Annotated in this window: 102 protein-coding genes and 3 pseudogenes (2 of these 105 only partly in view); 62 read left to right on the plus strand and 43 right to left on the minus strand. The window is 65.1% G+C overall.

Features of this window, described 5'->3' with window-relative positions:
* On the plus strand, positions 1-27 hold the 3' portion of the coding sequence (gene hpxZ, locus ACE10X_RS04575) for an oxalurate catabolism protein HpxZ (RefSeq protein ID WP_016845830.1). Its footprint begins 366 nt before the window's first position; 27 of the gene's 393 nt are visible here — the last part of the coding sequence; its start codon lies beyond the left edge, outside the window; its stop codon occupies positions 25-27.
* 13 nt (positions 28-40) lie between these two features.
* Complete coding sequence (locus ACE10X_RS04580; protein ID WP_038384905.1) at positions 41-760, plus strand: GntR family transcriptional regulator; 720 nt, start codon at positions 41-43, stop codon at positions 758-760.
* Between the two features lie 53 nt (positions 761-813).
* On the opposite strand, the gene atzF is transcribed toward ACE10X_RS04580, so the two are convergent.
* Complete coding sequence (atzF, locus tag ACE10X_RS04585; protein WP_375764567.1) at positions 814-2,643, minus strand: allophanate hydrolase; 1,830 nt, start codon at positions 2,641-2,643, stop codon at positions 814-816.
* A 194-nt stretch (positions 2,644-2,837) separates the two neighbouring features.
* A complete protein-coding gene (locus tag ACE10X_RS04590) occupies positions 2,838-3,317 on the minus strand; it encodes a MarR family winged helix-turn-helix transcriptional regulator (protein WP_051003005.1) in 480 nt (159 codons plus the stop codon).
* A gap of 221 nt (positions 3,318-3,538) precedes the next feature.
* On the opposite strand from ACE10X_RS04590, the gene ACE10X_RS04595 reads away from it, so the two are divergent.
* Positions 3,539-5,401, plus strand: coding sequence for a feruloyl-CoA synthase (locus ACE10X_RS04595; protein WP_375764052.1), 1,863 nt, complete (start codon positions 3,539-3,541; stop codon positions 5,399-5,401).
* Between the two features lie 437 nt (positions 5,402-5,838).
* Here the strand turns inward: ACE10X_RS04595 and ACE10X_RS04600 are convergent, their stop codons facing one another.
* Positions 5,839-6,363, minus strand: a complete 525-nt coding sequence (locus ACE10X_RS04600) for a MarR family winged helix-turn-helix transcriptional regulator (protein WP_028340491.1) — start codon at positions 6,361-6,363, stop codon at positions 5,839-5,841.
* Positions 6,364-6,445: 82 nt separating this feature from the next.
* Here ACE10X_RS04600 and ACE10X_RS04605 point away from each other — a divergent pair, with 82 nt between their 5' ends.
* Positions 6,446-7,648 carry a cytochrome P450 gene (locus ACE10X_RS04605; RefSeq protein WP_038384903.1) on the plus strand — a complete coding sequence of 401 codons (1,203 nt, stop codon included), beginning with the start codon at positions 6,446-6,448 and terminating at the stop codon, positions 7,646-7,648.
* Positions 7,649-7,701: 53 nt separating this feature from the next.
* Entirely contained in the window at positions 7,702-8,928 is a 1,227-nt protein-coding gene (locus ACE10X_RS04610; protein ID WP_038384902.1) for an ABC transporter substrate-binding protein, read from the plus strand.
* 317 nt (positions 8,929-9,245) lie between these two features.
* Here ACE10X_RS04610 and ACE10X_RS04615 read toward each other — a convergent pair.
* Positions 9,246-10,361 (minus strand): annotated as a pseudogene (locus ACE10X_RS04615) (integrase core domain-containing protein); the annotation flags it as partial.
* A gap of 148 nt (positions 10,362-10,509) precedes the next feature.
* Positions 10,510-11,163, minus strand: a complete 654-nt coding sequence (locus ACE10X_RS04620; protein ID WP_375764053.1) for an isochorismatase family protein — start codon at positions 11,161-11,163, stop codon at positions 10,510-10,512.
* Positions 11,164-11,312: 149 nt separating this feature from the next.
* Between ACE10X_RS04620 and ACE10X_RS04625 the strand changes: the two genes are divergently transcribed.
* Positions 11,313-12,263, plus strand: coding sequence for a helix-turn-helix domain-containing protein (locus tag ACE10X_RS04625; protein WP_038384894.1), 951 nt, complete (start codon positions 11,313-11,315; stop codon positions 12,261-12,263).
* Between the two features lie 218 nt (positions 12,264-12,481).
* On the opposite strand, the gene ACE10X_RS04630 is transcribed toward ACE10X_RS04625, so the two are convergent.
* Both ACE10X_RS04630 and ACE10X_RS04635 read right to left on the minus strand, forming a co-directional pair.
* Positions 12,482-13,756, minus strand: a complete 1,275-nt coding sequence (locus ACE10X_RS04630) for an NAD(P)/FAD-dependent oxidoreductase (RefSeq protein ID WP_038384893.1) — start codon at positions 13,754-13,756, stop codon at positions 12,482-12,484.
* Between the two features lie 115 nt (positions 13,757-13,871).
* The gene (locus ACE10X_RS04635; protein ID WP_038384901.1) at positions 13,872-15,278 is read right to left on the minus strand and encodes an MFS transporter; all 1,407 of its coding nucleotides are present in this window, start codon (positions 15,276-15,278) and stop codon (positions 13,872-13,874) included.
* Positions 15,279-15,459: 181 nt separating this feature from the next.
* On the opposite strand from ACE10X_RS04635, the gene ACE10X_RS04640 reads away from it, so the two are divergent.
* Together ACE10X_RS04640 and ACE10X_RS04645 are read left to right on the plus strand one after the other, a co-directional pair.
* Positions 15,460-15,768, plus strand: a complete 309-nt coding sequence (locus tag ACE10X_RS04640; protein ID WP_028333780.1) for a hypothetical protein — start codon at positions 15,460-15,462, stop codon at positions 15,766-15,768.
* A gap of 50 nt (positions 15,769-15,818) precedes the next feature.
* On the plus strand, positions 15,819-16,715 hold the full coding sequence (locus tag ACE10X_RS04645; protein WP_038384892.1) for an RNA polymerase sigma factor: 897 nt from the start codon (positions 15,819-15,821) through the stop codon (positions 16,713-16,715).
* A gap of 211 nt (positions 16,716-16,926) precedes the next feature.
* On the opposite strand, the gene ACE10X_RS04650 is transcribed toward ACE10X_RS04645, so the two are convergent.
* Positions 16,927-17,646, minus strand: a complete 720-nt coding sequence (locus tag ACE10X_RS04650) for a hypothetical protein (RefSeq protein ID WP_157787977.1) — start codon at positions 17,644-17,646, stop codon at positions 16,927-16,929.
* 222 nt (positions 17,647-17,868) lie between these two features.
* On the opposite strand from ACE10X_RS04650, the gene ACE10X_RS04655 reads away from it, so the two are divergent.
* The 5 genes from ACE10X_RS04655 (at position 17,869) to ACE10X_RS04675 (ending at position 22,674) form a co-directional block, all read left to right on the plus strand.
* Positions 17,869-19,041, plus strand: a complete 1,173-nt coding sequence (locus ACE10X_RS04655; protein ID WP_028333777.1) for an ABC transporter substrate-binding protein — start codon at positions 17,869-17,871, stop codon at positions 19,039-19,041.
* A gap of 263 nt (positions 19,042-19,304) precedes the next feature.
* A complete protein-coding gene (locus tag ACE10X_RS04660) occupies positions 19,305-20,222 on the plus strand; it encodes a branched-chain amino acid ABC transporter permease (protein ID WP_038384891.1) in 918 nt (305 codons plus the stop codon).
* A complete protein-coding gene (locus tag ACE10X_RS04665) occupies positions 20,219-21,178 on the plus strand; it encodes a branched-chain amino acid ABC transporter permease (RefSeq protein WP_375764054.1) in 960 nt (319 codons plus the stop codon). Before ACE10X_RS04660 ends, ACE10X_RS04665 begins: the two co-directional genes overlap by 4 nt.
* Positions 21,171-21,938 carry an ABC transporter ATP-binding protein gene (locus ACE10X_RS04670; RefSeq protein ID WP_038384898.1) on the plus strand — a complete coding sequence of 256 codons (768 nt, stop codon included), beginning with the start codon at positions 21,171-21,173 and terminating at the stop codon, positions 21,936-21,938. The genes ACE10X_RS04665 and ACE10X_RS04670 overlap by 8 nt, the downstream gene beginning before the upstream one ends.
* A gap of 7 nt (positions 21,939-21,945) precedes the next feature.
* Positions 21,946-22,674 (plus strand): ABC transporter ATP-binding protein, encoded by a 729-nt coding sequence (locus tag ACE10X_RS04675; RefSeq protein ID WP_375764055.1) that lies wholly within the window; start codon positions 21,946-21,948, stop codon positions 22,672-22,674.
* Between the two features lie 149 nt (positions 22,675-22,823).
* Here ACE10X_RS04675 and ACE10X_RS04680 read toward each other — a convergent pair whose 3' ends face one another.
* Positions 22,824-23,312 (minus strand): TetR/AcrR family transcriptional regulator, encoded by a 489-nt coding sequence (locus ACE10X_RS04680; RefSeq protein WP_244435801.1) that lies wholly within the window; start codon positions 23,310-23,312, stop codon positions 22,824-22,826.
* 209 nt (positions 23,313-23,521) lie between these two features.
* On the opposite strand from ACE10X_RS04680, the pseudogene ACE10X_RS04685 reads away from it, so the two are divergent.
* Positions 23,522-23,848: pseudogene (locus ACE10X_RS04685) on the plus strand (mandelate racemase); the annotation flags it as partial.
* Here the strand turns inward: ACE10X_RS04685 and ACE10X_RS04690 are convergent.
* Entirely contained in the window at positions 23,742-24,194 is a 453-nt protein-coding gene (locus ACE10X_RS04690; protein ID WP_369529673.1) for an enolase C-terminal domain-like protein, read from the minus strand. The pseudogene ACE10X_RS04685 and the gene ACE10X_RS04690 sit on opposite strands and share 107 nt — an antisense overlap.
* A gap of 86 nt (positions 24,195-24,280) precedes the next feature.
* Between ACE10X_RS04690 and ACE10X_RS04695 the strand changes: the two are divergent.
* A pseudogene (locus ACE10X_RS04695) lies at positions 24,281-24,619 on the plus strand (enolase C-terminal domain-like protein); the annotation flags it as partial.
* 131 nt (positions 24,620-24,750) lie between these two features.
* On the opposite strand, the gene ACE10X_RS04700 reads toward ACE10X_RS04695, so the two are convergent.
* Positions 24,751-26,187, minus strand: coding sequence for a glutamine synthetase family protein (locus ACE10X_RS04700; RefSeq protein ID WP_038384887.1), 1,437 nt, complete (start codon positions 26,185-26,187; stop codon positions 24,751-24,753).
* 42 nt (positions 26,188-26,229) lie between these two features.
* Complete coding sequence (locus tag ACE10X_RS04705; RefSeq protein ID WP_375764056.1) at positions 26,230-27,588, minus strand: Rieske 2Fe-2S domain-containing protein; 1,359 nt, start codon at positions 27,586-27,588, stop codon at positions 26,230-26,232.
* Positions 27,589-27,712: 124 nt separating this feature from the next.
* On the opposite strand from ACE10X_RS04705, the gene ACE10X_RS04710 reads away from it, so the two are divergent.
* Positions 27,713-28,498 (plus strand): IclR family transcriptional regulator C-terminal domain-containing protein, encoded by a 786-nt coding sequence (locus tag ACE10X_RS04710; protein ID WP_038384885.1) that lies wholly within the window; start codon positions 27,713-27,715, stop codon positions 28,496-28,498.
* 153 nt (positions 28,499-28,651) lie between these two features.
* On the opposite strand, the gene ACE10X_RS04715 is transcribed toward ACE10X_RS04710, so the two are convergent.
* On the minus strand, positions 28,652-29,560 hold the full coding sequence (locus ACE10X_RS04715; protein WP_016841102.1) for a helix-turn-helix transcriptional regulator: 909 nt from the start codon (positions 29,558-29,560) through the stop codon (positions 28,652-28,654).
* A 164-nt stretch (positions 29,561-29,724) separates the two neighbouring features.
* Between ACE10X_RS04715 and ACE10X_RS04720 the strand changes: the two genes are divergently transcribed.
* The 4 genes from ACE10X_RS04720 to boxB all read left to right on the plus strand — a co-directional run bounded on the left by ACE10X_RS04720 (position 29,725) and on the right by boxB (position 35,715).
* The gene (locus ACE10X_RS04720; RefSeq protein WP_038384884.1) at positions 29,725-31,257 is read left to right on the plus strand and encodes a benzoate-CoA ligase family protein; all 1,533 of its coding nucleotides are present in this window, start codon (positions 29,725-29,727) and stop codon (positions 31,255-31,257) included.
* Between the two features lie 149 nt (positions 31,258-31,406).
* Positions 31,407-32,216 carry an alpha/beta fold hydrolase gene (locus ACE10X_RS04725; protein WP_375764057.1) on the plus strand — a complete coding sequence of 270 codons (810 nt, stop codon included), beginning with the start codon at positions 31,407-31,409 and terminating at the stop codon, positions 32,214-32,216.
* Positions 32,217-32,392: 176 nt separating this feature from the next.
* Positions 32,393-34,081 carry a 2,3-epoxybenzoyl-CoA dihydrolase gene (gene boxC / locus ACE10X_RS04730; RefSeq protein WP_038384882.1) on the plus strand — a complete coding sequence of 563 codons (1,689 nt, stop codon included), beginning with the start codon at positions 32,393-32,395 and terminating at the stop codon, positions 34,079-34,081.
* 182 nt (positions 34,082-34,263) lie between these two features.
* Positions 34,264-35,715: a benzoyl-CoA 2,3-epoxidase subunit BoxB gene (gene boxB / locus ACE10X_RS04735; RefSeq protein WP_038384897.1), complete on the plus strand. Its 1,452-nt coding sequence runs from the start codon at positions 34,264-34,266 to the stop codon at positions 35,713-35,715.
* A gap of 198 nt (positions 35,716-35,913) precedes the next feature.
* Here the strand turns inward: boxB and ACE10X_RS04740 are convergent, their stop codons facing one another.
* From ACE10X_RS04740 to ACE10X_RS04755, 4 genes are all read right to left on the minus strand, one after another.
* Complete coding sequence (locus tag ACE10X_RS04740) at positions 35,914-36,210, minus strand: type II toxin-antitoxin system mRNA interferase toxin, RelE/StbE family (protein ID WP_038384881.1); 297 nt, start codon at positions 36,208-36,210, stop codon at positions 35,914-35,916.
* A complete protein-coding gene (locus tag ACE10X_RS04745) occupies positions 36,207-36,515 on the minus strand; it encodes a type II toxin-antitoxin system RelB/DinJ family antitoxin (RefSeq protein WP_038384880.1) in 309 nt (102 codons plus the stop codon). The genes ACE10X_RS04740 and ACE10X_RS04745 overlap by 4 nt, the downstream gene beginning before the upstream one ends.
* Positions 36,516-36,659: 144 nt before the next feature.
* Complete coding sequence (locus ACE10X_RS04750; RefSeq protein WP_038384896.1) at positions 36,660-37,460, minus strand: SDR family NAD(P)-dependent oxidoreductase; 801 nt, start codon at positions 37,458-37,460, stop codon at positions 36,660-36,662.
* A 169-nt stretch (positions 37,461-37,629) separates the two neighbouring features.
* The gene (locus ACE10X_RS04755; protein WP_038384879.1) at positions 37,630-38,688 is read right to left on the minus strand and encodes a polysaccharide deacetylase family protein; all 1,059 of its coding nucleotides are present in this window, start codon (positions 38,686-38,688) and stop codon (positions 37,630-37,632) included.
* A gap of 166 nt (positions 38,689-38,854) precedes the next feature.
* Here ACE10X_RS04755 and ACE10X_RS04760 point away from each other — a divergent pair, with 166 nt between their 5' ends.
* The 13 genes from ACE10X_RS04760 (at position 38,855) to phoB (ending at position 50,895) form a co-directional block, all read left to right on the plus strand.
* On the plus strand, positions 38,855-40,249 hold the full coding sequence (locus ACE10X_RS04760) for an OmpA family protein (RefSeq protein WP_304557460.1): 1,395 nt from the start codon (positions 38,855-38,857) through the stop codon (positions 40,247-40,249).
* A gap of 2 nt (positions 40,250-40,251) precedes the next feature.
* Positions 40,252-40,548: a hypothetical protein gene (locus ACE10X_RS04765; protein ID WP_028340517.1), complete on the plus strand. Its 297-nt coding sequence runs from the start codon at positions 40,252-40,254 to the stop codon at positions 40,546-40,548.
* A 108-nt stretch (positions 40,549-40,656) separates the two neighbouring features.
* A complete protein-coding gene (locus ACE10X_RS04770; protein WP_038384877.1) occupies positions 40,657-41,247 on the plus strand; it encodes a TetR/AcrR family transcriptional regulator in 591 nt (196 codons plus the stop codon).
* Positions 41,244-42,152: a haloalkane dehalogenase gene (locus ACE10X_RS04775; protein ID WP_038384876.1), complete on the plus strand. Its 909-nt coding sequence runs from the start codon at positions 41,244-41,246 to the stop codon at positions 42,150-42,152. Before ACE10X_RS04770 ends, ACE10X_RS04775 begins: the two co-directional genes overlap by 4 nt.
* Before the next feature lie 18 nt (positions 42,153-42,170).
* Positions 42,171-42,398, plus strand: coding sequence for an Rdx family protein (locus ACE10X_RS04780; protein WP_375764058.1), 228 nt, complete (start codon positions 42,171-42,173; stop codon positions 42,396-42,398).
* A 335-nt stretch (positions 42,399-42,733) separates the two neighbouring features.
* Complete coding sequence (locus tag ACE10X_RS04785) at positions 42,734-43,789, plus strand: lysylphosphatidylglycerol synthase domain-containing protein (protein WP_026192163.1); 1,056 nt, start codon at positions 42,734-42,736, stop codon at positions 43,787-43,789.
* A gap of 84 nt (positions 43,790-43,873) precedes the next feature.
* Positions 43,874-45,187: an ATP-binding protein gene (locus ACE10X_RS04790; RefSeq protein ID WP_038384878.1), complete on the plus strand. Its 1,314-nt coding sequence runs from the start codon at positions 43,874-43,876 to the stop codon at positions 45,185-45,187.
* A gap of 135 nt (positions 45,188-45,322) precedes the next feature.
* Positions 45,323-46,333: a phosphate ABC transporter substrate-binding protein PstS gene (gene pstS, locus ACE10X_RS04795; protein WP_038384874.1), complete on the plus strand. Its 1,011-nt coding sequence runs from the start codon at positions 45,323-45,325 to the stop codon at positions 46,331-46,333.
* Between the two features lie 229 nt (positions 46,334-46,562).
* Entirely contained in the window at positions 46,563-47,552 is a 990-nt protein-coding gene (gene pstC, locus ACE10X_RS04800; protein WP_038384873.1) for a phosphate ABC transporter permease subunit PstC, read from the plus strand.
* A 4-nt stretch (positions 47,553-47,556) separates the two neighbouring features.
* Positions 47,557-48,402, plus strand: a complete 846-nt coding sequence (gene pstA / locus ACE10X_RS04805) for a phosphate ABC transporter permease PstA (protein ID WP_038384872.1) — start codon at positions 47,557-47,559, stop codon at positions 48,400-48,402.
* Entirely contained in the window at positions 48,399-49,217 is an 819-nt protein-coding gene (gene pstB / locus ACE10X_RS04810) for a phosphate ABC transporter ATP-binding protein PstB (RefSeq protein ID WP_016844065.1), read from the plus strand. The genes pstA and pstB overlap by 4 nt, the downstream gene beginning before the upstream one ends.
* A gap of 105 nt (positions 49,218-49,322) precedes the next feature.
* Complete coding sequence (phoU, locus tag ACE10X_RS04815; protein ID WP_038384871.1) at positions 49,323-50,039, plus strand: phosphate signaling complex protein PhoU; 717 nt, start codon at positions 49,323-49,325, stop codon at positions 50,037-50,039.
* Positions 50,040-50,184: 145 nt separating this feature from the next.
* Positions 50,185-50,895 (plus strand): phosphate regulon transcriptional regulator PhoB, encoded by a 711-nt coding sequence (phoB, locus tag ACE10X_RS04820; RefSeq protein ID WP_016844067.1) that lies wholly within the window; start codon positions 50,185-50,187, stop codon positions 50,893-50,895.
* A 238-nt stretch (positions 50,896-51,133) separates the two neighbouring features.
* Here phoB and ACE10X_RS04825 read toward each other — a convergent pair whose 3' ends face one another.
* Positions 51,134-51,646 (minus strand): GcrA family cell cycle regulator, encoded by a 513-nt coding sequence (locus ACE10X_RS04825; protein WP_018269585.1) that lies wholly within the window; start codon positions 51,644-51,646, stop codon positions 51,134-51,136.
* Positions 51,647-52,134: 488 nt separating this feature from the next.
* On the opposite strand from ACE10X_RS04825, the gene ACE10X_RS04830 reads away from it, so the two are divergent.
* The 3 genes from ACE10X_RS04830 to ACE10X_RS04840 all read left to right on the plus strand — a co-directional run bounded on the left by ACE10X_RS04830 (position 52,135) and on the right by ACE10X_RS04840 (position 55,478).
* Positions 52,135-53,343 (plus strand): aspartate aminotransferase family protein, encoded by a 1,209-nt coding sequence (locus tag ACE10X_RS04830; protein ID WP_038387610.1) that lies wholly within the window; start codon positions 52,135-52,137, stop codon positions 53,341-53,343.
* Positions 53,343-54,269 carry an ornithine carbamoyltransferase gene (argF, locus tag ACE10X_RS04835; RefSeq protein WP_038387609.1) on the plus strand — a complete coding sequence of 309 codons (927 nt, stop codon included), beginning with the start codon at positions 53,343-53,345 and terminating at the stop codon, positions 54,267-54,269. The genes ACE10X_RS04830 and argF overlap by 1 nt, the downstream gene beginning before the upstream one ends.
* Positions 54,270-54,476: 207 nt before the next feature.
* Positions 54,477-55,478 carry an Hsp33 family molecular chaperone gene (locus ACE10X_RS04840; protein WP_038387608.1) on the plus strand — a complete coding sequence of 334 codons (1,002 nt, stop codon included), beginning with the start codon at positions 54,477-54,479 and terminating at the stop codon, positions 55,476-55,478.
* Between the two features lie 37 nt (positions 55,479-55,515).
* On the opposite strand, the gene ACE10X_RS04845 is transcribed toward ACE10X_RS04840, so the two are convergent.
* From ACE10X_RS04845 to ACE10X_RS04855, 3 genes are read right to left on the minus strand one after another with little or no spacing between them, the layout of a single operon-like run.
* Positions 55,516-55,746 carry a hypothetical protein gene (locus ACE10X_RS04845; protein ID WP_038387607.1) on the minus strand — a complete coding sequence of 77 codons (231 nt, stop codon included), beginning with the start codon at positions 55,744-55,746 and terminating at the stop codon, positions 55,516-55,518.
* Positions 55,747-55,767: 21 nt separating this feature from the next.
* On the minus strand, positions 55,768-56,139 hold the full coding sequence (locus ACE10X_RS04850; RefSeq protein ID WP_375764059.1) for a signal transduction histidine kinase: 372 nt from the start codon (positions 56,137-56,139) through the stop codon (positions 55,768-55,770).
* Between the two features lie 27 nt (positions 56,140-56,166).
* Entirely contained in the window at positions 56,167-56,661 is a 495-nt protein-coding gene (locus tag ACE10X_RS04855; protein WP_375764060.1) for a hypothetical protein, read from the minus strand.
* Between the two features lie 969 nt (positions 56,662-57,630).
* On the opposite strand from ACE10X_RS04855, the gene ACE10X_RS04860 reads away from it, so the two are divergent.
* The gene (locus tag ACE10X_RS04860) at positions 57,631-57,891 is read left to right on the plus strand and encodes a DUF1488 domain-containing protein (RefSeq protein ID WP_080583540.1); all 261 of its coding nucleotides are present in this window, start codon (positions 57,631-57,633) and stop codon (positions 57,889-57,891) included.
* 327 nt (positions 57,892-58,218) lie between these two features.
* On the opposite strand, the gene ACE10X_RS04865 is transcribed toward ACE10X_RS04860, so the two are convergent.
* Together ACE10X_RS04865 and apaG are read right to left on the minus strand one after the other, a co-directional pair.
* Complete coding sequence (locus ACE10X_RS04865; protein WP_038387604.1) at positions 58,219-58,542, minus strand: hypothetical protein; 324 nt, start codon at positions 58,540-58,542, stop codon at positions 58,219-58,221.
* Between the two features lie 272 nt (positions 58,543-58,814).
* Positions 58,815-59,213 carry a Co2+/Mg2+ efflux protein ApaG gene (gene apaG, locus ACE10X_RS04870; RefSeq protein WP_038387612.1) on the minus strand — a complete coding sequence of 133 codons (399 nt, stop codon included), beginning with the start codon at positions 59,211-59,213 and terminating at the stop codon, positions 58,815-58,817.
* A gap of 273 nt (positions 59,214-59,486) precedes the next feature.
* Between apaG and ACE10X_RS04875 the strand changes: the two genes are divergently transcribed.
* From ACE10X_RS04875 to ACE10X_RS04895, 5 genes are all read left to right on the plus strand, one after another.
* On the plus strand, positions 59,487-60,746 hold the full coding sequence (locus ACE10X_RS04875) for an OpgC domain-containing protein (protein ID WP_038387603.1): 1,260 nt from the start codon (positions 59,487-59,489) through the stop codon (positions 60,744-60,746).
* A gap of 14 nt (positions 60,747-60,760) precedes the next feature.
* On the plus strand, positions 60,761-61,525 hold the full coding sequence (locus ACE10X_RS04880) for an SGNH/GDSL hydrolase family protein (RefSeq protein WP_051003241.1): 765 nt from the start codon (positions 60,761-60,763) through the stop codon (positions 61,523-61,525).
* Between the two features lie 14 nt (positions 61,526-61,539).
* A complete protein-coding gene (locus ACE10X_RS04885) occupies positions 61,540-62,538 on the plus strand; it encodes an SGNH/GDSL hydrolase family protein (protein WP_038387602.1) in 999 nt (332 codons plus the stop codon).
* A 258-nt stretch (positions 62,539-62,796) separates the two neighbouring features.
* Positions 62,797-64,299 (plus strand): glycerol kinase GlpK, encoded by a 1,503-nt coding sequence (glpK, locus tag ACE10X_RS04890; protein ID WP_038387601.1) that lies wholly within the window; start codon positions 62,797-62,799, stop codon positions 64,297-64,299.
* A 259-nt stretch (positions 64,300-64,558) separates the two neighbouring features.
* Positions 64,559-67,003, plus strand: a complete 2,445-nt coding sequence (locus ACE10X_RS04895; protein WP_038387600.1) for a penicillin acylase family protein — start codon at positions 64,559-64,561, stop codon at positions 67,001-67,003.
* A gap of 192 nt (positions 67,004-67,195) precedes the next feature.
* Here ACE10X_RS04895 and ACE10X_RS04900 read toward each other — a convergent pair whose 3' ends face one another.
* Complete coding sequence (locus ACE10X_RS04900; RefSeq protein ID WP_038387599.1) at positions 67,196-67,477, minus strand: hypothetical protein; 282 nt, start codon at positions 67,475-67,477, stop codon at positions 67,196-67,198.
* 152 nt (positions 67,478-67,629) lie between these two features.
* Here ACE10X_RS04900 and ACE10X_RS04905 point away from each other — a divergent pair, with 152 nt between their 5' ends.
* Together ACE10X_RS04905 and ACE10X_RS04910 are read left to right on the plus strand one after the other, a co-directional pair.
* A complete protein-coding gene (locus tag ACE10X_RS04905; RefSeq protein WP_038387598.1) occupies positions 67,630-68,223 on the plus strand; it encodes an N-acetyltransferase in 594 nt (197 codons plus the stop codon).
* Between the two features lie 263 nt (positions 68,224-68,486).
* Positions 68,487-69,113 (plus strand): glutathione S-transferase family protein, encoded by a 627-nt coding sequence (locus ACE10X_RS04910; RefSeq protein ID WP_038387597.1) that lies wholly within the window; start codon positions 68,487-68,489, stop codon positions 69,111-69,113.
* 253 nt (positions 69,114-69,366) lie between these two features.
* Here the strand turns inward: ACE10X_RS04910 and maiA are convergent, their stop codons facing one another.
* The 3 genes from maiA to metF form a co-directional block, all read right to left on the minus strand.
* The gene (gene maiA, locus ACE10X_RS04915; protein WP_038387596.1) at positions 69,367-70,026 is read right to left on the minus strand and encodes a maleylacetoacetate isomerase; all 660 of its coding nucleotides are present in this window, start codon (positions 70,024-70,026) and stop codon (positions 69,367-69,369) included.
* Between the two features lie 169 nt (positions 70,027-70,195).
* The gene (gene metH / locus ACE10X_RS04920; RefSeq protein WP_304557462.1) at positions 70,196-74,050 is read right to left on the minus strand and encodes a methionine synthase; all 3,855 of its coding nucleotides are present in this window, start codon (positions 74,048-74,050) and stop codon (positions 70,196-70,198) included.
* Between the two features lie 3 nt (positions 74,051-74,053).
* Complete coding sequence (gene metF, locus ACE10X_RS04925; protein ID WP_038387593.1) at positions 74,054-74,968, minus strand: methylenetetrahydrofolate reductase [NAD(P)H]; 915 nt, start codon at positions 74,966-74,968, stop codon at positions 74,054-74,056.
* Between the two features lie 389 nt (positions 74,969-75,357).
* Here metF and ACE10X_RS04930 point away from each other — a divergent pair, with 389 nt between their 5' ends.
* A complete protein-coding gene (locus ACE10X_RS04930) occupies positions 75,358-76,380 on the plus strand; it encodes an LLM class flavin-dependent oxidoreductase (protein ID WP_038387592.1) in 1,023 nt (340 codons plus the stop codon).
* Between the two features lie 148 nt (positions 76,381-76,528).
* On the opposite strand, the gene ACE10X_RS04935 is transcribed toward ACE10X_RS04930, so the two are convergent.
* Both ACE10X_RS04935 and ACE10X_RS04940 read right to left on the minus strand, forming a co-directional pair.
* Entirely contained in the window at positions 76,529-77,389 is an 861-nt protein-coding gene (locus ACE10X_RS04935) for a prephenate dehydratase (RefSeq protein WP_038387591.1), read from the minus strand.
* Positions 77,390-77,410: 21 nt separating this feature from the next.
* The gene (locus tag ACE10X_RS04940; protein WP_038387590.1) at positions 77,411-78,151 is read right to left on the minus strand and encodes a 3-deoxy-manno-octulosonate cytidylyltransferase; all 741 of its coding nucleotides are present in this window, start codon (positions 78,149-78,151) and stop codon (positions 77,411-77,413) included.
* Positions 78,152-78,351: 200 nt separating this feature from the next.
* On the opposite strand from ACE10X_RS04940, the gene ACE10X_RS04945 reads away from it, so the two are divergent.
* From ACE10X_RS04945 to ACE10X_RS04970, 6 genes are all read left to right on the plus strand, one after another.
* On the plus strand, positions 78,352-78,900 hold the full coding sequence (locus tag ACE10X_RS04945) for a cytochrome c family protein (protein ID WP_028342300.1): 549 nt from the start codon (positions 78,352-78,354) through the stop codon (positions 78,898-78,900).
* A 263-nt stretch (positions 78,901-79,163) separates the two neighbouring features.
* Entirely contained in the window at positions 79,164-81,020 is a 1,857-nt protein-coding gene (locus ACE10X_RS04950) for an extracellular solute-binding protein (protein ID WP_038387589.1), read from the plus strand.
* Between the two features lie 17 nt (positions 81,021-81,037).
* Positions 81,038-82,909 carry an extracellular solute-binding protein gene (locus tag ACE10X_RS04955; RefSeq protein WP_038387588.1) on the plus strand — a complete coding sequence of 624 codons (1,872 nt, stop codon included), beginning with the start codon at positions 81,038-81,040 and terminating at the stop codon, positions 82,907-82,909.
* 3 nt (positions 82,910-82,912) lie between these two features.
* On the plus strand, positions 82,913-84,022 hold the full coding sequence (locus ACE10X_RS04960) for a microcin C ABC transporter permease YejB (RefSeq protein ID WP_016842625.1): 1,110 nt from the start codon (positions 82,913-82,915) through the stop codon (positions 84,020-84,022).
* A complete protein-coding gene (locus ACE10X_RS04965; RefSeq protein ID WP_038387587.1) occupies positions 84,022-85,206 on the plus strand; it encodes an ABC transporter permease in 1,185 nt (394 codons plus the stop codon). Before ACE10X_RS04960 ends, ACE10X_RS04965 begins: the two co-directional genes overlap by 1 nt.
* 3 nt (positions 85,207-85,209) lie before the next feature.
* Positions 85,210-86,835 carry an ABC transporter ATP-binding protein gene (locus ACE10X_RS04970; RefSeq protein WP_038387586.1) on the plus strand — a complete coding sequence of 542 codons (1,626 nt, stop codon included), beginning with the start codon at positions 85,210-85,212 and terminating at the stop codon, positions 86,833-86,835.
* A 249-nt stretch (positions 86,836-87,084) separates the two neighbouring features.
* Here ACE10X_RS04970 and ACE10X_RS04975 read toward each other — a convergent pair whose 3' ends face one another.
* Together ACE10X_RS04975 and ACE10X_RS04980 are read right to left on the minus strand one after the other, a co-directional pair.
* Positions 87,085-87,927 carry a C40 family peptidase gene (locus ACE10X_RS04975; RefSeq protein WP_375764061.1) on the minus strand — a complete coding sequence of 281 codons (843 nt, stop codon included), beginning with the start codon at positions 87,925-87,927 and terminating at the stop codon, positions 87,085-87,087.
* Positions 87,920-89,299, minus strand: coding sequence for a M17 family metallopeptidase (locus ACE10X_RS04980; RefSeq protein ID WP_038387584.1), 1,380 nt, complete (start codon positions 89,297-89,299; stop codon positions 87,920-87,922). The genes ACE10X_RS04975 and ACE10X_RS04980 overlap by 8 nt, the downstream gene beginning before the upstream one ends.
* Before the next feature lie 209 nt (positions 89,300-89,508).
* Between ACE10X_RS04980 and ACE10X_RS04985 the strand changes: the two genes are divergently transcribed.
* Positions 89,509-90,306: a tetratricopeptide repeat protein gene (locus tag ACE10X_RS04985; RefSeq protein ID WP_038387580.1), complete on the plus strand. Its 798-nt coding sequence runs from the start codon at positions 89,509-89,511 to the stop codon at positions 90,304-90,306.
* 333 nt (positions 90,307-90,639) lie between these two features.
* Here the strand turns inward: ACE10X_RS04985 and ACE10X_RS04990 are convergent, their stop codons facing one another.
* The 9 genes from ACE10X_RS04990 to ACE10X_RS05030 form a co-directional block, all read right to left on the minus strand.
* Entirely contained in the window at positions 90,640-91,614 is a 975-nt protein-coding gene (locus ACE10X_RS04990) for a type II secretion system F family protein (RefSeq protein WP_038387579.1), read from the minus strand.
* Between the two features lie 9 nt (positions 91,615-91,623).
* Positions 91,624-92,601 carry a type II secretion system F family protein gene (locus ACE10X_RS04995; protein WP_038387578.1) on the minus strand — a complete coding sequence of 326 codons (978 nt, stop codon included), beginning with the start codon at positions 92,599-92,601 and terminating at the stop codon, positions 91,624-91,626.
* 11 nt (positions 92,602-92,612) lie between these two features.
* Positions 92,613-94,076 carry a CpaF family protein gene (locus ACE10X_RS05000; protein ID WP_038387577.1) on the minus strand — a complete coding sequence of 488 codons (1,464 nt, stop codon included), beginning with the start codon at positions 94,074-94,076 and terminating at the stop codon, positions 92,613-92,615.
* A gap of 24 nt (positions 94,077-94,100) precedes the next feature.
* Positions 94,101-95,369, minus strand: a complete 1,269-nt coding sequence (locus tag ACE10X_RS05005; RefSeq protein ID WP_028342288.1) for an AAA family ATPase — start codon at positions 95,367-95,369, stop codon at positions 94,101-94,103.
* A complete protein-coding gene (locus tag ACE10X_RS05010) occupies positions 95,366-96,118 on the minus strand; it encodes a CpaD family pilus assembly protein (protein ID WP_051003239.1) in 753 nt (250 codons plus the stop codon). Before ACE10X_RS05010 ends, ACE10X_RS05005 begins: the two co-directional genes overlap by 4 nt.
* An 8-nt stretch (positions 96,119-96,126) precedes the next feature.
* Positions 96,127-97,605, minus strand: a complete 1,479-nt coding sequence (locus tag ACE10X_RS05015; RefSeq protein ID WP_085970777.1) for a type II and III secretion system protein family protein — start codon at positions 97,603-97,605, stop codon at positions 96,127-96,129.
* A gap of 2 nt (positions 97,606-97,607) precedes the next feature.
* Positions 97,608-98,402 (minus strand): Flp pilus assembly protein CpaB, encoded by a 795-nt coding sequence (gene cpaB, locus ACE10X_RS05020; RefSeq protein WP_038387576.1) that lies wholly within the window; start codon positions 98,400-98,402, stop codon positions 97,608-97,610.
* Between the two features lie 127 nt (positions 98,403-98,529).
* Entirely contained in the window at positions 98,530-99,054 is a 525-nt protein-coding gene (locus ACE10X_RS05025) for a prepilin peptidase (protein ID WP_038387575.1), read from the minus strand.
* A gap of 172 nt (positions 99,055-99,226) precedes the next feature.
* Complete coding sequence (locus ACE10X_RS05030) at positions 99,227-99,391, minus strand: Flp family type IVb pilin (RefSeq protein WP_016842642.1); 165 nt, start codon at positions 99,389-99,391, stop codon at positions 99,227-99,229.
* A 279-nt stretch (positions 99,392-99,670) separates the two neighbouring features.
* On the opposite strand from ACE10X_RS05030, the gene ACE10X_RS05035 reads away from it, so the two are divergent.
* The 5 genes from ACE10X_RS05035 to ACE10X_RS05055 all read left to right on the plus strand — a co-directional run bounded on the left by ACE10X_RS05035 (position 99,671) and on the right by ACE10X_RS05055 (position 104,043).
* A complete protein-coding gene (locus ACE10X_RS05035) occupies positions 99,671-100,501 on the plus strand; it encodes a sterol desaturase family protein (RefSeq protein ID WP_038387574.1) in 831 nt (276 codons plus the stop codon).
* Between the two features lie 14 nt (positions 100,502-100,515).
* Entirely contained in the window at positions 100,516-101,961 is a 1,446-nt protein-coding gene (locus tag ACE10X_RS05040; RefSeq protein WP_038387573.1) for a hypothetical protein, read from the plus strand.
* A gap of 196 nt (positions 101,962-102,157) precedes the next feature.
* Positions 102,158-102,664 carry a pilus assembly protein N-terminal domain-containing protein gene (locus tag ACE10X_RS05045; protein ID WP_038387572.1) on the plus strand — a complete coding sequence of 169 codons (507 nt, stop codon included), beginning with the start codon at positions 102,158-102,160 and terminating at the stop codon, positions 102,662-102,664.
* A 171-nt stretch (positions 102,665-102,835) separates the two neighbouring features.
* Positions 102,836-103,405 (plus strand): TadE/TadG family type IV pilus assembly protein, encoded by a 570-nt coding sequence (locus tag ACE10X_RS05050; RefSeq protein ID WP_016842646.1) that lies wholly within the window; start codon positions 102,836-102,838, stop codon positions 103,403-103,405.
* 8 nt (positions 103,406-103,413) lie between these two features.
* Positions 103,414-104,043 carry a TadE/TadG family type IV pilus assembly protein gene (locus ACE10X_RS05055; protein WP_038387582.1) on the plus strand — a complete coding sequence of 210 codons (630 nt, stop codon included), beginning with the start codon at positions 103,414-103,416 and terminating at the stop codon, positions 104,041-104,043.
* Positions 104,044-104,163: 120 nt separating this feature from the next.
* Here the strand turns inward: ACE10X_RS05055 and ACE10X_RS05060 are convergent, their stop codons facing one another.
* From ACE10X_RS05060 to ACE10X_RS05070, 3 genes are all read right to left on the minus strand, one after another.
* The gene (locus tag ACE10X_RS05060; protein ID WP_016842648.1) at positions 104,164-104,376 is read right to left on the minus strand and encodes a cold-shock protein; all 213 of its coding nucleotides are present in this window, start codon (positions 104,374-104,376) and stop codon (positions 104,164-104,166) included.
* Positions 104,377-104,655: 279 nt separating this feature from the next.
* Positions 104,656-104,949 carry a translation initiation factor IF-1 gene (gene infA, locus ACE10X_RS05065; RefSeq protein WP_016842649.1) on the minus strand — a complete coding sequence of 98 codons (294 nt, stop codon included), beginning with the start codon at positions 104,947-104,949 and terminating at the stop codon, positions 104,656-104,658.
* 24 nt (positions 104,950-104,973) lie between these two features.
* Positions 104,974-106,404 carry a DEAD/DEAH box helicase gene (locus ACE10X_RS05070; RefSeq protein ID WP_038387581.1) on the minus strand — a complete coding sequence of 477 codons (1,431 nt, stop codon included), beginning with the start codon at positions 106,402-106,404 and terminating at the stop codon, positions 104,974-104,976.
* Positions 106,405-106,966: 562 nt separating this feature from the next.
* Here ACE10X_RS05070 and urtA point away from each other — a divergent pair.
* The 5 genes from urtA to urtE all read left to right on the plus strand — a co-directional run.
* Positions 106,967-108,262, plus strand: coding sequence for an urea ABC transporter substrate-binding protein (gene urtA, locus ACE10X_RS05075; protein ID WP_375764062.1), 1,296 nt, complete (start codon positions 106,967-106,969; stop codon positions 108,260-108,262).
* 144 nt (positions 108,263-108,406) lie between these two features.
* The gene (gene urtB, locus ACE10X_RS05080; protein WP_085970778.1) at positions 108,407-110,005 is read left to right on the plus strand and encodes an urea ABC transporter permease subunit UrtB; all 1,599 of its coding nucleotides are present in this window, start codon (positions 108,407-108,409) and stop codon (positions 110,003-110,005) included.
* Positions 110,002-111,171, plus strand: coding sequence for an urea ABC transporter permease subunit UrtC (gene urtC, locus ACE10X_RS05085; RefSeq protein WP_038387569.1), 1,170 nt, complete (start codon positions 110,002-110,004; stop codon positions 111,169-111,171). Before urtB ends, urtC begins: the two co-directional genes overlap by 4 nt.
* Positions 111,172-111,175: 4 nt before the next feature.
* On the plus strand, positions 111,176-111,937 hold the full coding sequence (gene urtD, locus ACE10X_RS05090; protein ID WP_038387568.1) for an urea ABC transporter ATP-binding protein UrtD: 762 nt from the start codon (positions 111,176-111,178) through the stop codon (positions 111,935-111,937).
* 4 nt (positions 111,938-111,941) lie between these two features.
* On the plus strand, positions 111,942-112,198 hold the beginning of the coding sequence (gene urtE, locus ACE10X_RS05095) for an urea ABC transporter ATP-binding subunit UrtE (RefSeq protein ID WP_024581870.1). Its footprint extends 439 nt past the window's final position; the window shows 257 of its 696 coding nt (coding positions 1-257); its start codon is at positions 111,942-111,944; its stop codon lies off the right edge, out of view.

The raw sequence follows: 112,198 nt of genomic DNA on the forward strand, positions 1-112,198 counted from the left end.
GTCATCGATGAACCCAAAGGTGCTTGAAGGGCGATCGAGGATGAGCCTGGACGATCTGCCGCAGGGCGCAGAATCCGAGATGACGGTGCGCCGCATCGATCGGCCGTCGTCGCTGGTCGACAAGGTCACCCGCGCCGAAGAGCTGCGGCTGCAACTCGCCGACGAGATCGTGCGCGGCACGCTGCCGCCGGGGGCCGGGCTCGACGAGACCGACCTTGCGCGGCGATTCAACGTCTCGCGCACCCCGGTGCGCGAAGCGCTGCGGCAGCTTGCCGCCAGCGGCCTGATCGATGCCCGCGCGCATCGCGGCGCCGTGGTGGCGCGGCCCTCGCTTGAACGGCTCACCGGCATGTTCGAGGCGATGGCCGAGCTGGAGGCGATCTGCGCCGGCCTTGCCGCCGAGCGGATGACGCCGGCGGAGCGCCACGCGCTGGAAGCGATCCACGAGGAATTGCGGGTGCTGAGCTATACCGGCAATCCCGAGCGCTTCCACGAGGTCAATGAGCGCTTCCACAACGCAATCTATGCCGGCTCGCAGAACGCCTATATTGCCGAGATCACGCTGGCGACGCGGGTGCGCGTGCAGCCGTTCCGCCGCGCCCAGTTCCGCAATCTCGGGCGTCTGGCAAAATCCCACGCCGAGCACGACCGCGTCGTCGTCGCCATCATGCGCGGCGACAAGACAGGCGCCGCCGCGGCGATGCGCGCCCATATCGAGCAGGTGCGCGGGGAATACGAGACCTATGCGGTGTCGGTGTAGCTTCTTCTTACCTCGCCCCGCTTGCAGGGCGAGGGAGCGCACCGCCTGAGCGGCTAGGCCTTCGCCCTTTCCGCCATGAACGCCCGCCAGCCGCCATAGGTGGAAATATCCGTCGCGCCATGGATCGCGGCAGGCTCGACGATGAAGCCCTTGGCCTGCCGTCCGTCGGCGAGCCTGATCGTGCCGATCGACAGCGGCGGCGGGATCGCGGCGACGAATTTTCCGAATGCGGCCGGTGACATCGCCCACAGCTCGAGCTTGATCGATGCGCCCGCACCGGCCTCGATGCGCAGCAGGCCGGGCTTGGGCGGCGTGGTGTCGAGTGCATACAGCCTGTAGTCCGGCGCGGTGACCGTCTCTTCCAGCAGGCGCGCATCGAGCATCGTCAGCTCGTGGTTCAGCGCCATGCCGGAGAGATGCGCGCCGACCACCGCGATGGTGATCTCACCGGAGCCGGCCTGCATCGGCGCGGCGGCGAGCGGCGGCTGCGGAAGTGAATTGGCGCCGAGGGGAAGTTCGGTGTCGGCATGGAAGACGCGGCCGATGCCGGCAAGCGCAGCGTCGCGGCCGGCGGGGGCGAGCAGCGTGATGCCGAACGGCGCGCCGTCGGGCCGCATCGCGGCCGGCAGCGCCAGGCCGCACATGTCGAGCAGGTTGACGAAATTGGTGTAGGTGCCGAGCCGCGAGTTGAGCTCGATCGGATTGGCGAGCACATCAGCGGTGGAATAGACGGTCGGGGCGGTCGGCAGCATGATCGCATCAAGGTGTGCGAGGCTGCGCTCGGCAACGCGGCGCAGCGCCTCGAGGCGGTACAGCGCAGAAAAAGTATCGGCGGCGGTGGGGCGCGATCCGCCGACGGTGATCTCGCGCGTCACCGGATGGACCGCCTCGGGTGACGACGCCAACAGGTCGCGGATCACGAGATAGCGCTCCGCGACCCACGGGCCCTCATAGAGCAGCCGTGCGGTCTCGTAGAACGGCGCGAGGTCGAACTCGACGAGAGCGGCGCCGAGCGCCTGCCAGCGCTTGCACGCCTCGCCATAGGCCTTCTCGGCCTCATGATCGCCGAAGAATTTCAGCTGGCCGGTTTGGGGAATGCCGAGCTTCAGCTTCGCCGGAAAGCTCGCCAGCGGGGCCAGCGGCCGGTCGCGCGAGTACGGATCGGCGTCATCCGGCCCGGCCATCACGGCAAGCGCGGCCAGCGCGTCGTCGGCGGTGAGCGAGAAGATCGAGACGCAGTCGAGCGTCCGGCACGCCGGCACGACGCCGGTGGTCGAGATCAGGCCGAGGCTCGGCTTGAGCCCGACGATGTTGTTGAGCATCGCCGGGACGCGGCCGCTGCCCGCGGTATCGGTGCCGAGCGCAAGCGGCACCAGTCCTGCGGACACCGCGACGGCGGAGCCCGAGCTCGATCCGCCCGGCACCAGATCGCCGCGCACCGGATTCCTGGGAATGCCGTAGGGCGAGCGCACGCCGACCAGACCGGTGGCGAACTGGTCGAGATTGGTCTTGCCGATGATGATGGCGCCGGCCGCACGCAGTTTTGCCACTGCGGTGGAGTCCTGTGCGGGCACATACGAGAACGCCGGGCAGGCGGCGGTGGTCGGCAGTCCCGCGACGTCGATATTGTCCTTGACCGCGACCGGCACGCCGTAGAGCGGCAACGTCGGATCGGCGGGCCGCCCGGCCTCGGCAAGCGCACCCTTCTCGTCGCGCAGGCTGATGAAGATGGCGGGATCATTGTGCTCGCGGATGCGCTGGTAGCTGCGCGCCACGGTTTGGGCCGGCGTCATGGTCCCGGCGCGGTGCGCGGCGACGATCGCGGCGACAGTTTCAGTCACGTGCTTGGCCTCATCTCGTGAGCGGGAGGCGTCGGATGCCATCCGCAAGGGAATTACAGCCTGAGCGAAGCAAGCAATATGCCATTGTGTACAATTCGCCCGCGCCCGTCGCGAGATGGATTATTACACAATATCAGTTGCTTGAAATGCCTGTCGGAACGAACGCGGGCTCGCATGAGAGAGCGCCTGCCCAATTTGGAGGCAGGTCTGATCAAGCCGAAATCTCGGTCGAAAGGTCAGGTGAAGCAGGCGAGGATCCGCAGCAGCTGTTCGCGGTTTTCCTTGCCGATCTTCTCGGCGACATGCCGCTCATGCTCGGCGGCGAGCCGCTTGAACTGCGCCAGCGCGGTCTTGCCGCGCGCGGTCAAATGCAGCGCGTGGGAGCGGCGGTCGGTCGCGGAGGGGACGCGGCTGACGAAGGCGCGTTCTTCCAGGCTGTCGAGCAAATGCACCAGCCGCGCGCGTTCGATCCCGAGCCGCTTTGCCACCGCCATCTGGCTGAGACCCGGATTGGCCCCGATGACGGTCATTACCGAATACTGGGTTGGGCGGATATCGACCGTCGCCAGCGTCTTGATGAAGTCCTGAAAGATCCAGAGCTGGAAGCGCCGCACCGCATAGCCGGCGTGACCGACCAGCGCGTCGAGGCCGATGTCGTTGCCGGCGTCGCCGTTGGGCGTGCCGCTATTTGCTCCATGCGACCGGGGGCGGCGCATTGCGGCTGCCGTTCCTGCCGCCTTGCGCGATGTCTTTTGCTGGCCTGCCATGACCGCAAGGCTAGCGCGCCCAAGGCGGGAGGGAAAGATTGTTGTTGACGACAACAATTGATGTCCGCAACATTATCACCAAAGAGCCCGGCCGGGACCGCGGCGCCGCACCATGTTGCGGCGCGATCCCGATGAGACAAGGGTGACAAGACTTGGGCGAGGAGGAAACCATGACGATGGCCGCCGCCAGCGGAGACAATCCGAGCAGCCTGTTCGCGACGCCCGCGATCGTTGCGGATCGCCGCAACGACGGCAGCATCCTGGTCCGCTCCACTACGCCGCTGAAGCAAGGCGCCCGCTGCGTCGGGGACTGGCTGGAGCATTGGGCGCGGCAGGCGCCGGATCGCATCTTTCTCGGCGAGCGCGCCAATGCCGACGCGCCCTGGAACACCGTCAGCTATCGCGACGCGCTCGCCACGGTGCGGCGGGCCGCATCGTGGGTCCTCGCGCAGGGGCTGAGCCCGGAACGGCCGCTCGTCATCCTCTCCGACAACGGCATCGATCACGCGTTGTTTGCGCTCGCCGCGCAGCATGTCGGCGTGCCCTCGGCCGCGATCTCGCCGGCCTACTCCTTGATGTCGAAAGATTTCGACAAGTTGAAGAGCATGATCGAGGTGCTCGACCCCGGCGCGATCTATGTCACGAGCACAAGGCCGTTCGCGGCGGCGCTTGGCGCAATCAAGCCGCTGCATCGCGCAACCATCGTCAGCGGCAATCCCGACGATGCCGACGCTTTGCCGTTCCGCACCGTCGCTGCCACGCCGGAAGCGCCCGGGGTCGCCAAGGCGTTCGCGGCGGTGACGGCGGACACGATCGCAAAATTCCTGTTCACCTCAGGTTCGACGGGGACGCCGAAGGCCGTGATCAACACCCAGCGCATGCTGACCTCGAGCCAGCAGGCCAAGGCGCAGACCTGGACGTTCCTGGAGCAGTCGCGCGATGATCTGGTCATCCTGGACTGGCTGCCCTGGAGTCACACCTTCGGCGCCAACCACAATTTCAACCTGGTGCTGCGCAACGGCGGCACGCTCTATATCGACGGCGGCAAGCCGGCGCCCGGCCTGTTCGCGACCTCGCTCGCCAACTTGCGCAGCGTGGTGCCGACGGTCTATTTCAACGTGCCGCGCGGCTTCGACATGCTGATCGCGGCGCTGCGCACCGACGACGAACTGCGCAGAAAATTCTTCGAGGGCACCAAATTCGCCTTCTATGCCGGCGCCGCGCTGCCGCAGAATCTGTGGGACGCGCTGGAGGAATTGTCGCTGCAGACCGTCGGCCGCCGGCTGCCGATGGTGTCGGCGTGGGGTTCGACCGAGACCTCGCCGCTCGCGACCGATTGCCACTTCCTGGCAAAACGCTCCGGCAATATCGGCGTGCCGATCCCCGGGACCGAGCTCAAGCTCGTGCCGTCGGGCGACAAGCTCGAGGTCCGCGTGCGCGGGCCCAACGTCACGCCGGGCTACTGGAAGGCGCCCGAGCTGACCGCTGAGGCCTTCGATGCCGAGGGTTTTTACAAGATCGGCGACGCCGTCACCTTCGCAGATCCCGTAAGGCCCGATCTCGGCCTGTTCTTCGACGGCCGCGTGGCGGAGGACTTCAAGCTCAATTCCGGCACCTGGGTCAGCGTCGGCACCTTGCGCGTCGCCGGCATCGCGGCGCTGGCGCCGCTCGCGCAGGACATCGTCGTCACCGGCCATGGCCGCGATGAGGTGCGCTTCCTGGTGTTTCCGAACCTCGCCGCCTGCCGTTCGCTGGCAGGCCTGCCCGAGAGCGCCGATGCGAGCGAGGTGATCGGCCATCCGGCGGTCCGTTCCGCGATCGGGCAGGGGCTGGCACGGCTCAAGGCGCAAGGCGGCCATTCCTCCGGCCATGCCACCCGGGCGCTGCTGCTGGCCGAGCCCGCCTCGGTCGATGGCGGGGAGATCACCGACAAGGGTTACATCAACCAGCGCGCCGTGCTGACGCGCCGCGCCGCAGCGGTGGCGGTATTGGAGGACGACGGGTCGGGTGAGGCGATCCGCTGCGCGGGCTGAGATTGGGGGTAGAAAAGGCGGACGTAAGGAAGGCACCAGCGGAAGGGTTCCCTCCCCCCTTGCGGGGGAGGCTAGGGAGAGGGGTACCGCACGGCGTGCTCTCAATATTCGTACTTTGACGACGAAAGCCCCGACGTTGCGAAGCGACGTTCCCCTCGATCATCTCACCCGGGGGGGAGGGAGCTTGGGCGGCGTGCTCACCTGACTTGATGGCCGCGCCACATCGCTTTGCTTGCGACCGACGACGCAGTGCATCACGGATTTTTAGTTGCCAGAGCAACTAAGCTGTGCGAATTTCCACCCCAATCGGGACAGGGACGGTCAACGGCCACGCGTTTGGGAGGAGAATGTTGCGCAGCACGGCGCGAGCGGCACGCATGGAGGATCGGGCGAAGACCGTGGCGGCGGCGGGCGCCGCCCGTGGCCTGGTTTCGCCGTCAGGTCGTGCTTTGCCCGGTGACGGCGCCGAGATTCTCGTGCAGCCGGCGCAGCAGCTCGATCAGCACCTCGCGCTCGTCCTTTTTCAGGCACGCCAGCAGCCGCCGCTCGCGCTCCAGCGCCGCGACGATCACCTTGTCGTGGATGGCGCGGCCGCGCGCGGTCAGCGTGATCGAATGGGTGCGGCCGTCGTCCGGCGCGGTGCGGATAGTCAGCAGGCCGCGCTTCTGCAATGCCGCGAGGTTGCGGCTGACCGGCCCCTTGTCGAAGCCGATCACCTGGCAGATCCGGGAAGCGGGAATGCCCGGCTCGATCGCCAGTTGCGAGATGATCCGCCACTCGGTGACGTTGACGCCGAAATTCTTCTGGTAAAACGCGGTGGCGCTGTTCGACAGCTTGTTGCCGATGAAGGTGATGAACGCCGGCACATAGCGATCAAGGTCCAGCAGCGGGCCGTCGCTGGCGTCTGCGGGATCGGCCGGTCTCGGCCGGCGGGGCTTTCGGGGGAGGGGCTGGCTGCTCATCTCTCAAATCATCGCTGCGAAACCGTTCGGGAGCAATAGATATGCGGCCCGTGTTGACAAGATCAAACCTCGGGAGGTCCCGATGACTGCAACAGAAGCTGCGTCCGTCCCGCATCTCGACGTCGATCCGTTCGCGCTCGAGTTCTTCGCCGATCCATTCCCGACCCATGAGCGGCTGCGCGAGGCCGGGCCGGTGGTCTATCTCGACAAGTGGAATGTCTATGGCGTGGCGCGCTACGCCGAGGTCCATGCGGTGCTGAACGATCCCGCGACCTTCTGCTCCAGCCGCGGCGTCGGCCTCAGCGACTTTTCCAAGGAGAAGCCGTGGCGGCCGCCGAGCCTGATCCTGGAGGCCGACCCGCCCGCCCATACCCGGACCCGCGCCGTGCTGAGCACGGTGTTGTCGGCGACCGTGATGAAGCAGCTTCGTGGGCAATTTGCCGCCGCCGCGGAGGCCTGTCTCGACGCGCTGCTGGAGAAGCGCAGGTTCGACGCGATCGCGGACCTTGCGGAAGCCTATCCGTTGTCGATCTTCCCGGATGCGCTCGGCCTGAGGCCGGAGGGCCGCGAGCATCTGTTGCCCTATGCCAGTCTGGTGTTCAACGCCTTCGGCCCGCCGAACGAGCTCCGCAAGGAGGCGATCGAGCGCTCGGCGCCGCATCAGGCCTATGTTGCCGAGCAATGCCAGCGCGACAATCTCACCCCTGATGGCATCGGTGCCTGCATTCACGCCCATGTCGATAGCGGCGCCATTACCGCGACCGAAGCGCCGCTGCTGGTGCGCTCGCTGCTGTCGGCCGGTCTCGACACGACCGTCAACGGCATCGGCGCCGCGGTCTACTGCCTCGCCCGCTTCCCCGAACAGTTCCAGAAACTGCGCAACGATCCGACGCTGGCGCGCAACGCTTTCGAGGAAGCCGTGCGGTTCGAAAGTCCGGTCCAGACTTTCTTCCGTACCACGACGCGCGACGTCGAGCTCAGTGGGGCCAGCATCGGCGAAGGCGAGAAGGTGCTGATGTTCCTCGCCGCGGCCAATCGTGATCCGCGCCGCTGGGAAGCGCCCGACAGCTACGACATCACCCGTCGTACGTCGGGTCACGTCGGCTACGGTTCGGGCATCCATATGTGCGTCGGCCAGCTCGTCGCCCGTCTCGAAGGCGAGGTGATGATGGCGGCGCTGGCGCGTCGTGTCGCCAGGATCGACATCACCGGCGAGCCGAAGCGCCTTTTCAACAACACGCTGCGCGGGCTCAGCAGCCTGCCGGTCGAGATCACGCCGGCCTGACGAGACGCTCAAGACCAGCAAAAGGTCGATTGAGGAAACATGGGAGGGAGACGATGAGGGGCTTCGGGGTTGGGCGATTTAGGATTGGGCTTGCGCTGGCATTGGCCTGCGTTGCGGGCAGCGTACGCGCGGAGATTTCCGGCGACGTGGTGCGCCTCGGCGTGCTCAACGACATTTCCGGCATCTTCCAGGACACCAACGGCATGGGTTCGGTGGAAGCCGCGCGCATGGCCGCGGAGGATTTCGGCGGCGGCGGCAAGGGCATCAAGGTCGAGATCGTCTATGCCGATCACCAGAACAAGGCCGATGTGGGATCTGCGATCGCGCGCAAATGGCTCGATGTCGAAGGCGTCGATGCCATCGTCGACGTGCCGAACTCGGCGGTCGGGCTCGCCATCAACACCATCCTGCGCGATAGCCGGATGACGTTCCTGGCGTCGTCGACCGCGAGCTCCGATCTCACCGGCAAGGCCTGCTCGCCGAACACCATTCAATGGGTCAATGACGCCTGGGCGACCGGCAACACCACCGCGGCCGCGATGATGCAGCGCGGTGGCAAGGATTGGTATTTTGTGACCGTGGATTATGCGCTCGGCAAAGGCATTGAAGCCGAGGCGACGAACTACATCGAGAAGCACGGCGGCAAGGTTTTGGGCTCGAGCAAGCATCCGCTCGGCACGTCGGACTTCGCGTCCTTCCTGCTCCAGGCGCAGAGCTCGAAAGCAAAAGTGATCGGGCTCGCCAATGCCGGCGGCGACACCATCAATGCGGTGAAGCAGGCGGCCGAGTTCGGCATCCAGCAGGGCGGCCAGACCATGGTGGCGTTCCTGCTGTTCGTGAACGACATCCACGGCATGGGCCTGAAGGTCGCGCAGGGCCTGCAGCTGCTCGAAGCCTTCTACTGGGACATGAACGACGACACCCGCGCGTTCGCAAAACGCTTTGCCGCGCGTCCCGGCATGAACGGCAAGATGCCGAGCGGCAACCAGGCCGGCGTCTATGCCTCGACGCTCGCCTACCTCAACGCGGTTGCCGCCACCGGCAGCGACGACGCCAAGGCGGTGGTGCCGCAGATGAAGACCTTCAAGGGCAAGGACAAGCTGTTCGGTGACACCACGATCCGCCAGGACGGCCGCGTCATCCATCCGATGTATCTGTTCGAGGTGAAGAAGCCGGAGGAGTCGAAGTACCCCTACGACTATTACAAGCTGATCGCGACCATCCCGGCCGACCAGGCGTTCCGCCCGCTGGCCGACGGCGGATGTTCGCTGGTGAAGTGAGCCGCGCGCCGCGAACACCGCTGCGCCCCCTCTCCCCTTGTGGGAGAGGGTTGGGGTGAGGGGTATCTCTCCATGCGGCGTGCTGCGCGGAGAGACCGCGACCCCTCACCCGGATCGCATTTCGCTTCGCTTCATGCGTGAGCAACCGGCAACATAGGTAACAGTTCAGACCGACAACATAGGTAACACAATTCTCGTTTCGTTCAGGTCTGTTGTTGTTGAGGCTGTGGACCCTGAGGGCAACGGGCAGCGTTGTCCTCAAGTCCACAGCCGCTTGCTTTGCGTCTCGGCCTGCGAAGTTGGTCACCGCGGCGAGCGATCGTGCCGAGCACGATCGGGCCATAGCTGACGGTCCAGCCGTCGTGGTCCTCGGCCAAGCCGACGGGCTCACCGATCAGCGCTTCGCTGATGTAAATCGTGTTGCCCAGCCACTTGATCTCTCCGTTCTGCCGGACCGAACGGACCTCCTGATCGTCAGCGTATTCCGGCTCGCGCAAGACACCGTGGAAGCGGCGCGAGGAGGCTTGGTAACGGTCGGCTGGCGTGGCGTTGTCGAGCGACTGGTGCGGGCGCTCTTCGTTGTAGAGATACTGGAAGCTGTGCAAGCGCTTAAGCTGCTCGCGCATGGTGGGAGCCGGCGGGCTGGCGACGTCTTGCAGCAGGGTCAGATGCATGCGCTCATGGCGGCCGTTCTGCTGAGGTTTGCCCGGTGCAATGCGCTCCGGCGTCACGCCGGCTTTGATCAGCTTCACCGACAGCCGCGACAATCCTCCAGCGCCGCGCGAGGCAAACGGCGAGCCGTTATCCGAGCGCATGTAATGCGGCAACCCAAATTCGCGGAACGCCGCGTCCAGCACGGGCCAGACATGATCCGTGTCGGTGCGCGCCAAAACCTGGCAGCGCAGCAGGTAGCGGCTATAGGCATCGGTGATCGTCAGCGGCTCGCAGCGCATGCCGTCCCCGGTCAGGAACCAGCCCTTGAAGTCGATGCACCAAGTATCGTTGGCTGCATCGCAACCGGCAAAGGGCGCGCTCGAGGGCGGGCTGCGTCGGCGCAGCTTGCGCTTCACCGTCAGGCCTTCACGATCGAACAGCTCGCCGATCGTGCTTGCCGCGGGCCATGCCGTCCGAGGTGACTTCCGTTCGAGAAAGGCCAGCACCTTGATCGGCCCCCAGGTCGGATGCGCCCGACGCACTTCAAGGCAGCGCTCGGCAATCTTTTCCGCAACGCTTTGCGGACGATGCAAAGGAGCTCGTGGACGATCGAACAGTCCGGCCGCGCCTTCTTCCTCGAACCGCGCAAGCCATTTGTAGCCCACCCGACGGCTCACTCCGAATCGCCGACACACCGCCGCAAATGACTCCTCGTGCTTTTGCGCCGCCACCACAAACCGCATCCGCTCATCCACAGCACAGGTCTCCATCCACCCCATCGGCAAGCTCCTCCTCGCCGATCAGTTGACCTGTTACCCATGTCGCCGGTCTATTCTGTTACCTATCTAGCCGGTTAGGACCTGCGTTCCGGCCTCTCCCACAAGGGGAGAGGCGGACCGAATGTGCGGCGCGCTGTTCGTGAACTCGCTACGCCGCCTTCGGGCTCGCGACCTTCACCCGCGCCAGCATCTCGGCCGCAGTCATCACATGCGCGGTTGAGAATGCGAGGATCGTCAGCGTGGCGCGATGCACCTCCTCGGCGGACAGCGTGCCCTGGCCGACGTCCGGATAATCGAACGTGCCCGTCGCGTCCGACAGGAAGACGACCTTGTAATTGTGGAACATGGCGTCGCGCGCGGTGGCGTGGCAGCAGTTCTCGGTCGTGGTCCCCGAGATGATCACCGTGGTGATGCCCCATTCGCGCAGGATGAGATCGAGATCGGTGGCGAAGAACGCGCTGTAGCGGTGCTTCTTGATGACGTGCTCGCCGGGGGCGGGCGCGAGGTCGTTGAAGATCTCGACGCCCTCGGTGCCGTCGACCAGGGACGACCGGTCGGCGATCGGCGAATAGAGATCGTCATAGAGCCCCATGTCGCTGCCGTCGCGGCGATGCACATGCGCGGTGTAGACGACGCGGATGCCCTTGTCGCGGCAGGCCTTCAGGGTCTGCGCCAGCCGCGGCACCATGGCGGCGGCCTGCGCCGAACGCAGCTTGGCGCCCTCGGCCACGAAATCGTTCTGCATGTCGACGACGATCATGACGGTGCGGGCGGGATCGATGATTTCGCATTGGTAGCCCATGTGGTGTCTCCTCTCCTGGTCGGAGACGTTTTCTACACCGGCCGCAGCGGCCGTTCTTGGCTGCGCCGGCCAGCCGCTGGTCTCTGCTTGCCAGAATGGGGGGCTGGACGCAGAATATCTTGCTGCCGGGTTGGCGGGAGCAAGGTCCGATGCAGACCCCAGATCACACAGTCGTCGCGCAAACGCTTGTTGCGCCGGGTGACAGTTTCGACCGCTGGCATCACGTCACCTGCCGCGAATTCTCGCTGACCGAATGCCGCCGCGTCGCCGACGAGGCGTTCCAGGCATCGATCTCGATCCGCCATCTCGGCCCGCTTGCCATCAACGACATCTGGTCTTCGACGCCGGCCGCCGACCGCATCCGGGTGATGCGCAGTGCGAGCGACGTCCGCAGGGATCCGCGCGACTATTTCATGCTGTGGCTCACGCTGCGCGGCGAGGTCAGCTTTGCACAAGGCGGCCGCGATGTGCGCATGCGCCGGGGCGATCTGATGCTCCATGACCAGGCGCAGCCGTTCACGCTCGAATTCGCCCCGAGCGCGCGCGCGATCATGGTGTCGATCCCGCGGCCGCTGCTGCTCGCACGCCTGCCGGATGCGCAGCGGCTGACGGCGCGGCGGGTCGGCAACGCGTCGAAAGTGGGAGCGCTGGCGGGATCGCTGATCCGCCGCCTGACGCGGCTCGACGATGCGGCCGGACCTGCGGCGATACGGCTAGGCGCGGCGGCACTCGATATTTTCGCGACCACGCTGCAGACCGAGCTGACGGACGAAGGGCCACAGCGCGGCGACGAACGGCTGGTGCGGGTCAAGGCCTACATGCTGGCCAATCTCGACGATCCCGGGCTCGATCTCGATGCGATCGCCACCGCACAGAACATGGCGCCGCGCACGCTCAATCGCCTGTTCGCGCGCGAAGGCTCGACGCCGATCCGCTGGCTGTGGCAGCAGCGCCTCGCCGGCGCCTATCAGGCGCTGGCCGAGCGGCGCTTCAGCCATGTCACCGATGTTGCGCTGAGCTTCGGCTTCAGCGACGTCTCGCATTTCAGCCGCGCCTTCAAGGCCGCGTTCGGCCGCTCGCCGCATCAGGTGATGGGGTGAGAATGCGTACAGCGCTGAGAGGCTAAGACAGATTGTTATCCGTCATCCTGAGGTGCGAGCCTAGCGGCGCAATTGCGGCGCTGGGCGAGCCTCGAAGGATGTACGGCCACTAGTGGGGCCGTACATCCTTCGAGACGCGCGTGCCGCGCTCCTCCAGCGACAAAGGCGGAGCCTTTGCGCGGGGATGACGGATAACAGGATAGCGCAGTGCCGAGTCCCTACTGCGCGACCTTGCTGCTGCCTTGCGTGATCAGCCGTGCGGCGCGCTGGTCGCGGGTGTGGATCCAGAGCCAGTTCATCGCCACCGCAATCCGATGGCGCACGCCGATCAGGAAGTAGATGTGGGCGAGGCCCCAAATCCACCATGCCAGCGAGCCGCGCAGCTTGAGCCAGCCGAAATCGATCACCGCCTTCTTCTTGCCGATCTGGGCGAGGCTGCCGGCATGCTTGTAGCGGAACGGCGGCAGCGTCTTGCCGTCGAGCCGGGCCTTGATCAGCGCGGCGACGTAGCGCCCCTCCTGCTTGGCGGCCGGCGCGATGCCGGGCACCGGATTGCCGTCGGGGTCCTTGATCGTGACGGTGTCGCCGACGGCGAAGACATCGGGATGGCCCGGCACGGTCAGATCCGGCTCGACCTGCAGCCGATGGGCGCGATCGGCCGGCGCGTTCAGCCATTCGGCGGCGCGCGAGGCGCGCACGCCGGCGGCCCAGACGATGGTGCGCGCCTCCAGCTTCTTGCCGCCGAACACCACGCCGTCGGCCGAGCATTCGGTGACCGGCTCGCCCAGCATTACCTCGACGCCGAGTTTTTCCAGCGACGCCTGCGCATAGGCCGAGAGATCGTCGGGAAATCCTGCCAGCACGCGCGAGCCGGCCTCGATCAGCACCACGCGCGCCTTGCGCGTATCGATGTGACGGAAGTCTTGCGGCAGCGTGTCCTTGGCTAGGTCGGCGATGGTGCCGGCCATCTCGACGCCGGTCGGCCCGGCGCCGATGATGACGAAGGTCAGCAGTGCCGCGCGCTTGTCCGGATCGGTCTCGCGCTCGGCGCGCTCGAAGGCGACCAGGATGCGCCGCCGCAGCGTGGTCGCGTCCTCCAGCGTCTTCAGGCCGGGCGCGAACGGCTCCCATTCGTCATGGCCGAAATAGGCGTGGCGCGCGCCGGTGGCGAGGACCAGCGTGTCGTAGGGAATACTGCCGCCGTCGTCGAGTTGCACCTGCTTCGCCGCGGCGTCGACGCCGCAGACATTGGCGAACAGCGTCGTGACCTCGGGCCGGTCGCGCAAGAGATAGCGGATCGGCCAGGCGATCTCGCTGGTCGCAAGCGAAGCGGTCGCGACCTGATAGAGCAGCGGCTGGAACAGATGGTGATTGCGGCGGTCGATCAGCGTGATCTCGACCGGCGCGCCCGCGAGGCCGAAGGCGGCTTCCAAGCCGCCGAAGCCGGCGCCGACGATCACCACGCGATGAGGTTTGGCCGGCGCTTGCGTCATCTGATGTCGCCCTCGGGTTCGAACGGCTTCGTCGTTTGATTATGTATTCATTCGCAGCCTCATTCCAACACGAAATGCCCGATCGCCCGATAGCAAAACCCAATCGCCGCAGGCATCACGCATCCTGCGGCGCGGCCGCGGCGACGGCCCGCCGCCGCATCGGCAGGAACAGTCCCGCGACCGCGCCGGCGAATGACAGCGTTGCGGCAAGGCTCATCGCCGCCGCGAATCCGTTGGCGAAATGTCCGGATGAATCGGCCGCGCCATTGGCGGTGAAGCTCGCCACCAGCGCCGCGATGCCGAACATGCCGCCGAGGAAGCGGCCCATGTTGAAGACGCCCGACGCCTTGCCGATGTCGCTGACGGCGACCGCGCCCAGCACCGCGTTCTGCGCGGCCGGCATCGCCATCGACACGCCGACACCGGCAAGCACCAGCGGCACGACGAGCGCGGAATAGGGCACTGTGGGGCTCACGATCTCGCTGATCCATCCGAGCCCGATCGCCTGCATCAGGAGGCCGGTGACGACCAGCGTGCGCTCGCCGAACCGGTTGACCGCGGCGCCGGCGATCGGCGCGGTGACGAACAGCGTCGCCGTCCACGGCAGCAGACGCAGCCCGGCGCCGAAGGCGTCGAAGCCGAGCGCGATCTGCAGGAACTGCGGCAGCAGGAACAGCACGCCATACATCGCGGCGTAGAACAGCACGCTTGCGGCCATGCCGGATGCAAACGGCCGTGCCGCGAACAGCCGCATCGGCACCATCGGACTTGTGGCGCGCAGCTCCCACAGCACGAACATCGCCGCCAACGCGACGCCGGCGATTAGCGCGCCCGAGACTTCCGCGCTGGCCCAGCCGACGCCGTTGCCGCGCAACAGGCCCCAGACCAGTGCCAGCGCCGCGAGCGCGACCAGCGCTAGGCCGGTGACGTCCAGCGGCGCAGCCGGCCCAAAACTTTCGCGCAGGCGGGCGATCACGAGGGCGATCGCGACGAGGCCGATCGGCAGGTTGATCCAGAAGATCCAGCGCCAGCCGAGATGTTCGGTGATGAAGCCGCCGATCGCGGGACCGATGATCAACGCGCATCCGGTGATGCCGCTGAAAATGCCGAGCGCGCGGGCGCGCTCCTCGCGGCCGAAGGCGCCGCTCAGGATCGCCATCGCCAGCGGCATCACCAGCGCCGCGCCTGCGCCCTGCAAGGCGCGGGCGGCGATCAGGGCCGCGGCGTTGCCGGCCAGCGCGCAGGCCGCGGATGCCACGACGAACAGGCCGATCCCGGCCGCGAACATCCTGCGCCGCCCGAACCGGTCGCCAAGCGCTGCGCCGGTCAGGAGCAGCACCGCGAAGGTCAGGTTGAAGGCGTTGACGGTCCATTGCAGTGTCTCCACCCGGCTGCCGAAATCGGCGCGGATGGTGGCGAAGGCCGTGGTCATGATCATGGCGTCGAGCGCCATCATGAAGGATGCCAGCGCGGTGAGGCCGAGCACCCAGCGCTGTTCGGCGCGCTGCTGAGGGGTCTGCATGGTCGTTCTCCCTTGCCGCGCCGCGAGGTTGCGGCGCGCTTCGCCGGCAAGGACGAACCGGAACGGGCAAAGGATGCGGCCGAAATTTATTTTTGCGGGACCGCATCCTTTGGCGGTTGGCGAACGTCCTTGGGTCTGACGCGGCCGGTTCAGGCCGCAGAACCAGGCCAAGGAGGCTGCGATGAGACGGACCCTGATCAGGTACAAGGCGAAGCCGGAGATGGCGGAGAAGAATGCCGCGCTAGTGTCGGCCGTGTTCGCCGAGCTGAAGGCGGCGAGGCCCGACGGCGTGCGCTATCTGACCCTGCGGCTGGAGGACGATACCTTCATCCACATGGTCGAGACCGCGGCCGAAGACGGCTCGAGCCCGATCCCGAAACTGGCCGCGTTCCAGGCCTTCCAGGACGGCATCCGCGATCGTTGCGCCGAGCCGCCGCTGGTTCGCAGTGCGGTGATTGTCGGGAATTATCGTATGCTGGATGAGCCGTGAACCGACAAGCGTTGAACCGGCGGGCAGTGCACCGATCTGGCGGAGCCATCATGACGTCACCACACCAAGCGCCGGCCGCGACCGACGTCGACGCGCTCTTGGCGGCGATGCGGCCAAGGCTGCATCGCTACTGCGCCCGCATGGTCGGATCCGTCATCGACGGCGAGGATGTGCTGCAGGACGCGCTGATCAAGGCGGTGGAAGCCTTCGGGGCCGCCGCGCCGATCCAGAATCCGCAAGCCTGGCTGTTCCGGATCGCGCATAACACCGCGCTCGATTTCCTCAGGCGGCGCAACCGCCAGGAAGCGCTCCACGCGCCGGAGGAGGTGGACATGATGGCCGGAGAGCTCGATGACGTAGGCCGCCGCGAGATCGCCGCGACCGGCCTGCGCACCTTCATGCGCCTGCCGGTGGCGCAGCGTTCCAGCGTGATCCTGATGGACGTGCTCGGCTGCTCCCTGCAGGAGATCTGCGGCATCATGGATTTCAGCCTGCCCGCGGTGAAAGCCGCGCTGCACCGTGGACGCACGCAGCTGCGCGAGTTTGCGAGCGAGCCGGATGATGCGCCGCGGCCCGGCCTGTCGCCGACCGATCGCATCAGGCTCAACGCCTATGTCAGCCGCTTCAACGCCCGCGACTTCGATGCCATCCGCGCCATGATCGCCGATGACATCAGGCTCGAACTCGTCAACCGGACACGGCTGAACGGCAAGGCCGAGGTGTCGCGCTACTTCGGCAATTATTCGAAAATCGACGACTGGCACCTGGTGACCGGACAGGTCGAGGGACGCCCCGCGATCCTGGTGTTCGACCCGAACGCACAGGGCGCGCCGCCGCGATCGTTCATGCTGCTCGACTGGTCCGCCGACAAGGTCGGGACGATCAGGGATTTCCGCCACGCGTCCTATGCGATCGACGGCGCCGAATGGGCGGTGGACAAGGGGTGATCGGCTTTCGCCGCCAGCCTGTGGCTTGGTGATCGCGCCACAAACTCCGCGTCGTCCCGGACAAGCGAAGCGCGATCCGGGACCTATAACCACGAATGGCAATTGGTGTGCGATGCTGGGGCCACAGCTCGCTTCGACGACACAGGACGGTGGTTATGGGTCCCTGCTCCCGTGCGCAATTGCGCACTAGGCAGGGACGACAGGAGGGCGGCTAGCGCGTCTTTCCGCCGAACTCACCGTTGGCGATCCGCGCAACACGGCTGCCGCCTGCGGCCGGTGTGCTGTTTCGTTGAAACAGGCCGTCGCCGCTGGTCTCACGCGGCAATGGCGGCGGTTCTTCGAAATAGCCGCCGCTCCGCCAGACCAGCAGGACGATGTTCATCGCGCCATTGACGGCCGCGCCGACCACCGTTTCGGTGTGCTGATAGGTCAGCGCATATTCGGGAAATCGTCCGGCGATGGCCCTGTCGAGCACGAGGAGGGCGATCCATGCCGCCATCACGCAGACCGGATCCCAGCCCATGTCGCGCACCCGCATCGACTGCAGCATGAAGCAGATGACGAGCATGCCGTAGAAGGCAATGACGAGCACGGGGTTGCTCGATGCCTGCGCCAGCAGCACGTCCATACTGCCGCTCGCCGGTGCGTTGCCGGTGACGCCGTAGACCAGCATCATAAAGCCGAGGCCCACCACGAAGGTGCAGAAGAAGAAGGCCAGTCGGCCCATCCGGGCATTGAAGCCGAAGATGTAATTCAGCATGTGACGCACCCCTTTGGCGGCATCGTCGGCCAGGGATGCTTTCCGGACCATGAAGCCCGCAGGCGCTTGCCGGCCCGTGGTTTCCGGGTGCTTTACCGGATCGTTAAAGCCTGCTGCAGTGCGGGCGTGGGTCGGTGCAGGCGGCCGGCGCTTGCGACAATCGTTGCCCACGCAACCGGCATTATATTTCTTGCCATGGTCGATTTAGACGAATTATGATGCAAGGTGCTGGGGTATGCGCCGAAGGTTCTAAGTCAGCGCCGTCGGTTCATGCTTGCTGCAGGCTTGCGATATCGCGCACAAAATACGTCACAGAACGACGCGCGCAAAGCGTGACCCCCGGGCCCTCGTAATCGAGCCTGGCGGGATCTTTGGTTGAGGAGGGGAGTGAATATGAAAAAGGCATTTTGGCTGGCAGGCGCCATGGCTCTGGCGCTGGCGCAGCCCGCGACGGCGGCTGACAGCGTCAAGATCGGCTTCGTCTCGACCTTCAGCGGTCCGACCGCCGTGATCGGCAACGACATGCGCAATTCCTTCGAGCTCGCGCTCGACCATCTCGGCCGCAAGATCGACGGCAAGCCGGTCGAGGTGATCTACGAGGACGACCAGCAGAAGCCCGATGTCGGCAAGCAGAAGACCGAGAAGCTGGTGCAGTCCGACAAGGTCGACTTCATCGTCGGCTACATCTGGTCGAACGTGCTGCTGGCGTCGCTGAAGACCGCGGTCGATTCGAAGACTTTCCTGATCTCGGCCAATGCCGGTCCGTCGCAGCTCGCCGGCGAACTGTGTTCGCCTTACGTGTTTTCGACCTCCTGGCAGAACGACCAGACCCCGCAGGCGGTCGGCACCTACATGAACCAGAAGGGCGTCAAGTCGGTGTTCCTGATCGGCCCGAACTACGCCGCGGGCAAGGACATGCTGGCCGGTGTCAAGAGCACGTTCAAGGGCCAGGTGGTCGGCGAGGAATATACGGTGTGGCCGAGCCAGCTCGACTTCTCCGCCGAGCTCACCAAGGCGAAGAACTCCAAGGCCGAGTCGATCTTCGTGTTCTATCCGGGTGCGGCCGGCGTGCAGTTCCTGAACCAGTACGCGCAGGCCGGCATCAAGCAGCAGATTCCGCTCTATACCGCCTTCACGATCGACGAATTGTCGCTGCCGCTGCAAAAGGACAATGCGCTCGGCGTTCCCGGCGCGCAGCAATGGGTCAACGACCTGCCCAACGAGGAGAACAAGAAGTTCGTCGCCGACTACCGCAAGAAGTATCCGGGCCTGCGGCCGACCTTCTACGGCGCGCAGTCCTACGACGCTGCCAACCTGATCAACAGCGCCGTGGTCGCGGTGAAGGGCGACCTGACGAAGAAAGACGCGATGAAGGCCGAGATGGAGAAGGTGAACTTCAAATCGGTGCGCGGACCGTTCAAGTACGGCAACAACCACATTCCGATCCAGAACTTCTACCTGCAGGACGTGGTCAAGGATGCCGAGGGCCAGCTGTCGCTGAAGACGGTCGCGACCATCGTCAAGGACGACCAGGATCGCTTCCACGACAAGTGTCCGATGAAGTGATTGTCGGGCGTCTTTTTGGCGCGCGGCTTGCTTTCGCTTTACCTCGCCCCGCTCTTGCGGGGAGAGGTCAATCGCGAAGCGATTGGGTGAGGGGCTCTTTCCGCGAATTCGGCTCGCAGAAAGAGCCCCTGACCCCAACCCTCTCAGGGCGAGCTTTGCTCGTCCCGGCCCCGCAAGAGCGGGGCGAGGGAGAACAACAAGCCGTATAAGCGGCGGCGCGTGCGCGCTGCCGCTGTTTCATTTAAAGGTGACGTAGCCTCACGATGTATCTCGTCGTCGAACAACTGCTGAACGGCCTGCAATTCGGCCTCCTGCTGTTCCTGCTGGCGGCCGGCCTGACGCTGGTGTTCGGCATCATGGACTTCGTCAATCTGGCGCACGGTTCGCTCTACATGATGGGCGCCTATTTCGCGGCGACCTTCGTGGCCTGGACCGGCAGCTTCGTGCCCGGCGCGCTGATGGCGCTGGGCGCCACGCTGTTGCTCGGCATCGTGCTGGAATATGTCGCGCTCAGGCATCTCTATGGCCGCGACCATCTCGACCAGGTGCTGGCGACGTTCGGCCTGATCCTGTTCTTCAACGACGCCGTCCGGCTGATCTGGGGCCCGGCCGGTCTCGCGCTGCCGCTGCCGGCCTGGCTCACCGTGCCGGTGCAGATCATTCCCGGCGTCTACTATCCGGCCTACCGCCTCATGATCATCGTGGTCGCGCTGGCGGTCGCAGCGATGCTCTATCTCGTCGTGATGCGCACCCGCATCGGCATGCTGATCCGCGCCGGCGCTTCCAACCGCGAGATGATCGGGGCGCTCGGCATCAACATCAAGCTGCTGTTCACGCTGGTGTTCGGCCTTGGCGCGGCGCTCGCCGGCCTCGCCGGGCTGATGCAGGCGCCGATCCTCACCGTGCAGATCGGCATGGGCGAGAACATCCTGATCCTGGCCTTCGTCATCATCGTGATCGGCGGCATCGGCTCGATCCGCGGCGCGTTCATGGCCGCGATCTTCGTCGGCATCATCGACACGATGGGCCGCGCCTTCCTGCCCGACCTGCTGCGCAAGGTGCTGAGCGGGGCGGCGGCGTCCACCGCGGCGCCGGCGCTGTCCTCGATGCTGATCTACCTCCTGATGGCCATCATCCTTGTGCTGCGGCCGGAGGGGCTGTTCCCGGCGGCCAAACGATGATGCGAAAGCTCAACGTCTCCAACGCGGTCGCGGCGCTGATGTGCGCCGCCCTGATCCTGCTGCCGCTCTATTCGGCGGTCACGGGCAACATCTTCATCCTCACGCTGTTCACCCGCATCGTGATCTTCGCGCTCGCCGCCGCGAGCCTCAATCTGATCATGGGCTATGGCGGCATGATGAGCTTCGGCCACGCCGCCTATCTCGGCATCGGCGGCTATGCCGTCGGCATCCTCGCCGCCGAGGGCATCGGCTCCGGCTTCATCCAGTGGCCGGTGGCGCTCGCCGTCTCGGCGCTGTTTGCGCTGCTGATCGGCGCGCTCTCACTGCGCACCCGCGGCGTCTATTTCATCATGATCACGCTGGCCTTTGCGCAGATGGCCTACTACATCGCCTCCGCGCTGTCGCGCTACGGCGGCGACGACGGACTCACCGTCTACAAGCGCAGCGATTTCGCCGGGCTGATCAACCTGGCGGATCGCAACCAGTTCTATTACCTCTGCCTGGCCTGCCTGTTCGGCGGCCTCTACCTGATCTGGCGCATCGTCAATTCGCGCTTCGGCCTCGTGGTGCAGGGCGTCCGCTCCAACGAGCAGCGCATGCAGGCGATCGGCTTCCATGCCAATCGCTACCGCCTGGTCTGTTTCGTGATATCAGGCACGATCTGTGGCCTGGCCGGCGCGCTGCTTGCTAACAACACCGATTTCGTCAGCCCCGCCGTGATGTACTGGACCCGCTCCGGCGATCTCATGGTGATGGTGATCCTCGGCGGCATGGGCTCGCTGTTCGGCCCCGTCATCGGCGCGATCGTCTATCTCCTGCTCGAGGAGCTGCTGTCGCAGTTCACCGAATATTCGGGGTTGATCCTGGGCCCGGTGCTGCTCCTGATCGTGCTGTTCGCGCGCGGCGGCATCATGGGCCTGCTTGGGAGGATGCGCCGTGGTCGATCCCTTGCCTGATCCCTTGCTCCGCGTCGACAATCTGGTCCGCCGCTTCGGCGGCATCACCGCGACCGACAACCTCTCGATGGAGGTGGTGCCAGGTGAGCTGCACGCGATCATCGGCCCCAACGGCGCCGGCAAGACCACGCTGATCAGCCAGCTCACCGGGCAGGTGATGCCGAACTCCGGCACCATCCGCTTCGCCGGCCGCGACGTCACGAACCTGCCGTCCTACAAGCGCAGCCGGCTCGGGCTGGCGCGCTCGTTCCAGATCACCTCGCTGCTCAAGGACTTTTCCGCGATCGACAATGTCGCGCTCGCCGCGCAGGCGCATGACGGCCACTCGTTCCGCTTCTGGGGCAATGCGCGCAAGGAGCGGCATCTGCGCGAGGCCGCGCGCGCGGCGCTCGAGCGCGTCGGCCTCGGCGCGCGCGCCGATATCGTGGTGTCGCAGTTGAGCCATGGCGAGCAGCGCGAACTCGAGCTCGCGGTCGCGCTCGCCACCAGGCCGCAGCTGTTGCTGCTGGACGAGCCGATGGCCGGGCTCGGCGTCACCGAATCGGCGCGGATGGTCGCGCTGCTGAAGGAGCTGCGCAAGGAAGTCACCATCGTGCTGGTCGAGCACGACATGGAGGCGGTGTTCGCGCTGGCCGACCGCATCACGGTCTTGGTCTATGGCCGCGTCATCGCCTGCGACGTGCCGGACGCGATCCGCAAGCATGACGAGGTCAAGCGCGCTTATCTCGGCGAACAGCATGCGGTGACGCGCCATGACTGAAGCTAGGATGGCTGATACCAGAACCGCTGATACCTTGCTCGAAGTCGACGCGATCGAGACCTGCTACGGGCTGAGCCAAGTGCTGTTCGGCCTGTCGCTCAAGATCAAGTCGGGCGAGATGGTCGCGCTGATGGGCCGCAACGGCATGGGCAAGACCACGACGATCCGTTCGATCATGGGCCTGACGCCCGCCCGATCAGGCGCCATCCGATTCGCCGGCGAGGCGGTGCGCGGCCTGCCGTCCTACAAGATCGCGAAGCTCGGCATCGGCCTGGTGCCGGAAGGCCGCCAGATCTTCCCGAACCTCACGGTGCGCGAAAATCTCGTCGCCGCGTCGGGCAATCGCTTCAGTGCCTCCGACCCCTGGACCATCGACAAGATCCATGCGCTGTTTCCGCGGCTCGCCGAACGCTCGAGCAACATGGGCGTCACGCTGTCGGGCGGCGAGCAGCAGATGCTCGCGATCGGCCGCGCACTGATGACCAATCCGAAGCTGCTGATCCTCGACGAGGCGACCGAAGGCCTTGCGCCTCTGATCCGTGACGAGATCTGGAGTTGCCTGTCGATGCTGAAGGGACGCGGGCAGTCGGTACTGGTGATCGACAAGAACGTCGGAAACCTCGCCCGCATCGCCGATCACCATTACATCATCGAGCGCGGCCGCACCGTGTGGAGCGGCACCAGCGAGCAGCTGCTTGCCGAACCGGATCTGCAGCACAAGTATCTCGGGATTTGAGCAGCAAGCATTGCCGTATCGCCGTCATCCAGAGGAGCCTGCGTAGCAGGCGTCTCGAAGGATCGATGGCCCGGCTGGTGGCCGTGGATCCTTCGAGACGCGCTACGCGCTCCTCAGGATGACGGATCAGAGAGGCGGGCTGCCGCGGCTTACCGTGAAGAGCCTCGCAGCAGTCGTTTCGCTGCGTCGGCCGCTGCTGCTGCATAGGCGCGATCGCCATGCACCAGCATCAGGGAGATCGCGCCCTCGGAGAGCAGCCAGATCTCGCGTGCGCGGCGGTCGGCCTCGCGGACGCCGGCCCGCTTCAGCAGCGCGCCGAGATGGGTTTCGAGCAAGGCCTTGTGCCGGCGCGCAATTGCGCGTGCGGGATGGCCGGGGAGATCGGCCAGCTCGATGACCAGCCCGGTGAATCCCGAGCCGGCCCATCGCGGCCTGTCCGCCCAGACCGCGAGGTCGCGGAACAGGCCGTCGATGATCGCCGCCGGTGAGCCGGACAGCTTGTCGCCAAACGTCGCGAACGCGGCCAGGGCCAGCTCGTTCTGGGCTTCGAGCACGAAGGCGAGCAGCTGATCCTTGCTTTGAAAATGATTGTAGAGCGTGCGCTTCGTAACCCTCGTCGCCGATGCGATTTCGTCCATGCTCACGCGGCTGTATCCGCGCTGGCGAAACAGGACGTATGCGGCAGCAAGGATGCGCCGCCGGGTCGGTTCTGCAGATCGCGCCATGCAGTCACCTCATAAATATACCGGGTAGTGAATTTACATCGGTTGAAAAACCAATTGGACTGGCTTTCCGGGAATGTTCGGCCCGCGCCAGTCAGCTTCCTCGCGCTGCGAAAGGCAATGCCATGCCCGATTCATTGACACTCAGAGAGATCAAAGCTCGTCCGGTGGTGCTCAAGCTGAAGCGGCCCGTGGTCGCGCGCATTGCCACGCTGTCGGAGTGGCCGCTCGTTCTCGTCGATCTGGTGACGGAGGAGGGCATTGTCGGGCGAAGCTATCTCGAACCTTACATCGTGAAATCGCTGCAATATCTGGTTCCGGCGTTGCTTGATCTCGGCGAATTGCTCAGAGGTCGGAGCGTGGCGCCTGTCGAGCTGTTCGCGGCGGCGCGCAAATCGCTTCACTTTGTCGGCTATGAGGGATTGTCATTGATCGCCGCGTCGGGCCTCGACATGGCCGCGTGGGACGCGTTGGCGAAAGCCGCAAACAAGCCGCTGTGCGTGCTGTTGGGGGCGACGGTCGGCGCCGTGAGATCCTACAACAGCAACGGTCTTTGGCTGAAGGAGCCGGCCGCCGTCGCAGCCGAGGCTTTGGAATTGCGGGACGAAGGAGGGTTCTCAGCCCTGAAATTGCGTCAAGATTGTCATAGACGACCGGCTCTTCGATCCAGTCGAGGCCATAATCATCGATCGCATGGCACCGCTCGATGGCTTCGGCGAGATTTAGCCCCTGGTTGTAGTCCACTATCAAATGCATGCGATCGCCGACTGCTTTTCGAACGGCGTCAAGAGTCGCCAGATCCTCGCGCGGTTCACTTCTGCCGAGGCGGGCACGCCCAACTGGCGGCGGAGCTGAAGACGCCGATCCAGATCGGCGAGAACTTCTACGGCCCGAGGGAGATGCATAAAGCGATCGCGCAAAAGGCTTGCGACCTGGTGATGCCGGATTTCATGCGCATCGGCGGGGTGACGGGCTGGATGCGCGCGGCTGCGATCGCCGGCGCCGCGGGCATCCCCATCTCAACGCATCTTTATCCGGAAGTCGCCGCTCACGTCATGCGCGCAACCGAGACCGCACACTGGTTGGAGTGGCAGGACTGGGCCGATCCGATTCTCGAACGGCCATATGAAATCAAGGATGGTTTCTTGCATATTCCCGACACGCCTGGTGTCGGTCTGGAATGGAACGAAGCGGCCGTTGCGGCTCACCTTGCAAGCGTCTAAAGCGCGATGAAATTGGGTTGAATCGTCATCGCGCTTTAGCTCTTTGTTTGAGCATGATCCTTTCGGAAAACCGCTTCACACTTTTCCGGATCATGCTCTAGAGCAGCGGGGCGCCTGCGCCGACGCTTCCGTCAAAACATCTCGAAATATTCGCGGTGCTCCCAGTCCGACACCTCGGCCTGAAAGCGTTCGATCTCCGCGTTCTTGATGAAGACGTAATAGTCGACGAACTCCGGCCCGAGCGCCTGGCGGAAGAACGGATCGTCGTTGAGCGCGAACACCGCCTCGCGCAGCGATTTCGGCAACAGCGCGGCCTTGGTCTCGTAGGGCGTGTCGGCCGACGGGCCGGGGTCGAGCTTGCGGTCGACGCCGTCGAGGCCGGAGAGGATCTGGCTCGCCATGTAGAGATAGGGATTGGCGGCGGGTTCGCCGATCCGGTTCTCCAGCCGCGTTGCCGGATCGTTCGTGCCGCCGAGCACGCGGATCATCACGCCGCGGTTGTCGCGGCCCCAGATCGCGCGGTCCGGCGCCAGCGAGTAGGAGCGGTAGCGCTTGTAGCCGTTGATGGTCGGCGTCGTGAACACGGTCGAGGGCCGCGCGTGCTCGATCAGGCCCGCCAGCCAGGCGCGGCCGAGCGCGCTCAGCGGCTCGCCGGCTTCCTTAGCCATGAAGACATTCTCGCCATTGGCGCGCGACACCAGCGACTGGTGCAGGTGCCAACCGCTCGCGAACACGTTCGGCAGTTTCGGCCGGCACATGAAGGTCGCGTGATAGCCGTGGCGGCGCGCGATCTGTTTCACCGCTGAACGAAACAGCACCATTGTGTCGGCGGGCGCGAGCCCGACCGTCGGCGCGAAGGTGAATTCGCACTGGCTCGGGCCGAATTCGACCTCGACCGAGCGCAACGGCAGGTCGAGCGCGATGATGTCGCGGCGGATGATTTCGAGCGCCGGCTCCATCAGGTCGTAGCGCTGCTCGGTGAGGTACTGATAGCCGTGCGACAGCAGGCTGACCGACGGCGGCCGACCGGGCTGGCCGGCATCCTCCGGCGCCATGTGGGCGTCGTCGAGCTTGAACAGATGGAATTCGACCTCGAGGCCGGCGACGAAATCGTAGCCACGGCCGGCGAGCTGATCGAGCACCTTGCGATAGAGGTTGCGGGTCGCGAACGGCACCGGCCGGCCGTCGCTGAAATAGAGGTCGCAGAGCAGCCAGCCGGTGTTCTGCGCCCAGGGCAGCGCGCGGAACGTGGTGGGATCGGCGACCATCAACACGTCGGCCGCGCCTTCCATCTCCTTCATGCCGAAGCCGCCGCCTGATGTGAACACCGGAAACACCGTCTTGTGCGAGGTGTCCTTGGCGAGCATCGTCGTGGTGATGGAGCAGCCGCCCTCCAGCGAGCGCACCGCTTCGCCGGCGATCAGCGTCTTGCCGCGCAGGATGCCGTGCTGGTCGGGGAATGACAGGCGGATGACTTCGAGGTTCTTCTCCTCGACGGTGCGGCGGAGGCGTTGTGCAGCCTCCTTCTGCTCATCCGACCACAGGCCATGACGCTCGACGAAGCTCACCGCGTCACTCCTTGTCTGACCGCTGCACGACAGAAGCCATCATCACTCCGCCGCCGTCAGATGATGCACCTTGCCGGCGATCTCGCGCGGCACCGGAGCGGCCCATGGCGCGCCGCGGCGGCGCTTGACGTCGACCTCCATCCAGTAGAGTTCCCAGCCCTGGGTTGGCCCGATGCCGTCCATCGTCGCCGGGCCCTGGATGCTGCGCGCGGAGGCCTCGTCGAGGAACAGCATCGGCTTCTCGCCGCCTGCAACCTTCTCGATCTCCTGTCGCAGCAGGCGGCGATACTGCACGATCGCCTTGTCGCTCTGGCCGAGATGCTCGTTGGTGCGGTCCTGGATCGGACCCATCGATTCCACCGCCCACTGGTCGTGCACGTTGATGTCGGTGCCCATGCCGGTATAGGTCTCGGTCGCCTGCTCGTGTGGATCGAAGCCGTAATCGTTGCTCTTGTTCTTGCGCGACTTGTAATCGGGCAGCGTATAGAGCTCGAGCCGCTGGTCGCGCATCTTCTGCTTGTCGACCGGCGCCGCATAGCTGGTGAAGATCGCATACCAGTAGCAATTCTCGTCATCGACCGGCACGTGCCACTGCGTGATCGTCATCTCGGTCGACATCGGAATCACGAAGCCGTGCGGGAATAGCTGGTTCGTGACGCGCACATGGGTGCGCTCGTCGTCGAGCTGGCGCAGCGCGATCAGGCGCAGACCGTATTCGGTGTGCTCGACATTGATGATGGGGCGATCATATTCGCGCAGGATCTTGGTCATCGGCATGTCGCTGCCGGCCGAGGCGCCGCGGAATTGCTTGCCGTAGGCGGCCGAGGTGTCCTCGTCCTGGAAGAAGCGATGCAGAAAGGAGGCGTGCGCCGGATCGATGCCGACCTCGAGCGCCTGCAGCCAGTTGCAGTTCATGTGGCCCTTGAATGCGAACGTATGGCTGCCGGGCGCGACGAAGCAGTCGAGCTCCGGAAACGCGGGCGGGGCGCCTTCGCCGAGCCAGGCCCACAGGATGCCGCTCTTCTCGACCACTGGATAGGAACGCTGTTTGATGCCCTTGCAGAGCTGCGAGCCGGTCGGCTCCGCCGGCGTCTCGATGCATTGGCCTGATGTGTCGAACAGCCAGCCGTGGAAGGCGCAGCGCAACCCACCATTCTCCAGCCGGCCGAAGGCGAGGTCGGCGCCGCGATGCGCGCAATGCCGATCGATCAGGCCGTAGCTTCCGTCCTCGCCGCGGAACAGCACCAGGTTTTCGCCGAGCAGCCGCACCGGCCGGACCGGGCGCGGCCCGTCTAGCTCGTCGACCAGTGCCGTCGGCTGCCAGTAGCTCCGCATCAGTCTGCCGCAGGGGTCCTTGCGCCCCGTGCGGGTGATCAGATCGTTCGCTTCCTGGCTCATCATGGCGGCGTCTCCCGGATTTGGATTTGTTCGCCTATTGAACGAATGTGCGAATTATGCCATGTCTGTTTCGGACAGCAAGCGCAATTTTTGAACCGTTCAAAGCCGTAACCCAACCTAAAACGCCATGCCCAAGCTGAAGCGGACCGACCAGGACGAGCGCGCCACCGATTTCGTCGAGGCGCTCGATCGCGGCCTGCGCCTGTTGCAGGTGTTCGGCACCGTGTCCGGCCCGGCAACGCTGAGTGATCTGGCGCGTGCCGCCGATCTGCCGCGCGCCACCGCGCGCCGCATCCTGTTCACGCTCGCGCATGGCGGCTTCGTTGCCACCGACGGCAAGCTGTTCACCTTGACGCCGCATGTGCTGACGCTCGCGGGCTCGTTCCTGCAATCCAACCAGGTGGTGACGGTGCTGCAGCCGGTGCTCGATCGCATCGCGACGGCAGCGCAGGAGATTGCCTCACTCGCACTGCTCGACGGCGACGACGTCGTGTTCGTGGCGCGCTCGAGCCCGACCCGGGTGTTCTCCGCCGGTCTCGACATCGGCTACCGGCTGCCGGCGTTCTGCACCTCGGTCGGCCGCGCCATGCTCGGCCGGCTCACCGATGCCGAGCTCGCGGCGCGGCTGAAGACGATGCGCCGCGATCCGGTGACGGCGCAGACCACAACCGATCCGAAGAAGCTGCTCGCCACCATCATCGCCGATCGCGCGCAGGGCTATTCCCTCGTCGACCGCGAGGCCGAGCCGCATTTCCGCTCCATCTCGGTGCCGGTGCACCGCTACGACGGCACCATCGTCGCCGCGATCAACATGGGTGCGCATGTCGATCGGGTGCCGATGCAGGAATTGATCGACCGTTTCCTGCCGCTGCTGCGCGACGGCGCCGATGATGTGAAGAGCCGGTTGCTGTAGGTCCATTGCGTTGGAAATCCCTCATGGTGAGGAGCGCGAAGCGCGTCTCGAACCATGAGGCCCGGCTAGTGGCCTCGTCCTTCGAGACGCTTGCTGCGCAAGCTCCTCAGGATGAGGGGATGAAGCGGTTGTGACGCGGTAGTGGTTGTCCGCTTACAACGCCACACTGCGCAGCCCGAACGAGCGCGCCTCGTTCTGGAGCACCGGCCGCACCGAATCGATCAGCCGCGCGGCGGCGGCGTCGACGGAGAGGCCGGCGGTGTCCACCACGGCGGATGCGCGCGCGTAGAGCGGCTCGCGGCTGACCAGGATGTTGCGCAATTCCGCCATCGCCGAGCGATCGTCGGCCATCGGGCGCAGATCGCCCTGGCGGCGGACACGGGCCATGTGCTCTTCCGGCTCGGCCTTCAGCCAGATCGTGTAGAACGACGACAGGATCAGGTCGAAGGTCAGTGCCTCGGAGACGATGCCGCCGCCGGTTGCCAGCACCATCAATTCCTTCCGCGCCAGCAGCTGCGTCAGCGCGGCCTGCTCCATGCGGCGAAAGCCTTCCTGGCCGTACAGCGCGATGATCTCGGCAACCGAGAGGCCGTTCTGCGCCTCGATCTCCTTGTTGAGCTCGACAAAGCTCCAGCCGATCTTCTTGGCCAGCATCCGCCCGAGCGTGGTCTTGCCGGCGCCGCGCAGGCCGATCAGCGCAATGCCGGAGAAGGAGGCGCGGCGTGGTGCCAGCGGGCTGCTGCCGGCCAGCATATCCTTGGCCTGCGCGATCTGGTTCGGCGACGCCTTGCGCAGGAGATCGCGGATCACGGCCCAGTCCGGCACGGGCTCGCTGGAGGGGATCAGGTCCTCAAGATGCGCCCCCATCGCGCCTGCGACACGGCGCAGCAGCACGATCGAGACATTGCCTTTGCCGCTTTCGAGCTGGGCGATGTAGCGTTCGGAAATGCCGGAAACCTTGGCGAGCACCTTGCGCGACATGCCGCGCAGGGCGCGCATCGTGCGCACGCGCTGGCCGAGCTGCTCAAGGAAGTCGGTTTCCGGGTCGTTGGCTGCGGTCATGATCCCTGTGCGACGCGCGGTCCTGACTGAATCAGACCGATGTTCTAGGAAACATAGTGCCGATAAGGATTGACAGCAAGCCAACGTGGTGGCTTTGTATGAATTATAATTCTTAAATTCGCAGGAGAGGGAAGCGTGGCACGTCCGGGTCCGAGGAGCGGAGCATGACTTACAATGCGGTCTCCTGGCTGCTCGACCGCAACGTCGATGAAGGCCGCGGCGCCAAGGTCGTGTTCGACGATACGGTGTCGCAAATCACCTATGGCCAGTTGCAGCAGCAGACCCGCCGCGTCGGCAACATGCTGCGCCGCCTCGGCGTCCGCCGCGAGGAGCGGGTCGCCATGATCATGCTGGATACGGTCGACTTTCCGATCGTGTTCCTCGGCGCGATCCGCGCCGGCGTGGTGCCGGTGCCGCTCAACACGCTGCTGACCGCGGAGCAGTACGCCTACATCCTCGGTGATTGCCGCGCGCGCGTGCTGTTCGTCTCGGAAGCGCTGTTGCCGGTGGTCAAGGACATCATCGCGCGCATGCCCGACCTCGAGCATGTCGTGGTCTCCGGCAAGGACGCGCACGGCCACAGCAAGCTGTCCGACGAGATCGCGCGCGAGAGCGACGCGTTCGCGACCGCGCCGACCCATGCCGACGAGCCGGCATTCTGGCTCTACTCGTCGGGCTCGACCGGCATGCCGAAGGGCGTGCGCCATCTGCATTCCAATCTCGCGGCGACCGCGGAGACCTACGCGAAACAGGTGCTCGGGATCCGCGAGGATGATGTCGGCCTCTCGGCGGCAAAGCTGTTCTTCGCCTACGGACTCGGCAATGCGCTGACCTTCCCGATGTCGGTCGGCGCCACCACGGTGTTGAACTCCGAGCGGCCGACGCCGGCGGTGATGTTCGCGCTGATGAACAAATATCACCCCAGCATCTTCTTCGGCGTGCCGACCCTGTTCGCGGCGATGCTGAACGACGAAGCGACCAAGGCGCAGAGTGGCGGCAATCGCCTGCGCGTCTGCACCTCAGCGGGCGAGGCACTGCCGGAATCGGTCGGCAATGCCTGGCGCGCGCGGTTCGGCGTCGACATCCTCGACGGCGTCGGCTCGACCGAGCTGTTGCACATCTTCCTGTCAAATGCGCCGGGCGACATCAAATACGGCTCGTCCGGCCGTCCGGTGCCGGGCTACAAGGTGCGGCTGGTCAACGAGCTTGGTGCCGACGTCGCGGACGGCGAGGTCGGCGAGCTGCTGGTCGATGCGCCCTCGGCCGGCGAGAGCTACTGGAATCAACGCGCCAAGAGCCGCGCCACCTTCGAGGGCGCCTGGACCCGCACCGGCGACAAATACACGCGCGATGCCGACGGCCGTTACACCTTCTGCGGCCGCGCCGACGACATGTTCAAGGTCTCCGGCATCTGGGTCTCGCCGTTCGAAGTCGAGAGCGCACTGATCACCCATCCCGCGGTGCTGGAAGCGGCGGTCGTGCCGGAGGCCGATCCGGAAGGCCTGCTCAAGCCGAAGGCCTATGTGGTGCTGCGGCCCGAGAGCTCGGCCGCCGGCCTGCACGAGGCGCTGAAGGAGCACGTCAAGCAGAAGATCGGCCCGTGGAAATATCCGCGCTGGATCGATGTGGTCGACAATCTGCCGAAGACGGCGACCGGGAAAATACAGCGATTCAAGTTGCGCGACGGTGCGCAATAGCATTTCCAGCCGTCGTCCCTGCGAAAGCAGGGACCCATACGCCGCGGCCTTTGTTTTGAGAGATGCTGTTCGACGGCTTTGGTGCAACGACTAAAGCCTGCGGTTATGGGTCCCTGCTTTCGCAGGGACGACGACGAGGAAGGTCCATCATGCAAAACCTAAACCCCACAGGCTTCCTCAGCATCGACGGCGCCGAGCTCGAATACCGCATGATCGGTCCCTCACCCGAGACCGCGCCGACCATCGTGATGCTGCACGAAGGCCTCGGCAGCGTCGGGCTGTGGGGCGACTTTCCCGAGAAGCTGCAGGCGGCGACCGGCGCCGGCGTGTTTGCCTATTCGCGCGCGGGCTACGGCGCGTCGTCGCCGGCGAAGCTGCCGCGTCCGGTCGACTACATGCATCGCGAGGCGCTCGACGTGCTGCCGCGGCTGCTCGACCGGATCGGCTTCCGCCGCGGCCTGTTGCTCGGTCATTCCGACGGCGCGTCGATCGCGGCGATCTATGCCGGCGCGCATCAGGATCATCGCCTGCACGGCCTCGCGCTGCTGGCGCCGCACTTCATCGTCGAGGACATTTCGGTGAAGTCGATCGCCGAGATCAAGACGGCGTATGAGACCACCAATCTGAAGGAGAAGCTGGCGCGCTGGCACAAGGACGTCGACAACGCCTTTTATGGCTGGAACGGCGCCTGGCTCGATCCGGCATTCCGCGACTGGGATATCTCCGAATATCTCGCCTATATCCGCGTGCCAGTGCTGATCGTGCAGGGCGCGGACGACCACTACGGCACGATGCGCCAGGTCGGGATCGCCCAGGACGAGTGCTACTGCCCGGTCGACGTCGTGGCGATCGCTGGCGCCGGCCACTCGCCGCATCGCGAGGCGCCCTCAGTCACGCTCGAAGCGGTCACCGAATTCGCCAGGGCGGCGCTCCGCGACGACCGGGCACTGGCCGCCTGACCTTTGGTGCCGGTGCCAGGCCATTGGCCGAGCAAATGAATTTCGTGAACATGAAACAAAATGCATGTTTTTGCGTTTTGAACTAGACCAGATCGAAAACATGCATTATTGTGCATGAAGACCTCGACGACGAACCTTCAAACGAACAACAGCAAGACAACAGATAAGGGTGGCCCATGGCTGGTGACGATCGCGTCCTTGCAGGCGGGGCGAAGTACATCGACTTCCAGACCGATCCGTCGCGCTACCGGCACTGGAAGCTCGACGTCGCCGGCGACGTCGCGACGCTGACCATGGACGTCGACGAGAATGCCGGCCTGTTCGAGGGCTATCAGCTCAAGCTGAATTCCTATGATCTCGGCGTCGACATCGAGCTTGCGGACGCCGTGCAGCGGCTGCGCTTCGAACATCCCGAGGTCAAGGTCGTGGTGATGCGCTCGGGCAAGAACCGGGTGTTCTGCGCCGGCGCCAATATCCGCATGCTGGCGGGCTCGACCCATGCCCACAAGGTCAACTTCTGCAAATTCACCAACGAGACGCGCAACGGCCTGGAAGACTCCAGCGAGAATTCCGGGCAGAGCTTCATCACCGTCGTCAACGGCACCGCGGCCGGCGGCGGCTATGAGCTGGCGCTCGCGACCAACCACATCATGATGGCAGATGACGGCGCTGCCGCCGTCGCACTGCCCGAAGTGCCGCTGCTCGCGGTGCTGCCGGGCACCGGCGGGCTCACGCGCGTCGTCGACAAGCGCAAGGTGCGCCGCGACCATGCCGATTTCTTCTGCACCATCGAGGAAGGCATCAAGGGCAAGCGCGCCGTCTCCTGGCGCCTGGTCGACGAGATTGCGCCGAACTCCAAGCTTGAGAGCAAGCTGGCCGAGCGCGTCAAGGAATTCGCCGCCAGGTCGAAGCGCAACGGCGCAGGCAAAGGCATTGCGCTGGCGCCGCTGACGCGCACCATCGACGACAGCGCCATCCGCTACGGCTTCGTCAGCGTCGACATCGATCGCGCCGCGCGCATCGCCACTATCTCGATCAAGGCGCCGGAGATCACGGCGCCCGCCGACATCGACGGCATGATCGCGCAGGGCGCTTCGTTCTGGCCGCTGCAGGTCGCCCGCGAGCTCGATGACGCGATCCTGCATCTGCGCATCAACGAGCTCGAGATCGCGATGCTGGTGTTCAAGAGCCATGGCGACCGCGCCAATGTCGTGTCCTACGACGCGTTCCTGGAGGCCAACAAGGCGCACTGGCTGGTCAACGAGGTCAGGCATTACTGGAAGCGCGTGCTCAAGCGCATCGACGTCACCTCGCGCACGCTGGTGACGCTGGTCGAGCCCGGCTCCTGCTTCGTCGGCACTTTGGCCGAGCTCGTGTTCGCCGCCGACCGCTCCTACATGCTGATCGGCCAGAAGCAGGGCGACAACCGCCCGCCGCCGGCGATCGAACTGACGGCGATGAATTTCGGGCCCTATCCGATGAGCCACGGCCTGACCCGGCTGCAATCGCGCTTCCAGGCCGACCCGTCGGATCTGGAGCGCGCGCAGGCGTTGATCGGCAAGGCGCTCGACGCGGAGGAGGCCGAGGAGCTCGGTCTCGTCACCTTCGCGCTCGACGACATCGACTGGGACGACGAGGTCCGCGTGTTCTTCGAGGAGCGCACCTCGTTCTCGCCCGACGGCCTCACCGGCATGGAAGCCAATCTGCGCTTCGTCGGTCCCGAGACCATGGAATCGAAGATCTTCTCCCGCCTCACCGCGTGGCAGAACTGGATCTTCCAGCGGCCGAACGCGGTCGGTGAGGACGGCGCGCTGCGCCGCTACGGCACCGGCCAGAAGGCGCAATTCGACATGACGAGGGTTTAGAGCAAACACCGCCGTCATCCCCGCGCAATGGCTTCGCCATTGTCGCTGGAGGTGCGAGCGCGAGCGAGCCTCGAAGGATGATTGGAAGCAAGACCGCCAGACAAGCATCCTTCGAGACGCGCTACGCGCTCCTCAGGATGACGGCGGAGCAAGATGCGAGCCAGGATGAAAAGGAGGCTGCCATGAACATGAACATCATGAACGTCGATTACTCGACCAAGATTCCGAACAACGTGAATCTCGCCGAGGACCGCCAGGTGCTCAAAGCCCTGGAGGGCTGGCACCCCGGCTACATGGACTGGTGGAGCGACATGGGTCCGGACGGCTTCCAGGAATCGCTCGTCTATCTGCGGACCGCCTATTCGGTCGATCCGCGCGGCTGGGCCAAGTTCGACTATGTGCGGATGCCCGAATATCGCTGGGGCATCTTGCTCGCGCCGCAGGAAGAGAACCGCGTCATCCCGTTCGGCGAAGATTACGGCAAGCCGGCCTGGCAGGAAGTCCCGGGCGAGCACCGCGCGATGCTGCGCCGCCTGATCGTGATCCAGGGCGACACCGAGCCGGCCTCGGTCGAGCAGCAGCGCCATCTCGGCAAGACCGCGCCGTCGCTCTACGACATGCGCAACCTGTTCCAGGTCAATGTCGAGGAAGGCCGCCATCTCTGGGCGATGGTCTACCTGCTGCAGAAGTATTTCGGCCGCGACGGCCGGGAGGAGGCTGATGATTTGTTGCGCCGCCGCTCGGGCGACGCGGATAGCCCGCGCATGTTGGGGGCCTTCAACGAGGCGACGCCGGACTGGCTGTCGTTCTTCATGTTCACCTACTTCACCGACCGCGACGGCAAGATGCAGCTACACTCGCTGGCGCAGTCGGGCTTCGATCCGCTGTCGCGCACCTGCCGCTTCATGCTGACCGAGGAAGCCCACCACATGTTCGTCGGCGAGACCGGCATCACCCGCGTCGTGCAGCGCACCTGTGATGCGATGAAGGAAGCCGGTATCACCGATCCCAACGACATCGCCAAGATCCGCGCGCTTGGCGTGATCGACCTGCCGACTATCCAGAAGAAGTTGAACCTGCATTATTCGCTGTCGCTCGATTTGTTCGGCTCGGAAGTGTCGACCAATGCGGCCAATGCCTTCAACGCCGGCATCAAGGGCCGCTACAAGGAGACCACGATCGACGACGATCACCAGCTCAAGAGCTCGACCTATCCGGTCATGAAGATGGTGGACGGCCAGATCAAGATGGTCGACGAGCCGGCGCTGACCGCGCTCAATATGCGGCTGCGCGACGACTACACGCAGGACTGCGTCAAGGGCATGCTGCGCTGGAACAAGGTGATCTCGACCGCGGGCATCGACTACAAGCTCGCGGTGCCGAACACCGCCTTCCACCGCCAGATCGGCGAGTTCAAGGACGTCCATGCGACGCCCGATGGCCTCTTGATCGACGACGCCACCTGGGCCAAGCGCAAGAACGACTGGCTGCCGTCGACCGCGGACGGCGACTTCATCGCCTCGCTGATGAAGCCGGTGACCGAACCCGGCCAGTTCGCCTCCTGGATCTCGCCGCCCAAGGTCGGCATCGACAACAAGCCGGGCGACTTCGAATATGTGAGGATCGAGAGCTGATCGGCGCAAGCATGATCCGGAAAAGTGTGAAGCGGTTTTCCGAAGAGATCATGCTCAAGCGACAGATTAGGTCGCGATGCGAGAATCGCATCGTGACCTAAGAGTTTCTTTCCGCAGGGAGAGAACAGGAAGGGGCGAGCCGAAAAGGTCCCGGGCTCGTCCCTTTCTTTTGGTCAGATGCCGGTACGGAGCCCGGCCTCAATCGTCATTTGTAAGTTCGTCGGGCCACATCTGCGCGCCGTGAAGCACGCGCAAGATGCGAACAGTCTCGCAGTCGACAAGGTACGCTGCGACATAAGGTGTGCGCGGGATGACCAACTCGCGCGTGCCGGCGACGCGCCCGGGCCGGCCACTGTCAGGAAAGTCGAGCAGGCGCCGCGCAGCATCGGCAATCTGTTCGTCAACATGGACCGCCGCACGAGGATTCTCGGCCTCGATGTAGCTGAAAATGTCGTCGCGATCGGATAACGCGAAGCGCGACCAGACGAGTTTCACCGCTTACGCCCTGTCGCTTTTCGAAGCGCAGCGGCGCGGCGTTGCGCGAAATGCGCTTCGACCTCGGAATCATCGAGACCGGGCCGGGTATCCGCCAACGCCTGGTGCACCTTCTCGCGAAACCAGCTGTCGTAAGCCTGGCTGTTGCTCACGAGCTCCAGTGGAAGCATTCCTTCATTGGCCGTGCGTGTCAGCAGGATCCGCACGGCGTCGGACACCGTGAGACCCATGTTCTCCAGAACCTCGGTGGCCTTTTCCTTTACCTCCGCATCGATGCGGGTCTGGACCAGGGCATTCGAAGCCATAGCGATCTCCTTCACTCGCATCCAATGTAATGCATTTGAATGACATGCGCCAGAGGGGCGGCTCTATGGAAGCAGGTGAACCAGCGACAAAAACGGTCCCGCCCTTCGGCGGAGCCGTTGCCGTAGGTCGGTCGCGCGGCCCGCTTAGCCCGCGATCTCCAGCCCTGCCGTCGCGTAGACCACGCCGCCATCGACCGCGATGGTGTTGCCCACGACATAGTCGCCGGCGCGCGAGGCGAGGTAGATCGCGGTGCCCGCCATGTCTTCGTCGGTACCGACGCGCTTCGCCGGCACGCGCTTGGCGACCTCGTCGGCGTGGTCGCGCGCGGCGCGGTTCATGTCCGACTTGAAGGCGCCGGGCGCGATCGCGGTGACGTTGATGTTGTCCTTGACCAGGCGGGTCGCCATGCGGCGCGTCAGATGGATCACCGCGGCCTTGCTCGCGGCATAGGAATAGGTCTCCATCGGGTTGACGAAGATGCCGTCGATCGAGGCGATGTTGATCACCTTGCCCGGCCTGTCGTGCGTCGCCGCCGCGCGCAGCGGCTTGGCCAGCGCCTTGGTCAGGAAGAAGATCGACTTGACGTTGAGGTTCATCACCTTGTCCCAGCCGCTCTCCGGGAATTCGTCGAAGTCCGCGCCCCAGGCGGCGCCGGCATTGTTGACGAGGATGTCGAGCTTCGGCTCGCGCTTGATGATCTCGCCCGCGAGCTTTTCGCAGCCCTCGACGGTCGAGATATCGATCGGCAGCGCGATGCATTCGCCGTCATAGGCGGCGGACAGCTCCTGCGCGGTCGCCTCGCAGGGACCGGCCTTGCGCGCGGTGATGTAGACCTTGGCGGCACCCTGCGCGAGGAAGCCGGCCGCGATCATCTTGCCGATGCCGCGCGATCCCCCGGTCACCAGTGCGACGCGGCCCTTCAGCGAAAACAGATCCTTGAACATGCGCTCCTCCATTGCGTTGCCAGTGGTTCTGGGCGCGGTCGGGGAGCGAGTCAAGGAGAGGGAAGGGATCGGTAGCCCGGATGCAGCGAAGCGAAATCCGGGAAAATGCTATCCGCGGATGCGACTGTCCCGGATTACGCTTCGCTGCATCCGGGCTACGGAAGGCGGATCATGCCGCGTCGATGCGGCGAAAGCCGTTCCACACCGCGGTGGCGGCGCCTGATGTCAGCACCGGCAGCAGGCGCGCGTCCTGGTAATTGCCGTTCAGCGAGACCCGCTGCAACGCGGTCAGATGGTCGGCGCTTTCGGGAAACAGCATGCCCGGCCGCGTCGTCACCGCGGTCCGAAAGCCGATCGACCGGGCGAGGGCGAATTCGCGCTGCCCGGCGGCGATCCGGTCGCCATAGGGATAGGCGAGATGCAATGCCGGCCGCTGCAGCGCATCCTCGATCCGCGCCCGGCTGGTCGCGAGCTCGAACGATGCGATGGTCTCGCTCTGCCTGGCGAGATTGCAATGGGTGATGGTGTGCGCGCCGATCGTCACCAGCGGGTCGTCGGCAAAGCCGCGCAACTCGTCCCAGGACATGCAGAGCTCGCGCGCGATGCCGGTCTCGTCGACCCCGTGACGGGCGCACAGCGCTGATATCTCGGCCTGCATCTCCTGCTCGCCGGGCAGTGAACGCAGCCAGTCGTGCATGCGGCCGAAAGCAGTGCGCTTGGCCGGTGCCGTCGCGGTGTCGACCCGCGTCATGGTGCCGTCGATCGGCACCTCGATCGCGGACGCCGCCGCGATCACCCGCTCCAGCGCGATCCACCACAATCTGCCGCAGCCCTCGGCGAAATCGCTCGCGACATAGACCGTGAACGGGGCGCCGAACTCGCGCATCACCGGCAGCGCGAAATCGCGGTTGTCGCGATAGCCGTCGTCGAAGGTAAAGCAGGCGAAGCGTCGCGCGAAATTCCGTTCGCTGAGACGGCGATGCGCCTCGTCGATGCTGATCACGTCGACGTCGAGCGCGCGCAGATGCGTCAGCATCGCGCGCAGGAAGTCCGGCGTGACCTCGAGATGATGGTTCGGCTGGAACGCGTCGCCGCGCCGCGGGCGGACGTGATGCAGCATGAAGATGGCGCCGACGCCGGCGAAGATCGGCCGCAGCAGGATATGCGCACCCGAGAAATACAACGCCTCCATGCCGGCACGGATCACAGTGTTGCGGAGTTGTTTCATGAGGGCGCGGCCGGCCGATTTGCATTCCGCGGCAAACTTAGCGAAAGACCACTGAAGAAACTGTTATCCCGGTCCGACATGGCGCCCCCGCCATGGGCGTCATTTGGGGTTTGACAGTCAGCCAAGGGTTTGTTTTCTCTCTGGTTCCCGACCCGCAGGACGCTGAATGCACGGACTTTTCAAGTGGAGTAGCAAGTGGTGGCCGGGGGTGATTCCACTGGTCGTGCTTTGGGGTGTTGCGGCCTGGACCAGCACCACAACGGTCGAAGCGGACCTTGCCGCGCGCTCTAATACCGCACTGAAGGACACTGTCCTCGACAAGCGCCGCATCAGCGTCGACGGGCGCGACGTGACGTTCGCGGCCAACGCCTTCTCCGAAGACGGCCGCCTCAGCGCGGTGGCGTCGGTCGAAGCCGTGCCCGGCGTGCGGCTGGTGAACGACGAGACCCGCCTTGTTCCCGAAGCCAAGCCCTTTGTCTGGTCCGCCGAACGCGACGTGGTGCGGGTCACGCTCGGCGGCAATGCACCGCTGCCGTCGAGCAAGGGCAAGTTGACCGAGGCCGCGAAGGCCAGTCTCGGCGGTGTCGAGGTGGTGGATCAGATGGTGCTCGCCCGCGGCGCGCCGTTGCGGTTCGACGCGGCGGCGCTGCTGTTGCTCGACCAGATCGGCAAGCTGAAGGAAGGCAAGATCACGCTGACCGACAACAAGGTTGCCCTCGCCGGCATGGCGCGCGAGCTCGGCGGACGCGAAGCGGTCGCCGCGGCGCTGAAGAACCTGCCGGAAGGCTATTCGATCGCCGCCAACGACATCAAGGCGCCGCCTTACGTGTTCCAGGCCTACAAGGACCCGGTCGCGGTTACGCTGACGCTGACCGGCTACGTCCCCGACAACAACGTGCATGCCGCGCTGGTCGCGGCCGCCGGCCGCAAGTTCTTCAGCGAGAAGGTGGTCGACAATCTCAAGGCCAGCATCGGCGCGCCGTCGGGTTTCGCGGCCGCGGTGGTGCCCGCGCTCGGCGCGCTGTCGCGGCTGTCGACCGGAACGCTGGTGGTATCGGACCGCGAGGTGAAGCTGTCGGGCGATGCGCTCTACGATGCCGCCGCCGGCCAGATCCGCGACGGGCTCGGCAGGGATTTTCCGCAAGGCTGGCAGTACAAGGCCGAGGTCACGGTCAAGCCGGCGGCGGCCCCGGTCGATCCCACGGTGTGCCAGCAGCTGTTTTCCGAAATTCTCTCAAAGGGCAAGATCCGCTTCGAGTCGGGGAAGGCCGACATCGTGCCGGATTCCGCCGGCCTGCTCGACCGCCTGATCGAGACCGCGCTGCGCTGCCCCAATGCGACGATCGAGATCGCCGGCCATACCGACAGCGACGGCGAGGAGGTCGCCAACCAGGCGCTGTCGGAGCGGCGCGCGCAGGCCGTGGTGGATTACCTCGTGCGCGCCGGTCTGCCCGCCAGCCGCTTCACGCCGATCGGCTATGGCAGCACGCAGCCGCTGGCCGGCAACGAGAGTGAAGACGGCAAGGCGCAGAACCGCCGCATCGAATTCGTGGTGAAGTAGCGATGACCGTGCTCGCGACATTCTTCTGGGGTTGGCTGCTCGGCGCGGCGCTGCTCGGCTTCTGCATGGGCTGGATCGCGGTGGTGCATCGGGCGCAGGGCGTCTCGAAGGTCTGGATGCGCTGGCTGGCACTGCTCGCCGCCGCGCTGGTGGCGGCGTCGTTCGCGCGGATCGTGCCCGGCCGGTTCGGCTACTGGCTCGATCTCTTCCTGGTCATGTTCGCGCTCTATCTCGTCGGCTGCGCGATCGGCTCCTGGCTGCGCGACTGGGTGGTTTCGCGCAGCAAGCCCGCGAGCTGACTTCAACCTCTGGATCCGACAGGCCTGAGCGGCGTCGCCAAGCGCCGGGCGAGCCGCATTCGTTTTAGCGCTTCACATCAATACGTGCGTACGTATTAAATGGCGTCTATGCCAAAACCCTCTCTCCGCGATGCCATCCTCGACGCCGGCCTGAAGGAAATGTTCCGGACCGGCTATCACGGCACCAGCGTTCGCGACGTCACGGCCGCCGCCGGCGCGCCGCAGGGCTCCTTCACCAACCATTTCCGCTCGAAGGAGCTGTTCGCGTCCGAGGTGCTGGACCGCTACTTCCTCTATGTGCGCGGCCTCGTCGCCGAGGCGCTGGGCGACCTGACGCTGACGCCGCGCGAAAGGCTGAGAAGCTATCTCGATCTGATCACCGGCAAGCTCGCGCATGACGGCTTCACGCGCGGCTGCCTGATCGGCGATTTCAGCCTCGAGGCGTCGGGCTCGAGCGAGATGCTGCGCGAGCAGCTCGACGACATCTTCCGGGAATGGCGCGCGCCGTTTGCCGCCTGCATCGCCGAGGCTCAGGCCACGGGCGAGATCGCCTCCGACTTCGATCCCGATCAGCTGGCCGATTTCCTGCTCGCATCCTGGCAGGGCGCGATGCTGCGCATGAAGGTCGAACGCAGCGAAGCCGCGCTGACGCGTTTCAAGACGATCGCATTCCAAACCGTGTTCAAGGAGTTGCCATGACCATATCCGCCGATATCAGCCTGCATCATCGCGCCGTGCTCGGGAGCACGATGGCCTATCGCGAGACCGGCCGCAGCGACGCGCCGCACGTGCTGTTTCTGCACGGCAATCCGACGTCGTCCTACATCTGGCGCAACATCATGCCGCTGGTCGCTCCCGTCGGGCACTGCATCGCGCCCGACCTGATCGGCTACGGCCGGTCCGGCAAGCCCGACATCGGCTATCGCTTCTTCGACCAGGCGGACTATCTCGACGCGCTGATCGACGAGCTCGGCATTACCTCGGCCTATCTCGTCGCCCAGGACTGGGGCACGGCGCTCGCCTTCCACCTCGCGGCACGCCGTCCGCAGCTGGTGCGCGGGCTCGCCTTCATGGAGTTCATCCGCCCGATGCACGATTGGTCGGACTTCCATCAGCACGACGCCGCGCGGGAGACGTTCCGGAAATTCCGCACGCCGGGCGTGGGCGAGGCGATGGTCCTCGACAACAATGCGTTCGTCGAACGCGTGCTGCCCGGCTCGATCCTGCGCACGCTCAGCGAGGAGGAGATGGCCGCCTACCGCGCGCCGTTTGCGACGCGAGAGAGCCGCAAGCCGACCTTGATGCTGCCGCGCGAACTGCCGATCGCGGGCGAGCCGGCCGATGTCGCAGAGGCGCTCACGGTGGCGCATGCGGCGCTCGCGGCATCGACCTATCCGAAGCTGCTGTTTGCGGGGTCGCCCGGGGCGCTGGTGTCACCGGCCTTTGCCGCCGAATTCGCCAAGACGCTCAAGCATTGCACGGTCATTCAACTCGGCGCGGGCGCGCACTATCTGCAGGAGGATCATCCGGAGGCGATCGGCCGCTCTGTGGCCGGCTGGATCGCCGGCGTCGAGGCCGCCTCCGCGCAACGCCATGCCGCATGAGAGCAAGGAGGGCGCGACATGAGGAATGTCTCGATCACCTATTGCCGGCCGTGCGGCTATGAGAAGCGTGCGAAAGAGGCCGCGGCGCTATTGCGCGAGCGCCTCGGCGTCGATGCGACGCTGATCCCCGGCAAGGGCGGCATCTTCGAGGTCAAGCTTGACGACGAGGTCGTCGCCCGGCGCGCCAAGGGACATTTTCCCGATGCCGCCGAGATCGTCGCCGCGGTCACGGCCGCGCGGGATTGACGATCAGCCGAGCGCCTCCCGGCGGGTACGGAAGATCATTCTCTATTCGGCCGTGCTGGTGCTTCACCGTAGTTTTCCGGATGGCCTTGCGGACCGTTCGGCGGGCTAGCTAACTGCCGCACGCGCATGTCAAGTCTTGTCGAAGGCGGCGAGAAACGCGCATATTTGTGCACCCGCTGTCATGAATCATCCGTAATATCTTGAAGATGCGCGTTTTATTGTCTTTTGACGAATTCCACTCCGGTTTAAAACGCGCTACACGGGCCAGGGCACAGCGAAGCGCCGGCGGAGTTCGCCCGGGAGCCGTCGTCGCGGGATCGCAATTCGAGGTCTAGATGCTGGAAGCAATACGCAGGGCGATGGCGTTTCTGCGCCAGAAGCAAATCCTGCATCGGCTGGGTGTTGTCATCAGCATCGCCGTCATCGGCATCGCCTGCTACGTCCTGTATCACATGCTGCGCGGCATCGACACCAACGAGGTGCTCGAGGCCATCAAGAGCACCGAGCCGCGGCAGATTGCCCTGGCGGGACTGTTCGTCGCGGCGGGCTACTTCACGTTGACCTTCTACGATCTGTTCGCTGTGCGCGCGATCGGCCACGCCCATGTGCCCTACCGCATCAACGCGCTCGCGGCCTTCACCTCCTACTCGATCGGCCACAATGTCGGCGCCAGCGTCTTCACCGGCGGCGCGGTGCGCTACCGGATCTATTCGGCGTGGGGGTTGAACGCGATCGACGTCGCCAAGATCTGCTTTCTCGCCGGGCTCACCTTCTGGCTCGGCAACGCCGCGGTGCTCGGGCTCGGCATCGCCTACCACCCGGAGGCGGCCGCCAACATCGACCAGCTGCCGCCCTGGCTCAACCGGGCGCTGGCATTCGCGATCATCACCGCGCTGGTCGCCTATGTAGTCTGGGTCTGGACCCAGCCGCGGGTGGTCGGCCGCGGCCCTTGGACCGTGACCCTGCCTGGCGGCCCGCTGACGCTGCTGCAGATCGCGATCGGTATCCTCGACCTCGGCTTCTGCGCGCTGGCGATGTACGTGCTGGTGCCGGACGAGCCAAATCTCGGCTTCGTCGTGGTCGCGGTCATCTTCGTGTCGGCGACCCTGCTCGGCTTCGCCAGCCACTCCCCCGGCGGCCTCGGGGTGTTCGACGCCGCCATGCTGGTCGGCCTCTGGCAGATGGACCGCGAGGACCTGCTCGGCGGTATGCTGCTGTTCCGGCTGCTCTACTATATTGCGCCGTTCGTCATATCTGTAATCTTGCTGACGTTTCGGGAGGTTATCGTCGGCGCCCGACTCAAACGGCTGCCGCAGGCTGATTCGGGTCCCCGCGCCGAGCCGCACCATGAGGCGGTTCTGGTTCGCAAGCGCGGTGACTCCGGGGTCTGACGAAGCGGCCGGATGCCTCCCGAGGGTAGGTCGATATGACCGCGCCTGGGCGAGACATGAACCGACGGGATGAAAGCCGCCGCGATGGCAATTGACGATTCGCATTCCTCCATCTTCTCGCCCTGGCCCGACCGGCTGCGCCATTCCGCGCTGATCCTGCTTGCCGCAGCGCTGGCGTTGAGCGTGGTGGTCGCGCTCGGCGAATTGTCGCTGGTGCGTGCCTGCGCCGTGTTCGTCTGCATCGCGGCCGCGGCGCTGGTGCCATGGCGGCTGCATGATGCCGGAACCTCGCGCGAGGATGTCCGCGGCGTCAATCCGGTCGAGGCCGCCGCGGTCAGCGCGGTCGTCGCCGGCATGCCGGATCCGGCCGTGCTGCTCGATCGCGCCGGCCGCGTCATCCATCTCAACACCGCCGCGGCGCAGCTCGCGCCGGCGCTGCGCAAGAACGAACTGGCGCAATTTGCCCTGCGTTCGCCAGAGATTATCACCGCGCTGCGCGAGGCGATCGCGACCACGGAGCCCCGCCGCGCCACCTATACCGACCACGTTCCGGTCGATCGCTGGATGGAACTGGTGATCACGCCGGTGCCGGTGCCGACCCAGTTCGGCGGCACCGAGAAGTGCATGCTGATGACCTTCCACGACCTGACGCCGCTACGCCGGGTCGAGGAGATGCGCGCCGACTTCGTCGCCAATGCCAGCCATGAGCTGCGCACGCCGCTCGCCGCCTTGTCCGGCTTCATCGACACTCTGCAGGGGCCGGCGCGCGAGGACGCGCGGGCGCGCGAGCGCTTCCTCGGCATCATGCACACCCAGGCGACCCGCATGGCGCGGCTGATCGACGACTTGCTGTCGCTGTCGCGGGTCGAGCTGTCGGCCCATGTGCGGCCCGAGGCCTCGATCGACATCGTGCCGATCATCCGCCAGGTCGCCGACGGGCTCGAGGCGCTGGCCAGCGAGCGCCAGGTCGAGATCGAGGTCGACCTGCCTCAGGCCCCGGTCATGATCGCGGGCGACCGCGAGGAACTGCTCCGCCTGTTCGAGAACCTGATCGAGAATGCCCTCAAATACGGCGCCTCCGGGGGCCGCGTCATAGTGTCGCTGAATCAGGCCGTTTCGGGCGCATCGGGCGAGGGGACCCCCGAAATCCGGGTCATGGTACGGGATTTCGGCCCCGGCATCGCCCCGGAGCACCTGCCGCGGTTGACCGAGCGCTTCTACCGGGTCGACGTCGGCGACAGCCGTAACCAGGGCGGAACGGGCCTTGGATTATCGCTGGTGAAACATATTCTTAACCGTCATCGCGGGCGTCTTTTGATCGAGAGCGTGCCGAAGAACGGCGCCACTTTTACCGCCTGTTTTCCCCGGCCGAAGACCCCGTTACCAACCCAAAGCTGAGCATTTTCAGTTGCTTAGCGTTGTCATCCAACTGTCATCCAACCTTCGTAAAAGCAGCACCGACCGCTCCTAGATGGACCGGCGTGAGCGCGATCGGGCGCATTCGGCGCTTCGCTCACTGGATGGAGACAACCCATGAATTTCATCAAAGCAATCGTCGCAGCCGGCATGATCGCCGCTTCGACGTCGGCCTTCGCTGCCGATATTACCGGCGCGGGCGCGACGTTTCCGTTCCCGATCTATTCGAAGTGGGCCGACGCCTACAAAAAGGAGACCGGCAACGGTCTGAACTACCAGTCGATCGGCTCCGGCGCCGGCATCAAGCAGATCCAGGCCAAGACCGTGACCTTCGGCGCCACCGACGCGCCGCTCAAGCACGAGCAGCTCGAGAAGGACGGCCTCGTCCAGTGGCCGATGGTGATGGGCGCGATCGTCCCGGTCGTGAACCTCGAAGGCATCAAGCCGGGCGACCTGATCCTGTCGGGCGAAGTGCTCGGCGACATCTATCTCGGCAAGATCACCAAGTGGAATGACGCGGCGATCGCCAAGCTCAATCCGAAGCTGACCCTGCCGGGCGATGCGATCACCGTCGTGCGCCGTTCGGACGGTTCGGGCACCACCTTCAACTTCACCGACTATCTCTCCAAGTCGAACGCCGACTGGAAGTCCAAGGTCGGTTCCGGCACCGCGGTCGAATGGCCGGTCGGCGTCGGCGCCAAGGGCAACGAAGGCGTTGCCGGCAACATCAGCCAGACCAAGAACGCGATCGGCTATGTCGAATACGCCTATGCCAAGCAGAACAAGCTGACCTACACCGGCTTGGTCAACAAGGCCGGCAAGACCGTGCAGCCGACCATCGCTGCCTTCCAGGCTGCCGCGTCGAACGCCGACTGGGCCAAGGCTCCCGGCTACTACGTGATCCTGACCGACCAGCCGGGCGAAGCCTCCTGGCCGATCACTGCGGCGACCTTCATCCTGATGCACAAGGACTCGACCGACAAGGCGGCCTCGCAGGAAGCGCTCAAGTTCTTCAAGTACGCCTTCGAGAAGGGCGACAAGGCAGCCGAAGAGCTCGACTACATCCCGATGCCGGACGCGGTCGTCAAGCTGATCGAGAAGACTTGGTCCTCGGACATCAAGAGCTAAGTCCGACGTTGCGGCAGGACCTGCGCCGACTCGATCGCGGCACAGGTTGTGCGACCAAGACCCGGTCTCCATCACCGCGGCAACAAGCGCGGGATCGAGGCCGGGGTTCGCGCCTCAAGGGGCGTGGCTGGAACGACGACGCCCGGCCAAATGCGTCGGTGAAGATCGCTTCGGGGCGTAGCGGTTTGCGTGGCTTTTGCATACTAAAGAGGGGATTGGCGTGGCAGACATGGCTGTTCAGAGCGATGTGATGGAAGCCGCGGGACCTTACGATCGCGCCAAGGCCCTCAGCGCCTTCAAGCTCGGTGACCTCACCTTCTATTGGATCACCCGCATCTCGGCGATCTCGGTCCTGTTGATCCTCGGCGGCATCATCCTGTCGCTGATCGTCGGCGCCTGGCCGGCGATGAAGGAATACGGCTTCGCCTTCCTGTGGACGCAGCGCTGGGCGCCCTCGGCCGATCCGCCGGTGCTCGGCGCGCTCGGCCCGATCTACGGCACGCTGATCACCTCCGTCATCGCGATGATGATCGCCATTCCGGTCGGCATCGGCATCGCCGTGTTCCTCACCGAGCTCTGCCCGCAAGTGCTGCGCCGCCCGATCGGCATCGCCATCGAGCTGCTCGCCGGCATTCCCTCGATCATCTACGGCATGTGGGGTTTCTTCGTGCTGGGCCCGTTCCTGGCCAACACCTTCCAGCCCTTCATGATCCGGATCTTCGAGGGCGTCCCGGTGCTGGGCGCGGTGTTCGCCGGTCCGCCGTCCTATCTCAGCCTGTTCAACGCCGCGCTGATCCTTGCGATCATGGTGCTGCCCTTCATCACCGCGATCTCGGTCGACGTGTTCAAGACCGTGCCGTCGGTGCTGAAGGAAGCCGCCTACGGCATGGGCTGCACCACTTGGGAAGTCGTCCGCAACGTCGTGATCCCCTACACCCGCGTCGGCGTGATCGGCGGCATCATGCTGGCGCTCGGCCGCGCCCTCGGCGAGACCATGGCGGTGACCTTCATCATCGGCAATTCGTTCCGGATCTCGTCGTCGATCTTCGCGCCGGGCACCACGATCTCGGCGGCGATCGCTAGCGAATTCGCCGAGAGCGACGGCCTGCATCAGTCCGGCCTGATCCTGCTCGGCCTGCTGTTGTTCGTGCTGACCTTCTTCGTGCTCGCCGGCGCGCGGCTGATGCTGATGCGGCTCGAAAAGAAGGCGGGGAAGTAACGCCATGAACCCGATCTACAAATCCCGCCGCCGCAGCGACATTATCATCCGCGCACTCTGTGTCGGCGCGGCGCTGTTCGGCGTCACCTGGCTGGCGCTGATCCTGATCACGCTGCTCTATAACGGCATCGCCGGCCTCAGCGTGCAGCTGTTCACGCAAAACACGCCGCCGCCCGGCTCGACCGAAGGCGGCCTGCTCAACGCCATCGTCGGCTCGCTCATCATGACGGTGATCGGCGTCGGCATCGGCGCGCCGCTCGGCCTGTTCGCCGGCACCTACCTCGCCGAATACGGCAAGCACGACAAGCTGACCTCGGTGATCCGCTTCATCAACGACATCCTGCTCAGCGCGCCCTCGATCATCATCGGCCTGTTCATCTATGGTGCGGTGGTGGTGCCGATGCGCGGCTTCTCGGCGATCGCAGGCAGTCTCGCGCTCGCGGTGATCGTGATCCCGGTCGTGCTGCGCACCACCGAGGACATGCTGCTCTTGGTGCCCAATCCGCTGCGCGAGGCCGCCTCCGCGCTTGGCCTGCCGCGTTCGCTGGTGATCAAGCGGATCGCCTATCGTGCGGCGCGATCGGGTCTGATCACCGGCGTGCTGCTGGCGACCGCCCGTGTCGCCGGTGAGACCGCGCCGCTGCTGTTCACCGCGCTGTCGAACCAGTTCTTCAGCCTGGATCTGACCAAGACGATGGCCAACCTGCCGGTGACCATCAACAACTTCGTGCAGAGCCCCTACGCCTACTGGAAAGAGCTGGCGTGGAGCGGTGCGCTGCTCATCACATTCACCGTGCTCGCGTTGAATATCGGCGCGCGTATCCTTGGTGCCGAAAGGGCCGCAAAATGACCGAGCTTTCCGTCTCCACGACTGCCGCGGGCCACGTTCCCCAGGTTCCGCTGCCGGAAGCGCCGCCGAAAGTCACGGTGCGCAACCTCAACTTCTACTACGGCGAGCACCACGCGCTGAAGAACATCAACCTGACGCTCGGCACCAACCGCGTCACGGCGTTCATCGGCCCGTCCGGCTGCGGCAAGTCGACCCTGCTGCGCATCTTTAACCGGATGTACGACCTCTATCCGGGCCAGCGCGCGGTCGGCCAGCTGATGCTGGACCAGACCAACATTCTCGACCCCAAGCTCGACCTCAACTTGCTGCGCGCGCGGGTCGGCATGGTGTTCCAGAAGCCGACGCCGTTCCCGATGACGATCTACGAGAACATCGCCTTCGGCATCCGCCTCTACGAGAAGATCTCGAAGTCCGAGATGGACGACCGGGTCGAGAAGGCGCTGCGCGGCGGCGCGCTGTGGAACGAGGTCAAGGACAAGCTGAACGCCTCCGGCCTGTCGCTCTCCGGCGGCCAGCAGCAGCGCCTGTGCATCGCACGCACCGTGGCGGTGCGCCCCGAGGTGATCCTGTTCGACGAGCCGTGCTCGGCGCTCGACCCGATCTCGACCGCCAAGGTCGAGGAGCTGATCCAGGAGCTCTCCGAGGACTACACGATCGCGATCGTCACCCACAACATGCAGCAGGCGGCGCGCGTCTCCGACAAGACCGCCTTCATGTATCTCGGCGAGCTGATCGAGTTCGATGACACCAACAAGATATTCACCTCACCGAGCGATCGGCGCACCCAGGACTACATCACCGGCCGGTTCGGTTGACCGGGCATGATCCGAAAAGGTGGAAACCGGTTTTCCAATCAGGTCATGCTAAAATTCAGGAAACGAAACCATAATCCCCGGGATCATGGTTGAGGGAGACAAGCGATGGCTTCTGAACATACCGCCAAGGCATTCGACAGCGACCTGCAGGAGTTGACCCGCCTGGTCGCCGAGATGGGCGGCCTGGTCGAACGGATGATTACCGAGTCGGTCGACGCGCTGATCCGTCGCGACGTCGCGCTCGGCAAGCGCGTGGTCGCCGCCGACATCGAGATCGACAATCTGCAGCGCAACATCGAAGAGCGCGCGGTGCTGACGATCGCGCGCCGCCAGCCGATGGCGATCGACCTGCGTGAGATCGTCAGCGCGATGCGCGTCGCCACCGACCTCGAGCGGATCGGCGACCTCGCCAAGAACATGGGCAAGCGCGTCGCGGCGCTGGAGAGCGATTTCCAGCCGCTGAAGCTGATCCGCGGCCTCGAGCACATGACCGACCTCGTGCTGTCGCAGGTCAAGTCGGTGCTCGACGCCTATGCCGCGCACGACCTGCCGGCGGCGATGAACGTCTGGAAGGGCGACGAGGAGGTCGATGCGATCTGCACCTCGCTGTTCCGCGAACTGCTCACCTACATGATGGAAGATCCGCGCAACATCTCGTTCTGCATCCATCTGATGTTCTGCGCCAAGAACATCGAGCGGATCGGCGATCACGCCACCAATATCGCAGAGACCGTGTTCTACATGATCGAGGGCCAGCAGATCACCGACAAGCGCCCGAAGGGGGACATGACCACTTTTGCCACCGCGGTGCCGGGCAACTGAGGCATGATCGGCAAGCGCGGAACCGGCAAGAGTGAAACTGGACGATCCTCGCGACAAATCGTTTCCGCGGGAACTATGTTCAAGGAAGTAAGCGTTTCGGTTTGCGTCTGGGCAACGGATCACCACAGAGAAAGAACTTAAACCGATGAGCGCACGCATTCTGGTAGTCGAAGACGAGGAAGCGCTGACGACGCTGTTGCGCTACAACCTCGATGCGGAAGGCTACGATGTCGAGACGGTGGGGCGCGGCGACGATGCCGACACGAGGCTGAAGGAGCGCGTTCCCGACCTCGTGGTGCTCGACTGGATGCTGCCGGGCCTGTCCGGCATCGAGCTGTGCCGCCGCCTGCGGGCGCGGCCCGAGACCAAGCAGCTTCCGATCATCATGCTGACCGCGCGCGGCGAGGAAAGCGAGCGCGTGCGCGGGCTTGCCACCGGCGCCGACGATTACATCGTCAAGCCGTTCTCGGTGCCGGAGCTGCTGGCGCGGGTGAAGGGCCTCTTGCGCCGCGCGAGCCCCGAGCGGCTTGCGACCGTGCTGACTTATGGCGACATCGAACTCGACCGCGAGAAGCGCCGCGTGGCGCGCTCGGGCCGCCCGATCGATCTCGGGCCGACCGAGTATCGCCTGCTTGAATTCTTCCTCGAGCATCCCGGCCGCGTGTTCAGCCGCGAGCAGCTGCTCGACAGTGTCTGGGGCCGCGACATCTACATCGATGAACGCACCGTCGACGTGCATATCGGCCGCCTGCGCAAGCTGCTCAATCCCGGCCGCGAGCAGGATCCGATCCGCACCGTGCGCGGCGCCGGCTACGCGCTCGACGACCGCTTCGCCAAGGCCGAGCCGCAGCCGTAACGGGCGTGTGGCCATCGCAAGCCGTAACATGGCGTCGTCCCGGCGAGAGCCGGGACCCATAACCACGAATGGGTGTTGTTAGAAAGCCGTCTGGCCGCTTGCCGATTGCGCCGGCCGCGGCGTATGGGTCCCGGCCTGCGCCGGGACGACGGCGGTGATGTAACGGGCTACGCGCCACAAAAAAATCCCCGCTTTCGCGGGGATTTGTTTTTGAGTTCGTCCGTAGTTTCCCGAGTGCTCACTTGATCTGCGGCTTCGCCGAAGGCCGGCGGCGATCGGCGGCGGGCTGGTAGGCGACGCGCGAGTGATGCGCGCAATAGGGCAGGCCGGCGAGCGCCTTGCCGCCGCAGAAGAAGAACTCCGGGCTCGAGGGATCGCCGACCGGCCAGTGACAGGTGGCCTCGTTGAGCTCGAGCAGCGACAGCCGCTGGCTCATCGGCACCACATTGTCGTAGGAGATCGGATCGGGCTCCATCTCGACCTCGAAGGCGTGCGCCAGCGCGGTGTTGCCGCGCGAGACCGGGCGCGCCACCCGCATCATGTGCTGGGCGGGGCGGGCCTTGCGCTGCCGCGGCGCGGCCGTGGAGGGTGCCTTGGCGCGGCCAGAGAGGCCGAGCCGATGCACTTTGCCGATCACGGCGTTTCGCGTCACATTGCCAAGTTCCGCCGCGATCTGGCTGGCCGACAGGCCGGACTCCCAGAGCTTCTTCAGCTGCTCGACGCGATCGTCGGACCAGGTCAATACAGTCATCGCATTCTTCCCTTCGCGTAGCGCCGGCCAATCATTGGAGCGGCGCTGCGAGCCAATCTGGACAAATATCCCTGCGGCCAGAATCCCTTAGCCCTCGCCGGGCGCGGTCTTGCGCCCGAACGTTTACGCGCGATACGAAGGCTACTTAGAGGGTCCAGTACTGCCGCACGAGATGTCGTACCCGACAGGCCAAACGCTACAATATGGCGTGACTCTGGCGCAAGAGTCCGCGGCCGTGCGTCCACATGTTCCCACACAGTTAAGCATTGCGATGAGGCTTTTCCACCGCACCGGAATGCTCCGGATTGCGCTCGTTTCGCATTGCAGGAAGGCCACTTCGTGGCGATTGACACTTACTGACCGCAGCATAGAATGCCCGCCACGTGCCGCCCGCAAAGGCGGCCGTTTTGTTTTCCGAAGCTGGCCGTTGCTGCGCTGGCGTCAAGGCGCAGCGGCAATTGTCGGCTTAAAAACCGTCAGTGAACGCCATGACCAACGCTGCCACGTCGCATCTGCTCCCCGTCTTCGCCAGGGTCGATCTCGGCTTCGAGCGCGGTGAGGGCGCCTGGCTGATCGCAACCAACGGCGACCGCTATCTCGATTTCACCTCGGGCGTCGCGGTCAACGCACTCGGGCATGCGCATCCGCATCTGGTCAAGGCGCTGCAGGAACAGGCGACCAAGCTCTGGCACATGTCGAACCTGTTCAAGAGCCCGGACGGCGAGGTGCTTGCCGCGCGGCTGTGCGAGCAGAGCTTTGCCGACTTCGTGTTCTTCTGCAATTCCGGCGCGGAAGCGATGGAGGGCGTGATCAAACTGGTCCGCCACTATCACTTCTCCAAGGGCCATGGCGAGCGCTACCGCATCATCACCTTCGAGGGCGCCTTCCACGGCCGCACGCTGGGCACGCTGGCGGCGACCGGCTCGGCGAAATATCTCGAGGGCTTCGGCCCGCCGATGGACGGCTTCGACCAGGTGCCGCATGGCGACATCGAGGCGGTGAAGAAGGTGATCGGCCCGCACACCGCCGGCATCCTGATCGAGCCGGTGCAGGGCGAGGGCGGCGTGCGCTCGGCGCCGCAGGCGTTCTTCAAGGCACTGCGCGCGCTCTGCGACGAGCATGGCCTGTTGCTGGCATTCGACGAGGTGCAGACCGGCATGGGCCGCACCGGCGAGTTGTTCGCCTACAAGCGCACCGGCGTCACGCCGGACGTGATGTCGCTGGCCAAGGCGCTCGGCGGCGGTTTCCCGATCGGCGCGGTGCTGGCGACCGCGAAAGCGGCCGAAGGCATGGCGCCCGGCTCGCACGGCTCGACCTTTGGCGGCAATCCGCTCGCGGTCGCCGCCGCCAATGCCGTGCTCGACGTCATGCTGAAACCCGGCTTCTTCGAGCATGTGCAGAAGATGTCGCTGCTGCTCAAGCAGAAGCTCGCTTCCGTCGTCGACCGCTATCCCGGCGTGCTGTCGGAGGTGCGCGGCGAGGGGCTGTTGATCGGCGTCAAGGCGGTGGTGCCGTCGGGCGACCTGATCGCAGCACTGCGCAGCGAGAAGCTGCTCACCGTCGGTGCCGGCGACAATGTGGTGCGGTTCCTGGCGCCGCTGATCGTGACCGAGGCCGAGATCGATACGTCGATCACTGCGCTCGAGCGCGCCTGCGCGACATTGCCGGCGGCGCAGCCGAAGAAGGCGGCTGGATAATGAGCAAGCCGGTCCGCCACTTCCTCGATATCAACGAACTGCCGCTCGGCGAGCTGCGCAACATGCTGTCCGCCGGCGCCGCCATGAAGGCGAAGCTGAAGGCGCATGAGAAGGGCAGGAAGCCGCTCGAAGGCAAGACGCTGGCGATGATCTTCGAGCGCCCGTCGACCCGCACAAGGGTGTCGTTCGACGTCGGCATGCGCCAGCTCGGCGGTGAATCGATCATGCTGACCGGTGCCGAGATGCAGCTCGGCCGCGGCGAGACCATCGCCGACACCGCGCGCGTGCTGTCACGCTATGTCGATGCGATCATGATCCGCATCCTCAACCATGACGCGCTGCTCGAGCTCGCGGCTCACGCCACCGTCCCGGTCATCAACGGCCTGACCCGGCGTTCGCATCCCTGCCAGGTGATGGCCGACCTCATGACCTATGAGGAAAATCGCGGCTCGATCGAGGGCAAGACCGTGGCCTGGACCGGCGACGACAACAACGTGCTGGCCTCCTGGGCGCATGCCGCCGAGCGGTTCAAGTTCCAGCTCAATGTCGCGACCCCGCCGGAGCTGGCGCCGAAGAAGCCGATGCGCGACTGGATCAAGGCGACCGGCGCGCCGATCGTGCTCGGCACCGATCCGGAAGCCGCCGTGCGCGGCGCCGACTGCGTCGTCACCGACACCTGGGTGTCGATGGGCGACAAGGAGGGCGAGCACCGCCACAACGTGCTGCGGCCCTATCAGGTCAATGCCAAGCTGATGTCGCTCGCCAAGCCGGACGCATTGTTCATGCACTGCCTGCCCGCGCATCGCGGCGAGGAGGTCACCGACGAGGTGATCGACGGGCCGCAATCCGTGGTGTTCGACGAGGCGGAAAACCGCCTGCATGCGCAGAAGGGCATCCTGGCCTGGTGTTTCGACGCGGTCGCGTAGTCGTAGACCAGTAAGCGTTGTCGTCCCGGGCAAGCGCAGCGCGACCCGGGACCCATAACCACCGCTGTCAATTGTTGCGAAGGCTGGGGCACCAGCTTGATGCAGCAACTCACATTGGTGGTTATGGGTCCCTGCCTTCGCCGGGACGACGATCTCTCGTTGAGTGAACCCCTTTATTTCATGGTCCGAGACCTCAGATAGAGCGCCATGGTTTCACAATCCCCCGACATCAAAATCACGCCCGAAGCGCCGGTTCGCGCGCCCTCAGCGGTTCCTGTCGACGATGCCGTGCTGGCCTTCGAGGTCGGCGCGCTGGACCTGCGCGGCCGGCTGACCCGGCTCGGCCCCGCGCTCGACGAGATCCTGCACAAGCACGATTATCCGCCCGCGGTCGGCAAGCTGCTCGGCGAGGCCATCGTGCTCACCACGCTGCTCGGCTCGTCGGTCAAGTTCGAGGGCCGCTTCATCCTGCAGACCCGGACCGACGGTCCGGTGTCGCTCCTGATCGTCGATTTCCAGGCGCCGGATCGGCTGCGCGCCTATGCGCGCTACGACGCATCGCGCCTCAAGAACGGCCAGAACTCGGGCGAACTGCTCGGCAAGGGCCACCTCGCGATGACCATCGATCAGGGCTCGAACACCAGCCGCTACCAGGGACTGGTCGCGCTCGACGGCGGCGGTCTGGAAGAGGCGGCCCATGAATATTTCCTGCGCTCGGAGCAGATTCCGACGCGGGTGCGGCTTGCGGTCGGCGAGGAGATGCGCGGCGGCGAGGGCGGCAAGCTGCACTGGCGCGCCGGCGGCATCCTGCTGCAATTCCTGCCCAAGGCGCCCGAGCGCGCCAAGCAGGCCGATCTGCATCCCGGCGATGCGCCGGAAGGCACCGCCACGCATAGCGTGCCGGACGATGATGCCTGGGTCGAGGGCCAGTCGTTGATCTCGACCGTCGAGGACGTCGAGTTGATCGATCCCGATCTGTCCGGCGAGCGGCTGCTCTATCGCCTGTTCCACGAACGCGGCGTTCGCGTCTTCAACCCGCAAGCGCTGCGTGCGCAGTGCTCCTGCTCGCGCGATGCGGTGTCGTCGATGCTGAAGAGCTTTGCGCCGAATGACCGTGCCGAGATGGTGAAGGACGGCAAGGTCGTCGTGACCTGCGAGTTCTGCTCGTCGGTGTATGAGTTCACGCCGCAGGAAGCCGGCGTGGAGTAGGCGGGAAACCGACCACGAGGCCCGGTAACCAGGCCTGTCAGCTCAGCAAGATGCGGGTCTGGCTGGCGGCGTCATAGATTTCGATCTGAAGCATCGGATAAGCCGCCTTCAGTTGTCGGCCAGAGGTTTCAGCAGCCTCGGCGGTGTCGAACTCCGACTTAAACTGCTTGTCGACAATGATCACGAAACCTTCGGTTGGCGGCCGGTCGGCGCGCAGTGGTTTCTTCGGCTCTGGTTCGTCAATGGAGAGCAGGGATTTCTTCGTCATGGGATTCCTCCTGGATCGATCTCAACTCAGCCGGTGAAACGCGGGCGGCAGGGTCTCGCGCACGAGTCCGCTCAGATTCAAGGTTTCCCCGCTGTCGGTAATGTCCGAGAACAATACCTCGACATAGGGATGCTGGCGGTTGAGCGCAGCACCACGCTGGTATTTCGCACTGACGATCCGCTCGATCGCCGCCAGGTTCAGCTTGCCGAGCGCGTTGTATTGATCGCGGAACAGGCTCTGATGTCCGCCGCGGTGCTCGATAGACTCGGCCCAGACGTCCATCACCTTGCGGCCGATGAATGCCTCGACCCGTTCATTTCCATCACGGGCGAGAAGCCGCAGCCCGCCCATGCTGTGGTGTCCGTCATCGACGCAAAATTGGGTAAGTGACATGGCGAATCTCCTGTTGTCGTAGTTGGCTCACATCGGCAGTCCATCGGGGACTGCACCTCCTTCATTATCCCATCGGGACAAAGCCGCAGCGCCCGATCTCGCATCCTGACGCGCCTCCAGAACCTTGTCGCGACCTGCATCATCCTTGTGCTTGTGTAGGAAGCGCGCGATCTGCCCGCGGAGCGCCGCCGTCTCCAACAGTTTTCCGACTGATCCGGCGGTGTCGAAGATTTCCCGCTGCAGCGCCTTCGGCAGGACGTTCCATTGCATGATGATGGCCGCGCCGAGACACCGCAGAACGTACTCCTCTTCGGCGGCAAGGGCGGCGCCGAGAGAACGGTCCTGCTCCGCAACGTTTATTGCGTTGTCGAAATTGTTCGCCAATCCTTGCTCATTATCCGCGAGCGAAGCGAGGCGGTCTTGCTGCTCTTGAACCTTGCGGCTTTCGCCCTGACTGCTCGAACGCTTGATCAGTTCGCCGTATGCGGCTGCCTTGGCGCGGTACTCCTGAGACTTGAACATGGCAGGCCCTTTCCTTGGAGGTCTCCGCGCATTCCGACCAATCTCGATGGCTGACGAGGATTGATTTGTATATGGGAGGCAAAGGGTCGAATAACGAGCACCAAGGCCACAAATCACCGGGCACAAGCAAATCGGATGGCGCGCGCGAATATCTGTACCGCGACAACGTTCACCGCGGTCGCCTGTTCCTCAAGCACAGTTGAAAGCAATGTCGAAGCCATCGCTTGGTGAGAGGCGACCGGAGGCCATGCCCCGGTGGTATCGGGAGAATGATGGCCTCCGTCGGCCCCGTACTGGAGCCGCTTCTCCTCGAGATCGCAGTTAGCGCGGCGTTCGCAGGCCGGGAGACGTCAGCCATTCATCGATGTGCGAGGCGGTCTCGACCAGGCGCGCCTTGCGAAGCATCGCGTCACGCTGAAGGCCAGGAAGGAATGGCTTCGCAGCATCCCTTGTCCTCACGGCTTCCAACGCCGGCAGATCATGAGGCGGCGGTTCAGGCTGGCTGTGTTGAGCAATCGGCATAAAACTCTCCTGGTCACTGGCGGGAGCTTAGTCACCGATATCGGCCAGAGGCGGAGCAGTGATGACCGCAGTAGATACCCCTTACGTCCGGTAGTCGACTCAATTCGCAATCGGGGGCATATCCAGACTTTAGCGCGAGGAGCGCAACACGCTCGGTGAGCGACGACAGCCTGAAGCCCGCGGTGATATCGCGCACGCGGAGACCTTTCCGCCAAACACGGGACGAATTGCATCTATTTGTCGGGGCTTGGTGCGAATGGGCTTGTCATTTGCTGGTGCGGTAGCCACTTGATCAGCAGCGCAACTGTATCGTTACAGCATCCCCTTTGCGGAAGCGCGAACCCTTAGCTGCCAAATCTTGTAACCGATCGACCAAACGTCACGTCGCCTGAATGTGCGCGTCACGGATCACGACAAGCTGTGGCAACAACCTGATAGGCCTTACCCATGATTGAATTTCCAAATCATAGTCGTTCATACGACCAAACGCGGCGCGCCGTGCGGTTTTGGGGATACGACAGTGCTATTGAGGCATCGTTCTTCGTTACCGAAGGCGCGTTGAAACGGCTTCAATCGGATGCCTACCTCGACGAGCCTGGTCTTCTGCACGCATTCGATGCCAACCGCGATCTGATATGTGCCGCTGCCGCCAGGGTTTATGTCCGCGGAAGCAGAGGTTCTTACGATCTGGTCGCCGCGAATTTCTGAAACCAGCGGCTTCGATCTGATCTCGCGCGACAATTTGGCAGATTGAGCGCGTTAGTCGCACGCCGGGCTTGCAAGCGATCAAAAGGAGGATGTCATGGATACGAGTTTCCTACAGACTTTCCTGGCGTGCGGAGCAATCTTCGTTCTCTCGTTCGTTGCGATCGGGGCTTTCTGGCTCCTGGAGCGCATGCGAGGCGCCGGTGCCCCTCGCTTGTGAAGGTGGGGCAGGCGGCCGGTGGACCCAGGTCCACGCCGTTTGAGATGCCGCGCCTGCAAAAAGAAAAGCCGCGGATTTCTCCGCGGCCGTTCTGACGCTTTTCCGCTTCCTCAGTAGCGGTCGGTGCCGATTCCGATGCTCACGCCTGGAGCGCGGAATCCGATGCCATCACGCTCTTCATAGCCACGGCGCTCGATGTAGCGCTCGCGAGGCGCGTATCCGTATGAATCACCGGGCTCACGGACGATGACGCGGCGTTCGCCACGTGCGCGCCAGCAACGGCCGGCTTCATCGCAAACCATGCGAACGTTCTGGATGTTGCTCTCCGGCGCGACGGACGGGCCGAGTGAAAGCGGTCCGGCAGAAACAGTGGTTGTGGCAGTCATGACAAGTGCGCTTGCGCCGGCTGCCAAATAGATCGCGAGATTCTTCATTTGCTCCTCCAAAAGGTGCTGTGTGTCAGGGAGCCAAGAGTCTCGGGAGACATTGGTTCCTGGCGCCGACCGGTCGATTGTATTGATTGCGTGGCGGCCGTGCTGTCGAATGCGCAATTGCACACTGAATGATGACGAGTTGAGCTCAGTCGTGCCGCGTTTGCCCGTCGGGTCGATCAGAAAAACCGGAACTATTGCTAGTTTTCAGAACTATCCTGCCCCGAGTTCACGGGTATGACTGCGTGGGGTGCGGCGGCACACCGACGGCACGGCTAGTTCAGCACCCGCTTGCCGCCCGGGCTCGGGCTATCCAGCGAGAAGGTCGGCACGTCGATGTCGAAGCGCTCGCCGGCTTCGGTGACCATCTGATAGCTGCCGGTCATGAAGCCGGAGGCGGTCGGCAGCGGCACGCCTGAGGTGTATTCGAAGCGCTCGCCGGGCGCGAGCACCGGCTGCTCGCCGACCACGCCCTCGCCGCGCACCTCCTGGCGGCGGCCGGTGGCGTCGGTGATGATCCAGTGCCGCGTCCGCAGCTGCACCGTTTCCGGGCTCGAATTGACGATCACTATCTTGTACGACCAGAAATATTCGCGCCGGTCGACCGACGAGCGCTCCGGCATGAAGTTCGGCTCGACGGTGACTTCGATCTGGCGGGTAACGGCGCGGTACATGCGGCTCAATCCGATGGTCCTGGCGTATGGTCCGTTTTCGACCGGATCATGCTCGAACAGGGCGCCATCATAGCCAATTGAGCCGCCGGAACCAATCGCCTGCCAGGCCGCGAAAAGGCGGCCCAAGGGCGGTCCGTTCATCGTGGTTTCAACATAGTTCCGCTCTAAAGCGCGGCCGCATGCCGCCGCACTCCGTGCTTTGTCGGCAACTCGCGGACCGATATTATCTTTTCAGCACGGCGTGCGGGGCGTCCGCGGCCGACACGGTGTTTGATGAGCTCGATTGCCGACCCCATAGCCGGTTCGCCGGTCGCTGACGCCAAGGCCGAGGTAAAGGCTGAGGCCGAGGCGAAGGTTGCTGCGCCCGCGATCACGCTGCCGGCGACCGGCGAGCGCGAGCTCCGCCTCGATCTGTTCCGCGGGCTCGCGCTGTGGCTGATCTTCATCGATCATCTGCCGACCAATCTTCTGACCTGGCTGACGATCCGCAATTACGGCTTCTCCGACGCCACCGAGATCTTCATCTTCATCTCCGGCTACACCGCGGCCTTCGTCTACGGCCGCGCGATGCTGGAGGGCGGCTTCGTGATCGCGACCGCGCGCATCCTGCGCCGGGTCTGGCAGATCTATGTCGCGCATGTCTTCCTGTTCACGATCTTCCTCGCCGAGATCTCCTATGTCGCGACCTCGTTCGAGAACCCGCTCTACAGCGAGGAAATGGGGATCATGGACTTCCTCAAGCAGCCCGACGTCACCATCGTCCAGGCGCTGTTGCTGCGCTTCCGTCCCGTCAACATGGACGTGCTGCCGCTCTATATAGTCTTGATGCTGTTCCTGCCGCTGATCCTGTGGCTGATGAAATGGAAGCCCGACGTCACGCTCGGCCTCTCGGTCGTGCTCTACGCGCTGACCTGGCAGTTCGACCTCTATCTCTCGGCCTATCCGAACGGCTTCTGGGCATTCAATCCGTTCGCCTGGCAATTGCTGTTCGTGTTCGGCGCCTGGTGCGCGCTCGGCGGCGCGCGGCGGATGTCGCGCATCCTGTCGTCGAACATCACGATGTGGATCTGCATCGTCTATCTGGTCGCGGCGTTCTTCGTGACGCTGACCTGGTACGTGCCGCAGCTCGGCCACATCATGCCGAAGGTGATCGAGCAATGGATGTATCCGATCAACAAGACCGACCTGGACGTGTTGCGGTTCGCGCACTTCCTGGCGCTCGCCGCGCTCACCGTGCGCTTCCTGCCCAGGGACTGGCCGGGGCTGAAATCGCCCTGGCTGCGACCTTTGATCCTGTGTGGCCAGCACTCGCTTGAGATATTCTGTCTCGGGGTCTTCCTCGCCTTTGCCGGTCACTTCGTGCTTGCCGAAGTATCTGGCGGTGCCGCACTGCACGCCTTGATCAGCGTCTGCGGCATCCTCATCATGTGCGGCATGGCGTGGATCATTTCGTGGTACAAGCACTCCGCCGACAAAGGCGCCTCGAAAAAAGGCGCCGCCGGCAACGCCGATCTGGCGGGAGGGGGAGCATGAAGTCCGCGCGGACGATGCTGGGCCAGACGCTGCTCGCAGCCTGCCTGACGGCCGGTTTGGCGGCGGCGCCCGCGCGCGCCGGCGACACGGCGGAGCCGGCACCGCCGCCGCCCTGCGAGGTGCCCGCCTATCTGCTTTCGAGCGAGAGCTCGCTGCCCAAGGTCACCGACGCCATCAAGTCCAACCGGCCGCTCAACGTGCTGGTGGTCGGCAGCCGCTCCTCGACCATCCAGGGCAACGAGGCGAGCGCCTATCCGGCCACGCTGCAGGTGGCGCTGAAGGAGGCGTTGCCGTCGTCGACGATCGATCTATCCGTAGAATTACAGGGAAAGAGCACCGCCGAGGAGACCGCGGGAACTCTTGTTAAGCTTGTTGAAGCAAAAAAGCCTACTTTGGTTATCTGGCAGACCGGAACGGTCGATGCTATGCGAGCAGTCGATCCCGACGATTTCCGTACCGCCATCAACGAAGGCGTTGTTGCGTTGCGGGACGCCGGGACCGACGTGGTGCTGGTCAATCTGCAATACAGCCCGCGTACGGAGACGATGATCTCTGCGCCGCCATATCTCGACAACATGAAGGTGGTGGCGCAGCAGCACGACGTTCCGCTGTTCGACCGGTTCGCGATTATGAAGCAGTGGAGCGACGCCGGATATTTTGACCTGTTCAGCACCTCGCATGGTGTCGATCTGGCCAAGAAGGTTCATGCCTGTCTCGGCCGCGCACTGGCGAAATTCGTGATCGATGCGGCCCATCTGGGCCCGGTGCAGCAGAATTAGAGGAAGCAGAGTAAATGCGTTTTGCCTTCCCTTTTCGCGCTTCCGCAGGGCGGAGTCTGTGCGCCGCTGCGGCGCTTGCACTGCTCGCGGTCGCGCCGTCGCGCGCGCAGACCGGGCAGGCCGACCAGCATGCGGCGCTTTCGTCCGACGGCAAGGGCGAGGCTGCAAAGCCTGACGCGACGCAGCCCGCTGCGACGGCCGATGCGGCCAATCCGCCGCAACCCGGCGCCGCCGCGAAGGCGTTCGACAAGGTGAAGCAGGCCGCGAAATCCGCCAGCGACATCTTCCACCGCGTGCCCTGTCATCAGCCCAAGGGCGTGCCGAACAGCACCGGCTCGCTGCCGCATGTCGCGGCCAAGCTCGCCGCCGGCAAGCCGGTCGTCATCATCGCGTTCGGCTCGTCCTCGACCCAGGGCTATGGATCGTCGGCGCCGGAATTCACCTATCCGAACCGGCTCGCCGGACAGTTGCGCCGGCAGTATCCCTCCGCCGACATCACCGTGCTCAATCGCGGCAAGGGCGGCGAGGACGCGCCCGAGATGATGGCGCGGTTGCAAACCGAAGTGATCGACGTACATCCCGACATGGTGATCTGGCAGGTCGGCACCAACGCGGTGCTGCGCAACCTCGACCCTGCCGAGACCGCCAAGCAGGTCGAGAACGGCGTGGCGCGCCTTCAGGCGTCCGGCGCCGACGTCGTGCTGGTCGATCCGCAATATTCGCCGCGCGTCACCGAGCGTCCCGAAAGCGCGCGCGGCATGGTGAAGCTGCTCGGCCGCATCGCCGCGCTGCGCCATGTCGGCATCTTCCCGCGCTTCGAGGTGATGCGCGACTGGCACGAGAAACAGGCGATCCCGATCACCGATTTCGTCACCGCCGACGGCCTGCACATGAACGACTGGGGCTACGCCTGCTTCGCCCAGCTGCTCGGCGACGACATCATCCGCTCGGTCGGCGCGATCAAGATCGGCGTCAATGTCCCCGCCGACGTCAGGACCTACCGGCCGATGTGATCGGACGCTCTCTTCGCTCGATCACCGTCACCCTGAGGTGGCCGCTTCTTCAGCGGCCCTCGAAGGGTCGACAGCCCGACTGTGGCCGTGCATCCTTCGAGACGCGCTTCGCGCTCCTCAGGATGACGGGGCTGGCAGCATTGCCGTCATTTGCCTTAGCGGTAACGCTAGCACCAATCTTGACCTCGCCGCGGTAATCCGCTCCCTTTGCGCCTGCACCAATCCCTCTTGGGATGAAGCTCTTTAAGGGAAACGCTCATGTCTTTCGTGCTGGCCATCGATCAGGGCACCACATCGTCGCGCGCCATGGTGTTTCGCGGCGACATCTCCATCGCCGCCGTCGCGCAGCAGGAGTTTCCGCAGCATTTCCCCGCCTCCGGCTGGGTCGAGCACGAGCCGGAGGACATCTGGACCTCGACCGTGATGGTGTGCCGCGATGCGCTGGAGAAGGCCGGCCTCAAGGCGAAAGACATCGCCGCGATCGGCATCACCAACCAGCGCGAAACCACCGTGGTTTGGGACCGCGCCACCGGACAGGCCGTGCACCGCGCCATCGTCTGGCAGGACCGCCGCACCGCCGACATCTGCGCAAAACTCAAGGCCGAGGGCCATGAGCCGGCGATCTCGGCCAAGACCGGTCTCATTATCGATCCCTATTTCTCCGGCACAAAAGTCGCCTGGATCCTCGATCACGTGCCGGGCGCGCGCGAGCGCGCCGAGCGCGGCGAACTGCTGTTCGGCACCGTCGACTGCTATCTGCTGTGGCGGCTCACCGGCGGGCGAGTCCACGCCACCGACGCCACCAACGCCTCGCGCACGCTGCTGTTCAACATCCACACCGGCGCCTGGGACGACGACCTCGTCAACCTCTTGCGCGTGCCGCGCTCGATGCTTCCCGAAGTGAAGGATTCCTCCGCCCGCTTCGGCGAGAGCGCCGCCGATCTGTTCGGCGGCCCGATCGCGATCTCCGGCATTGCCGGCGATCAGCAGGCCGCGACCATCGGCCAGGCCTGCTTCGAGCCCGGCATGATGAAGTCGACCTACGGCACCGGCTGCTTCGCGCTGCTCAACACCGGCACCACGCCGGTGGCCTCGAAGAACAAGCTGCTCACCACCATCGCGTATCAGCTCGGCGGCCAGCGCACCTACGCGCTGGAGGGCTCGATCTTCGTCGCCGGCAGCGCGGTGCAGTGGCTGCGCGACGGGCTCGGTATCATCAAGCATGCCGCCGAGACCGGGCCGCTCGCCGACAAGTCGGACAGCATGCAGAGCGTCTATCTCGTGCCCGCCTTCGTCGGCATGGGCGCGCCGTACTGGAATCCGCGCGTGCGCGGCGCGCTGTTCGGGTTGACCCGCAACACCGGTCCGGCCGAGCTCGCGCATGCCACGCTGGAGAGCGTCTGCTACCAGACCTTCGATCTGTGGGCCGCGATGCGCACCGACTGGCCGGAGGCCAATGCCGCCAACACCGTGCTGCGCGTCGACGGCGGCATGACCGCCTCGGACTGGACCATGCAGCGCCTCGCCGATCTGCTCAACGCCCCGGTCGATCGCCCGATGATCCAGGAGACCACGGCGCTCGGGGCCGCCTATCTCGCCGGCCTCGATGCCGGCGTCTATCCGGAGCCCGCGAAGTTCGCCGACAATTGGCGGCTCGAGCACCGCTTCCGGCCGGCGATGAGCCAGGCAACGCGCGAGCGCAAGCTCGCCGGCTGGGCCCGCGCCGTGAAGGGCGTGCTGGCGAGCGACGAGGGGGAGTAGTAATGATCTGACGCTGCGGCAGCTCGCTGCACCTCTCCCGCTTGCGAGGGAGGTCGCATTGCATCGGAGATGCAATGCGGGTGGGGGCTCTCCCCGCATCATGACTAGTCCCATCGCGGCGAAACCCCCAACCCAGCCCTCTCAGCGCGAGCTTTGCTCGTCGCGACCCGCAAGCGGGAGAGGGGGCGCAGCGTCGCTGCCGCTCAATTCAATCTCGTCAAGTGCGCACAACAATCAATAACAACCATCGGAGAACAACATGAACACGGATCTCAACCGCGTCGCCAAGCTACTCGCTGCCGCGCTCTGTGCCGCAATACTCACCGCTCCCGCCACCGCGCGCGAGAAGCCGAGCCCGCTCGTCGCAGCGCGCGAGGTCAAGACCGACGTCGCGGGGCTGAAGGCGCCGGGCCAGATCCTGGTCGATGTCTGGGGCATTCCGCACATCTATGCCGGCAACGAGCACGACCTGTTCTTCCTGCAGGGCTTCAACGCCGCGCGCGACCGGCTCTGGCAGATCGATCTCTGGCGCAAGCGCGGGCTGGGCCTGCTGGCGAAGGATTTTGGCCCCGCTTATGCCGAGCAGGACAAGGCGCTGCGTCTGTTCCTCTATCGCGGCGACATGAATGCGGAATGGGCCGCCTATGGCCCGAAGGCGAAATCCTATGCGGAGGCGTTCGTCGCCGGCGTCAACGCCTACGTCGCCGACGTCCAGGCGGGCAAGCGCGCGTTGCCGATCGAGTTCAGGATCGCAGGTACGATGCCGGATTTGTGGTCGGCAGAGGATGTCGTGCGCGTCCGCAGCCATGGTCTGACGCGCAACGTCGCCTCCGAGGTGAAGCGCTCGCGGGTGGCCTGCGCTGCCGGCCTCGATGCCGATCGTTTCCGCGTCAAGCTGGAGCCGACCTGGACCACCAGGATTCCCGATGGCCTCGATCCCTGCAGCGTGCCGAAGGCGGTGCTCGCCGCCTACGATCTTGCCACGCGGCCGGTGAAGTTCGCCGCCCCGAAGGACCAGAAGGCGGCGCTGGCGCATGATCCCGACACGTACCTCGCCGAGGCCGACCAGCAGCGCGACACCATCGGCTCCAACAATTGGGTGATCGCGGCATCGCGCACCGCGACCGGACGTCCGATCCTCGCCAACGATCCGCATCGCGAGCACTCGGTGCCGTCGCTGCGCTACATCGTCGGCCTCAACGCGCCCGGCATTTCCGTGATCGGCGCCGGCGAGCCGGCGCTGCCGGGCATCTCGATCGGCCACAACGACACCATCGCGTTCGGGCTGACCATCTTCAACGTCGACCAGGAAGACCTCTACGTCTACGACCTCAACCCCGACAATCCGAACCAGTACCGCTACGGCACCGGCTGGGAGGACATGCGGATCGTGCATGAGAAGGAGGCGGTGAAGGGCGAGCCCGACCGCGACCTCGAGCTGAAGTTCACCCGCCACGGCCCGGTGATCTTCGTCGATGCCGACAGGAAGCATGCCTTCGCCGTGCGCTCGATCTGGTTCGAGCCGGGCACCTCGGCCTATTTCGGCTCGTCCGACTACATGACCGCGAAGTCGTGGGCCGGCTTCCTCGGTGCGATGCGGCGCTGGGGCGCGCCGTCGGAGAACCAGGTTTATGCGGATATCAGCGGCAATATCGGCTGGGTCGCCGCCGGCAAGACGCCGCGCCGCGCCAGTTTCGACGGCCTGATGCCGGTGCCCGGCGACGGCCGCTATGAGTGGCAGGGCTTTCTGTCGCTCGACGAATTGCCGAAGCTCTATCAGCCGAAGCAGGGTTTTATCGCCACCGCCAACCAGATGAACCTGCCGGCGGATTATCCGGTGGGTGAGCGCAGGGTCGGATTCGAATGGGCCGACAGCGCGCGCTGGCAGCGCATCACCGAGGTGCTGCAGGCCAACAGCAAGGTGACGCTGGCGGACGCGATGGCGCTGCAGAACGACGACACCGGCATGCTCGCGCGGCGCCTCGTCGCGCTGCTGAAGCCGCTCACGTCGGATGATGCGAACGTCAGGAAGGGCCTCGATCTGCTCAAGGCGTGGGATGCGCGCGACGCGGCGGACAGCGCGGCCGCCGCGGTCTACGAGGTGTGGATCGCAAACCATCTCGGCCCGGTGCTGCTCAAGACCACCGCGCCGAAGGCGGCCGAGCTGATCGCGCCGGAGGCCTCCAGCATCTCCGCCATTGTCGGCTATCTCGAAAAGCCGGACGCGGCGCTCGGTAGCGATCCCTCAGCCGAGCGCGACCGCGTGCTGCGCGACAGCCTCGGCGAGGCCGTCGCCGACGTTGCCGACAAGCTCGGTCCCGATGCGTCGACCTGGCGCTGGGGCCGGCTGCATGTCGCGCAATTCAATCACGCGCTGATGCCGCTCGCCGACAAGGCGACCGCGGCGCAGATGCAGGTCGGCCAACTTGCATTCGGCGGCGCCGCCAACGTGCCGCGCGCCGCCACCTATCGCCGTTCCGACTATCATCTGATCTCCGGCGCTTCATTCCGCATGGTGCTCGATGTCGGCAATTGGGATGCGAGCCGCGCCGTCAACACGCCGGGTCAATCCGGCGATCCCTTCAGCGGCCACTACCGCGACCTCGCGCCGCTGTGGGCGACGGGCCAGTATGTGCCGCTACTCTACAGCCGCGGCGCCGTCGAAGCCGCAACCGCGGAAGCGATCACGCTGACGCCGAGGTGAGAGGGCGAGTACGTCTCACCGGCTGCGCCACAAACTCCACCGTCGTCCCGGCGAAGGCCGGGACCCATAACCACGAATGCCGATTGCTTTGCGGTGCCGGGACCACAGCGCCGTTCAACAACGCAACCCTGTGGTTATGGGTCCCTGCTTCCGCAGGGACGACAGCGAGTGTGTAGCAAGCGCCGGCGCACCCTACCTCTCAAGCTTCTCCTGCACCTCAAGCATCGCGCGCAGCGTGTCGTCGCTGAGCTTGCCGTTCGGCGACGGCGCGCGCCGCTCGACGGTCTCGACCGGGCGCGCATGCTGCGGAACAACCGGCGTGCTGCGCATTGGTGCACCATCCTCGATGTCTGCGGCCTCGTCAGCCGCACGCACACCCAGCGCGTAACCGACGCCACGCCGGCGCCGCGCGGGCTTCGGCTTCGGTGGTGGCGGCGTAGTGATGATCGGCGGCAGCGTGTGATGGCGCGACACGGTCGATGCTCCGGGGGCCTCTCGACATCGAGCGCCTGATTCGCGCAAATCCCCACTGACAAATCGGTAACGTTGTTGCGCGGCGTTGCATTGCATCTGCGCAGTGACATGCCGATATTTCCCGACAGCAATATGGAACCAAAGGTCGCTTAATGCTGCTGCCCGACGGCTATTCCGACATCCCACACGGCAAAATCGCCGCTGTCGTCACACATCTGGAAATGACTGCGCGCCCGGCGCGGCGCGACGATCCGCCCGGCGCGTGGCGCCTGCGCAAGGTCGAGCCGCCCGCGCTCGACTGGTATCGCGATCTCTACCGCCGCGTCGGCGAGGAATGGCTGTGGTTCACCCGCACCGCGCTCGATGATTCCGATCTCGCCTCGAGGATCCACGCCCCCGGCAACGAGCTCTACGGGCTGGCCGTCGACGGCCAGGATGAGGGCCTGCTCGAACTCGATTTCAGCGTGCCCGGCGAATGCCAGCTGCTCTATTTCGGCGTCACCGCAAAATTCATCGGCACCGGCGCCGCGCGCTTCCTGATGAACCGCGCGCTCGAGATCGCCTGGTCGCGCGACGTCAGCCGCGTCTGGGTGCACACCTGCACCTTCGACCATCCTTCGGCCGTCGCGTTCTACCAGCGCTCCGGCTTTCGTCCGTTCCTGCGGCAGATCGAGGTGGCGGACGATCCGAGGCTCGACGGCAAACTGCCGCGCGATGCGGCGAGGCACGTGCCGGTGATTGGGTAGCTGCTCTGCCGTCGTCCCGGGCAAGCGTAAGCGCGACCCGGGACCCGTTGCGCACCAGGCAGGAACGGCACGCTGAGCGAGCACGGCTGCCTCAGCGGAATTAATGGCAGGCAATGCCTTACCGGAATGACTCCGCATGTTGCAACGCGACGCAACCCATCTAGGATGGTGCAAAGCGCAACCTTTGACCCGGCGTGGCCGCTCCCCTCGAATGCTTTTGCTTCGCGGCGCGGCTGGCCGCGGCATGACCGACGAGATGACAGATGTTTTTGATCGGCCAGTACGACTCGCCCTTTGTCCGCCGCACCGCGATCGCGCTGCGGCTTTATGGATTGCCGTTTGAGCACAAGCCGTGGTCGACGTTCGGCGATGCGGAGAAGGTTGCGGCCTACAATCCGGTGCGGCGGGTGCCGACGCTGGTGCTTGATGACGGCGAGGCGCTAATCGAGAGCGGCGCGATCCTGGATTATCTCGACGAGCTGGTCGGGCCGGACAAGGCGATGATTGCACGCTCGGGGCCCGAGCGGCGCAAGCATCTGCGCATCACGGCGCTGGCGACCGGGCTCGCCGACAAGGCGGTGAGCCTTGTCTATGAGCGCGTGCTGCGCAAGGAGCAGCTGAAGCTCTGGGTCGAGCGTTGCGAGGCGCAGATCGCTGGCGTGCTCGCGGTGCTGGAGCAGGAGCGCGCGGCGGTGCCGTCGCCATATTGGCTGGGGAATCGCATCGGCCATGCCGACATCGCGGTGGCCTGCGCGCTGCGCTTCACCGGCGAGGCGCATCCGCATCTGTTCGACGCGCGCTATCCGGCGCTCAAGGCCCACGCCGCGCGCTGCGAGGCGCTGCCGCCGTTCCAGGAGATCGTGCAGCCGCTGGCGCCGCCGAGCGGTTAGGGCGGCGTAGCGTCATCTCTCTCCGTCGTCATTCCCCGGTGCGCAATTGCGCACCGCAACACACTCAGTGTCGTCCCGGCGAAGGCCGGGACCCATAACCACCGCTGCAAATGGTTATGCGATGCTGGAACGGCCAGTCCCATCCGCAACATCCGCCGCGGCGTATCGGTCCCGGCCTTCGCCGGGACGACGGTCGAGAGAGAACCGCGCACGCGTCTGCGCCTCTGCGTGTCCTTTGCAACGCGTCCGCAACCTACTTCGCCCGCATCGCTTCCGGTGTATCCGGCTGCACGGACGGATGCGCCTTCGCGAACGCCGGCAGCGCCATGGCGGTCTCGTGGATGCGCTTCACGGTCGGCCAGGGCGACAGGCTGATCTGCTGGTTGATCGCCGCCGTGACGTGGCCGACCAGGCAGATGTCGGCAAGGGTCGGCGCATCGCCATGACAGAACCGGCCGGTTGCCTTGTGGCCGGCGAGGTGGCCCTCGAGCGCCGCCAGCGTCTCGATCGTCCAGTGCCGCCGCCACGCGTTCTGCTGGCTGTCGCGCAGATCGAGCTCGCGGTCGAGATAGCGGCGCAGGCGCGGCGTCAGCAGCGGATGGCCCTCGCAGGCGACGATCAGTGCCAGCCCGCGCACCCGGGCGCGGCCGAGCGCATCCGCCGGCAGCAGCGGCGGCGTCGGAAAAGTCTCGTCGAGCCAGTCGATGATCGCCAGCGACTGGAACAGCACCGTGCCGTCGTCGGTCACGAGCGCCGGCAGCGCCATCTGCGGATTGATCTTGCGATAGGCGTCGGTGCGATGCGCGTCCGCATCGAGATCGACGAAGACGACGTCGGCGGCCACGCCCTTGAGGTTGAGCGCAATCCGCACCCGAAAGCTCGCCAGCGATCGCCAGAAGGAGAAGAATTGCATGGAGTGCACCCCGCATTTCTTCCCCTCTCCCCTTGTGGGAGGGGGTGGACGCGATGCGGCAGCATCGCGGACGGTGAGGGGTCTGCCTCCGCGGATAGAGACCCCTCATCCGGCTCGCATCTGTCGATGCGAGCCACCTTCTCCCACAAGGGGAGAAGGGAAGAAAGAGCTATCCCGCCCCCACCTTCTTCTTGCGCCAGGCGAGGTGCACCGCGCAGGTGCAGCCCTGCGGATGCGAGGCCAGCTCCGCGTCGTTGGCAGGCGTCGCGGCGGGCGCGATCGCCGATCCCTTGGCGCCGTCCTGCGCGGGGATGTAGTTCAGCACCGGCGCCAGCCAGCGCTCGATCTCGGCGACCGTCATGGCCTTGCGCGCGGCATAGTCCTCGACCTGGTCGCGCTCGATCTTGCCGACGCCGAAATAGAAGCTCTCGGGGTGCGAGAAATACAGGCCCGAGACCGACGACCCCGGCCACATCGCAAAGCTCTCGGTCAGCTTCACGCCGGCGGTGTTCTCGGCATCGAGCAGCGCGAACAGCGTCCGCTTCTCGGTGTGGTCGGGCTGCGCCGGATAGCCGGGCGCCGGGCGGATGCCATCGTACTTCTCGAGGATCAATTCGTCCGCCGACCACGCCTCGTCGGGCGCATAGCCCCAGAACTCCTTGCGCACGCGCTGGTGCATGCGCTCGGCAAAGGCTTCCGCCAGGCGATCGGCCAGCGCCTTGCACAGGATCGAGGAGTAGTCGTCATTGGCGTTCTTGAAGCGGTCGGCGACCGCATCCTCGCCGATCCCGGCCGTGACCACGAAGCCGCCGATATAGTCGGCGATGCCGGTTTCCTTCGGCGCGATGAAATCGGACAGCGCGGCGTTGAAGCGGCCCTCGCGCTTCTCGAGCTGCTGGCGCAGCGTATGGAAGGTCGCGATCTTCCTGGCCCGGCTCTCGTCGGCATACACCTCGATGTCGTCGCCGACGGCGTTGGCCGGCCAGAAGCCGACGGTGGCGCGGGCGGTGAACCACTTCTCCTTGATGATGGTGTCGAGCATCTTGCGCGCGTCGGCATAGAGCGAGCGGGCGACTTCGCCGACCTTGGGATCGTCGAGAATCGCCGGGAAGCGGCCGGTCAGCTCCCAGGTCTGGAAGAACGGCGTCCAGTCGATGTAGTCGGCGAGCTCGGCGAGATCGTAGGCATCAAAGCTCTTCAGCCCGAAGAAGGCCGGCTTCTTCGGCGGCGCCGCCGCAAAGTCGATCGCGACCTTGTTGGCGCGGGCGTCGCCCAGCTTCAGCCGCTTCTTGTCGGCCTGGGCGCGGAAATGCGCCGTCGAGATCTTGGCGTATTCGGCGCGCACCTCGGCGGCGTAGGCCTGCTTCTTCTCGGCCGACAGCAGCGAGGAGGCGACGCCGACGGCGCGGCTCGCATCGTTGACATGCACGACCGGGCCGCCCGGATAGTTCGGGTCGATCTTCACGGCGGTGTGCACGCGGCTCGTGGTGGCGCCGCCGATCAGGAGCGGCAGGTTCATGCCCTGCCGTTGCAGCTCGCCGGCGAGGAAGCTCATCTCGTCGAGCGAGGGCGTGATCAGGCCGGACAGGCCGATGATGTCGGCGCCCTCGGCCTTCGCGGTCTCGATGATCTTGTTGGCGGGCACCATGACGCCGAGGTCGATGACCTCGAAATTGTTGCACTGGAGCACGATGCCGACGATGTTCTTGCCGATGTCGTGGACGTCGCCCTTCACCGTCGCGAGTACGATCTTGCCTGCGGCGTTGCGGCCGCCGGTGATGCCGTTGGCGAGGTTGCGGGCCTTCTCCTCCTCCATGAACGGCATCAGATAGGCGACCGCCTGCTTCATCACGCGGGCCGACTTCACGACCTGCGGCAGGAACATCTTGCCGTCGCCGAACAGGTCGCCGACCACGTTCATGCCGGCCATCAGCGGGCCCTCGATGACATCGAGCGGACGGGACGCGTTCTGGCGCGCGGCCTCGGTGTCGTCTTCGATGAACTCGGTGATGCCGTGCACCAACGCGTGCGACAGCCGCTTCTCGACCGGCCATTCGCGCCAGGTGAGATCCTGCTCCTTGGTCTGCTTCTCCTTGCCGCGGAACTTCTCGGCCAGCGCCAGGAGCCGCTCGGAGGCGCCGGGATCGCGGTTGAGGATCACGTCCTCGCAGGTCTGGCGCAGCTCGGGGTCGATGTCGTCATAGACGATCATCTGCCCGGCATTGACGATGCCCATGTCCATGCCGGCATGGATCGCGTGATACAGGAACACCGAGTGCATCGCCTCGCGCACCGGCTCGTTGCCGCGGAACGAGAACGACAGGTTGGAGACGCCGCCGGAGATGTGGGCGGCCGGCAGGTTCTGGCGGATCCAGCGCGTCGCCTCGATGAAATCGACGCCGTAATTGTTGTGCTCCTCGAGGCCGGTCGCGATCGCAAAAATGTTCGGATCGAAGATGATGTCCTCCGGCGGGAAGTCGAGCCGGCCGACCAGGATGTCATAGGCGCGCTTGCAGATTTCGGTCTTGCGCGCGAACGTGTCGGCCTGGCCGGTCTCATCGAACGCCATCACCACCACGGCGGCGCCGTGGCGCTTGGCGACCGTCGCTTCGTGCAGGAATTTCTCCTCGCCTTCCTTCATCGAGATCGAGTTCACGATCGGCTTGCCCTGGATGCACTTCAGGCCGGCTTCGATGACGTGGAATTTCGACGAGTCGACCATCACGGGCACGCGCGCGATGTCGGGCTCGGCGGCGACGAGGTTGAGGAACGTCACCATCGCCGCCTCAGAGTCGAGGAGACCCTCGTCCATGTTGACGTCGATGACCTGGGCGCCGTTCTCGACCTGGTCGCGCGCGACCTGCAGCGCGGCGGTGTAGTCGCCGGCGGTGATCAGCTTGCGGAAGCGTGCGGAGCCGGTGACGTTGGTGCGCTCGCCGACATTCACGAACGGGATGGCGTCGGTCAGCGTGAACGGCTCGAGGCCGGACAGCCTGAGCCGCGGTGCGATCTCGGGCACCACGCGCGGCTTGTGCGGGGCGACGGCCTTGGCGATCGCCGCGATATGGTCGGGCGTGGTGCCGCAGCAGCCGCCGACGATGTTGACGAGGCCGGCGGCGGCGAATTCGCCGATCAGCCGCGCCATGTAGTCCGGCGTCTCGTCATACTGGCCGAATTCGTTGGGCAGGCCGGCGTTCGGATAAGCACACACCAGCGTGTCGGCGACGCGGCCGATATCGGCGATGTGCGCCCGCAGATCCTCGGCGCCGAGTGCGCAGTTGAAGCCGATCGTGATCGGCTTGGCGTGCCGCACCGAATGCCAGAACGCCTCCGGCAATTGCCCGGAGAGCAGGCGGCCGGACTTGTCGGTGATGGTGCCGGAAATCATCACGGGCACGTCGATGCCGCGCTCCTCGATGATCTCGGAGATCGCGTACAGCGCGGCCTTGGCGTTCAGCGTGTCGAAGATGGTCTCAACTAGCAGCAGGTCGGCGCCGCCGTCGAGCAGGCCCTTGGCCTGTTCGCCATAGGCCTTGCGCAAATCGTCGAAGGTGACCGCGCGATAGCCGGGATTGGAAACGTCGGGCGAGATCGAGGCGGTGCGGTTGGTCGGGCCGAGCGCGCCGGCGACAAAGCGCGGCTTGCCGTCTTCGGCGCTCACCCGCTCGGCGGCGGTGCGCGCCAGGCGGGCGCCCTGCAGGTTCAGCTCATAGGCGAGGTCCGACATGTCGTAGTCGGCCTGCGCGATCGACGTCGAGGAGAAGGTGTTGGTCGCGACGATGTCGGCGCCGGCGCGCAGATATGCGGCGTGGATGTCCGTGATCGCAGCGGGCTGGGTCAGGATCAACAGATCGTTGTTGCCCTTGATGTCGCGGTGGAAGTCCGCAAAGCGCGCGCCGCGGAAAGCGGCTTCATCGAATTGCAGGCCCTGGATCATCGTGCCCATGGCGCCGTCGAGCACCAGGATGCGCTCGCGGGCAGCCGCGAGCAAAGCGTTACGCTTGGGGGAAACGGGAACGGACATGTGTCAGGCAGCTTTCTGGGCACCGTTCGGCCGGATGCCGAGCAGGTGGCTGATCGCGAACACGAGGTCCGCGCGGTTCATGGTGTAGAAGTGGAAGGTGTCGACGCCGTGCTTGAACAGCTTCTGCACCTGGCCGGCGGCGACGGTGGCGGCGACCAGCTTGCGGGTCTCGGCGTCGTTGTCGAGGCCCTCGAACTTCTCGGCGAGCCAGTCCGGCACGCTGGTACCGGCGCGGGTCACGAAATTGCGCGCCTGCTTGAAATTGTGCATCGGCATGATGCCCGGCACGATCGGAATCTCGATGCCGCGCGCGCGCACCCGGTCGACATAGCGGTGGTAGAGGTCGTTGTCGAAGAACACCTGGGTAATCGCGCGCGTCGCGCCGGCGTCGACCTTGGCCTTCAGCGTGTCGATATCGGCGTCGAAATCCTTCGCTTCCGGATGCTTCTCCGGATAGGCGGACACCGAGATCTCGATGTCGGCGTGCCGCCGCTTGATCCCGGCAACGAGCTCGGCCGAGCTCTGGTAGCCGTCCGGATGGGTGAAGTACGGCGTGCCGATGCCGCCGGGCGGATCGCCGCGCAGCGCGACGATGTGACGGACGCCGACCTCATGATAGCGGTCGACGATGTCGTCGATCTCGCCGCGCGAGGCGCTGACGCAGGTCAGATGCGCGGCCGGCAGCAGATCGGTCTCGCGCAGGATGCGAGTGATGGTCGAATGGGTGCGCTCGCGGGTCGAGCCGCCCGCGCCGTAGGTGACCGAGACGAAGTTCGGCGTCAGCGGCGCCAGGCGATTGATCGTCTCCCAGAGATTGCGCTCCATCTCTTCGGTCTTCGGCGGGAAGAACTCGAAGGAGATTTTCGGCGCCTTGGGCGCACGCGGTGCGTTATGCACGGAGGAAATGGTCTCGGTCATGATACGCAAAGGCTCCGCAACTGGAGGGCAGACGTCCGGCCTGGATATGAAGGCCCTAAGATAAGCCAAACGCGTGGGATCAAACAGCCCATCGGATATGGGAAATTGCCCATTCGTGGCGTAGATTCGACAAAAACTGACTATCGAGAACGTCAGGTGGGCAAGTCATTGGTTCCACGACAATAGAATTAATATGTTGAAAATACTGATATAATAACGAATTTCCAAGTGATTAGAGGTCGAAATCGATAGTGGGTAGCTTGGTGCATCAATGAATCGTCGTATATCGTCCCAAAATCAGCGGCTGCCGGCGCCGACGTTTCGCTGCGGGACTGGTCTGCGCGGCCGGGGCCTTTGTCGCCTCGTGGCACCACACTAGGTTGACGGCCATGATTCCGCTCTCCGTCCTCGACCTGTCCGTCGTCACCACTGGCACCAGGCCGGCCGCTGCGCTCCGCAACAGCATCGATCTGGCGCGCCATGTCGATGGTCTCGGCTACACACGTTATTGGCTCGCCGAGCACCACAACCTCGCTTCCGTCGCGAGCCCGGCGCCCGATCTGATGATCGGGCAGATCGCGGCGGTGACGCAGCATATCCGTGTCGGCTCCGGCGGCGTGATGCTGCCCAACCATGCGCCGCTGGTGGTCGCCGAACGCTTCAAGATGCTGGAGGCGCTGTTTCCCGGCCGCATCGATCTCGGCCTCGGCCGCGCGCCCGGCACCGACGGCGCCACCGCCTACGCGCTGCGCAGCCGGCTCGATCGCCGCGAGGGCGATGATTTCCTCGAGCGGCTGCACGAGCTGACCTTGTGGGAGACGCGCGATTTCCCACCCGGCCATCCCTACAACAATGTGGTGGCGATGCCGGACGACTCGCCGCTGCCGCCGATCTGGCTGCTCGGCTCGAGCGATTATTCCGCCGAGCTCGCCGCACAGGTCGGGATGGGCTTTGCGTTCGCGCATCATTTTGCCACTCACGACGCAATTGCGGCGATGACGAACTACCGCGCGCATTTCAAGCCGTCGGGCTGGCGCGCGACGCCGCAGTCGATCCTGGCAGTCGCCGTCGTCACGGCGGAGACCGACGCGGAAGCCGAGCGGCTTGCGATGTCGATGGATCTCAACCGGCTGCGCCGCGACCGCGGCCAGTATCTGCCGCTGCCTAGCGTCGAGGAGGCAGAAGCCTATCCCTACACCGACGCCGAGCGCGCCTCGATCGCGCGCAACCGCGCCCGCCTCTTCGTCGGCAGCCCTGCAACTGTGATGACGAAGCTGCAGCCGCTGATCGCGGCGACCCAGGCCGACGAGCTGATGGTGATATCAGCGGTCTACGACCACGCGGCGCGGAAGAAGTCGTACAGCCTGCTCGCCGAGGCGTTCGGGCTTGCGAAGAGGGCGGCCGTTTCGTGATCGTCGTCCCGGCGAAAGCCGGGACCCATACGCCGCGGCCCCCGTTGTTGCGCAAACTGGTTGTCGCCTTTGCTGCCTACCAACATCGGTGGTTATGGGTCCCGGCTTTCGCCGGGACGACCCCGTAGAGAGGCTGCGCTCGCCTGGTCTAATCCTGCGTCTCGCTGAAGGTGGCGCGGAACGGGTGGCCGGGATAGACGCCGACGATGCGGAATTCGCGCGAGAAGAATTTCAATTCCTCGATCGCAAAGGCGAGCCCGCGGTCGTCGGGGTGACCGTCGACATCGGCATAGAATTGCGTGGCGAAGAAATTGCCGTCGACCATGTAGCTTTCGAGCTTGGTCATGTTGACGCCGTTGGTGGCAAAGCCGCCCAGCGCCTTGTAGAGCGCGGCGGGCAAGTTGCGCACCCGGAAGACAAAAGTCGTGACCAGCGGTCCCGAGCCCTGCGCGGCCCATTTCGCCTCGCGCGCCAGCACCACGAAGCGGGTGGTGTTGTGGGCCTCGTCCTCGATGTCCTCGGCGAGAATGTCGAGGCCGTAGATATCGGCGGCGAGGCGGGAGGCGATCGCCGCCACGCTCTTGTCGCCGCGCTCGGAGATGTCGCGGGCGCTGCCGGCGGTGTCGGCGGCGACGATCGGCTTGATGCCGAGCCTGCGGATGACGCGGCGGCACTGGCCGAGCGCGTGGACGTGGCTCTCCACGCTCTTGATGTCGGCGAGCTTGGTGCCCTTGATCGCCATCAGCTGGTGGCGGATCGGCAAGAACCATTCGCCGACGATGAACAGGCCCGAGGCCGGCAGCAAATGATGGATATCGGCGACGCGGCCGGCGACCGAATTCTCGATCGGGATCATGCCGAGATCGGCCTCGCCCGAGGAAATCGCCGCCAGCGCGTCCTCGAAGGTTGGGCAGGGCATCGGCTCGGCGTCGGGATAGGCCTCGACGATCGCGATATGGGAATTGGCGCCAGGCTCGCCCTGGAACGCGATTTTCAGCTTCTTGGTCATGGGTGGCCTTTTACCAGCCGGTCAGGCTTTGGAAAGTATTCTGCGGGCGGTTTCGAGATCGGCCGGGGTGTCGACGCCGCGCGGGACGGTATCGACGATGGTGATGTCGATCCGCATCCCGGCTTCCAGCGCGCGCAACTGCTCGAGCTTTTCCTGCTGCTCCAGCGGCGAGGGCGGCAGCGCTACGAACCGCTCCAGCGCGGCGCGGCGATAGGCGTACAGGCCGATATGATGGTAGCGCGGCCCGTCGCCATAAGGCGCGGTGGTGCGGGTGAAATACAGCGCGCGCAACCGGTTCGGCCCGATCGGCGAGCCGACCGCCTTGACGACGCTGGGCGCCTGATCCTCCTCCTCGCTATGGATGCGCGAGGCCAGGGTCGAGATGTCGACTGCGGGATCGTCAAGCGCCGGCATCACGCTGCGGATGGTCTCGGGGGTGATGGTCGGAAAATCGCCCTGCAGATTGACCACGATCTCGGCACGGCCGCCCGGGTCGAGGGTCGTCATCGCTTCATAAATCCGGTCCGAGCCGGACGGGTGGTCGGGGCGGGTCATCACGACCTCGCCTCCGGCAGCCTTCACCGCCGTAGCGATCTCGGCCGTGTCGGTGGCGACCGCAACCCGGCCGATGCCTGCCGCCTCGGCGCGCCGCAGCACATGGACGATCATCGGCACGCCGGCGATCTGGAGCAGCGGTTTTCCTGGCAACCGGGTGGCGGCCATGCGGGCCGGAATCAGCACCAAGGTACGGGGTTGGGTCATTCGTGTCGGGGCCCGTCCGGCCTGCGGAAATTGCCGGGGAGGAGGTTGAATTCGGCGCGTTTATACGGGTTGCCAGAGCGCGGGCAAACCGATATCTCAACCCTGCTTGGGGCGGTGCGATAAGGCCGATTCCCAGGTCTTTCCCCGCGGCCGTATTCCCGGCCTGAAGTCGACATTCAAGGCCCGGAGCCTGACCCAAAATGGACTCCTTCGAACTCAACAAAATCCTCGGTGCGGTTCTCGGCACCTGCATCGTCGTCCTGGTGATGAGCTTTGCCGCCAGCGCGAAATTCGCGCCGAAGCTGCCGGAGAAGCCGGGTTTTGAGATCGCGGTGAAGGAAGAGTCCCATGGCGGTGGCGGCGAGGCCGCTGCGGCCGCATCCGAGCCGATCGAGAAGCTGCTGCAGACCGCTTCGGTCGAGAAGGGCGCGGCGGCCGCCAAGAAGTGCCAGGCCTGCCACACCTTCGAGAAGGGCGGTCCCAACCGCGTCGGCCCGAACCTGTTCGGCGTCGTCGGCGAGAAGAAGGGCGAGGGCCGCGGTTTCAATTTCTCGGCCGCGATGAAGGGCAAGGGCGGCGAATGGTCGTTCGACGACCTCAACAAGTTCCTGACCAACCCGAAGGGCTTCATCCCGGGCACCGCGATGGGCTTCGCCGGCGTGCCGAAGGACAGCGAGCGCGCCGACATCATCGCCTATCTGAATTCGAACTCGGAGCACCCGGCTCCGCTCCCGACCGCCTCGAAGTAACGATTTGCTTCGCGCAAGCATGCGGATGAAACGGCCAGGCAATGCCTGGCCGTTTTCGCATGGGGAATCCGCTGTCGCGGGGTTGTTATCGGGACGTTTCGCCGCACCGATATTGTTCCCGGGCCAATATCATGAGGAAAAAGCAACGTAATTTGTCGAACCGTTGCCTTATATTGGGTCCCATGTAAGCGGGGCCGCAAGCAGGAAGACCGAATTTGGCGATCACCCGACGACACCTCCTTCAAGGCAGCGCACTGGCGGCAATGGCTCCGGCGCTCGGACTCTCCCCCGGCCTGTCGGCGATCACGCCGGCCTTCGCCGACGATGCCCCCAACGGGCTGAAATGGCGGCACGGCCTCTCGACCTACGGCGAAATCAAATATCCCGCCGACTTCAAGCGCTACGACTACGTCAAGCCGGACGCGCCGAAGGGCGGCGTGGTGCGGCTGTTCCAGCCCGGCACCTATGACAGCTTCAACCTCGTCGTTGCGGGGTTGAAGGGCTCCGTCTCGGCGGCTGTCGCCCGCATCTACGACTCGCTGATGGAGGCCTCGCTCGACGAGCCCGATACCTATTACGGCGAACTCGCCGAGGCGGCAGCCTTTCCCGATGATTTCTCATACGTGATCTACCGCCTGCGGCCCGGATCACGCTGGCACGACGGCAAGCCGGTCACGCCGGAGGACGTGATCTTCTCCTTCGAGGCGTGGAAGGCGAACAGCCCGATGTTCAGCGCCTACTACCGGCATATCGTAAAGGCCGAGAAGATCGGCGATCGCGACGTCAAGTTCACATTCGACAGCGCAGGCAACCGCGAGCTGCCGATGATTACCGGCCAGCTCACTATTTTGCCCAAGCATTGGTGGGAAGGCACCGACGCGCAGGGCAAGAAGCGTGACATCACCGCGAGCACGCTGGAGCCGCCGCTCGGCTCGGGTCCCTATCGGATCAAGGAGTTCGTCGCCGGGCGGTCGGTCGTGCTCGAGCGCGTCAAAGTCTACTGGGGCAAGGACATTCCGATCGCGATCGGACAGAACAATTTCGACGAGCTGCGCTACGAATATTTCCGCGACGACACCGTCGCGCGCGAGGCGCTGAAGGCCGACCAGTTCGATTGGTACAACGAGCGTAGCGCCAAGGAATGGGCGTCGGCCTACGACGTGTCGCCGGTGCGTGAGAAGCGGCTGCTCAAGGAGCTCTTCACCGTTCGCAACCAGGGTCGGATGCAGGGCTGGGTGTTCAACCTGAGGCGCCCGAAATTCGCCGATGCCAGGCTGCGCCGCGCCTTCAACTACGCGTTCGATTTCGAAGAGATGAATCGCGTGCTCTCGACCGGCGAGTATCATCGCGATTCAAGCTATTTCGACGGCATCCCCGATCTGATGGCGACCGGCCTGCCGGAAGGCAAGGAGCTCGAGATCCTGGAGACGGTGCGCGACAAGGTGCCTCCGGAAGTCTTCACGACGCCCTACAAGGATCCGGTCGGCGGCACGCCGGAGAACGTGCGCGCCAATCTGCGCGAGGCGACGCGGCTGTTGAAGGAAGCAGGCTTCGAGATCCGCGATCGCAAGCTCATCGATTCGTCCGGTCAGCCGTTCACGGTCGAGATACTCGGCAACAGCGGCGATTCCGGCATGGAGCGGATTGCGCTGTTCTACAAGCCGAGCCTTGAGCGCCTCGGCATCACCGTCAATCTGCGTGCCGTGGACACGGTGCAGTATCAGAACCGGGTCCGCGAATACGATTTCGAGATGGTGACCCAGGTCTGGGGCCAGTCGATCTCGCCCGGCAACGAGCAGCGCGACAATTTCGGCTCGCAGGCGGCCGACCGGCCAGGCTCCAACAATCTTCCCGGCATCAAGAATCCGGCGGTCGATGCCATCATCGAGCGCATCATCTTCGCCACCAGCCGCGCCGATCAGGTCGCCGCCGCCAAGGCGCTGGACCGGGTCTTGCTCTGGAACTTCTATCTTGTTCCACACTTCAATTACGACAAGCAGCGCTACGCGTACTGGGATCGCTTCAGCCATCCCGACCCGCTGCCGAAATACGCTGTTTCGGGATTCCCAAATCTTTGGTGGTACGACGCCGACAAGGCGGCCAAGCTCAAGCGTTCATAGAACTCAAGGATTCGCGCATGGCGCTATTCTCCCGTCGGCACGCACTCGGTCTCGGCATCGGTGCGTTGGGTGCTGCAGGCTTGCGTGCTGCACCGGCGGTGGCCGACAACGGAACCGAGATGCACGGCATGTCGGTGTTCGGCGACCTGAAATATCCGGCGGATTTCAAGATCTTCGACTACGTCAATCCGAAGGCGCCGAAGGGCGGGGCGTTCTCGGTGATCCCGTGGGTGCGCGGTTACAACCAGTCCTACTACACCTTCAATTCGCTGAATGCCTACGTCCTCAAGGGCGAAGGCGCGCAGGGCATGGACATGACGTTCGCGACGCTGATGTCGCGCGCCAATGACGAGCCCGACGCCATGTACGGCTATGCCGCGAAGTCGGTGCAGATTTCGCCGGACAAGCTGACCTACCGCTTCACCATGCGCCCCGAGGCGCGCTTCCATGACGGCTCGAAGCTGACCGCGCAGGACGTCGCCTTCTCGCTCAATACGCTGAAGGAAAAAGGCCACCCGCTGATCCAGGTGCAGCTGCGCGACTTCGTCAAGGCCGAGGCGCCCGATGACGCGACCGTGGTGGTGACCTTCGCCGCGGGGCGCGCGCGCGACGTGCCGCTCTATGTTGCGGGCCTGCCGATTTTCTCCAAGGCCTATTACGCGAACCGGTCCTTCGAGGACTCGACGCTCGATGCGCCGCTCGGCTCGGGGCCGTACAAGGTCGGCCGGTTCGAGGTCAACCGCTACGTCGAATTCGACCGCATCAAGGACTGGTGGGGCGCCGAGCTGCCGGTCAATCGCGGCAGCTACAATTTCGACACCGTGCGCTACGAATTCTATCGCGACCGCGATGTGGCGTTCGAGGGCTTCACCTCGAAGAGCTATCTGTTTCGCGAGGAGTTCACCGCGCGCGTCTGGGCGACACGCTACGATTTCCCCGCCGTGAAGGATGGTCGCGTCAAGCGCGAGACGCTGCCCGACGATACGCCGTCCGGCGCACAGGGCTGGTTCATCAACACGCGCCGCGACAAGTTCAAGGATCCACGCGTGCGCGAGGCGCTGATCTGCGCCTTCGACTTCGAGTGGACCAACAAGACCATCATGTACGATGCCTATGCGCGCACCGTCTCGCCGTTCCAGAACTCGGATATGGTGGCGGACGGGCCTCCCTCGCCGGAGGAGCTGGCGCTGCTCGAGCCGTTCCGCGGCCAGGTGCCCGACGAGGTGTTCGGCCTGCCGTTCGTGCCGCCGATGTCCGACGGTTCCGGCCAGGATCGCGCGCTGCTGCGCAAGGCGGTGCAACTGCTCAACGAGGCCGGCTGTGTCGTCAAGGACGGCAAGCGCGTGCTGCCGAACGGCGAGCCCATCACCATCGAGTTCCTCAACGACGAGCCCTCGCTGCAGCCGCACCATGGGCCTTACATCAAGAACCTCGGCACGCTCGGCATCGCGGCGACGTTCCGCCTGGTCGACGCGGTGCAGTACCGCGCTCGGGTGGAAGACTTCGATTTCGACATGACCATGCAGCGCTTCAGCTTCTCGGCGACGCCCGGCGACAGCATGCGGCCGTTCTTCTCCTCGCACGCCGCGAAGACCAAGGGCTCCTACAATCTCGCGGGCATCGCCAATCCCGCGATCGACGTGCTGATCGAGAAGATCATCGGTGCCAACAGCCGCCATGAGCTGACGATCGCCTGCCGCGCCTTCGACCGCGTGTTCCGCGCCGGCCGCTACTGGGTGCCGCAATGGTACCGCAACACGCATCCGATCGCCTATTGGGACCAGTTCGGCCATACCGAGAAGCTGGCGAAATACGCCCAGGGCGTCGGCGCCCCGGAGAACTGGTGGTATGATGCGGCCAAGGCCGCGAAGCTCGAGCAGGCGAAGTAGCCGATGAGCGCCTATATCGCCCGACGTATCTTCCTGATGCTGCCGACGCTGCTCGGCATCCTGTTCGTCTCCTTCGTGGTCGTGCAGTTTGCCCCCGGCGGTCCGGTCGAGCGTGTCATCGCGCAGATCAACGGCGCCGACACCGGCGGCACGTCGCGCGTGTCGGGAGGCGGCGGCGATTTCGGCGCGCAGCGCGGCCAGGGCGCGGGCGCAGGCGCGGCCATCAACTCGAAATACCGCGGCGCGCAGGGCCTCGATCCTGATTTCATCAAGAAGCTCGAGGTGCAGTTCGGCTTCGACAAGCCTGCGCCGGAGCGGTTCGCGCTGATGGTGTGGAATTTCGCGCGGTTCGATTTCGGCAATAGCTATTTCCGGAGTGTCAGCGTGCTGCAGCTGATCAAGGAGAAGCTGCCGGTCTCGATGTCGCTCGGCATCTGGATGACGCTGCTGACCTATCTGATCTCGATCCCGCTCGGTATCCGCAAGGCGGTGCAGGACGGCTCGCGGTTCGATACCTGGACCTCGGCGGTGATCATCATCGGCTTTGCGATACCGGGCTTCCTGTTCGCGATCCTCCTGATCGTGCTGTTTGCCGGCGGCTCATTCCTCAATATCTTCCCGCTGCGCGGCCTGACTTCGGACGGCTGGGCGCAATTCCCCTGGTACTGGAAGATCATCGACTATTTCTGGCACCTGACGCTGCCGCTGGTGTCGATGGCGCTCGGCGCCTTCGCCACCATGACCCTGCTGACCAAGAACTCGTTCCTCGATGAGATCCGCAAGCAATATGTGATGACCGCGCGCGCCAAGGGTTGCAGCGAGCGCCAGGTGCTGTACGGCCACATCTTCCGCAACGCCATGCTGATCGTGATCGCCGGCTTCCCCGGCGCGTTCATCCACGCGTTCTTCTCCGGCTCGCTGCTGATCGAAACCATCTTCTCGCTCGACGGGCTCGGCCTGCTTGGCTTCGAGAGCGTGTTGAACCGCGACTATCCGGTGGTGTTCGGGACGTTGTTCATCTTCTCGCTGGTCGGGCTGGTGGTCAATCTGCTCTCCGATCTCGCCTATATGTGGATCGATCCTCGGATCGATTTCGAAGCGCGGGAGGTCTGATGACGATGCTCGCGCCCCAACCGGTCGAGACCTCGACGCAATCGCCGCTCGGCGAGGCGGTGCCCGCGACGCGGCATGGCTTTTCGCCGTCGCCGCTGAACAGGCGGCGCTGGCAGAACTTCAAGGCCAATCGCCGCGGCTACTGGTCGTTCTGGATCTTCCTCGTGCTGTTCGTGGCGTCGCTGTTCGCCAATTTCATCGCCAACGACAAGCCGCTGATGGTCAAATATGACGGCCGCCTCTACTGGCCGGTGATCTTCACCTACGCCGAGACCACGTTCGGCGGTGACTTCGAGACCGCGGCCGATTATCGCGATCCCTATTTGCAGAAGCAGATCGCCGCCAAGGGCGGCAGCATGATCTGGCCGCCGATCCGTTACTCCTACGACAGCCGCAACCTCGACCCGCCGACGGCGGTGCCGTCGAAGCCGACCTGGCTCCTGACCGAAGAGCAGTGCAAGGACGTGGTGAAGCGGAAGGGACTGACCGGGTGCCGCGACCTCGAATACAACTGGCTCGGCACCGACGATCAGGGCCGCGACGTGGTCGCGCGGCTGATCTACGGCTTCCGCATCTCGGTGCTGTTCGGCCTGACGCTGACCATCCTGTCCTCGATCATCGGCATCGCCGCCGGCGGCGTGCAGGGCTATTTCGGCGGCTGGACCGATCTCTTCTTCCAGCGGCTGATCGAGATCTGGACCGCGATCCCCTCGCTCTATCTGCTGCTGATCATCTCGGCGGTGCTGCCGCCGGGCTTCTTCATCCTGCTCGGAATCCTCCTGCTATTCTCCTGGGTCTCGCTGGTCGGCCTGGTGCGCGCCGAGTTCCTGCGCGGCCGCAATTTCGAATACATCCAGGCGGCGCGCGCGCTTGGCGTCTCCAACGGCGTGATCATGTTCCGCCATCTGCTGCCGAACGCGATGGTCGCGACCATGACGTTCCTGCCCTTCATCGTCTCGTCCTCGGTGATGACACTGACGGCGCTGGATTTCCTCGGCTTCGGCCTGCCGCCCGGTTCGCCCTCGCTCGGCGAGTTGCTGTCGCAGGGCAAGGCCAATGTGCAGGCGCCGTGGCTCGGCCTCACCGGATTCTTCTCGGTCGCGATCATGCTGTCGCTCCTGATCTTCATCGGCGAAGCCGCGCGCGACGCCTTCGATCCACGCAAGACGTTCTCGAAGGGCTGAGGCATGGACGCGATCAACCAGCCTTTGCTCGATGTCCGCGATCTCTCGGTCGCCTTCGGCCGCGCGCTTGCGGTCGACGGCATCTCGTTCTCGATCAAGCGCGGCGAGTGCGTCGCGCTGGTCGGCGAATCCGGTTCGGGAAAATCCGTCAGCGCGCTGTCGGTGCTGAAGCTGCTGCCCTATCCGACGGCATCGCATCCCAGCGGCGCGATCCGCTTCCGCGGCCGCAACCTCTTGACCGCGTCCGATCAGGAGATGCGCGAGGTCCGCGGCAACGACATCTCGATCATCTTCCAGGAGCCGATGACCTCGCTCAATCCGCTCCAGACCATCGAGACCCAGATCGGCGAGATCCTGTCGCTGCACAGGGGCGTCAGTGGCGCGGCGGCGCGGGCGCGGACGCTGGAGCTACTGGGCCAGGTCGGCATCCCCGAGCCGGAGACGCGGCTCAAGAGCTATCCGCACCAATTGTCCGGCGGCCAGCGCCAGCGCGTGATGATCGCGATGGCGCTTGCCAACGAGCCCGATCTGTTGATCGCGGACGAGCCGACCACCGCGCTCGACGTCACCGTGCAGGCGCAGATCCTGGCGCTGCTGGCCGAGATCAGGGCGCGGCTCGGCATGAGCCTCTTGTTCATCACCCACGACCTCGGCATCGTCCGCCGCATCGCCGACACGGTCTGCGTGATGAACAACGGCAAGATCGTCGAGCAGGGTCCGGTCGAGCAGGTCTTCACCGCGCCGAAGCACGCCTATACCCAGGCGCTGCTCGCGGCCGAGCCGAAGCCCGATCCGGCGCCGCCGCAGCCGGGCGCAGCGGTCGTGATGTCGGCGGACAATCTCAAGGTCTGGTTTCCGATCAAGCGCGGGCTGTTGCGCTCGACCGTCGGCCACATCAAGGCGGTCGATGGCGTCAGCCTCGCGGTGCGCAAGGGCGAGACGCTCGGCGTGGTCGGCGAATCCGGCTCCGGCAAGACCACGCTCGGGCTCGCGCTGCTTCGGCTGATTTCGTCCGATGGTCCGATCGTGTTCCTCGGCAACGACATCCAGGGCCTGCGCTTCAAGCAGATGCGGCCGTTCCGCCGCGACATGCAGATCGTGTTCCAGGATCCGTTCGGCTCGCTCAGCCCGCGCATGTCGGTGGCCGACATCATTGCCGAGGGCCTCGAGGTGCACCAGAAGCAGCTGTCGCGCGAGGAGCGCGAGGCGCGGGTGATCAAGGCTTTGAAGGATGTCGGGCTCGATCCCGACTGGCGCTTCCGCTATCCGCACGAATTCTCCGGCGGCCAGCGCCAGCGCATCTCGATCGCGCGCGCGGTCGTGCTGGAGCCGAATTTCGTCGTGCTGGACGAGCCGACCAGCGCGCTCGACATGCTGCTGCAGGCCCAGATGGTCGACCTGCTGCGCGACCTGCAGCGCAAGCGCGACCTCACCTACATGTTCATCTCGCACGATCTGCGCGTGGTCGCCTCGCTGGCGAGCCATTTGATCGTGATGAAATCCGGCAAGGTCGAAGAGGAAGGACCGGCCTCCGAGCTGTTCAAGAACCCGAAGAGCGACTACACCCGCGCGCTGTTCGCCGCCGCGTTCCGCATCGAAGCGGCCGGCGACGGGGCGGTGGCGACGTAATCTTGTAGGATGGGTAGAGCGAAGCGAAACCCATCATTCATCCGCGCGGAAGCAGCTTGATGGGTTTCGCTGCGCTCTACCCATCCTACGGCATCTCGCTTCTAGTCCCACGTCGTCCTGAGGTGCGAGCCTTGCGGCGCAATTGCGCCGCTGGGCGAGCCTCGAAGGATGCGTGGCCCGAGCGGGGCCGTCGATCCTTCGAGACGCACGCGAGGGCGCGCTCCTCAGGATGACGGGGGTGGATATTGCCTAAAGCCGCTTGATCGCGAGGACCTCGCTGCCGGCCGCTCTGATCCGTGCGATCGCGGCGTGCGTGTTCTCCACCGCCGTTGCCATGTGATGCGCGTTGGCGTGCACGATCGTCGTCGCGTCGCGCACGATCGCGACATGGCCCTTCCAGAAGATCAGGTCGCCGCGCTGCAGCTGCTTGGATTCCGCCGCCGTCAATTCGCGGCCGAGCCCGTCCTGCTGCATGTCGCTGTCGCGCGGGCAGCCGGTGCCGGCGGCGGTCAGCGCGATCTGCACCAGGCCGGAGCAATCGATGCCGAGGCTCGACTTGCCGCCCCACAGATACGGAGTGCCGACGAATTGCTCGGCGATCGCGACGAAATCACCTGCCATCGTGTCGAGCGACGCGAGATGCTGGCGCGGCAGGTGCCAGCCTTCGCGGGTCATCGCGAACGCATCGTCCTCGCGGACGATCGCAAGCTTCGTCCCCAGCGCCGGCGCCTCGACCGGCGGCAGCTTGATCGACGGGCCCGGAAACGCCAGCGTGCGCGGCGCCGTCACCTTGTGCGTCGGGGCGGCGCCGGGCGTCGTCAGCGCGGCCTCCGGAATCCAGCCGACATAGCCATCATCGGCAAGCTGGCCCCAGGCCCAGCCTTCGCCGTTGCGATCGTAGACCGTGATCCGCTCGCCGCGGAGCGCCTGCGTCATCTGTTCGGCATCGGCCGCGGGGGCCTGGCGCAGCGGCGCAATGGCCTCGCCGACCTCGAGCGTCTCGCCTTCGACGAAGCGCAAGGCCTTGACCTTGCCCTCGAGATATTTCGCCGCGAGGTCGTCGCGGGCCGGCGTCAGACGGGGGTCATGCATAGCGCTGGCTCAGCAATTTGTAGATCGCGCGCGCGGCCTGGCACTCGCCGCCTTCGGGACGGCCGGGCTTTGCCGACGGCGTCCAGCCGTAGATGTCGACGTGCAGCCAGCTCCTCGCGTGCTCGACGAAGCGCTGCAGGAACAGCGCGCAGGTGATCGAGCCCGCGAAACCGCCCGACGGAGCGTTGGTGATGTCGGCGGTCTTGGAGTCGAGCCAGGCGTCGTAGGCCGGCCATAGCGGCATCCGCCACAAAGGGTCGTTCTCGCTCTTCGCACAAGATGCGACGTCGCCGGCAAGCGCCTCGTCATTGGTGTAGAACGGCGGCAGATCCGGGCCCAGCGCCACCCGCGCGGCGCCGGTCAGCGTGCCCAGGTCGACCAAAAGATCGGGCGTCTCCTCGTCGGCGAGCGCCAGCGCGTCGGCGAGCACCAGCCGCCCTTCGGCGTCGGTGTTGCCGATCTCGACCGTGATGCCCTTGCGCGACTTGAAGATGTCGAGCGGGCGGAACGCGTTGCCGGCAACCGCGTTCTCGACCGCCGGGATCAGCACGCGCAGCCGCAGCTTCAGCTTGGCGTCCATCACCATCTGGGCCAGCGCCAGCACGTTGGCGGCGCCGCCCATGTCCTTCTTCATGATGAGCATGCCGCTCGAAGGCTTGAGATCGAGCCCGCCGGTATCGAAGCAGACGCCCTTGCCGACCAGCGTCACCTTCGGATGGGCGGGGTCGCCCCAGCTCAGCTCGACCAGCCGCGGCGGCCGAGTCGACGCCATGCCGACGGCGTGGATCAGCGGAAAGTTCTGCGCGAGTTCGTCACCGTCGATGCAATTGAAGGCCGCACCGAACCGCGTCGCGAGGTCGCGCGCCACGTCCGCGAGCTCGGCCGGCCCCATGTCGTTGGACGGCGTGTTGATGAGGTCGCGCGCCAGCGCCGCGGCATCCGCCATCCGGGTGATCTCCGCCGTGTCGACGCCGTCGGGCGGCACCAGGCGGACCTCGGGGACCTTGTTCGCGCGATAGCGGCCGAAGCGATAGCAGCCGAGCGCGAAGGCGAGTGCGGCAAGTCTGGTGTCATGCGGTGCATTGGCGAACCGATAGACGCCCGGCGGCAGCAGGCCGGGCAGGGCGCCGGGCCGGAACGGATCGCGCGCCTTGTGGTCGGCGTCCTCGAGACCGAACAGCACCTGCGCGATGCCGCCGTCTGCCCCCGGCAGGACGAGCAATTTGCCGGGCTTGGCCGCAAAGTCATTGGCCGCCGCGAACTGGCACGCCGGCGCCGGCAGCTCGCTCCGGATCGCATCCCATGTCGCCTTGGTGACGAAGGTGATCGGCGTGGCGGCGGTCGTGGGGGCAGTCTCGAACACGGATGGCATGCGCGGCTCTCGGCTGTTCTGGCGTCGTTGGTGGGCTACTACACGCCTTTCGCGACGGATGGTAGCGCGCCAACGGTTCACGCGCCGTGCAGGACCGGAACCGGAGAGGCGGCTGCCGGTGCCGCCAGTTAACCAGACGTTAGGGTTAACAGTCTATTGCTGGCACGCTCGGCTGGAACCGTTCGCCCGATTTCGTGAGTCACAGTGCCATGCGTCGACAGTCCAATCTGACCCGGCATCTCGCTTCCGCAGCCCTCCTGGCGGTCCTGGCCGCAGGGCTTGGCGGTTGCCAGACCATGTCCGACGTGGCGGGATCGATCACGTCCCGGTCCGATCCCACGCCCGATGATCCGCGCCGCGCCGTCGAGGTCTACGGCGAGCGCTATCGCAAGAATCCCAAGGATGTCGCCGCCGCGGTCGGCTATGGCCAGGCCCTGCGCATGACCGGACAGCGCTCGCAGGCCTGCGCCGTGCTCGAGCAGGCCACGATCGCCAACCCCGGCAACAAGGCGCTGCTCGCCGCCTATGGCCGCGCGCTGGCCGACAACGGCAATTCGCAGGCTGCATTCGACGTGCTGAGCCGCGCGCACAGCCCGGACAATCCGGACTGGCGGATCCTGTCGGTGCAGGGCACCACGCTCGACAAGATGAACCGGCACGACGAGGCGCGGCGCTATTACGCCAGTGCGCTCAGGCTGGCACCGGACGAGCCGTCGGTGCTGTCCAATCTCGGCCTGTCCTACATGCTGACCAAGGATTTGCCGAAAGCGGAAGAGACGCTGCGCCAGGCCTATGCCAGCGCCCGCGCCGACACCCGGATCCGGCAGAACCTTGCGCTGGTCGTCGGCCTGCAGGGCCGCTTCGCGGAGGCCGAAACGATCGTCAAGGCCGACCTGCCGTCGGATGAGGCCGCGGCCAACGTCGCCTATCTCCGCGACATGCTGAACCGCAAGGACGGCCCGCGGACCGCGTCGCGTGCGGCGCCGGTCGTCGCCAAGGACGACTAAACCAAACGTGGCAGCTCCACCTCCCGTGAAAAGGGGAGGTCGCTTTGCCCGCGAAAGCAAAGCGGGTGGGGATCATCTCTCCACGCGCAGCGGCGTCTGCGGCCGACCCCCATCCCGGCCTTCCCCCTTTCCGGGGGAAGGAGAAGGCAGGCCGTCATTTGGGCTATGCATACTCCAAACCTCCCTTGAAAAGGGGAGGTCGCTTTGCTCGCGAGAGCAAAGCGGGTGGGGATCATCTCTCCATTGCGCAGCGGCGTCTGCGGCCGACCCCCATCCTGACCTTCCCCCTTTCAGGGGAAGGAAAAGCAGTAACGCAGTCCGCTGCTGCGCAACTCAATGCATTGTGGCGATCTTGATGTAGGACGGGCCGAGGATCACGATGAACAGGCAGGGCAGGAAGAACAGGATCATCGGCACCGTCAGCTTGGGCGGCAGTGCCGCGGCCTTCTTCTCGGCCTCGTTCATCCGCATGTCGCGGTTTTCCTGCGCCATCACGCGCAGGCTCTGGCCGAGCGGCGTGCCGTAGCGTTCAGACTGCTGCAAGGCCATGCACACCGACTTCACGCCTTCGAGGCCGGTGCGGCGCGCCAGGTTCTCGTAGGCGGTCTTGCGATCCTGCAAGTAGGACAGTTCCGCGGTCGTCAGCGCGAACTCCTCCGACAGCGCGACCGATTGCCCGGCGATCTCGTTGGCCACTTTCCGGAATGCGACCTCGACCGACATGCCCGACTCGATGCAGATCAGCAGCAGGTCGAGCGAATCCGGGAACGCGCGCTTGATCTGGAGCTGGCGCTTGGAGATTGCGTTCTTCAGGAACAGCATCGGCGCCTGCAGGCCGGCATAGGCCGCGCCGACGCAAATGCCGATCTTGAGCGTGAGCGACCAGTTCGCGCCGGCAATGAAGAACGTATAGATGATCGCGCCGATCAGCATCAGAATCGGCGTGACCGCCCGCGCTGCCAGAAAATAGACATACGGAGCGTGGCCGCGATAGCCCGCCATCACGAGCTTCTCGATCGCCGCTTCCTGGGCCAGCCATTTGGTGAGGTTCAGGTCATCCACCATCTTGGAGACGGCCTGCTTCGGCGTCTGGCGCAGCGTCACCTTTTCCGACTTGGAGAGACGGTCGCGCTCACGCTGCCGGAGGCGCTCGCGCTCGCTGGCGACCGCCTTCATGCGCTTGTTGAGATCGCCGCCGGCGAGCAGCGGCATCACCAGCGTGTAGACCGTCGCGCTTGCCGCGAAGAAGGCAAGCAGCATGGTCATGAACCTGACGTCGTGGAGCTTGGCGACCAGAATATCAATCATGCTGCACCGTCAGAAATCGAAGTTGATCATCTTCTTCATCACCAGCACGCCCATCGACATCCAGATCGCGCAGGCGACCAGCATGAGCTGGCCCATCGAATTGGTCCACAGCAGGGCGATGTAGTCCGGCGTCGTCAGGAAGACGAGGATCATCACGATCGGCGGCAGTGAGCCGATGATGGCGGCGGAGGCCTTCGCTTCCATCGACATCGCCTGGATCTTCTCGGCCATCTTCTTGCGGTCGCGCAGCACCCTCGACAGGTTGCCGAGCGCTTCCGACAAATTGCCGCCGGACTTCTGCTGGATCGCGATCACGATGCCGAAGAAGTTGGCCTCCGGCAGCGGCATCCGCTCGTAGAGCCGGGCACAGGCTTCGCCGAGCGGCATGCCGATCGCCTGGGTCTCGATGATGGCGAGAAACTCGCTGCGCAGCGGCTCCGGCGCGTCGTTGACGACCGCCTTGAGCGATTCGAACAGCGGCAGGCCGGCCTTGATGCCGCGCACGATGACGTCGACGGCGTCAGGCAGCGACTTCAGGAACGCCTTTTCCCGCCGCTTCTTCAGGAAGCCGAGCAGCCAGCGCGGCACGCCGAGACCCATGGCAAAGCCGATGCCGGCCGCGCCGAGCATGCCGCCGCCGGCCAGGAATGCCGCGCCGAACCCGAACAGTCCGAGGGCGCCGGAGATCATCCAGAACTTCTGCTCCGACCAGTCCAGTCCGGCCTGCGAGATGCGCAGGCCGAGCGGGACTTTCTTGTCCTTCTGACGCCGCGCCTCGAGCTCCTTCAACGATCCTTCGACCTGCTCGCGGCGGGAGCGTTGCGTGCGGTCGGCATTTCGTGTCGTCGTGGGTTCGCTGCGCGCCACCGACGCGCGGCGCGACTCGGCCTTCTTTTCCCCCGAAAGGTAGGGATACAGGAAGACCCAGGCGATGCCGCCGACCGTCGTGGCGGCGAGGAAGGCGAGAGCCAGAGTTTGCGTCTGCATCCTGCGTTCCCCTAGACCGGCGCCGGCGCGTCGGAGGCGTCGAGCGCCGCCGCAAGCCGCTTCTCTTCATTGTAGTAGCGCGCACGTTCCCAGAAGCGCGGCCGGCCGATGCCGGTCGAGCGGTGCATGCCGATGATCTTGCCGTTGGCGTCTTCCCCGACCACGTCGTAGAGGAAGACATCCTGGGTGATGATGGTGTCGCCTTCCATGCCCATCACCTCGGTGATGTGCGTGATGCGGCGCGAACCGTCGCGCAGGCGCGCCGCCTGCACGATGATGTCAACCGAGGCGCAGATCATCTCGCGAATGGTGCGAGACGGAAGCGAGAAGCCGCCCATGGTGATCATGGATTCGCAGCGCGACAGTGCTTCGCGCGGATTGTTGGCGTGCAGCGTGCCCATCGAGCCGTCGTGGCCGGTGTTCATGGCCTGCAACAGGTCGAACGCCTCGGGGCCGCGGACTTCGCCGACGATGATGCGTTCCGGGCGCATACGCAGGCAGTTGCGGACCAGTTCGCGCATCGTCACCTGGCCCTCGCCCTCGATGTTCGGCGGCCGGGTCTCCAGCCGCACCACATGCGGCTGCTGCAGCTGAAGCTCGGCGGCGTCTTCGCAGGTGATGATGCGCTCGTCGTGCTCGATATAGTTGGTCAGGCAGTTCAGCAGCGTGGTCTTGCCCGAGCCGGTGCCGCCGGAGATGATCACATTGCAGCGGACGCGGCCGATGATCTGCAGGATGGTCGCCCCTTCCGGGGTGATCGCGCCGAACTTGACGAGCTGCTCCAGCGTCAGCTTGTCCTTCTTGAATTTGCGGATGGTGAGCGCGGGCCCGTCGATTGCCAGCGGCGGCACGATGGCGTTGACGCGGGAACCGTCGGCGAGGCGGGCGTCGCAGATCGGCGAGGATTCGTCGACGCGCCGGCCGACCTGGCTGACGATGCGCTGGCAGATGTTGAGAAGCTGCTGGTTGTCGCGAAAGCGGATGCCGGTGCGCTGGATCTTGCCGGCGACTTCGATGAACACGGTGCCTGCGCCGTTGACCATGATGTCGGCGATGTCGTCGCGCGACAGCAGCGGCTCCAGCGGGCCGTAGCCGAGCACGTCGTTGCAGATGTCGTCGAGCAGCTCCTCCTGCTCGGCGATCGACATCACGATGTTCTTGATCGCGATGATCTCGTTGACGATGTCGCGGATTTCCTCGCGCGCCGATTCGCTGTCCAGCTTGGCGAGCTGGGCAAGGTCGATCGCCTCGATCAAGGCGCCGAAGATCGTCGCCTTGACCTGGTAGTAGTTGTCCGAGCGGCGGGCTTCGACGGCGGGGGCAGGCGGTGGCTTGCTAGGTGCCAGCGGCGGCGACGAGATCGCCGGTGCGGCGGACTCACGCGACATCGCCGGCGCGCCGGCAGGCTCCGGCGTCTGAAACGCAGGCTTGGGTGCCCGCACGTCCCCATCGTTTCCGCTACGCTTACCAAACACGACGTCGTGACTCCACGCGGACCACTATTTGGACCGCAGCTTTTCGAGCAGGGGCGACAGGAAGGACCCCCTCGGCTTCTTGGTCTCGCCGCGGCCTGTCAGCCGCTGCGCCATCTGCAGAAACATCTCGACCGCGCGGTGATTGGCGGAAATCTCGGCGATCATCTGGCCGTTGTTGGCGGCCGAACCGAAGATCTGCGGATCGAACGGGATGGCGGCGATCGGCTGGCTTTCGATCGCTTTGGCAAACTCGCCGGCTGCGATCTCGGGACGCTTCGGCACGCCGACCTGGTTCAGGCAGTACAGCGGTGCGCGGTCGTTGGGCCGCGAGGCCTTCAGCAGGTCGAACATGTTCTTGGCATTACGCAGATTGGCGAGGTCGGGTGCCGCCACGATCAGGATGTCGTCGGCCGCGATCAACGCGCGCTTGGTCCAGCCGGACCATTGATGCGGCACGTCGAGCACGATGCAGGGCATCGTGGTCCGCAGCGTATCGAAGATCGCATCGAACGCCTCGGCGCCGAAATCGTAGACCTTGTCGAGCGTCGCCGGCGCCGCCAGCAGGCTCAGATGGTCGGTGCATTTCGACAGCAGGCGGTCGACGAAGGCGGTATCGACGCGGTCCGGCGAGAACACGGCATCGGCGATGCCCTGCGCGGGATCCTGGTTGTAGTTGAGGCCGGCGGTGCCGAAGGCGAGGTCGAGGTCGGCGACCACGGAATCAAGGGCCAGATCGCGGGCAATCGCCCAGGCGACATTGTGCGCGATGGTCGAGGCGCCGACGCCGCCCTTGGCACCGACGACGGCGACGATGCGGCCGACCGCCTTGGCTTCCGGCGCCGAGAACAGGTTGCAGACCGCGCGCACCACGTCGATCGCATGGGCCGGCGCAATCACGTAATCGCTGACGCCGCGGCGCACCAGCTCGCGATACAGGGTCACGTCGTTGACGCGGCCGATCACGACCACGCGGGTGCCGGCGTCGCACACTGTTGCGAGCTGATCGAGGCCGGCCAGGATGTCGCCGCGGCCCTCGGTCTCGAGGATGATGACGTTGGGCGTCGGCGCCGAGCGATAGGCCTCGATGGCAGCCGCCATGCCGCCCATCTGGATCTTGAGATGAGCCTTGGCCAGCCGGCGGTCCTCGCCCGCCGACTGCACGGCGGCAGCGGTCTCGACCGTTTCGCAGAACGCCTGGACCGAAACCCGTGGCGCCGGAGCAATATGGTCGTCCGCGGCCTGCGGCGGGGCGTCCGTCTGCTCTTCGGAGTTTTGCTGCGCGTAGGTGATCATTTTCCTGTGTCGCTTAGCTTGGCCCTGTCGGACTCGGGATAACTCGTGGCGGTGGTGGTGCCCTTGCGATACTTGTCGAAGGCGATGTTACGACGCGACGTATAGGCAGGGGTCTCCGCGCGCGGCTGCACGAGGTCGGTCGGGTCTTCGACCATGGCTGCGAGGTTGCGCTGATTGGCGCAGCCGAAATTGTAATACTGCTTGTTCTCGATGTAGGACCCGTTGTGGATCGACGGGCCGAGATCTTCCGGCCAGAGGCCGCACGGCCCGGCGACCGCTTTCATCTTTGGATAGTTCACGCGGATCGCGGGCATCTGGCGCGGATCCTCGGGGCGGTATTTGCGAACGAGGATCCCGCGCGGCGGCACGCCGGCGGCGGTGAACGTAGCCTGGATCTCGCGCAGCGATTCCTGGGCGGTCAGTGCGTTCGGCGTGTCGGCGGGAACGTCGATGGTGACGGCGCCGGTTCCCTCGCGCATCCAGTCCTGTGCCATCCCCATCACCTCGGCGCGCTGCTCCGCAGTCAGGCCGCCGCGGCTGCGGCCGACGAAGACCACGATCGAGCGATCAGCCTCGGTGACCGCGATCGGGTGACGCTGGCGATAGTCGGCCGGCGCGTTCACCATCGCGAAACTGTTGTCGGCGGCGTGCTGGCAGGCGCCGAGCGTCACCGCGAGGCTGACGAGCGCTCCGGCGAGAGCGATGCCGCGCTGGTAACCGGCGGATGTCCTGGATGTGGTCTGTGTCATCGTCCGCCTCAGTCCGTAATGAAGCCGTAAGTGCCGCGGTAATTCCGCGCCGGCTCGGTGCGGCCGGGCACGCCGTAGACGCGATTGATGCTGCCGAGCAGATCGGCCTGCGGATCGGATGCGTTGGCGAAGCCGTCATCCGGACGCGACAGGTCCTTCTGCGCCACCGCGCGAACGACATAGGGCGTCACCAGCACCATCATCTCGGTCTGGTTGTTGACGAAGTCCCGGCTGCGGAACAGCGTTCCGAGCACCGGCAGCGACGCCAGCCCGGGCAGGCCATTGATCGCCTGCTTGGTCTGGTCCTGGATCAGGCCGGCCATCGCCATCGAGCCGCCCGAGGGAATTTCCAGCGTGGTCTCGGCGCGCCGGGTCTTGATCGAGGGGATCGTCGTTCCGCCGGCGCCGCCGGTCAGCGAGTTCTCGGTCGAGACTTCCGACACTTCCGTCATCACGCGCAGGCTGATCCGTCCCTCGGTCAGCACCACCGGCGTGAAGTTGAGCGAAATGCCGAATTTCTTGAAGCTGACGGTCTGAACGCAATTCCCGATCGCGCCTCCCGTCGTGGTCTGACAGGTCACGCCGGTCGGAATTGGAAATTCGCCGCCCGAGATAAAGGTCGCCGATTCGCCGGAGATCGCGGTCAGGTTCGGCTCGGCGAGCGTCCGCACCACGCCTGCGCTTTCCATGGCGCGCAGCGTCGCCGACACCGACGGAGCCGCGCCGAACGATGTGGTGAGGGCGTTACCGGGCACCAGCGCTGCGTTGTTCGCCGTGAACGGGTTGTTGTTGGTGAATTTCACCACGGTGGTGCCGTAATTGAGGTTCGCGGTGAGGTCGATGCCGAGCTGCTTGATCAGGCTGCGCGAGACTTCGGCGACCGTCACCTTCAGCATCACCTGGTCGCGGCCGCGAACCGTGATGGAGTTCACGACCTTGTCGGCGCTGCCGACCAGCCGCGTGGCGATCTCGCCGGCCTGCTGCGCTTCGATCGGGCTCGCCGCGCTTCCGGTCAGCATGACGCCCTCGCCGACACCCTCGATCTGGATATCGGCATTCGGAAGTGCTGCGCGCAGGGCCGCGCGCACGCCGTTGAGGTCGCGCTTGACCGCGATGTCATAGGCCGCGATCTGCTGGCCGGCGGCGTCGAAGAACACGATGTTGGTCTGGCCGACCGTCGCGCCGATGATGTAGGCGCGCTGCGCCGAGCGGACCACGGCATTGGCGATCTTGGGATCGGCGACCAGCACATCCTTGATGTCCCTCGGCAGATCGATCACCACCGATTTGCCGACACCGAGTGCGAGGAAGCGGGCATTCATCTGGCCGTCGGCCGCGGCGGGAGCGGCGCGGTAGTCGCCCGCCACCACCGGCGTCAGTGCCGGGTTGAGCGTGAGCGCCGCGACGGCCGAGAACGACAATGCGCGGACCATGAAGGCCCGCATCGTCCGTTGAGTTGCCCCGCCCTTCATCACCTGTGTCCTCATGGTCACTTCTGCATCGTTGCCTGGTTGGCAACGCCAAAGCGGATGACGTTGATGGTCTCACCGCGTCTCTGGTGGTTGTCATCGGTCCTGACGTCGGTCCCGTTGTTGTCGGCGATGCTGCGCAGCGCCAGCGACAGGACGCCGCTCTGGCGCGCGCGCGCCAGAGTCTCGGTCTGGTCAGGCTTCAGCTCCAGCGTCACCGTCTTGCCGATCAGTGCGTTGATGCCGTCCTTTTCCTTCGGCGCCTGGTCGATCGCAAGGACGCGGATATTGGTCAGGATGACCTCGGAATTGACGATGTCGGCGGCGTTGCGGTCGGGATTCTTGTCCCGCTTCGACAACAGGACGTCGACCCGGTCGTTCGGCAGGATGAAGCCGCCGGCACCGGTCTCGGGAGAGATTTCAGTCGATACTGCCCGCATGCCGGTCGGCAGGATCGCGGCCATGAAGCCGCTTCCGTCGGCCTTGACGAGCTTCTGCTCGCGGATCGGCTCGCCCTGGATGAACGGGGCGCGCGCGATCGAGCCGGTGACGTCCTTGATGGCGTCGGCGTGGCTGTCCTTGCGCATGAAGCTGGCGCTGGCGGTCGCCGCCGGCCAGGTCTGCCATTGCAGATCTTCGGCCTTCACTGCCTGGCCGAGGCCGATGTCGGCGCGCGCGACCAGGATGTCGACGGTCGGCAGCTGCGCAACTGGCGGAGGAGCCGCCGGCTTGTCGTCGCTTCCGCTCGCCAAATAAAGCGCCGCAAGGCCGGCGCAGCCTGCAATTGCCAGGACCAGAATGCGGGCCTTATCCATTACGCTTCACTTTCCACATGACGCCGCGACGCTGCCGCCGCCGTGATGGGAGTTGACCAGCTATTCGTCAAAGCATGGTTAATGAGGCGTATCTAAATCGCCTTAACGGGCGGTTACCGCTGCCTTCTCAGCGCATCGCGAAGTGCGCGAGATCGATTGTCTTGATCCAGTCCGTCTCGGGATAGATCAGCAGGGCACCGAGGGCGAGTGCGATGCCGTAGGGAATGCCGGTCTGCTTGTCGTGCAGGCGGCTGAGCCAGGCCTGCGACGCGAGCGGGTAGGGCAGGGGCCATTGCCGCAGCTGCAGCAAGAGCACGGTCAGCGCACCGCCGAACAAAGACGCAAAGACCAGATAGGGCAGCAGATGCTCGAACCCGAACCACAGGCCGGCCGCGGCAGCGACCTTGGCGTCTCCGCCGCCGACCCAGCCCATCGCGAACATGCCGAACGCCACCACGAGAACCAGCGCGCCTGCGCCGGCATGGGTGAGGATATCGTGGACGCCCATCCCGGTCAGCGGCGCCAGGGCAAAGAAGCCCGCCACCAGTGCCAGCGAAATCCGGTTCGGGATCGTCATGGTCAACAGATCGCTCGCCGCCGCAAAGGCCATCAGGGCCGGAAACAGCATCAAGCGTGCGATGTCGAGGATCATGAATTCATGCCGTCAAGCTGGAGCTGCGGTCGAGACCCGACGCTAGCGGCCAATGGTGAACAATCGGAAAAGGATTGCCGGCACCATCAACGGAGGCTGCCGATCGGCCCCCGACAAATAGCAAAGGTCCCGGGATTGCCGGGACCTTTGATGCGAATTCGTCGAAGCCGGCTTACTTCAGCGAGCCCGAGATCGAGTTGAAGGTACCCGAGAGCTTCGTGCCGACGCCGTTGACTGCAGCGATGATCGCGATGGCGATACCGGTGGCGATCAGGCCGTACTCGATGGCGGTCGCGCCCGATTCGTCCTTCACGAAGCGCGAAACGAGGTTCTTCATAAATCACTCCTGTGTACACGTGGCTGGTCGAACTAGATTTGGTCTCGCCGGCGTTCTCAGCACCGTGACCATTGCGGCACCCTAGTGTTGGACGATTTCGGCGCAGTTAATTTGATCGCATAAACTCTGCGGGAACCCGCTGTTGTTGCGCACAGTAAATTTGGCATTAAGCGGTGCGCTAAAATTGCAGAGTGTTGCTGCGATCGGGCGCTTGGGGCCTATTCACGGCTCCTTAAGCGCACATCTATACCCATGGGGCTTCCGTAGTATGAGGCTGCCATGTCCACCCTTCCGATCGAAGTCATCGAGATGCTCGGCCAGACGATGATGAGGGTGGTGCCGATCACGATCGGCCTCGCGCTGTTCTTCACGGTGCTGACCCACTTCTGGGCCTGCAATCCCGGCAAGCCGTGGTGGCAGAAGCGCGAGCTGGTCACGGACATCTGCTACTGGTTCTTCGTGCCGGTATTCGCCCGCGTGCTGCGCATCGGGCTGCTGGTGGTGGGCGCGGCCGCGGTGTTCGACGTGCACGGTGCCGACGAGCTGATCTCGTTCTACGAGAACGGACACGGCCCGCTGGCGCAGCTGCCGCTCTGGCTGCAATCGATCATCTTCCTGGTCGCTTCCGACTTCATGCTGTATTGGCTGCACCGGATGTTTCACGGCGGCGGTTTCTGGAAGTACCACGCCATTCATCATTCCTCCGAGGATCTCGAATGGATCTCGGCGGCGCGCTTCCATCCCGTCAATCTGCTCATCGGCACGATCTCGGTCGACGTGATCCTGCTGATGGCCGGCATCTCGCCGAACATCATGCTATGGGTCGGTCCTTTCACCACATTCCACTCCGCATTCGTACACGCCAACCTGAACTGGACGCTCGGTCCGTTCAAATATGTGATCGCCACGCCGGTGTTTCATCGCTGGCATCACACCGCGCTCGAGGAGGGTGGCGACACCAATTTCGCCGGCACGTTTCCGCTCTGGGACATTCTGTTCGGGACATTCCGCATGCACGAAGGCAAGCTTCCGGATGATTACGGCGTCGACGCCGAGCAGGGCGTGCCGGCCGAAATCGGCGGACAGCTGGCCTATCCGTTCCGTCATTGACCGGACGCGCGCGCATGAGTGCTGAGACCGCAACCGTCCCACAGGCGCGGGCCTCGGTGTTCGCCGAAGTCCCGGCCTGGTTCTGGATGGCGTGCGGCGTCTATGCGCTGCTGCTGGTCGTCGGCGACAGGCTGCTCGCCGATTCCGACACCTACTGGCAGATTGCCGTCGGCCGGTGGATCCTCGACCACCGCGCATTGCCGTCGGTCGATATCTATTCCTTCACCAAGGCGGGTGAGCCTTGGGTGTCGTCGTCCTGGCTGGCGCAGGTGCTGTTCGCGAAGGCCTACGACCTTGCCGGGTGGACCGGGCCCGCGGCGCTGGCCGCGGCCTGCGGCGCCGCCACCTTCGCACTGCTCACCGCCATCCTCAGCCGCGCGCTACCGGCGATCTACGCCAGCCTGATCGCGCTGGCGGCGCTGGTGCTGACATGCGGGCATCTGCTGGCCCGTCCGCATGTGCTTGCACTGCCGATCATGATGGTCTGGGCGAACGGCCTGATGGTCGCCAGCGAACGCCGCGAGGCCCCCTCGTTCTGGCTGCTGCCGCTGATCGCGCTCTGGGCCAATCTGCATGGCGGCTTTCTGTTCGGCCTGGTGCTGGCCGGCGCCTTCGCGCTCGATGCGCTGTGGAACGCCGCGCCGGCGCAAAGATTGCCGCTGGCGCTGCGCTGGGCCGCATTCGGCCTCGGCGCGCTGGCCGCGTGCTGCGCGACGCCCTATGGCTGGGGGACGATCCTCGCCTCGCTGAGGATTCTCAGCCTCGGTGAACTGCTGCATCTCATCGCGGAATGGATGCCGGCGAGTTTCAGCCACGTCGATGCGTTCGAGCTGACCATTCTCGGCCTGATCTGCGGGGCGCTCTATTGCGGGGTGAAGCTGCCGCTGCCGCGGATCGCCCTGGCGCTCGGCCTGCTGCACATGGCGCTATCCCATGTCAGGAATCTCGAGCTCTTCGCTTTGCTGTTGCCGCTGGCCGTGCTGACGCCGGTGGCAACCCAGTTCGGCCTGCGTGCCGCAAGCGTGGTCCGGCTGAAGGCCACGCCGGCCGCGATGCTGATCGCCGCGCTCTGCGTCTCGACCTGGTTCGTTGCGGCGCGTCGGGACATGTCGCCGCCGCCGATCCATTCGCCCGCCGCCGCCGTCGACGCGCTGAAGGCTCACAACGTGCAGCGTGTGCTCAATGATCTGCAGTTCGGCGGCTATCTGATCTGGCGCCAGGTGCCGGTGTTCGTCGACGGCCGCGCCGAGCTTTACGGCGAGAAGTTCGAGATGGCCTATTACCGTGCGCTCCAGCTCAAGGACGTCGACGGCTTCCTCGATCTGCTCAAGACCTACAGAATCGATGCGGTGATGCTCGATCCGGCAACGCCCGCCTCCAAATTTCTCGATCACATCGATGGATGGCAGCGCCTCTACGCCGACGATCGCGTGGTGGTGCATGTGCGTGACGCCGGCTAGGCGGCGATCCCCGCAGGGGCGTTTTTCCGCGGGATCACCGGGCCGTTGGCCGATCCGTTCCGGAAGTCGTGACATCCGCGCAATTCGGCGATCGATTTTTGCTCTTCTTAAATGAATTGCCGTCAGATTTGCCTGCGTCGGGCGCCGGTCCGCTGCGTATCGCTTTTGCCGGCTTGTTAACGTCCCGGGGTAAGGTATGTCGTTTCAGTCCCAGCGTATTCGCGCCGTCGCGCGCATTGGATTCATCTCGCTGGCCGCAGCCGTTCTGCTGTGGCCCGCATTCGCAACGGCTGCGCCGGATCCCGACCGGATCGCGGTCAATGTCGATCAGGCCAAGCTCGTCAAGCTGCCCGGCGGCATCTCCACGATCGTGGTCGGCAACCCGCTGATCGCCGACGTCACCCTGCAGAATGGCGGCGTTGTCGTCGTGACCGGCAAGGGCTACGGCGCGACCAACTTCATCGCACTCGACCGCACCGGCCAGGTGCTGGTGGATCGCCAGATCCAGGTCGAAGGTCCGACCGACCAGCTTGTCACCGTCTATCGCGGCGTCGATCGCGAGACCTACAGCTGCATGCCGGTCTGCCAGCGCCGCATCACCCTCGGCGACGGCGAGACCTACTTCAAGTCGACCATGGACCAGGCCGGCTCGCTCAACAGCCAGGCCTCCGGCTCGGGCGCGGCCGCGAAGCCGCAGAACTAGCGCGTGTCCGCGCCGGCGCTTCACACGCCGGGGCAGCCGCCGGCCGCAGGCGGTTCATCCGACATGGTTAAGAAAAGCCTAACGGATCGGGTCGCTCTGTCTCGATCCGGCGAAATACTTCGACAATGAGTCTTGGGTAGTTGTTGTCGCCATGTTGATCCGGGGTCGTTGATGCCGCTGCCCGCTCATTCTTTTGCGCGCCTCCTCCATCGCTTTCGCCGAAACCGCCGTGGCGCGACCGCGGTCGAATTCGCGATGGTCGCGCCGCTGTTTTTCGGACTGCTGTTTGCGATCATCGAAGTCGCGATGATCTTCTTCGCGAGCCAAGTTCTGGAGACGGTGACGCAGGATTCCGCGCGCATGATCATGACCGGTCAGGCGCAGGGCGCAAGCTATACCCAGCAGCAGTTCAAGAACTTCGTCTGCGGCCAGGTCAGCGCGCTGTTCGATTGCGCCAACGGCATATCGGTCGACGTGCGCAGCTATCCCGCTGCGACGGGCTTCAGCAGCGTCAACATCGCGCCTCCGATCGATTCCAACAACGCATTCATTCCGACCATGAAATGGTGTCCCGGCAAGGACGGCGACGTCGTGGTGGTCCGGCTGTTCTATCAGTGGCCGCTGTTCGTCACCAAGCTTGGCTTCAATGTCGCCAACCTCGCCAACGGCAAGCGGCTGCTGACCGCGACCGCGACATTCAAGAACGAGCCATCCGGCACCGCCGGGGCGACGTGCTCATGAGCAACGTCATGAAAACCCGGGCAGCGGCCTTGCTGCGCTCGCTCGCGGCCCTCTGCAATGACCGCCGGGGCCTTGCCGCGGTCGAGTTCGCTTTCGTTCTGCCGCTGATGCTGGTGCTGTTCTTCGGCACCGTCGAGTTTTCATCCGGTGTCGCGGTCGACCGCAAGGTCACCTTGATGGCGCGCGCCGCGTCGGACCTGACTTCGCAGTCGACGCAGGTGGTGGATGCCGACCTGCAGAATTTCTTCAGCGCCAGCGTCGGCATCATGACGCCGTACGATCCGACGCCGACCAAGGTCACATTGTCGGAAATCTACGTCGATGCCTCGAAGGTCGCGCGGATCCAGTGGAGCAAGGCGGGGGTGATGGCCACGGGCGCCACGCAGGCCACATTGACGGCCTCGAGCCGCAGTCAGGGCGATGTCGTGACCAGCGTCGTTCCGGCGGCGCTGCTGGTTGCGGGCACCTATCTGATCTTCAGCGAAGTCAGCTACAAATACGTTCCGACGGTCGGCTATGTGATGGCCAAGAGCGGCATCAATCTCACCGATGTCGCCTTCACAAGGCCGCGGCAGTCGGTTTGCGTGTTCTACGCCCCGACGTCCGCCACGATGCCGACGACCTGCTCGACCTATTAGAGCTTTTCGAACGACGCTGACGCCGGTTGGCAATCCAGACAAAAAGGGCCGCATCCGAAGATGCGGCCCTTGATGCTTTAGCGACAATTTCCTGGAGCTTCGCGCTCCCGGGAAATCGGCTTATCCGGCGGCGCGCAGATTGTCGGCCGAGGATTTGCCGGAACGGCGGTCAGCCACGATCTCGTAGGAGATCTTCTGGCCTTCACGCAGAGTGCCAAGGCCGGCGCGCTCGACTGCACTGATGTGCACGAACACGTCGTTCCCGCCTTCATCCGGCTGGATGAAGCCGTAGCCCTTGGTCGCGTTAAACCACTTCACGGTTCCCATGCTCACGTGGGTAGTCCCTTCTCAGATATACAAGTTCAAGACCCGCTGATCGGCGGGGTGGTGAGATCGAATTTTTGGAAGGGTCGTCAGCGTCTGAACCGGCTGTACCGGTATTGGCTAATGTCGTCCGGCCGAAAATCGATGGGTAGGATATTATTCGATAGAAGGCTTCAAAACAATCCTGAAAACAATCCTGACGTGCGCGATTTTTTGGCCGGCGCAGCCGCCGGCCAATTGTGCGCAGGACATCAGGACGTCATGCCCGCAGCGGTTGCAATACCCCGCTTATCGGCGGCGGAACTGGCCGCCGCGCTGCGCTCCGCCCCGCGGCGGGCCGCCGGGCGCGCCGCTCGGACGTTCGTCCTTGTGCCGGAAAATCAGGCGCCCTTTTTCGAGATCGTAGGGCGACATTTCGATCGTAACGCGGTCGCCGGCCAGCGTCTTGATGCGGTTTTTCTTCATCTTGCCGGCGGTGTAGGCGACGATCTCGTGCCCGGCATCGAGTTGCACCCGGTAACGAGCGTCGGGGAGAATTTCGGTCACCAGTCCTTCGAACTGGATCAGCTCTTCCTTAGCCATATGTTTCTCCAGATCGAGCGACGGCTAGTGCTTCGGTCGGTTGTTGCGGTTGTGTTGCGGATTCGGCCGGCTCTCGCGATGCAAGAAGGCGACGCCCTGAATGCCTTCGCTGTTGCCGGCCTGCGACGGACGCGGCGACTCGCCCCGGCTCGTCTGCGGCGCGCCATTATTACCACCTCGACGGCGGCGGCGGCGAGGGCCTTTTGCACCCGGAGCGGCCTCATTCCCACGGACATTATGTGCGCGGGGCGCAGAACGGCCGCCCCGGTGCGGGTGGGTGGCCTGCGCCGGCGCGGCGGCCTCGCGGCCGCCAGAGGAGCTGCCCTGTGTGCGGCGGTCTTCCCGCGGCACGGTAATTCGGATCAGCCGCTCGATGTCGCGCAAATAGCCCATCTCCTCGGCACCGGCGATCAGTGAGATCGCGACGCCGTCGGCGCCGGCGCGCGCCGTGCGGCCGATGCGATGGACGTAGGTCTCCGGGATGTTGGGCAGGTCGAAATTGACGACGTGGCTGACGCCGTCGACGTCGATGCCGCGGGCGGCGATATCGGTCGCCACCAGCGTGCGGATCTCGCCGGAACGGAACGACGCCAGCGTGCGCTCGCGGTGGTTCTGCGACTTGTTGCCGTGGATCGCATTGGCCTCGATGCCGGCCTTGGCAAGGCTTTTCACCACCTTGTCGGCGCCGTGCTTGGTGCGGGTGAAGACCAGGGCGCGGTTGACCGGTTCCTGCTTCAGCAGCTGGGCGAGAACCGTCGGCTTGGCCGCGAAATCGACCTGGATCGCGCGCTGGGCGATGCGATCCACCGTCGAGGCCACCGGCGTCACCGCCACGCGGGCCGGGTCGCGCAGCATCGCCTCGGCGAGCTCGGCGATGTCCTTGGGCATGGTGGCCGAGAAGAACAGCGTCTGGCGCCGGATCGGCAGCTTGGCGACGATTTTCCTGATGTCGTTGATGAAGCCCATGTCGAGCATGCGGTCGGCTTCATCGAGCACCAGGAACTCGACCTGGTTGAGCTTCAGTCCGTTGCTCTGCACGAGGTCGAGCAGGCGGCCGGGGGTGGCGACCAGCACCTCGACGCCCTGCATCAGGGAACGGACCTGGCGGCCCATCGGCACGCCGCCGATGGCGAGCGTCGAGGACAGCCGGATGTGGCGGCCATAGGTGTTGAAACTGTCGAGGATCTGCCCGGACAGTTCGCGGGTCGGCGAGAGCACCAGCACGCGGCAGCTCTTGGGCTGCGGGCGGACGCGGTTTTCAAGCAGCCGGTGCAGAATCGGCAGCGCGAAGGAGGCGGTCTTGCCGGTACCGGTCTGGGCGATGCCGACGACGTCGCGGCCGGCAAGGGCTAGCGGGATGGTCTGGGCCTGGATGGGGGTCGGCGTGAGATAATTTTCTTCTCGAAGCGCGCGGGCGATGGGATCGGCGAGGCCGAAATCCTGAAAGGAGGTCAAAAGGTGGTTCTTTCCATAAAAGCCGTCGTCGTCCCGGCCCGCATCGGCCGGAAACACAGGAGGCATTCGGGGACACCCGCGTGTCTGGGGCGTCAAGCTGGGTTAGCTGAAAGGCGAACCAGAAGCCGCTTGGGGCAGCTTGAACACGCAGCTCGCGAAGGCACCGCGATGTCGCGGGCATGGCGAGGATATGGACCAGGAACTGGGCGGTTTCAAGATGAGATCGCCGTCTTTGGTGCCTGGAGTTCGCTGAACCATCGCGCAAACTGTCACAAATCGATGCCGTAAATTTAGCCAAGACGGCGATTTTGCCTACAAAATAATCTGATTGCTCTTTCGGCAGTCAAGTTGGCAGCTCAATGATTGAGCAAGCGGCTTCCGTATTTGCCCGGAACCGATGAAATTATCCAGCCGGTTCATCGGCTTACGGGGCCTACGCACCGTGGCACAGTTCTTGCGATTCCTTAACCGCAGGCGGCCAAGCGGCCGTTCGCAGCGTTCCACGCCTGCGTCAGGGAGACGACATTTCATGCTTACTCACCTTTCTCACAAAATAACGACGATGACCCGCCGCCGCGCGCTCGCGGCGACGGCCGGCCTGGTTTTGGGCCTGGCTGCGTCCTCGCCGTTCGCGCCCGCGCAAGCGGCCGACGACACCATCAAGGTTGGCATCCTTCACTCGCTGTCGGGCACCATGGCCATCAGCGAAACCACGCTGAAGGACACGATCCTTTTCCTGATCGACGAGCAGAACAAGAAGGGCGGCGTGCTCGGCAAGAAGCTCGAGCCCGTCGTGGTCGACCCCGCCTCGAACTGGCCGCTGTTCGCCGAAAAGGCCCGCGAGCTGATCACCAAGGACAAGGTCGCGGTCGTATTCGGCTGCTGGACCTCGGTGTCGCGCAAATCCGTGCTCCCGGTGTTCAAGGAGCTGAACAACATCCTGTTCTATCCGGTGCAGTATGAGGGCGAGGAGTCCGAGCGCAACGTGTTCTACACCGGCGCGGCGCCGAACCAGCAGGCGATCCCCGCTGTCGACTATCTGATGAAGGAAGAGAAGGTGAAGCGCTGGGTGCTGGCCGGCACCGACTACGTCTATCCGCGCACCACCAACAAGATCCTGGAAGCCTATCTGAAGTCGAAGGGCGTCGCCCAGGACGACATCATGATCAACTACACGCCGTTCGGTCACTCCGACTGGCAGACGATCGTGGCCGACATCAAGAAGTTCGGCTCGGCCGGCAAGAAGACCGCGGTGGTCTCCACCATCAACGGCGACGCCAACGTTCCGTTCTACAAGGAGCTCGGCAACCAGGGCATCAAGGCGACCGATATCCCGGTGGTCGCGTTCTCGGTCGGCGAGGAAGAACTCGCCGGCATCGACACCAAGCCGCTGCTCGGCCATCTCGCCGCCTGGAACTACTTCGAGTCGATCAAGACCCCGGCGAACGAGAAGTTCATCAAGGAGTGGCAGGCCTACACCAAGAATCCGAAGCGCGTGACCAACGATCCGATGGAAGCGCACTACATCGGCTTCAACATGTGGGTGAAGGCGGTCGAGAAGGTGAAGTCGACCGATCCGGACAAGGTGATCGATGCGCTTCCCGGCATCGAGGCGCCGAACCTGACCGGCGGCGTGTCGCAGATGCTGCCGAACCACCACATCACCAAGCCGGTGTTCATCGGCGAGATCAAGGGCAACGGCCAGTTCGACGTGGTCTGGAAGACCCCGGGCCTGGTGGCCGGCGACGCCTGGTCGAAGGAGCTCGAGGGCTCCAAGGACCTGATCGGCGATTGGGTCGGCAAGAAGTGCGGCAACTACAACACCAAGACCAACAAGTGCGGCGGCCAGGGCTCCTGATAAAAAGGCTCCTGACAACAGGGCTCCTGAGCTCCTGACCTGATCAACGACACAACACAACCATCCAAGAACCTGGAGAAGGCGGCACAGCTCGCCGCCTTCTCCTCACACTCCTGCCGGGGTACTGACGTGTTCGCCAATTGTATTGATCGTTTTCGTGCGCTGTTTCTCTCGATCGTGCTGCTGAGCTGCCTTGCTGTGCCGGCGCTGGCCGGTCCGTTCGAGGATTCGGTCGCCAAATTCGCCAATGACGAGTTCTCCGACACCGAGGCTGCGATCGGTGAGGTCGCCGCGTCGGGCAATGCGCTGGCCTCGCCCATCATCAGCGCGCTGCAGGACGGCCGGCTCTCGGCCGATCCCGACAGCAAGAAGGTCTTCGTCACGCGGACCGACGGCAAGATCGTCGACGCCGCCACGGGTGCTGCCGTCGACAAGCTGCCCGACAACGCCGCCGCCGTCCGCCTCAACAACCGCCTGCGCCGCACCGTGGAGGCCGCGCTCGGCGGCCTGACGCTGCTGTCGCCGGATCCGGCCAAACGCCTCGCCGCCGCGCAGTCGGTGTTCAAGAGCCACGAGGAGAATTTGCTGCCGACGGTCGAGACTGCGCTCGCCAAGGAGAGCGTCAAGTCGGTCAAGCAGGCCTTCGCCGAGGCGCGCGCCGCCATCATCCTGTTCAAGTCGGACGCATCCGACAGCGACAAGCTCGACGCCGTCGCCGTGGTCAAGGCGCGCGGCGATCAGGAGGCGCTGGCGCTGCTCACCGCCCTCGGCACCGACCAGCCGCCGCTGGTCGCCAACGCCGCCGCGAGCGCGGTGTCCTCGATCCAGAGCAATCTGGCGATGTGGTCGATGGTGCAGAATGCGTGGTACGGCCTGTCACTCGGCTCGGTGCTGCTGCTCGCGGCGATCGGGCTTGCCATCACCTTCGGCGTGATGGGCGTCATCAACATGGCGCATGGCGAGATGGTGATGCTCGGGGCCTACACCACCTTCGTGGTGCAGGAGGTGATCCGCAGCCGCTATCCTGCGCTGTTCGACTACTCGCTGCTGATCGCGGTGCCGCTCGCCTTCCTGGTCGCCGGCTTGATCGGTGTCGTGATCGAGCGCACCATCATCCGCTTCCTCTACGGCCGTCCGCTGGAGACGCTGCTCGCGACCTGGGGCCTGTCGCTGGTGTTGCAGCAGGCGGTACGCACCGCGTTCGGTCCGACCAACCGCGAGGTCGGCAACCCCTCCTGGATGAGCGGCGCCTTCGAGCTCGGCCAGATCACCATCACCTATAACCGGCTCTGGATCCTCTGCTTCACGCTCGCGGTGTTTGCCATCCTGCTGGCGATGCTGCGCTACACCGCGCTCGGACTCGAGATGCGCGCGGTGACCCAGAACCGCCGCATGGCGGCCTCGATGGGGATCGCCACCTCGCGCGTCGACGCGCTGACCTTCGGCCTCGGCTCGGGGATCGCCGGCATTGCCGGCGTGGCGTTGTCGCAGATCGACAATGTCAGCCCGAATCTCGGCCAGAGCTACATCATCGACAGCTTCATGGTCGTGGTGTTCGGGGGCGTCGGCAATCTCTGGGGCACGCTGGTCGGCGCCTTCACGCTCGGCATTGCCAACAAGTTCCTCGAGCCTGTCGCGGGCGCGGTGCTCGGCAAGATCGCGATCCTGGTGCTGATCATCCTGTTCATCCAGAAACGGCCGCGCGGCCTGTTCGCGCTCAAGGGGCGGGCGGTGGAAGCATGACGCCGCACATCCTCACCCGTTCGCTCGACCGCGCGTCGACCGCGTTCGTCCTGATCGTCGCCGCGATCGGCGTGCTGATCCCGTTGTCGAACCTGCTGCTGCCGCAGGGCTCGATGTTCCAGGTGCCGACTTATCTGGTGGCGCTGTGGGGCAAATATGTCTGTTACGCCATCCTCGCGCTCTCGATCGATCTGATCTGGGGCTATTGCGGCATCCTCTCGCTCGGCCACGGCGCGTTCTTCGCGCTCGGCGGCTACGCGATGGGTATGTACCTGATGCGCCAGATCGGCAGCCGGGGCGTCTACGGCAACCCGACCCTGCCCGACTTCATGGTGTTCCTGAACTGGGGCAAGCTGCCCTGGTACTGGTACGGCTTCGATAAGTTCTGGTTCGCCGCGTTGATGGTGCTGCTGGTGCCGGGGCTGCTCGCCTTCTGCTTCGGCTGGCTCGCCTTCCGCTCGCGCGTCACCGGCGTCTATCTCTCGATCATCACGCAGGCGATGACCTACGCGCTGTTGCTGGCGTTCTTCCGCAACGATTTCGGCTTCGGCGGCAACAACGGGCTGACCGACTTCAAGGACATCATCGGCTTCAACGTGCAGGCCGAAGGCACCCGCGCCGCGCTGTTCCTGCTGAGCTGCCTTGCGCTGATCATCGCTTTCCTGATCTGCCGCGCGATCGTGACCTCGAAGCTTGGCAAGGTCCTGATCGCGGTGCGTGACGCCGAAAGCCGGACCCGCTTCCTCGGCTATCGCGTCGAATCCTACAAGCTGTTCGTGTTCACGCTGTCGGCGTGCATGGCCGGCGTCGCCGGCGCGCTGTACGTGCCGCAGGTCGGCATCATCAATCCGAGCGAGTTCGCGCCCGCCAACTCGATCGAGGCGGTGATCTGGGTCGCGGTCGGCGGCCGCGGCACGCTGATCGGCGCGGCACTCGGCGCCGTCGTCGTCAACTATGCCAAGACGTTCTTCACCTCGGGGCCGCTCGCACCGTACTGGCTGTTCATGTTGGGCGCGCTGTTCATCCTGGTCACGCTGCTGTTGCCCAAGGGCATCGTCGGTACCTTCAACGCCTGGTGGGAGCCGCTGAAAGCGCGGCGCAACTCACCCGACGCCGAGAGTGCCGCGCGCGAAGACGGCATCGGCGCACCGAACCCGGCGGAGTAGGCAGATGAACGTCATGGATACCCGCGCCACTTCGGCCATGCTCTACCTCGACGGCGTGCACGTCTCGTTCGACGGTTTCCACGCCATCAACAATCTGTCGCTGGCGCTCGAGCCCGGCGAGATGCGCGCCATCATCGGCCCGAACGGCGCCGGCAAGACCACGATGATGGACATCATCACCGGCAAGACCAAGCCCGACGAGGGCACGGTGCTGTTCGATGGCACCGTCGACCTGACCCGGCTCGACGAGACCCGTATCGCCGAGCTCGGCATCGGCCGCAAATTCCAGAAGCCGACGGTGTTCGAGAGCCAGTCCGTGCAGGACAATCTCCTGCTCGCGCTCAATGTCGATCATTCCGTGCGTGGCACGCTGTTCTGGCGCGGCAGCAAGGCCGAGTCCGAGCGCATCGACAAGGTACTCGAGACCATCCGCCTGACCGATGCGCGCAACCGCCTCGCCGGCAGCCTGTCGCACGGCCAGAAGCAGTGGCTCGAGATCGGCATGCTGCTGGCGCAGGACCCGAAGGTGCTGCTGGTCGACGAGCCGGTCGCCGGGATGACCGATGTCGAGACCCATCTGACCGCGGAGCTGCTGAAGGAGATCAACAGGAACCACACCATCATGGTGGTCGAGCACGACATGACCTTCGTGCGCGAGCTCGGCGTCAAGGTGACCTGCCTGCATGAGGGCTCGGTGCTCGCCGAAGGTTCGATCGACCAGGTGTCGTCGAACGAGCGGGTGGTCGAAGTGTATCTGGGGCGCTAGGGCGATGCTGAAGATCGACAACATCAACCTCTACTACGGTGCGGCGCAGGCCTTGCGCGGCGTGTCGCTGACCGCCGAGCCGGGCAAGGTCACCTGCGTACTCGGCCGCAACGGCGTCGGCAAGACCTCGCTGCTGCGCGCCATGGTCGGCCAGTATCCGATTGCGTCCGGCGCGATCAATTTCGACGGCAAGGACATCACCGCGCTAAAGCCCTATGAGCGGGCGCGTCGCGGCATCGGCTTCGTGCCGCAGGGCCGCGA

It is taken from the genome of Bradyrhizobium sp. Pha-3 (genome assembly GCF_042258325.1).
Lineage (GTDB): Bacteria > Pseudomonadota > Alphaproteobacteria > Rhizobiales > Xanthobacteraceae > Bradyrhizobium > Bradyrhizobium elkanii.

Coding starts and splice junctions, on each gene's coding strand:
- ACE10X_RS04660 (WP_038384891.1), top strand. CDS start 19,305: ATGTATCTCGTCGTCGAACAACTGCTGAACGGCCTGCAATTCGGCCTC.
- ACE10X_RS04765 (WP_028340517.1), top strand. CDS start 40,252: ATGACCGTGCTCGCGACATTCTTCTGGGGTTGGCTGCTCGGCGCGGCG.
- ACE10X_RS04780 (WP_375764058.1), top strand. CDS start 42,171: ATGAGGAATGTCTCGATCACCTATTGCCGGCCGTGCGGCTATGAGAAG.
- ACE10X_RS04845 (WP_038387607.1), bottom strand. CDS start 55,746: ATGACGAAGAAATCCCTGCTCTCCATTGACGAACCAGAGCCGAAGAAA.
- ACE10X_RS04705 (WP_375764056.1), bottom strand. CDS start 27,588: ATGATGAGCCAGGAAGCGAACGATCTGATCACCCGCACGGGGCGCAAG.
- ACE10X_RS04605 (WP_038384903.1), top strand. CDS start 6,446: ATGACTGCAACAGAAGCTGCGTCCGTCCCGCATCTCGACGTCGATCCG.
- ACE10X_RS05005 (WP_028342288.1), bottom strand. CDS start 95,369: ATGATCACCTACGCGCAGCAAAACTCCGAAGAGCAGACGGACGCCCCG.
- ACE10X_RS05025 (WP_038387575.1), bottom strand. CDS start 99,054: ATGATCCTCGACATCGCACGCTTGATGCTGTTTCCGGCCCTGATGGCC.
- ACE10X_RS05010 (WP_051003239.1), bottom strand. CDS start 96,118: ATGACACAGACCACATCCAGGACATCCGCCGGTTACCAGCGCGGCATC.
- ACE10X_RS04980 (WP_038387584.1), bottom strand. CDS start 89,299: ATGCCATCCGTGTTCGAGACTGCCCCCACGACCGCCGCCACGCCGATC.
- ACE10X_RS04590 (WP_051003005.1), bottom strand. CDS start 3,317: ATGCGCCGCCCCCGGTCGCATGGAGCAAATAGCGGCACGCCCAACGGC.
- pstS (WP_038384874.1), top strand. CDS start 45,323: ATGAATTTCATCAAAGCAATCGTCGCAGCCGGCATGATCGCCGCTTCG.
- ACE10X_RS04930 (WP_038387592.1), top strand. CDS start 75,358: ATGATTCCGCTCTCCGTCCTCGACCTGTCCGTCGTCACCACTGGCACC.
- ACE10X_RS04610 (WP_038384902.1), top strand. CDS start 7,702: ATGAGGGGCTTCGGGGTTGGGCGATTTAGGATTGGGCTTGCGCTGGCA.
- phoB (WP_016844067.1), top strand. CDS start 50,185: ATGAGCGCACGCATTCTGGTAGTCGAAGACGAGGAAGCGCTGACGACG.
- ACE10X_RS04770 (WP_038384877.1), top strand. CDS start 40,657: ATGCCAAAACCCTCTCTCCGCGATGCCATCCTCGACGCCGGCCTGAAG.
- ACE10X_RS04655 (WP_028333777.1), top strand. CDS start 17,869: ATGAAAAAGGCATTTTGGCTGGCAGGCGCCATGGCTCTGGCGCTGGCG.
- ACE10X_RS05040 (WP_038387573.1), top strand. CDS start 100,516: ATGAGTGCTGAGACCGCAACCGTCCCACAGGCGCGGGCCTCGGTGTTC.
- ACE10X_RS04975 (WP_375764061.1), bottom strand. CDS start 87,927: ATGCATGACCCCCGTCTGACGCCGGCCCGCGACGACCTCGCGGCGAAA.
- ACE10X_RS05035 (WP_038387574.1), top strand. CDS start 99,671: ATGTCCACCCTTCCGATCGAAGTCATCGAGATGCTCGGCCAGACGATG.
- pstC (WP_038384873.1), top strand. CDS start 46,563: ATGGCTGTTCAGAGCGATGTGATGGAAGCCGCGGGACCTTACGATCGC.
- ACE10X_RS04950 (WP_038387589.1), top strand. CDS start 79,164: ATGGCTCCGGCGCTCGGACTCTCCCCCGGCCTGTCGGCGATCACGCCG.
- urtD (WP_038387568.1), top strand. CDS start 111,176: ATGAACGTCATGGATACCCGCGCCACTTCGGCCATGCTCTACCTCGAC.
- urtA (WP_375764062.1), top strand. CDS start 106,967: ATGACCCGCCGCCGCGCGCTCGCGGCGACGGCCGGCCTGGTTTTGGGC.
- ACE10X_RS05055 (WP_038387582.1), top strand. CDS start 103,414: ATGAAAACCCGGGCAGCGGCCTTGCTGCGCTCGCTCGCGGCCCTCTGC.
- ACE10X_RS04880 (WP_051003241.1), top strand. CDS start 60,761: ATGCTGGGCCAGACGCTGCTCGCAGCCTGCCTGACGGCCGGTTTGGCG.
- ACE10X_RS04620 (WP_375764053.1), bottom strand. CDS start 11,163: ATGGGCTACCAATGCGAAATCATCGATCCCGCCCGCACCGTCATGATC.
- ACE10X_RS04635 (WP_038384901.1), bottom strand. CDS start 15,278: ATGCAGACCCCTCAGCAGCGCGCCGAACAGCGCTGGGTGCTCGGCCTC.
- ACE10X_RS04855 (WP_375764060.1), bottom strand. CDS start 56,661: ATGTTCAAGTCTCAGGAGTACCGCGCCAAGGCAGCCGCATACGGCGAA.
- maiA (WP_038387596.1), bottom strand. CDS start 70,026: ATGCAATTCTTCTCCTTCTGGCGATCGCTGGCGAGCTTTCGGGTGCGG.
- ACE10X_RS04785 (WP_026192163.1), top strand. CDS start 42,734: ATGCTGGAAGCAATACGCAGGGCGATGGCGTTTCTGCGCCAGAAGCAA.
- ACE10X_RS04645 (WP_038384892.1), top strand. CDS start 15,819: ATGACGTCACCACACCAAGCGCCGGCCGCGACCGACGTCGACGCGCTC.
- ACE10X_RS04910 (WP_038387597.1), top strand. CDS start 68,487: ATGTTTTTGATCGGCCAGTACGACTCGCCCTTTGTCCGCCGCACCGCG.
- ACE10X_RS04595 (WP_375764052.1), top strand. CDS start 3,539: ATGACGATGGCCGCCGCCAGCGGAGACAATCCGAGCAGCCTGTTCGCG.
- ACE10X_RS04990 (WP_038387579.1), bottom strand. CDS start 91,614: ATGATTGATATTCTGGTCGCCAAGCTCCACGACGTCAGGTTCATGACC.
- ACE10X_RS05030 (WP_016842642.1), bottom strand. CDS start 99,391: ATGAAGAACCTCGTTTCGCGCTTCGTGAAGGACGAATCGGGCGCGACC.
- ACE10X_RS04875 (WP_038387603.1), top strand. CDS start 59,487: ATGAGCTCGATTGCCGACCCCATAGCCGGTTCGCCGGTCGCTGACGCC.
- ACE10X_RS04675 (WP_375764055.1), top strand. CDS start 21,946: ATGGCTGATACCAGAACCGCTGATACCTTGCTCGAAGTCGACGCGATC.
- ACE10X_RS04715 (WP_016841102.1), bottom strand. CDS start 29,560: ATGACCGCAGCCAACGACCCGGAAACCGACTTCCTTGAGCAGCTCGGC.
- ACE10X_RS04965 (WP_038387587.1), top strand. CDS start 84,022: ATGACGATGCTCGCGCCCCAACCGGTCGAGACCTCGACGCAATCGCCG.
- ACE10X_RS04825 (WP_018269585.1), bottom strand. CDS start 51,646: ATGACTGTATTGACCTGGTCCGACGATCGCGTCGAGCAGCTGAAGAAG.
- argF (WP_038387609.1), top strand. CDS start 53,343: ATGAGCAAGCCGGTCCGCCACTTCCTCGATATCAACGAACTGCCGCTC.
- ACE10X_RS05050 (WP_016842646.1), top strand. CDS start 102,836: ATGCCGCTGCCCGCTCATTCTTTTGCGCGCCTCCTCCATCGCTTTCGC.
- ACE10X_RS04970 (WP_038387586.1), top strand. CDS start 85,210: ATGGACGCGATCAACCAGCCTTTGCTCGATGTCCGCGATCTCTCGGTC.
- ACE10X_RS04935 (WP_038387591.1), bottom strand. CDS start 77,389: ATGACCAAGAAGCTGAAAATCGCGTTCCAGGGCGAGCCTGGCGCCAAT.
- ACE10X_RS04945 (WP_028342300.1), top strand. CDS start 78,352: ATGGACTCCTTCGAACTCAACAAAATCCTCGGTGCGGTTCTCGGCACC.
- ACE10X_RS04995 (WP_038387578.1), bottom strand. CDS start 92,601: ATGCAGACGCAAACTCTGGCTCTCGCCTTCCTCGCCGCCACGACGGTC.
- ACE10X_RS04750 (WP_038384896.1), bottom strand. CDS start 37,460: ATGTTCAAGGATCTGTTTTCGCTGAAGGGCCGCGTCGCACTGGTGACC.
- ACE10X_RS04985 (WP_038387580.1), top strand. CDS start 89,509: ATGCGTCGACAGTCCAATCTGACCCGGCATCTCGCTTCCGCAGCCCTC.
- ACE10X_RS04755 (WP_038384879.1), bottom strand. CDS start 38,688: ATGAAACAACTCCGCAACACTGTGATCCGTGCCGGCATGGAGGCGTTG.
- metF (WP_038387593.1), bottom strand. CDS start 74,968: ATGACCGAGACCATTTCCTCCGTGCATAACGCACCGCGTGCGCCCAAG.
- ACE10X_RS04940 (WP_038387590.1), bottom strand. CDS start 78,151: ATGACCCAACCCCGTACCTTGGTGCTGATTCCGGCCCGCATGGCCGCC.
- ACE10X_RS04895 (WP_038387600.1), top strand. CDS start 64,559: ATGAACACGGATCTCAACCGCGTCGCCAAGCTACTCGCTGCCGCGCTC.
- pstB (WP_016844065.1), top strand. CDS start 48,399: ATGACCGAGCTTTCCGTCTCCACGACTGCCGCGGGCCACGTTCCCCAG.
- ACE10X_RS04775 (WP_038384876.1), top strand. CDS start 41,244: ATGACCATATCCGCCGATATCAGCCTGCATCATCGCGCCGTGCTCGGG.
- ACE10X_RS04865 (WP_038387604.1), bottom strand. CDS start 58,542: ATGAAGAATCTCGCGATCTATTTGGCAGCCGGCGCAAGCGCACTTGTC.
- ACE10X_RS04760 (WP_304557460.1), top strand. CDS start 38,855: ATGCACGGACTTTTCAAGTGGAGTAGCAAGTGGTGGCCGGGGGTGATT.
- ACE10X_RS04860 (WP_080583540.1), top strand. CDS start 57,631: ATGATTGAATTTCCAAATCATAGTCGTTCATACGACCAAACGCGGCGC.
- apaG (WP_038387612.1), bottom strand. CDS start 59,213: ATGTACCGCGCCGTTACCCGCCAGATCGAAGTCACCGTCGAGCCGAAC.
- ACE10X_RS04665 (WP_375764054.1), top strand. CDS start 20,219: ATGATGCGAAAGCTCAACGTCTCCAACGCGGTCGCGGCGCTGATGTGC.
- ACE10X_RS04725 (WP_375764057.1), top strand. CDS start 31,407: ATGCAAAACCTAAACCCCACAGGCTTCCTCAGCATCGACGGCGCCGAG.
- ACE10X_RS04885 (WP_038387602.1), top strand. CDS start 61,540: ATGCGTTTTGCCTTCCCTTTTCGCGCTTCCGCAGGGCGGAGTCTGTGC.
- ACE10X_RS04630 (WP_038384893.1), bottom strand. CDS start 13,756: ATGACGCAAGCGCCGGCCAAACCTCATCGCGTGGTGATCGTCGGCGCC.
- ACE10X_RS04710 (WP_038384885.1), top strand. CDS start 27,713: ATGCCCAAGCTGAAGCGGACCGACCAGGACGAGCGCGCCACCGATTTC.
- cpaB (WP_038387576.1), bottom strand. CDS start 98,402: ATGGATAAGGCCCGCATTCTGGTCCTGGCAATTGCAGGCTGCGCCGGC.
- ACE10X_RS04955 (WP_038387588.1), top strand. CDS start 81,038: ATGGCGCTATTCTCCCGTCGGCACGCACTCGGTCTCGGCATCGGTGCG.
- pstA (WP_038384872.1), top strand. CDS start 47,557: ATGAACCCGATCTACAAATCCCGCCGCCGCAGCGACATTATCATCCGC.
- infA (WP_016842649.1), bottom strand. CDS start 104,949: ATGGCTAAGGAAGAGCTGATCCAGTTCGAAGGACTGGTGACCGAAATT.
- boxC (WP_038384882.1), top strand. CDS start 32,393: ATGGCTGGTGACGATCGCGTCCTTGCAGGCGGGGCGAAGTACATCGAC.
- ACE10X_RS04580 (WP_038384905.1), top strand. CDS start 41: ATGAGCCTGGACGATCTGCCGCAGGGCGCAGAATCCGAGATGACGGTG.
- ACE10X_RS05015 (WP_085970777.1), bottom strand. CDS start 97,605: ATGAGGACACAGGTGATGAAGGGCGGGGCAACTCAACGGACGATGCGG.
- ACE10X_RS04680 (WP_244435801.1), bottom strand. CDS start 23,312: ATGGACGAAATCGCATCGGCGACGAGGGTTACGAAGCGCACGCTCTAC.
- metH (WP_304557462.1), bottom strand. CDS start 74,050: ATGTCCGTTCCCGTTTCCCCCAAGCGTAACGCTTTGCTCGCGGCTGCC.
- ACE10X_RS04745 (WP_038384880.1), bottom strand. CDS start 36,515: ATGGCTTCGAATGCCCTGGTCCAGACCCGCATCGATGCGGAGGTAAAG.
- ACE10X_RS04830 (WP_038387610.1), top strand. CDS start 52,135: ATGACCAACGCTGCCACGTCGCATCTGCTCCCCGTCTTCGCCAGGGTC.
- ACE10X_RS04600 (WP_028340491.1), bottom strand. CDS start 6,363: ATGAGCAGCCAGCCCCTCCCCCGAAAGCCCCGCCGGCCGAGACCGGCC.
- glpK (WP_038387601.1), top strand. CDS start 62,797: ATGTCTTTCGTGCTGGCCATCGATCAGGGCACCACATCGTCGCGCGCC.
- ACE10X_RS04720 (WP_038384884.1), top strand. CDS start 29,725: ATGACTTACAATGCGGTCTCCTGGCTGCTCGACCGCAACGTCGATGAA.
- phoU (WP_038384871.1), top strand. CDS start 49,323: ATGGCTTCTGAACATACCGCCAAGGCATTCGACAGCGACCTGCAGGAG.
- urtC (WP_038387569.1), top strand. CDS start 110,002: ATGACGCCGCACATCCTCACCCGTTCGCTCGACCGCGCGTCGACCGCG.
- atzF (WP_375764567.1), bottom strand. CDS start 2,643: ATGGCATCCGACGCCTCCCGCTCACGAGATGAGGCCAAGCACGTGACT.
- ACE10X_RS04840 (WP_038387608.1), top strand. CDS start 54,477: ATGGTTTCACAATCCCCCGACATCAAAATCACGCCCGAAGCGCCGGTT.
- ACE10X_RS04960 (WP_016842625.1), top strand. CDS start 82,913: ATGAGCGCCTATATCGCCCGACGTATCTTCCTGATGCTGCCGACGCTG.
- ACE10X_RS04905 (WP_038387598.1), top strand. CDS start 67,630: ATGCTGCTGCCCGACGGCTATTCCGACATCCCACACGGCAAAATCGCC.
- ACE10X_RS04625 (WP_038384894.1), top strand. CDS start 11,313: ATGCAGACCCCAGATCACACAGTCGTCGCGCAAACGCTTGTTGCGCCG.
- boxB (WP_038384897.1), top strand. CDS start 34,264: ATGAACATGAACATCATGAACGTCGATTACTCGACCAAGATTCCGAAC.
- ACE10X_RS04850 (WP_375764059.1), bottom strand. CDS start 56,139: ATGTCACTTACCCAATTTTGCGTCGATGACGGACACCACAGCATGGGC.
- ACE10X_RS04790 (WP_038384878.1), top strand. CDS start 43,874: ATGGCAATTGACGATTCGCATTCCTCCATCTTCTCGCCCTGGCCCGAC.
- ACE10X_RS05045 (WP_038387572.1), top strand. CDS start 102,158: ATGTCGTTTCAGTCCCAGCGTATTCGCGCCGTCGCGCGCATTGGATTC.
- ACE10X_RS04640 (WP_028333780.1), top strand. CDS start 15,460: ATGAGACGGACCCTGATCAGGTACAAGGCGAAGCCGGAGATGGCGGAG.